The sequence below is a fragment of the Thermus aquaticus genome (assembly GCF_001280255.1).
GTDB lineage: Bacteria > Deinococcota > Deinococci > Deinococcales > Thermaceae > Thermus > Thermus aquaticus.
The window spans coordinates 1,811,228-1,911,350 of the sequence record NZ_LHCI01000106.1 but is presented as its reverse complement, the minus strand read 5'-3'; the positions used below and the strand labels follow the sequence as shown (position 1 = coordinate 1,911,350).

General features: G+C 68.6%; 97 protein-coding genes, 1 tRNA gene, 1 other RNA gene, 4 pseudogenes and 2 riboswitches. Of the genes and pseudogenes, 47 read left to right on the top strand and 56 right to left on the bottom strand.

What is annotated here, in order from left to right:
• From BVI061214_RS11090 to hisS, 4 genes are all read right to left on the bottom strand, one after another.
• A partial coding sequence (locus BVI061214_RS11090) for an HAD family hydrolase (RefSeq protein WP_428843228.1) occupies positions 1-328 on the bottom strand: 328 nt, incomplete at its 3' end.
• Positions 329-390: 62 nt separating this feature from the next.
• Entirely contained in the window at positions 391-1,284 is an 894-nt protein-coding gene (locus tag BVI061214_RS11085) for a PhzF family phenazine biosynthesis protein (RefSeq protein ID WP_003044643.1), read from the bottom strand.
• Positions 1,277-3,022 carry an aspartate--tRNA ligase gene (gene aspS, locus BVI061214_RS11080; RefSeq protein WP_053768424.1) on the bottom strand — a complete coding sequence of 582 codons (1,746 nt, stop codon included), beginning with the start codon at positions 3,020-3,022 and terminating at the stop codon, positions 1,277-1,279. The genes BVI061214_RS11085 and aspS overlap by 8 nt, the downstream gene beginning before the upstream one ends.
• Positions 3,023-3,046: 24 nt before the next feature.
• The gene (hisS, locus tag BVI061214_RS11075) at positions 3,047-4,303 is read right to left on the bottom strand and encodes a histidine--tRNA ligase (RefSeq protein WP_053768423.1); all 1,257 of its coding nucleotides are present in this window, start codon (positions 4,301-4,303) and stop codon (positions 3,047-3,049) included.
• A gap of 46 nt (positions 4,304-4,349) precedes the next feature.
• Here hisS and BVI061214_RS11070 point away from each other — a divergent pair, with 46 nt between their 5' ends.
• Complete coding sequence (locus BVI061214_RS11070) at positions 4,350-4,670, top strand: hypothetical protein (protein WP_053768422.1); 321 nt, start codon at positions 4,350-4,352, stop codon at positions 4,668-4,670.
• A gap of 467 nt (positions 4,671-5,137) precedes the next feature.
• Here the strand turns inward: BVI061214_RS11070 and BVI061214_RS11065 are convergent, their stop codons facing one another.
• From BVI061214_RS11065 to BVI061214_RS11045, 5 genes are all read right to left on the bottom strand, one after another.
• A complete protein-coding gene (locus BVI061214_RS11065) occupies positions 5,138-6,136 on the bottom strand; it encodes an ABC transporter ATP-binding protein (RefSeq protein WP_156303265.1) in 999 nt (332 codons plus the stop codon).
• On the bottom strand, positions 6,106-6,780 hold the full coding sequence (modB, locus tag BVI061214_RS11060) for a molybdate ABC transporter permease subunit (RefSeq protein ID WP_053768421.1): 675 nt from the start codon (positions 6,778-6,780) through the stop codon (positions 6,106-6,108). Before modB ends, BVI061214_RS11065 begins: the two co-directional genes overlap by 31 nt.
• 3 nt (positions 6,781-6,783) lie before the next feature.
• The gene (gene modA / locus BVI061214_RS11055; RefSeq protein WP_053768420.1) at positions 6,784-7,653 is read right to left on the bottom strand and encodes a molybdate ABC transporter substrate-binding protein; all 870 of its coding nucleotides are present in this window, start codon (positions 7,651-7,653) and stop codon (positions 6,784-6,786) included.
• Positions 7,647-7,771: riboswitch (molybdenum cofactor riboswitch) on the bottom strand. It overlaps the preceding gene by 7 nt.
• Before the next feature lie 48 nt (positions 7,772-7,819).
• Positions 7,820-8,434: a uracil-DNA glycosylase gene (locus tag BVI061214_RS11050; RefSeq protein WP_053768419.1), complete on the bottom strand. Its 615-nt coding sequence runs from the start codon at positions 8,432-8,434 to the stop codon at positions 7,820-7,822.
• Complete coding sequence (locus tag BVI061214_RS11045) at positions 8,431-8,799, bottom strand: hypothetical protein (protein ID WP_003044617.1); 369 nt, start codon at positions 8,797-8,799, stop codon at positions 8,431-8,433. Before BVI061214_RS11045 ends, BVI061214_RS11050 begins: the two co-directional genes overlap by 4 nt.
• A 78-nt stretch (positions 8,800-8,877) precedes the next feature.
• Here BVI061214_RS11045 and BVI061214_RS11040 point away from each other — a divergent pair, with 78 nt between their 5' ends.
• The 9 genes from BVI061214_RS11040 to murJ all read left to right on the top strand — a co-directional run bounded on the left by BVI061214_RS11040 (position 8,878) and on the right by murJ (position 17,819).
• Positions 8,878-9,939: a hypothetical protein gene (locus BVI061214_RS11040; protein WP_053768418.1), complete on the top strand. Its 1,062-nt coding sequence runs from the start codon at positions 8,878-8,880 to the stop codon at positions 9,937-9,939.
• Positions 9,940-9,943: 4 nt separating this feature from the next.
• Positions 9,944-10,540, top strand: coding sequence for a hypothetical protein (locus tag BVI061214_RS11035; protein ID WP_053768417.1), 597 nt, complete (start codon positions 9,944-9,946; stop codon positions 10,538-10,540).
• 7 nt (positions 10,541-10,547) lie between these two features.
• A complete protein-coding gene (gene hisD, locus BVI061214_RS11030; protein ID WP_053768416.1) occupies positions 10,548-11,786 on the top strand; it encodes a histidinol dehydrogenase in 1,239 nt (412 codons plus the stop codon).
• Entirely contained in the window at positions 11,783-12,580 is a 798-nt protein-coding gene (locus BVI061214_RS11025; protein WP_053768415.1) for a helical backbone metal receptor, read from the top strand. The genes hisD and BVI061214_RS11025 overlap by 4 nt, the downstream gene beginning before the upstream one ends.
• Before the next feature lie 34 nt (positions 12,581-12,614).
• Positions 12,615-13,934: a S8 family serine peptidase gene (locus BVI061214_RS11020; RefSeq protein ID WP_053768414.1), complete on the top strand. Its 1,320-nt coding sequence runs from the start codon at positions 12,615-12,617 to the stop codon at positions 13,932-13,934.
• A 35-nt stretch (positions 13,935-13,969) separates the two neighbouring features.
• Positions 13,970-15,121 (top strand): LCP family protein, encoded by a 1,152-nt coding sequence (locus BVI061214_RS11015; protein ID WP_053768413.1) that lies wholly within the window; start codon positions 13,970-13,972, stop codon positions 15,119-15,121.
• Between the two features lie 17 nt (positions 15,122-15,138).
• Positions 15,139-15,227, top strand: a tRNA-Leu gene (locus BVI061214_RS11010).
• Between the two features lie 41 nt (positions 15,228-15,268).
• Positions 15,269-16,345, top strand: a complete 1,077-nt coding sequence (locus BVI061214_RS11005) for a hypothetical protein (protein ID WP_053768412.1) — start codon at positions 15,269-15,271, stop codon at positions 16,343-16,345.
• On the top strand, positions 16,335-17,819 hold the full coding sequence (murJ, locus tag BVI061214_RS11000; RefSeq protein ID WP_053768411.1) for a murein biosynthesis integral membrane protein MurJ: 1,485 nt from the start codon (positions 16,335-16,337) through the stop codon (positions 17,817-17,819). The genes BVI061214_RS11005 and murJ overlap by 11 nt, the downstream gene beginning before the upstream one ends.
• On the opposite strand, the gene BVI061214_RS10995 is transcribed toward murJ, so the two are convergent.
• The 6 genes from BVI061214_RS10995 to BVI061214_RS10970 are packed head-to-tail and all read right to left on the bottom strand — an operon-like array spanning position 17,773 to position 24,111.
• Positions 17,773-20,136 (bottom strand): tetratricopeptide repeat protein, encoded by a 2,364-nt coding sequence (locus BVI061214_RS10995; RefSeq protein WP_053768410.1) that lies wholly within the window; start codon positions 20,134-20,136, stop codon positions 17,773-17,775. The genes murJ and BVI061214_RS10995 overlap by 47 nt on opposite strands.
• A complete protein-coding gene (locus BVI061214_RS10990) occupies positions 20,133-22,025 on the bottom strand; it encodes an AMP-binding protein (protein WP_053768409.1) in 1,893 nt (630 codons plus the stop codon). Before BVI061214_RS10990 ends, BVI061214_RS10995 begins: the two co-directional genes overlap by 4 nt.
• A gap of 2 nt (positions 22,026-22,027) precedes the next feature.
• The gene (locus tag BVI061214_RS10985) at positions 22,028-22,825 is read right to left on the bottom strand and encodes a serine/threonine-protein kinase (protein ID WP_053768663.1); all 798 of its coding nucleotides are present in this window, start codon (positions 22,823-22,825) and stop codon (positions 22,028-22,030) included.
• A gap of 19 nt (positions 22,826-22,844) precedes the next feature.
• Complete coding sequence (locus BVI061214_RS10980) at positions 22,845-23,519, bottom strand: metal-dependent hydrolase (protein WP_003044573.1); 675 nt, start codon at positions 23,517-23,519, stop codon at positions 22,845-22,847.
• Between the two features lie 20 nt (positions 23,520-23,539).
• A complete protein-coding gene (locus tag BVI061214_RS10975; protein WP_053768408.1) occupies positions 23,540-23,905 on the bottom strand; it encodes a DUF3809 family protein in 366 nt (121 codons plus the stop codon).
• Positions 23,902-24,111 carry a DUF3248 domain-containing protein gene (locus tag BVI061214_RS10970; RefSeq protein WP_003044566.1) on the bottom strand — a complete coding sequence of 70 codons (210 nt, stop codon included), beginning with the start codon at positions 24,109-24,111 and terminating at the stop codon, positions 23,902-23,904. Before BVI061214_RS10970 ends, BVI061214_RS10975 begins: the two co-directional genes overlap by 4 nt.
• A 28-nt stretch (positions 24,112-24,139) precedes the next feature.
• Between BVI061214_RS10970 and BVI061214_RS10965 the strand changes: the two genes are divergently transcribed.
• Complete coding sequence (locus tag BVI061214_RS10965; RefSeq protein WP_053768407.1) at positions 24,140-24,547, top strand: hypothetical protein; 408 nt, start codon at positions 24,140-24,142, stop codon at positions 24,545-24,547.
• Here the strand turns inward: BVI061214_RS10965 and BVI061214_RS10960 are convergent.
• Positions 24,495-25,640 (bottom strand): 23S rRNA (cytosine(1962)-C(5))-methyltransferase, encoded by a 1,146-nt coding sequence (locus tag BVI061214_RS10960; RefSeq protein WP_053768406.1) that lies wholly within the window; start codon positions 25,638-25,640, stop codon positions 24,495-24,497. The genes BVI061214_RS10965 and BVI061214_RS10960 overlap by 53 nt on opposite strands.
• Positions 25,641-25,741: 101 nt before the next feature.
• On the opposite strand from BVI061214_RS10960, the gene BVI061214_RS10955 reads away from it, so the two are divergent.
• Genes BVI061214_RS10955 through atpD form a run of 9 tightly spaced genes read left to right on the top strand, consistent with a single transcriptional unit; the run spans position 25,742 to position 34,102 of the window.
• Positions 25,742-26,056: a V-type ATPase subunit subunit G family protein gene (locus BVI061214_RS10955; protein ID WP_053768405.1), complete on the top strand. Its 315-nt coding sequence runs from the start codon at positions 25,742-25,744 to the stop codon at positions 26,054-26,056.
• A complete protein-coding gene (locus tag BVI061214_RS10950) occupies positions 26,053-28,002 on the top strand; it encodes a V-type ATP synthase subunit I (RefSeq protein WP_053768404.1) in 1,950 nt (649 codons plus the stop codon). The genes BVI061214_RS10955 and BVI061214_RS10950 overlap by 4 nt, the downstream gene beginning before the upstream one ends.
• A gap of 12 nt (positions 28,003-28,014) precedes the next feature.
• Entirely contained in the window at positions 28,015-28,314 is a 300-nt protein-coding gene (locus BVI061214_RS10945; RefSeq protein WP_003046223.1) for a F0F1 ATP synthase subunit C, read from the top strand.
• Positions 28,315-28,370: 56 nt separating this feature from the next.
• Positions 28,371-28,937 carry an ATP synthase subunit E gene (locus BVI061214_RS10940; protein ID WP_053768403.1) on the top strand — a complete coding sequence of 189 codons (567 nt, stop codon included), beginning with the start codon at positions 28,371-28,373 and terminating at the stop codon, positions 28,935-28,937.
• A 3-nt stretch (positions 28,938-28,940) separates the two neighbouring features.
• A complete protein-coding gene (locus BVI061214_RS10935) occupies positions 28,941-29,912 on the top strand; it encodes a V-type ATPase subunit (protein WP_053768402.1) in 972 nt (323 codons plus the stop codon).
• 2 nt (positions 29,913-29,914) lie between these two features.
• Positions 29,915-30,229, top strand: a complete 315-nt coding sequence (locus BVI061214_RS10930) for a V-type ATP synthase subunit F (RefSeq protein ID WP_196793484.1) — start codon at positions 29,915-29,917, stop codon at positions 30,227-30,229.
• Positions 30,230-30,241: 12 nt separating this feature from the next.
• Positions 30,242-31,978 (top strand): V-type ATP synthase subunit A, encoded by a 1,737-nt coding sequence (locus BVI061214_RS10925; protein WP_053768401.1) that lies wholly within the window; start codon positions 30,242-30,244, stop codon positions 31,976-31,978.
• A gap of 11 nt (positions 31,979-31,989) precedes the next feature.
• Positions 31,990-33,426, top strand: a complete 1,437-nt coding sequence (locus tag BVI061214_RS10920) for a V-type ATP synthase subunit B (protein WP_053768400.1) — start codon at positions 31,990-31,992, stop codon at positions 33,424-33,426.
• A 10-nt stretch (positions 33,427-33,436) separates the two neighbouring features.
• Complete coding sequence (gene atpD / locus BVI061214_RS10915) at positions 33,437-34,102, top strand: V-type ATP synthase subunit D (RefSeq protein ID WP_053768399.1); 666 nt, start codon at positions 33,437-33,439, stop codon at positions 34,100-34,102.
• 70 nt (positions 34,103-34,172) lie between these two features.
• On the opposite strand, the gene acnA is transcribed toward atpD, so the two are convergent.
• Positions 34,173-36,878 (bottom strand): aconitate hydratase AcnA, encoded by a 2,706-nt coding sequence (acnA, locus tag BVI061214_RS10910; RefSeq protein ID WP_053768398.1) that lies wholly within the window; start codon positions 36,876-36,878, stop codon positions 34,173-34,175.
• A gap of 519 nt (positions 36,879-37,397) precedes the next feature.
• A complete protein-coding gene (locus tag BVI061214_RS10905; protein ID WP_053768397.1) occupies positions 37,398-38,243 on the bottom strand; it encodes a transposase in 846 nt (281 codons plus the stop codon).
• Positions 38,244-38,389: 146 nt separating this feature from the next.
• On the opposite strand from BVI061214_RS10905, the gene BVI061214_RS10900 reads away from it, so the two are divergent.
• Complete coding sequence (locus BVI061214_RS10900) at positions 38,390-39,124, top strand: restriction endonuclease (protein ID WP_053768396.1); 735 nt, start codon at positions 38,390-38,392, stop codon at positions 39,122-39,124.
• A 101-nt stretch (positions 39,125-39,225) separates the two neighbouring features.
• On the opposite strand, the gene BVI061214_RS10895 is transcribed toward BVI061214_RS10900, so the two are convergent.
• From BVI061214_RS10895 to BVI061214_RS10870, 6 genes are read right to left on the bottom strand one after another with little or no spacing between them, the layout of a single operon-like run.
• Positions 39,226-39,978, bottom strand: coding sequence for an alpha/beta hydrolase (locus BVI061214_RS10895; protein WP_053768395.1), 753 nt, complete (start codon positions 39,976-39,978; stop codon positions 39,226-39,228).
• 3 nt (positions 39,979-39,981) lie between these two features.
• Positions 39,982-43,287 (bottom strand): efflux RND transporter permease subunit, encoded by a 3,306-nt coding sequence (locus BVI061214_RS10890; protein WP_053768394.1) that lies wholly within the window; start codon positions 43,285-43,287, stop codon positions 39,982-39,984.
• Positions 43,284-44,462: an efflux RND transporter periplasmic adaptor subunit gene (locus tag BVI061214_RS10885; protein WP_053768393.1), complete on the bottom strand. Its 1,179-nt coding sequence runs from the start codon at positions 44,460-44,462 to the stop codon at positions 43,284-43,286. The genes BVI061214_RS10890 and BVI061214_RS10885 overlap by 4 nt, the downstream gene beginning before the upstream one ends.
• A gap of 3 nt (positions 44,463-44,465) precedes the next feature.
• Positions 44,466-45,428, bottom strand: a complete 963-nt coding sequence (locus tag BVI061214_RS10880; protein WP_053768392.1) for a TolC family protein — start codon at positions 45,426-45,428, stop codon at positions 44,466-44,468.
• Complete coding sequence (locus BVI061214_RS10875) at positions 45,425-46,690, bottom strand: TolC family protein (RefSeq protein ID WP_053768391.1); 1,266 nt, start codon at positions 46,688-46,690, stop codon at positions 45,425-45,427. The genes BVI061214_RS10880 and BVI061214_RS10875 overlap by 4 nt, the downstream gene beginning before the upstream one ends.
• Positions 46,683-47,117: a MarR family winged helix-turn-helix transcriptional regulator gene (locus tag BVI061214_RS10870; RefSeq protein WP_053768390.1), complete on the bottom strand. Its 435-nt coding sequence runs from the start codon at positions 47,115-47,117 to the stop codon at positions 46,683-46,685. The genes BVI061214_RS10875 and BVI061214_RS10870 overlap by 8 nt, the downstream gene beginning before the upstream one ends.
• Before the next feature lie 89 nt (positions 47,118-47,206).
• Between BVI061214_RS10870 and BVI061214_RS10865 the strand changes: the two genes are divergently transcribed.
• Together BVI061214_RS10865 and cdd are read left to right on the top strand one after the other, a co-directional pair.
• The gene (locus BVI061214_RS10865) at positions 47,207-48,532 is read left to right on the top strand and encodes a hemolysin family protein (RefSeq protein ID WP_003048140.1); all 1,326 of its coding nucleotides are present in this window, start codon (positions 47,207-47,209) and stop codon (positions 48,530-48,532) included.
• Entirely contained in the window at positions 48,519-48,887 is a 369-nt protein-coding gene (cdd, locus tag BVI061214_RS10860; protein WP_053768389.1) for a cytidine deaminase, read from the top strand. Before BVI061214_RS10865 ends, cdd begins: the two co-directional genes overlap by 14 nt.
• Here the strand turns inward: cdd and BVI061214_RS10855 are convergent.
• The 3 genes from BVI061214_RS10855 to BVI061214_RS10845 are packed head-to-tail and all read right to left on the bottom strand — an operon-like array spanning position 48,884 to position 52,301.
• The gene (locus BVI061214_RS10855) at positions 48,884-49,546 is read right to left on the bottom strand and encodes a hypothetical protein (protein WP_053768388.1); all 663 of its coding nucleotides are present in this window, start codon (positions 49,544-49,546) and stop codon (positions 48,884-48,886) included. The genes cdd and BVI061214_RS10855 overlap by 4 nt on opposite strands.
• Positions 49,543-50,394, bottom strand: coding sequence for a dihydrodipicolinate synthase family protein (locus tag BVI061214_RS10850; RefSeq protein WP_053768387.1), 852 nt, complete (start codon positions 50,392-50,394; stop codon positions 49,543-49,545). The genes BVI061214_RS10855 and BVI061214_RS10850 overlap by 4 nt, the downstream gene beginning before the upstream one ends.
• The gene (locus BVI061214_RS10845) at positions 50,391-52,301 is read right to left on the bottom strand and encodes a hypothetical protein (protein WP_053768386.1); all 1,911 of its coding nucleotides are present in this window, start codon (positions 52,299-52,301) and stop codon (positions 50,391-50,393) included. Before BVI061214_RS10845 ends, BVI061214_RS10850 begins: the two co-directional genes overlap by 4 nt.
• 17 nt (positions 52,302-52,318) lie before the next feature.
• Here BVI061214_RS10845 and sdaAB point away from each other — a divergent pair, with 17 nt between their 5' ends.
• Complete coding sequence (sdaAB, locus tag BVI061214_RS10840) at positions 52,319-52,981, top strand: L-serine ammonia-lyase, iron-sulfur-dependent subunit beta (RefSeq protein ID WP_053768385.1); 663 nt, start codon at positions 52,319-52,321, stop codon at positions 52,979-52,981.
• A 2-nt stretch (positions 52,982-52,983) separates the two neighbouring features.
• Here the strand turns inward: sdaAB and BVI061214_RS10835 are convergent, their stop codons facing one another.
• The 8 genes from BVI061214_RS10835 to rimP form a co-directional block, all read right to left on the bottom strand.
• Complete coding sequence (locus tag BVI061214_RS10835; protein WP_053768384.1) at positions 52,984-53,958, bottom strand: sensor histidine kinase; 975 nt, start codon at positions 53,956-53,958, stop codon at positions 52,984-52,986.
• On the bottom strand, positions 53,942-55,774 hold the full coding sequence (gene lepA / locus BVI061214_RS10830) for a translation elongation factor 4 (protein ID WP_156303263.1): 1,833 nt from the start codon (positions 55,772-55,774) through the stop codon (positions 53,942-53,944). Before lepA ends, BVI061214_RS10835 begins: the two co-directional genes overlap by 17 nt.
• Before the next feature lie 138 nt (positions 55,775-55,912).
• Positions 55,913-58,123, bottom strand: coding sequence for a protein translocase subunit SecD (gene secD, locus BVI061214_RS10825; protein ID WP_053768382.1), 2,211 nt, complete (start codon positions 58,121-58,123; stop codon positions 55,913-55,915).
• A gap of 77 nt (positions 58,124-58,200) precedes the next feature.
• Entirely contained in the window at positions 58,201-58,491 is a 291-nt protein-coding gene (locus BVI061214_RS10820; protein ID WP_003048158.1) for a hypothetical protein, read from the bottom strand.
• A gap of 8 nt (positions 58,492-58,499) precedes the next feature.
• On the bottom strand, positions 58,500-60,215 hold the full coding sequence (gene infB / locus BVI061214_RS10815; RefSeq protein WP_053768381.1) for a translation initiation factor IF-2: 1,716 nt from the start codon (positions 60,213-60,215) through the stop codon (positions 58,500-58,502).
• Positions 60,184-60,459: a YlxR family protein gene (locus tag BVI061214_RS10810; protein WP_053768380.1), complete on the bottom strand. Its 276-nt coding sequence runs from the start codon at positions 60,457-60,459 to the stop codon at positions 60,184-60,186. Before BVI061214_RS10810 ends, infB begins: the two co-directional genes overlap by 32 nt.
• Before the next feature lie 2 nt (positions 60,460-60,461).
• Complete coding sequence (gene nusA, locus BVI061214_RS10805) at positions 60,462-61,619, bottom strand: transcription termination factor NusA (protein WP_053768379.1); 1,158 nt, start codon at positions 61,617-61,619, stop codon at positions 60,462-60,464.
• 8 nt (positions 61,620-61,627) lie between these two features.
• A complete protein-coding gene (rimP, locus tag BVI061214_RS10800; protein WP_053768662.1) occupies positions 61,628-62,053 on the bottom strand; it encodes a ribosome maturation factor RimP in 426 nt (141 codons plus the stop codon).
• 162 nt (positions 62,054-62,215) lie between these two features.
• Between rimP and ssrA the strand changes: the two genes are divergently transcribed.
• The 9 genes from ssrA (at position 62,216) to BVI061214_RS10760 (ending at position 69,862) form a co-directional block, all read left to right on the top strand.
• Positions 62,216-62,588: a transfer-messenger RNA gene (gene ssrA / locus BVI061214_RS12670) on the top strand.
• A 56-nt stretch (positions 62,589-62,644) separates the two neighbouring features.
• Positions 62,645-62,875 carry a ribbon-helix-helix domain-containing protein gene (locus BVI061214_RS10795; RefSeq protein WP_053768378.1) on the top strand — a complete coding sequence of 77 codons (231 nt, stop codon included), beginning with the start codon at positions 62,645-62,647 and terminating at the stop codon, positions 62,873-62,875.
• Positions 62,862-63,302, top strand: coding sequence for a type II toxin-antitoxin system VapC family toxin (locus BVI061214_RS10790; RefSeq protein WP_248841763.1), 441 nt, complete (start codon positions 62,862-62,864; stop codon positions 63,300-63,302). Before BVI061214_RS10795 ends, BVI061214_RS10790 begins: the two co-directional genes overlap by 14 nt.
• A gap of 29 nt (positions 63,303-63,331) precedes the next feature.
• Positions 63,332-63,452, top strand: a riboswitch (FMN riboswitch).
• A gap of 2 nt (positions 63,453-63,454) precedes the next feature.
• Positions 63,455-64,588, top strand: a complete 1,134-nt coding sequence (gene ribD, locus BVI061214_RS10785) for a bifunctional diaminohydroxyphosphoribosylaminopyrimidine deaminase/5-amino-6-(5-phosphoribosylamino)uracil reductase RibD (RefSeq protein WP_082333151.1) — start codon at positions 63,455-63,457, stop codon at positions 64,586-64,588.
• On the top strand, positions 64,588-65,172 hold the full coding sequence (locus BVI061214_RS10780) for a riboflavin synthase (RefSeq protein ID WP_053768376.1): 585 nt from the start codon (positions 64,588-64,590) through the stop codon (positions 65,170-65,172). Before ribD ends, BVI061214_RS10780 begins: the two co-directional genes overlap by 1 nt.
• A complete protein-coding gene (locus BVI061214_RS10775) occupies positions 65,172-66,371 on the top strand; it encodes a bifunctional 3,4-dihydroxy-2-butanone-4-phosphate synthase/GTP cyclohydrolase II (RefSeq protein WP_053768375.1) in 1,200 nt (399 codons plus the stop codon). The genes BVI061214_RS10780 and BVI061214_RS10775 overlap by 1 nt, the downstream gene beginning before the upstream one ends.
• A gap of 4 nt (positions 66,372-66,375) precedes the next feature.
• On the top strand, positions 66,376-68,511 hold the full coding sequence (locus tag BVI061214_RS10770) for a vWA domain-containing protein (protein ID WP_053768374.1): 2,136 nt from the start codon (positions 66,376-66,378) through the stop codon (positions 68,509-68,511).
• A 22-nt stretch (positions 68,512-68,533) separates the two neighbouring features.
• Positions 68,534-69,451: an MBL fold metallo-hydrolase gene (locus tag BVI061214_RS10765; protein WP_082333150.1), complete on the top strand. Its 918-nt coding sequence runs from the start codon at positions 68,534-68,536 to the stop codon at positions 69,449-69,451.
• A gap of 57 nt (positions 69,452-69,508) precedes the next feature.
• Entirely contained in the window at positions 69,509-69,862 is a 354-nt protein-coding gene (locus tag BVI061214_RS10760; protein ID WP_053768373.1) for a hypothetical protein, read from the top strand.
• Here the strand turns inward: BVI061214_RS10760 and BVI061214_RS10755 are convergent.
• From BVI061214_RS10755 to BVI061214_RS10695, 15 genes and pseudogenes are all read right to left on the bottom strand, one after another.
• A complete protein-coding gene (locus tag BVI061214_RS10755; protein ID WP_053768372.1) occupies positions 69,837-70,304 on the bottom strand; it encodes a PaaI family thioesterase in 468 nt (155 codons plus the stop codon). The two genes, BVI061214_RS10760 and BVI061214_RS10755, sit on opposite strands and share 26 nt — an antisense overlap.
• Positions 70,301-70,729, bottom strand: a complete 429-nt coding sequence (locus BVI061214_RS10750) for a cobalamin B12-binding domain-containing protein (protein WP_156303262.1) — start codon at positions 70,727-70,729, stop codon at positions 70,301-70,303. The genes BVI061214_RS10755 and BVI061214_RS10750 overlap by 4 nt, the downstream gene beginning before the upstream one ends.
• A 10-nt stretch (positions 70,730-70,739) precedes the next feature.
• Entirely contained in the window at positions 70,740-72,395 is a 1,656-nt protein-coding gene (locus tag BVI061214_RS10745) for an acyl-CoA mutase large subunit family protein (RefSeq protein ID WP_053768371.1), read from the bottom strand.
• A gap of 114 nt (positions 72,396-72,509) precedes the next feature.
• On the bottom strand, positions 72,510-73,376 hold the full coding sequence (locus BVI061214_RS10740; RefSeq protein WP_053768370.1) for a cation diffusion facilitator family transporter: 867 nt from the start codon (positions 73,374-73,376) through the stop codon (positions 72,510-72,512).
• Positions 73,376-74,854, bottom strand: coding sequence for a lysine--tRNA ligase (gene lysS / locus BVI061214_RS10735; RefSeq protein ID WP_053768369.1), 1,479 nt, complete (start codon positions 74,852-74,854; stop codon positions 73,376-73,378). Before lysS ends, BVI061214_RS10740 begins: the two co-directional genes overlap by 1 nt.
• Positions 74,851-75,321: a GreA/GreB family elongation factor gene (locus tag BVI061214_RS10730; RefSeq protein WP_053768368.1), complete on the bottom strand. Its 471-nt coding sequence runs from the start codon at positions 75,319-75,321 to the stop codon at positions 74,851-74,853. The genes lysS and BVI061214_RS10730 overlap by 4 nt, the downstream gene beginning before the upstream one ends.
• A 63-nt stretch (positions 75,322-75,384) precedes the next feature.
• The gene (locus BVI061214_RS10725) at positions 75,385-75,747 is read right to left on the bottom strand and encodes a hypothetical protein (RefSeq protein WP_003048199.1); all 363 of its coding nucleotides are present in this window, start codon (positions 75,745-75,747) and stop codon (positions 75,385-75,387) included.
• Positions 75,748-75,751: 4 nt separating this feature from the next.
• A complete protein-coding gene (locus BVI061214_RS10720) occupies positions 75,752-76,150 on the bottom strand; it encodes a diacylglycerol kinase (protein WP_155982911.1) in 399 nt (132 codons plus the stop codon).
• Entirely contained in the window at positions 76,105-76,524 is a 420-nt protein-coding gene (ybeY, locus tag BVI061214_RS10715; RefSeq protein ID WP_003048201.1) for an rRNA maturation RNase YbeY, read from the bottom strand. The genes BVI061214_RS10720 and ybeY overlap by 46 nt, the downstream gene beginning before the upstream one ends.
• Positions 76,502-76,801, bottom strand: a pseudogene (locus BVI061214_RS13905) (PhoH family protein); the annotation flags it as partial. The gene ybeY and the pseudogene BVI061214_RS13905, both read right to left, overlap by 23 nt.
• Before the next feature lie 279 nt (positions 76,802-77,080).
• A pseudogene (locus tag BVI061214_RS14115) lies at positions 77,081-77,608 on the bottom strand (LAGLIDADG family homing endonuclease); the annotation flags it as partial.
• A 261-nt stretch (positions 77,609-77,869) separates the two neighbouring features.
• Positions 77,870-78,568: pseudogene (locus tag BVI061214_RS14110) on the bottom strand (PhoH family protein); the annotation flags it as partial.
• Positions 78,529-78,924, bottom strand: a complete 396-nt coding sequence (locus BVI061214_RS10705) for a hypothetical protein (RefSeq protein ID WP_053768367.1) — start codon at positions 78,922-78,924, stop codon at positions 78,529-78,531. The pseudogene BVI061214_RS14110 and the gene BVI061214_RS10705, both read right to left, overlap by 40 nt.
• Positions 78,921-79,898, bottom strand: coding sequence for a flotillin-like protein FloA (gene floA, locus BVI061214_RS10700; RefSeq protein WP_053768366.1), 978 nt, complete (start codon positions 79,896-79,898; stop codon positions 78,921-78,923). The genes BVI061214_RS10705 and floA overlap by 4 nt, the downstream gene beginning before the upstream one ends.
• A 2-nt stretch (positions 79,899-79,900) precedes the next feature.
• Positions 79,901-81,169 (bottom strand): NfeD family protein, encoded by a 1,269-nt coding sequence (locus BVI061214_RS10695; protein ID WP_156303261.1) that lies wholly within the window; start codon positions 81,167-81,169, stop codon positions 79,901-79,903.
• 53 nt (positions 81,170-81,222) lie between these two features.
• On the opposite strand from BVI061214_RS10695, the gene aroE reads away from it, so the two are divergent.
• From aroE to polA, 3 genes are read left to right on the top strand one after another with little or no spacing between them, the layout of a single operon-like run.
• A complete protein-coding gene (gene aroE, locus BVI061214_RS10690) occupies positions 81,223-82,014 on the top strand; it encodes a shikimate dehydrogenase (protein WP_053768365.1) in 792 nt (263 codons plus the stop codon).
• A gap of 31 nt (positions 82,015-82,045) precedes the next feature.
• A complete protein-coding gene (locus tag BVI061214_RS10685) occupies positions 82,046-82,603 on the top strand; it encodes an IMPACT family protein (protein WP_053768364.1) in 558 nt (185 codons plus the stop codon).
• Between the two features lies 1 nt (position 82,604).
• A complete protein-coding gene (gene polA, locus BVI061214_RS10680) occupies positions 82,605-85,103 on the top strand; it encodes a DNA polymerase I (RefSeq protein WP_156303260.1) in 2,499 nt (832 codons plus the stop codon).
• 116 nt (positions 85,104-85,219) lie between these two features.
• Here the strand turns inward: polA and BVI061214_RS10675 are convergent, their stop codons facing one another.
• The gene (locus tag BVI061214_RS10675; protein WP_053768362.1) at positions 85,220-86,407 is read right to left on the bottom strand and encodes an ATP-binding protein; all 1,188 of its coding nucleotides are present in this window, start codon (positions 86,405-86,407) and stop codon (positions 85,220-85,222) included.
• A gap of 87 nt (positions 86,408-86,494) precedes the next feature.
• Between BVI061214_RS10675 and glmM the strand changes: the two genes are divergently transcribed.
• From glmM to rnr, 5 genes are read left to right on the top strand one after another with little or no spacing between them, the layout of a single operon-like run.
• Positions 86,495-87,796, top strand: a complete 1,302-nt coding sequence (gene glmM, locus BVI061214_RS10670; RefSeq protein WP_053768657.1) for a phosphoglucosamine mutase — start codon at positions 86,495-86,497, stop codon at positions 87,794-87,796.
• Positions 87,797-87,805: 9 nt separating this feature from the next.
• Positions 87,806-88,090, top strand: coding sequence for a ribosome-binding factor A (locus tag BVI061214_RS10665; RefSeq protein WP_053768361.1), 285 nt, complete (start codon positions 87,806-87,808; stop codon positions 88,088-88,090).
• Positions 88,072-88,470, top strand: coding sequence for an acyl-CoA thioesterase (locus BVI061214_RS10660; protein WP_053768360.1), 399 nt, complete (start codon positions 88,072-88,074; stop codon positions 88,468-88,470). Before BVI061214_RS10665 ends, BVI061214_RS10660 begins: the two co-directional genes overlap by 19 nt.
• A gap of 9 nt (positions 88,471-88,479) precedes the next feature.
• Positions 88,480-89,724 (top strand): aspartate aminotransferase family protein, encoded by a 1,245-nt coding sequence (locus tag BVI061214_RS10655; RefSeq protein ID WP_053768359.1) that lies wholly within the window; start codon positions 88,480-88,482, stop codon positions 89,722-89,724.
• 1 nt (position 89,725) lies between these two features.
• Entirely contained in the window at positions 89,726-91,933 is a 2,208-nt protein-coding gene (gene rnr / locus BVI061214_RS10650) for a ribonuclease R (RefSeq protein ID WP_053768358.1), read from the top strand.
• 6 nt (positions 91,934-91,939) lie between these two features.
• Here rnr and amrB read toward each other — a convergent pair whose 3' ends face one another.
• Together amrB and BVI061214_RS10640 are read right to left on the bottom strand one after the other, a co-directional pair.
• Positions 91,940-93,052 (bottom strand): AmmeMemoRadiSam system protein B, encoded by a 1,113-nt coding sequence (gene amrB, locus BVI061214_RS10645; RefSeq protein WP_053768357.1) that lies wholly within the window; start codon positions 93,050-93,052, stop codon positions 91,940-91,942.
• Entirely contained in the window at positions 93,006-94,322 is a 1,317-nt protein-coding gene (locus tag BVI061214_RS10640) for an HDIG domain-containing metalloprotein (RefSeq protein ID WP_053768356.1), read from the bottom strand. The genes amrB and BVI061214_RS10640 overlap by 47 nt, the downstream gene beginning before the upstream one ends.
• Here BVI061214_RS10640 and coaE point away from each other — a divergent pair.
• The 5 genes from coaE to BVI061214_RS10615 are packed head-to-tail and all read left to right on the top strand — an operon-like array spanning position 94,302 to position 97,971.
• Positions 94,302-94,904, top strand: a complete 603-nt coding sequence (gene coaE, locus BVI061214_RS10635) for a dephospho-CoA kinase (protein ID WP_053768355.1) — start codon at positions 94,302-94,304, stop codon at positions 94,902-94,904. The two genes, BVI061214_RS10640 and coaE, sit on opposite strands and share 21 nt — an antisense overlap.
• Positions 94,901-95,584, top strand: a complete 684-nt coding sequence (locus BVI061214_RS10630; RefSeq protein WP_053768354.1) for an SDR family oxidoreductase — start codon at positions 94,901-94,903, stop codon at positions 95,582-95,584. The genes coaE and BVI061214_RS10630 overlap by 4 nt, the downstream gene beginning before the upstream one ends.
• 9 nt (positions 95,585-95,593) lie before the next feature.
• Positions 95,594-96,001 (top strand): SufE family protein, encoded by a 408-nt coding sequence (locus tag BVI061214_RS10625; protein ID WP_053768353.1) that lies wholly within the window; start codon positions 95,594-95,596, stop codon positions 95,999-96,001.
• A complete protein-coding gene (locus BVI061214_RS10620) occupies positions 95,998-96,537 on the top strand; it encodes a glycerol-3-phosphate acyltransferase (protein ID WP_003048244.1) in 540 nt (179 codons plus the stop codon). The genes BVI061214_RS10625 and BVI061214_RS10620 overlap by 4 nt, the downstream gene beginning before the upstream one ends.
• A 9-nt stretch (positions 96,538-96,546) precedes the next feature.
• Positions 96,547-97,971 carry a lyase family protein gene (locus BVI061214_RS10615; RefSeq protein ID WP_053768352.1) on the top strand — a complete coding sequence of 475 codons (1,425 nt, stop codon included), beginning with the start codon at positions 96,547-96,549 and terminating at the stop codon, positions 97,969-97,971.
• A gap of 207 nt (positions 97,972-98,178) precedes the next feature.
• Here the strand turns inward: BVI061214_RS10615 and BVI061214_RS10610 are convergent, their stop codons facing one another.
• A complete protein-coding gene (locus tag BVI061214_RS10610) occupies positions 98,179-99,111 on the bottom strand; it encodes an NAD-dependent epimerase/dehydratase family protein (RefSeq protein ID WP_053768656.1) in 933 nt (310 codons plus the stop codon).
• A gap of 42 nt (positions 99,112-99,153) precedes the next feature.
• A complete protein-coding gene (locus BVI061214_RS10605) occupies positions 99,154-99,720 on the bottom strand; it encodes a thioredoxin family protein (protein ID WP_053768351.1) in 567 nt (188 codons plus the stop codon).
• A 135-nt stretch (positions 99,721-99,855) separates the two neighbouring features.
• On the opposite strand from BVI061214_RS10605, the gene BVI061214_RS14225 reads away from it, so the two are divergent.
• On the top strand, positions 99,856-99,939 hold the full coding sequence (locus tag BVI061214_RS14225; RefSeq protein ID WP_428843233.1) for a cation-transporting P-type ATPase: 84 nt from the start codon (positions 99,856-99,858) through the stop codon (positions 99,937-99,939).
• On the opposite strand, the pseudogene BVI061214_RS13900 reads toward BVI061214_RS14225, so the two are convergent.
• A pseudogene (locus tag BVI061214_RS13900) lies at positions 99,920-100,123 on the bottom strand (IS200/IS605 family accessory protein TnpB-related protein); the annotation flags it as partial. The gene BVI061214_RS14225 and the pseudogene BVI061214_RS13900 sit on opposite strands and share 20 nt — an antisense overlap.

The following is a 100,123-nucleotide window of genomic DNA, read 5'->3' as shown; positions in this document are numbered from 1 at the left end:
GCCGCCGGGCCAGGCGGATGGCCTCTTGGGCCGCCTCTTCCAGCAGGGCGGCCAGGTGGACGGGGGTGGCGGGGGGGCCGTGGGGGTCTTGGGAAAGGGCCAGGACCACGGCCCCCGACTCAAAGACGTGGAGGCCCGTGGGGTCTAGCCGCCGGGCGTAGCCCAAGGTCTCGCCCCGGCCCGGCCTCCCGGTGATGAGGCTCAGGCGAACCCCTTTGGCCCTCAGGGCCTCCACCCTGGGCCAGACGCAAGGGGGCACCCCGTCCTTCCCCACCAGGGTGCCGTCCACGTCCACCAAGACCAGCTTGACCGCTGAGTGGCCGCCCATGGTTTTCCTGGCGCCTTTTGCCTTTCGGGGCCCCCACCGTGGCTTTTGCCGCGGCGGGGTATTCAAAGCTCTCCCGAGGCCACGATGACCGCCTCCCCGCCGATTTTTACCGCGTAGGGGAGGCCTGTGGGGCTGTACTCCACCAGGACCTCCACCACCCCGGGGTTGCCCAGGCGGTGCCCCTGGTAGATGGTGAGGCGCACCTCGCCCTCCCGCCTGGGGACCACCCCGGAGCGGGCCAGGAGGGCCCCTAAGGCGGCGTTGGCCGAGCCCGTCACCGGGTCCTCGGGGATGCCCAGGAGGGGGGCAAAGTCCCGGGCGTAAAAGCTCCGGGGCCCCATGGGGGCGTAGGCGTGGACCGTGGCCACCTCCAGCTTGCGGGAGACCTCCTGCAAAGCCGGCATCTCCGGTTCCAGCGCGTCCACCACCCCGGGGGCGACGAGGGGCACGAAGAGGCTCCAGAGGCCGGTGAAGGCGATGCCGTAGGGGAGGCCCCGGTGCAGGTAGCGCTCATTGGTGCCCAGGGCCTCGAGGGCCTCCTTCAGGAGGGTGAAGGGGGGCAGGTCCCGGAAGCGGGGGGTGGGGCCCCGGACCCAGGCCTTTTTGGGCTCCCCTTCCTCATAGATCACCTCCACGGGCAGGGCCTCGGTGGGGGTGTGGAGGTAGAGGCGGGTCGTCCCCTCCGGGGCCAGGCCCAGCCGCACCAGGGTGAGGCCCAAGGCCAAAGCGGCGTGGCCGGAAAACTCCACCTCGCCGGAAGGGGTGAAGAAGCGCACCCCGAAGGCCGTCCCCTGGCGCTCGGTCAGGAAGGCCGTCTCGGGCTCCCCCAGGTGGGCCGCCACCCTGGCCATCTCCTCAGGGGCCATGCCCCGGGCGTCCAGGACGATGGCCACCCGGTTCCCCGCCCCGGGGGCGGAGGCGAAGGCGTCTACCAGCACGTAAGGAATCCTAGCCATGGCGGCTCACCATCAGCCCCAGTTCGCGAAGCTGCTCCTCTGAAACCGGGCTCGGGGCCCCGGTGAGGGGGTCCTTGCCCTCCTTGTTCTTGGGGAAGGCGATGACCTCCCGGATGGAGGGGCTACCCGTCATCATGGCCAGGAGGCGGTCCAGGCCCCAGGCGATGCCCCCGTGGGGCGGGGCCCCGTAGGCGAGGGCCTCCAGAAAGAAGCCGAACTTCTCCTTCTGCTCCTCCTCGCCGATCCCCAGAAGGGCGAAGACCTTGGCCTGGAGCAGGGGGTCGTGGATGCGGATGGACCCCCCGCCCACCTCCACCCCATTGAGCACCAGGTCGTAGGCCAGGGCCCGAACCCTGCCCGGGTCGCTTTCCAGGAGGGGCAGGTCCTCGGGGTGGGGGCTGGTGAAGGGGTGGTGCATGTAGGTCCACCCGCTCCGCTCCCCGTCCCACTCCAGGAGGGGGAAGTCCACCACCCACAGGAAGCGGAACCCCTCCCGCTTGAGCGCCAAGAGGTCGGCCAGGAGGAGGCGCACCGCCCCCATGGCCTCCGCGGCCACCTTGAAGGGCCCGGCCGCGAAGAGAAGCGTGTCCCCAGGCTGGGCTTCCGTGATCTGGAGCAGGGCCCCCCGCACGGGCTCCAGGTATTTGGCCACCCCGCCGGAGAACCCCTCCGCCTCCACCCGGGCCCAGGCCAGGCCCCCCGCCCCCCGGCGCTTGGCCTCCTCCTCCAAGAAGGCGATCTCCTTGCGGGAGAGGGCCTTGGGCACCCTCAGGGCCTTGACCCTTTCCGCCTGGCGGAAGAGGTCAAAGGGGCTTTCCCGGAAGAGGGGGCCCACCTCCTTGAGCTCTAGGCCAAAGCGGAGGTCGGGCTTGTCGGAGCCAAAGCGCTCCATGGCCTCCTCGTAGGAGAGGCGGGGGAAGGGGAGGGGAAGCTCCACGCCCAGGGCCTCGCGGAAGACGTGGGCCATGAGGCCTTCGTTGAGGGTGAGGATGTCCTCCACCTCCACGAAGCTCATCTCCAGGTCCATCTGGGTGAAGTCGGGCTGGCGGTCCGCTCTCAGGTCCTCGTCCCGGAAGCAGCGGGCGATCTGGAAATAGCGGTCAAAGCCCGCCACCATCAGCATCTGCTTGAAAAGCTGGGGGGACTGGGGCAGGGCGTAGAAGAGGCCGGGCTCCTGGCGGTAGGGGACCAGGAAGTCCCGGGCCCCTTCCGGGGTGCTTTTGGTGAGAAAGGGGGTCTCCACCTGGATGAAGCCCTCCCGGTCCAGGTAGTCCCAGATGGCCTTGATGACCCGGTGCCGGAGGCGGAGGTTTTCCTGCATCCTCCTCCGGCGCAGGTCCAGGTAGCGGTACTTGAGGCGGAGCTCCTCCCCCGCCTCCTTCTCCTCCTCCCCCCGCCAGCCGGCGTCCACGGGGAAGGGCGGGGTTTTGGCCTCGGCCAGGACCTCCAAGGAGGTGAGCTCCACCTCCACGGCCCCCGTGGCCAGGCGGGGGTTGGGCTCGGGGCGGAGGCGCACCAGGCCCTTGGCCCGCACCACCCACTCCGAGCGCACCCTTTCCGCCACGGCGTAGGCGGGGCTTTGGGGGTGGGCCACGAGCTGGACCACGCCCTCCCGGTCCCGCAGGTCTATGAAGATCAGCCCGCCTAGGTCCCGGCGGCGGTTGACCCAGCCCTCGAGGACCACCTCCTGCCCCGCGTGTTCTTCCCTGAGGCTCCCGGCGTAGTGGGTGCGGCGCATAATCCTCTAAAGCTTACCGGATTCTCATCCTGGGGTGGAAAGGAGGAAGCCCGCCACCTCCCGGTAGGGTAGGCGCACCTGCTCCCCGGTGGCCAGGCGCTTTAAGGTGAGCTCCCCCGCCTTAAGCTCCTCCTCCCCCAAAAACCCGGCGAAGGCGGCCCCCCGCTTCAGGGCCTCCTCCAGTCCCTTGCCGGGCTTTTTGGGGCCGAGGGCGTACTCCACCCTGAGCCTTGGCCTCAGGGTCTCGGCCACGTAAAAGGCCTCGTCCACGGCCTCCTCCAGGAGGGGGATCAGGTAGAGGTCGGGGCCCTTCTCCTCGGGGAGGGCGAAACCCTCGGCCTCGAGGGCCAAGGCCACCCGCTCCACGCCAAAGGCGAAGCCCACCCCCGGCACCCGGGGGCCGCCTAGAAGCTCGGAGAGGCCGTCGTACCGCCCCCCGCCCCCCAGGGCCGACTGGGCCCCGATCTCCTGGTGGTGGACCTCAAAGGCGGTGCGCACGTAGTAGTCCAGCCCCCGCACCAGGGTGGGCTCCAGCTCGTAGGGCACCCCAAGGCGGGAGAGGTGGCGCTCCACCGCCTTCAGGTGGGCCCGGGCCGCCTCCCCCAGGAAGTCCAGCAGGGGCTTGACGCCAAGCTCCCGGAGGAGGGCCTGGTCCTTCTCGCTTTTAGAGTCCAGGATGCGCATGGGGTTGAGGACAAGCCGCTCTTGGGAGTCCTCGGAGAGGGCCTCCTTGTAGGGCGTGAGGACCTCCCGCAGATAGGCGTTGTAGCGGGCCCGGTCCTCGGGGTCCCCCACGGAGGAGAGCTTGACGGAAAGCCGCCTCAGGCCCAGCTCCCTCAGGGAGTCGTAGAGGAGGACGATGGCCTCGGCGTCCAGGATGGGGCTTTCCGAGCCTAAGGCCTCGTAGTTCACCTGGTGGAACTGGCGGTAGCGCCCCTTCTGGGGCCTTTCCGCCCGGAACATGGGCCCGGCCATCCAGAGCCTAACGGGCTGGGGCCAGACCTTCATGCCGTGCTCCAGGTAGGCCCGCACCATACTGGCGGTGCCCTCGGGGCGTAGGGTAAGGGAGCGCCCGCCCCGGTCCTGGAAGGTGAACATCTCCTTGCGCACGATGTCGGTGGCCGCTCCCACGCCCTTTTCAAAGACCTGGGTCTCCTCAAAGATGGGGGTGATGAGCTCTAGGGCCCCCGCCGCCTCCAAAACCCTCCTGGCGGTTTCCACGATGCGCTGGTGAAGCCTGAGCTCCCTGCCGAAAAGGTCCTTGGTGCCCCGGACGGCCATACCCTTCCACTTTACAGGGGAAAAGGGGACCTGCTAGCCTGGGGCTATGCGCCTAAGGGGGGCGCTTTTGGCCCTGTACGTGGCCCTCACCCTGGTGGCCTCCACCGGGGTGGCCCTGCAGATGTACCTCATGCGGGTGCAGAACCCCACCCTGGGGGCCGACATGTGCCGGGCCCCGGGGGAGGAGAAGGGCCTGGACCACTCCCTCTTCTGCGGGCTGCAGATGGCCCCGGGCCTGCCGCCCGTGGCCGAGCCCGCCCCCCCAAGGCCCCTGAGGGCGGCCTGGGATAGCCCCAAGGAGCGGCCGGGCCACCCCGGGGCCTTCCTGGCCCCCGCCCCCCGGGCCCCTCCTTTCGCCTTGGCCTAGCGGCGTTTGGCCCATGGCCTTCTGGCGAGAGGAGGTGGTCCTTGCAGGTGGTTTTGCACACGGAAGACATCGCCCTTTACGGGCTGGTCTATAGGGCGTTAAAGGAAGCGGGGTTTGGCGTTTCCTGGAAGGAGGGCCAGGGGGTTTCCCTGGCGGGGCTGGACCGGATGGAGAGGGGGGAGGTGGTCCTCTGGGCCACCCGACGGGGGGTGCGGGCCTACGACCTTAGGGCCTTCGCCTTCCTCACCAAAAAAGACGAGCCCAGGACGCTTCCCGAAGGGCTTCTTGGCCGCTTTGGCCTGCGGCTTCTCCCGGGGGAAGCGGGGCTCCTTTTGGCCCTGGGGCGGGGCGTGGACCCCGAGCCCCGGGCCCTGGCGGAGGCCCTGGGGCTGGATCGGGCCCAGGCCCGCTTCTTCCTCAAGGGGCTTTGGAACAAGTTCGGCCTGCCCTGGGGGACCCTTTTGCGCCTAGCCCGGCATCAGGTGCAGGTAGCGGGGCTTAAGGACCACGCGGACCGTCCGGCCCGCCTCGAGGCCCAGCCTTTCCTGCACGTGCCGGGGCAGGAGGACCTCCAGGGTGAGGGCGCCCCGGAACACCCCCCGAAAGGCCAGTCCCTCGGGGTAAAAGCGCTCCAGAAGGCCCTCTAGCACGTTTTCCTCCGGCGGGGGGCGGTCTTCGCGCACCACGATGACCTCCGCCGCCCGCACCCCAAGCCAGGCCCCTTGCCCTTCCCTGGCCCAGGGGGGAAGGGGAAGCTTAAGGAACACCCCGCCCGCCTCCACCCCGCCCGGGGCCACCCGCACGGGGAAGAGGTTCTCGTAGCCCAAGAGCCTCGCCACCTCCACCGAGGCGGGGGCGGAGAGGACCTCCTCCGGCGGGCCTTCCTGGAGGACCCGTCCCCGGCCCAGGACCACCAGCCAGTCCGCCATCCCCGCCAGCAGGGGGTCGTGGCTCACCGCCAGGGCCGGGAGGCCCTCCCGCCGCAAGAGGTCCACCAGCTCCCCCAGGACCCGGCCCTTGGTGACCGGGTCCAGGGCGCTGGTGGGCTCGTCCAGGAGGAGGAGCTCGGGCTTCCTGGCCAGGGCCCGGGCCAGGGCCACCCTTTGCTTTTGCCCGCCGGAGAGGGCCTGGGGACGCTTGTGGGCGTGCTCCAGGAGGCCCACCCGCTCTAGAAGGGCCAGGGCCTCACCCTTTCCCCTGCCCGAAAGGGGAAAGGCCACGTTCTCCAGGGCGGTCATGTGGGGGAAGAGGGCCAGGTCCTGGGGCAGGTAGCCTACGGGGCGCTTCTCCGGCGGGAGGCCGGAGTAGGGCGTTCCCTCGGCCGGGATGAGGCCACAGAGGGCCTTGAGGAGCGTGGTCTTGCCCACGCCGCTTTCCCCCAGGAGGGCGGTGAAGCCCCGGATCTGGAAGCGGGCCTCGAGGGCTATGGGCCACCTCAGCCGGTAGTGGACCTCCAGGTCCGCCACCTCCTTTCCAAAAGCCGCACGCCCGAGATGAGGAGGAAGCTCAAGGCCAGGAGGACCAGGCTGGCCCTCATGGCCTCGGCGAAGCGGAGGGCCTGGACCAGGTCGTAGAGGTAGACGCTCACCACCTGGGTCTTTCCGGGGATGGACCCGCCCACCATGAGGAGCACCCCGAACTCCCCCAGGATCTTGGCGAAGGCCAGAAGGGTCCCCGAGAGGAGGCCGGGCCAGACCAGGGGGAGGACCACCCGGGCCAGGATCCGGGCCCTGGGCGCCCCCAGGGTGCGGGCCACCTCCAGGAGGTTGGGGTCCAGGGCCAAGAAGGCCTCCCGGTAGGCGGAGAGGGCGAAGGGCAGGCTGAAAACCAGGCTCGCCAGGACCAGACCCTCAAAGCGGAAGGCCAGGGAGACCCCGAGGAGGCGGAAGAGGGGCCCGTCGGACCCCAGGAAGAGGAGGAGGTAGAAGCCCAGGACCGTGGGGGGAAGGACCAGGGGGAGGAGGAAGAGGGACTCCACCAGGACCTTGCCCGGGAAAGCGCGGAAGGCCAGGACCCAGGCCAGGGGAACCCCCAGGAGGAGGAGGAGGAGGGAGGCCAGGAGGGCCACCTGGAAGGAGAGGAGGAGGGCGGTCCAGAAGGCCGGGTCCATGGGCTACTCCCCGGGGACGAGGAAGCCGGAGCGCTTGAGGATGGCCCGCCCTTCGGGGCTTCCCACAAAGCGGTGGAAGGCCACGACCTCCGGACGGCCCCGCCCCTTCAGGATCACGTAGTGCTGCTCCAGGCGCAGGTGGCTCTCCAGGGGGGCCACCCAGTAGACCCCGGGCCCGGACAGGCTCTCGTTGACCGCCAGGGGCAGGGCCAGGATGCCCGCCCGCGTGGAGGCCAGGGCCAGCTGGGCGGTCTGGCCGATGTTCTCCCCGTAGACGAAGGTGAAGCCGGGCTTGCCCTGGCGCAGGGGGGTGGCGTCCCAGTAGGCCTCCACGCCTCCGGTGAGGCGCTCCCAGGGGATGGCCTCCCAGGGGAGGCGGGCGAAGTCGGGGATGGGGGTGTCCCTCCGCCTCTTGAGGAGGCCGTAACGCTCCAAAAGGGTAACGGCGGCGCGGCCGTAAGGGGCGTGAAGGGGGTTGGCGATGGCCAGCTGGGTGATCTGGGGGTTCTTGAGGGCATCGGGTTCTGGACGGAGGCCCAGCCTCCGGTCCAGCCAGATGACCACCTGGCCCAGGGCGTAGGGCTTGCGGGTGCCGGGCTCGGCCAGGCCCCTTTCCTCTAGGAGCTTGGGGTAAATGGCCTCGGCGGAGAAGTAGATGTCGGCTTCCAGGCCCTGGGTCAGCTGGGTGAAGAGCTTTCCCGAGGAACCGAAGGTGAGCTGGACCTTGGTCCCGGGGTTTTTGGACGCAAAAGCCCGGGCCAGGTCGGGGAGGGCGTACTGCAGGTCGGCCGCGGCCACGACCCGGACCGTTTGGGCCCAGGCGGAGCCCAGCAGGGCCACAACCCACACCGCCAAGGGGAACCAACGCTTCACGGCACCCACCTCCTTTGCGAAAGCGGCAGGCGAAAGGGTTGCCCCCTTCACCCCGGGGCGCGTGCGCCCGGCCAGGGAGGCCTCGAGGGCCCCGCAAGGCTCGGAGGCGCCGGAAGCTTATCACGGGGCGCCCATCTCCCTCAAGGAGCCGGCCCCGCCGGGGCCCTTAAAAAAGGGGCTCCTGGCTCACCGGCCTGACCCTTCCCGCCTTGGGAGGCAGGGCCTGGAGGGCCCTTTTCACCTCCTGGATGTCCAGCCAGGTGAGGTGCTTGGGGCTTCCCGGGGCGCGGCTTGGATTCCTGAGAAGGTAGGCGGGGTGGAACATGGGGAAGACCTTGATGCCGTGCCACTCGTACCACTGGCCCCGCACCTTGGTGATGGAGACCTTCTCCCCCAGGAAGAACTCGGCGGCCACCGCCCCCAGGGGGACGATGATCTGGGGGGCGATGAGCTCAATCTGCTTCAGGAGCCAGCGGTCGGTGCAGATCTTGGCCTCGTCGGGGAGGGGGGCCCGGTTTCCGGGGGGGCGGCACTTGACGATGTTGGTGATGTAGATCTCCTCCCGGCGGATCCCCGCCGCCTCCAGGATGCGGTTTAGAAGCTGGCCCGCCTTGCCCACGAAGGGGTGGCCGGTCTTGTCTTCCTCCTCCCCCGGGCCTTCCCCCACGATCATGAGGTTGGCGTCGGGGTTGCCCTCGCCGAAGACCACCTGGGTGCGGCCCTCCGCCAGACGGCAGGCGGTGCAGGCCTTGGCCTGGGCCTCGAGGACTTCCAGGGTCATTGCAGGGGCTTCCTGGCCTTCCTGGCCTCCCGCCTGGTCTTGGGGTCCAGGCCGATCATGAGGAAGAAGTTCTCCAGGGCGTTCTCCTGACCCTTGATCTCGGGGTACTGGTCCTCCGGCGTCCCGGTCACGAAGGGCAGGGACTTGTAGAGTTCCAGGGCGTACTGGACCACAGCCTCGGGGCCCTCGGCTTCCGCCACCTCCGCCAGCTTGGCGTAGACCTCCCGCCTGGCCTCGGCGTGGCGGCGGAAGACCTCGGGGTTGGGCGTCTCCGGGGCCCGGAGGACGTCCTGCTTGGCGATGCGGCGGTAGTGCTTGAGCCCCCTAACGATCTCCTCCGTGGTCAGCGTGATCTTGAACTCCATCCCCGCTCCTTTCCGGCCAACGGCCCTTCCTTTGGCAGATTATAAGCCCCGGGGCCGGGGGTGCGTATACTTGGGGGGATGGAGGTTCTGGGCAAGTATTGGTTGAGGCGTATTCTCGCCCGCATTTCCGGCATCACCGTGTACGAGGGCCAGGAAGCCCACACGGGCATGCCGGTCATGATCCTGAAAGGCGCCCAGGGAGAGCCCGTGAAAGGGGAAGGAGTCCTGGCCCTTCTGGAAACCTTGCCGGAAGCCTGGGTCCTGGAGTGGCCCCTGGGGGCCGTGCCCCTGAGCCAGTACCTGGGGGTGGCTGAGGAAAGCCGCCTCAGGGGCTGGCTGGAGGCGCTCACCAGGACCCTCCTTGCCCTGAAGGCCCGGGGGGTGGCCTTCGCCCCGGTGCCCGAGCTCTGCCTGGTGAAGGGGAAGCGCCTCTGGCTTGGGGGCGTGGGGGCGAAGGGCCTGGAGGGGGACCCGGAAAAGGCCCTGGTGGCCCTGGCCCGGGCCCTGGCCGCCGACTGGGAGGCCTTTCCTTTGCGGGGGCGCCTCGAGGCCCTGGAACGGGGGGAGGCCCGGCTGGAGGACCTCCTAGCCCCGGAGGCCAGGGGCGAGGCCCCCAAGGAAGCCCCCGAGCCCGTGAAGCCCGAGGAGCCCCCCAAGCCCCCTCCTAAGCGCCTGGTGGTGGAGCCCGTGGAGGAGGTGGTTCCAGCGCCCTCTTCCCCTCCTGAGGAGGCGGAGAAGACCCCAAGCCGCCCCCGGGTGATCCGCATTGAGGAGCGCGACGAGCCTCCCTTTCCCCTGGTGGAGCCCTCGAGGCCCCAAAACCGCCGGGCCCTCCTGGCCCTTTTGCTCCTCTTCGCCCTCCTGGGGCTTCTCGGCCTCTTCCTCCGGCCGAGGCCCACCCCGGCCCAGGGCTACGCCATGGAGTTCCGCACCGACCCCCCCACGGCGCGGGCGGAGGTGATCCTCCTGGAGGTGCCCGAGGGCTCCAGGATGGCCCCCGGCCAAAGCTTCACCGTCCCGGGCCGGGTGGAGTTTGACCAGAAGGGGGTCTACCGCCTGAGGATCCGGGTGCCGGGCCGGGACCCCGTGGACTACCTCCTGGAGGTCCCGGGCCCGCCCCTCACCATCAAGGTACGCTAGGAGCATGACCGAGCGGCCCGCCACCTACCTCTACCGCTACTTCTTTGCCGGGGAGCCCGCCGGGGAGGGGAGGCTGGAGGTGCGCCCCCAGGAGGAGGGGGTCAAGGCCACGCTGACGGCGGAGGTCAGCCTGCCCCTTCCCAAAACCCGCCAGCGCTGGCAGACGGAGACCGACCGGGAGGGGTTTTCCCGCTACTTCGCCGAGCGGGTGGAGGCCCGGGAGGCCCGGGTCTTCACCGTGGAAAGGCTGGAGGAGGAGGGGGTCATCCTGGTGAGCCAGGGCAAGGAGAGCCTGGCCCTGCCCTACCTCGCCCCCTACCACGACCCCCTTTCCCTCCTCCTGGCCCTCTCTAGGCTGGAGCTTATCCCGGGCGACGTGGCCCGCTTCCCCATGCCCGGGGGTAGGGCCTACGTGGAGAGGCTTCCCAACCTGGAGGTGGAGGGCAGGGTGCGCCAGCACTTCCGCCTCCGGCCCGGCCTCAGCCTGGTGCAGCTAGAGGAGGGGATTCCCGTGCGCATCGCCCAGCAGGTGGGGGACCACGTCTTTGAGGCGGTCTTGGAGGGCGTGGAGGAGGTGAGAAGGCGCCGCCGCTGGGTATAGTGAAGGCATGATCTATCAGGCGGACGAGGTGCGGGCCCGCTTTGCCAGAAGGGGGCTTTCCTTTGACCCCACGGTGGAGGAGATCGTCCGGGGCATCCTCACCGCTGTGCGGGAGGAGGGGGACGCCGCTTTGGACCGCTTCAGCCTGGACCTGGACGGCCACCCCGTGGAGGAGGTTCCCAAAAGGCTCTGGCGGGAGGCCTACGAGGACCTGGACGAGGAGCTAAGGGACGCCCTGGAGACGGCCAAAGAGCGGATAGAGGCCTTCTACCGGGAGGAGGCCAAGGGGGGCTTCCTCAAGGCCGAGGCGGGAGGGGTTTTGGGCCAGCTGGTCAGGCCCCTTTCCCGGGTGGGGGTCTACGTGCCCGGGGGGAGCGCCCCCCTCCTCTCCAGCCTCCTCATGAGCGTGGTGCCCGCCAAGGTGGCCGGGGTGGGGGAGGTGATCGTGGCCAGCCCCCCCAGGGTCCACCCCGGGGTGCTGGCCGCCGCCTGGGTGGCCGGGGTGGACCGCCTCTACGCCATGGGGGGCGCCCAGGCCATCGCCGCCCTGGCCTTTGGCACCGAGCGGGTGCCCCGGGTGGACAAGATCGTGGGCCCGGGGAACGCCTACGTGGTGGCGGCCAAGCGGCAGGTCTACGGCGTGGTGGGCCTGGACGGCCTGGCGGGGCCCACGGAAACCCTGATCGTGGCCGACGGCTCCGCCTCGCCCAGGCTTCTCGCCGCCGACCTCCTGGCCCAGGCCGAGCACGGGCCCGACTCCGAGCCCTGGCTCCTCTCCCCGGACCGGGCGCTTCTTGAGCGGGTGGAGGCGGAGCTCTTCCGCCAGCTGGAGGGGCTTCCCCGGGCAGAGGTGGCCAAAAGGGCCCTGGAGAAGGGGGGCCTGGTCCTGACCCGGGACCTCGAGGAGGCCCTGGACCTGGCCAACCTCTACGCCCCCGAGCACCTCTGCCTGGCCCTGGCCGACCCCTTGCCTTGGCTCGGCCGGGTGCAGAACGCCGGCGGGGTCTTCCTGGGGGAGGGGAGCGCCGAGGCCCTGGGGGACTACATCGCCGGGCCCAGCCACGTGATGCCCACCTCGGGCACGGCCCGGTTCCAGGGAGGCCTGGCTCTGCGGGACTTCCTCAAGGTGATCCCGGTGGTGGGGCTTTCCGAGGAGGCGGTCAGGGAGCTTTCCGCCAAGGGGGCCCTTCTGGCGAGGGCGGAGGGCCTCGAGGGCCACGCCCGCGCCCTGGACCTGAGGCGATGAGGGTCTTCCACGAGCTCTTGGGCCCCCTGGAGCTTCCCGACCGCTTCGGGCGCATCGTGAGCCTGGCGCCCAACCTGACCGACGCCCTCTATGCCCTGGGGCTTGGGGACCGCCTGGTGGGCCGGAGCGCCTTCTGCCACCGCCCGGCCCAGGTCCTCTCCCTGCCCGTGGTGGCCTCCTACACCAAGACCCGCCTGGACCTCCTGAGAAGCTTAAAGCCCGACCTGGTCCTCCTCTCCACGGGGGTCCAGCGGGAGCAGGCCCTGAGGCTCAAGGAGGAGGGTTTTCCCGTCTACGCCGTTCCCCTCCCCACGAGCCCCTACGGGATTCTGGAAAACCTCTCCACCCTGGGCCACCTCCTGGACGTGGAGGAGAAGGCCCTGGAGCTTGCCCACCAACTCGCCCTCCGCTACGCCCGCCTCAAGGGGCGGCTTTCCGCCACCGTCTACTTTGAGATGGACCTGGGGGGGCCCATCACCGTGGGCCGGGGAAGCTACATCGCCCAGGCCCTCCTCCACCTGGGCCTGAGGCCCATCTTTCTGGACGTGCCCCAGGCCTACTTCGCCCCGGACCTCGAGGAGGTGAAGCGGAGGAGGCCCGACCTCTTCCTCTACGAGCCCAAACCCTGGGGCAAAAACCCCCTGGAGAAGGCCCGGGCCCTGGCCCAGGAGAGGGGCTGGGACTTCCCCGTGGCGGCCACCGACGGCGACGAGCTGGCCCATTACGGCCCCATGTTCTTCGCCTTTTTGGAAAAGGCCGCCCAACGGGCGGAAGAAGCCTTAGCGAAAGCTTAAGGAACCCCCCGCCGGGGGCGGTATAGTGGAAGCCATGAAGCGCCTGGCCCTTCTGGCCCTCCTTCTGGGGACTGCCTTCCTCCTCACGGCCTGCCCTCTGAACCCGCCACCACCGCCTCCACCACCTGCCTCTACCTGTTCCCCCACCCCCACGGGAAGCCTCTCTACCCTGGCCCTGAGGGAACCCCAGGGCCTGGGGGACTTCTCGGCTCCCCACGTGCCCGGGGAGCTTCTGCTCCTTCCCGGGGGGCTTGCGCCCCAGAGCCTGGCCGCCCGGGTGCAGGGGGTGGAGGTGCGGAGGGCCCTTGACGGGGGCTTCCTCCAGGTAAAGGTGCCTCCGGGCCAGGAGAGGGCCAAGGCCGAGGCCCTCCTCCAGGCCGGGGCCCGGTGGGTGCAGCCCAACTACCTCTACCAACCCCTGGCCTCCCCCAACGACCCCTCATATTTTCCCCGACAGAGGTCTCAGCTGAACGGTCTGTTGGGCCTGGAGTCTGCCTGGAATTCCGAAAAGGGAGACCCAAACCTCATCGTTGCGGTGGTGGACACGGGCTATCTGACGCACATTGATGCGTCCAGCAGGTGGTACTTGCCCCCTGGAGAAACCCTGGACCTAGCTGACAACGACAGCGATCCCGTAGATGATACGCCCGCCGCTAGGGGCAGTTCCCCTTTTAGCCATGGGTTAGCCGTTGCCTCTGTTATAGGAGCTGATACCAATAATGGCCAAGGCATGGCGGGAGTAACTTGGTTCGGGCGGTTACTCCCCTTGAAGGTAGCTCGTTCCTTTGATGGTGAGATCTCAACAAATGTGGTAGCGTCGGCGGTCAGAAAAGCCGCTGATCTGGGAGCCAAAGTCATCAACCTCTCTTTGGGAGGGGGAGGGTTTGATGCGGTTTTGGAAAACGCTCTTGCCTACGCCCGCGGGAAGGGTGCTACTTTGGTGGCCGCCGTTGGGAATAATGGCGTGGACGGAGTCCTCTACCCTGCTTCCTCCCCCCGGGTTATCGCCGTAGGGGCTGTAGACAACGACCGACGCAAGGCTTCCTTTTCCAACTGCGGCCCGGAAGTGGACCTGGTGGCTCCCGGGGTTGGGGTGGTTGTCCTAGCACCGAACAATGCCCTGGCTCAGGCTGATGGTACCTCCTTCGCTACCCCGATGGTTTCCGGAGTGGTTGCTCTTTACATGAGCCGCTATCAACGCCTTTATGGCACCTACCCGACACCGGATCAGGTTTACCAGTGCCTTGTCCAGACCGCAGAGGACTTAGGGCCTAGTGGAAGGGATACGGGCTACGGCTTCGGTCTCGTCCGGGCCGACCGGGTGATGACGGACCCCACCTACTGCTTCCCCTAATCCGCCTCACCCGCCGGGCGTTAGACTGAGCCTTCGTGCGGCGGCTTTTCCTGGCCCTCCTTTTGCTCTTCCTGGTGGCCTTGGCCTTCTGGGCCTACCCCCTTCTGGGCCCCGCGGTGCGCCATGGGGCCCTGCCCGCCCCTGAGGGGCTGAAGGAGCCCCTCACCATCCTGGTCTACGGCTCCAGCCCCGAGTACGTGGGCTACCACAAAAGGGCGGAGGAGCGCTTCCGGGGTCTTGCGGACACCATACTCCTGGTGCGCCTGGACCCAAAGGCCAACCGGGTGGTGGTCCTCTCCATCCCCCGGGACGTCTGGGTGAACCTTCCCGGGTATGGCTGGCGCAAGGTGAACGCCGCAAGCCCCCTGGGGGGCCCCGCGCTCATGAAGGAGGCCGTGGCGCGGGTGGTGGGGGTTCGGCCCGAGCGGTACGTGGTGGTGAGCCTCGAGGCCCTGAGGGCCCTGGTGGACGCCATCGGGGGGGTCAGGGTCTGCGTGGAGCGGCCCATGCGCTACCGGGACACCGCCGCCGGGCTGGTCATAGACCTAAAGCCCGGGTGCCGGGTCCTCTCCGGCGAGGAGGCCGAGGGCTATGTGCGCTTCCGCAAGGACGCCCTGGGGGACATCGGCCGCATCCAGCGCCAGCAGGCCTTCTTCCACGCCCTCAAAGAGAAGCTGCTTTCGCCGGCGGGCCTCCTCCGCCTGCCCCGGGCGGTGGCGGCGGTGGAGCCTTACGTGGAGACCGACCTCACCCGCGAGGAGAAGGGGGCCCTTCTGGGCTTGGCCATGAAGCGCCTGGAGCTCGTGAGCCTCCTCCTTCCCGGGCGGTTTGGGGGCGGGGGCTGGGAGGTGGACCAAAAGGCCTTGAAGGCCCTGGTGGAGCGCTACTTCCTGGGAGAGGGCACCGGGGAGGAGGTGAGCCTGAAGGGGCTTAGGGTGGCCCTGGTCTACGGCCCCGGGCAGGAGGCCCTGGCCCGGAGGGCGGAGGAGCGGCTTGCCGCCCTGGGCCTAAAGGTGCTCCCCCACCCCAAAGACCTTCCCCCGGGGCGCACCGAGGTCCTGGAAAACGGCCCGGGCTTCGCGGCGGAGGCCCTGGGGAAGGCCCTGGGGGTGCCCTACCGCGTCTCCGGGGAGGCGGTCTTGGGGGCGGACCTCACCTTAAGGCTTGGCGGGGACTTCCCCCTTTAGTAGCATGGTAAAGGCCCGCCGGGGTGGCGGAATGGTAGACGCTGCGGACTTAAAATCCGCTGGGGGGTAATCCCCCGTACGGGTTCGAGTCCCGTCCCCGGCACCACCAGGGCCCCGGTTCTCCGGGGCCTTTCGCCTTTCCTTGCTATGCTTGAGGGCGTGGGCGTGATCACCCGCTATCTGGAAAAGGCCATGGCCCAGGCCCGCTACGACCTTCTGGGGCCGGGGCGCTTCGTGGCCGAGCTCCCCGAGGTGGGGCTTAAGGTGGAGGCCTCCCACCTGGAGGCCGCCCGGGAGGCGCTTAGGGAGGCCCTCGAGGCCTGGCTCCTGAGCGCTTTGCGCTCCGGGGCCCTTCCCCCCGGGCTGGAGGTGGAGGAGGACCCCCGCCGGGCCCGCTTCTTCGCCCTGGCGGCGGAGATGTGGCGGGTGCTCTCGGAAGCGCCCCCCGCCACGCCGCTTAAGGAGGCCAAGGAGGAGCCCCGCGAGGCCCCCCGCCCCAAGCGCCCCCCCACCCTCGAGGCCTGGCTGCAGAGCCTGGGCATCCAGGTGGTGAAGAAGCGGGAAGAGGACGAGGAGAAGGAGAAGGTCCTCACCCGCCTGGCCCTCTTCTTGGGGGACCGCTACCCGAGCCTGGAGAAGCTCTACGAGCGCCTGAAGCAAAGCCTTTCCACCAAGCGCCAGTTTGAGCTTTCCCTGGCCGAGGCGGGCCAGGAGGAGATCGCCAACTCCACCCAGTTCTGCACCCTCCTCAAGCAGTACGCCCTCCTCACCAGCTACCACTACAAGAGCGAGGAGCGGCGCATCCGGGCCAAGGCCAGCACCGAGGGCTGGGTGCAGAACTTCTTCACCGGGGCGTGGCTGGAGCGCTACGTGGCCGAGCGCTTGAGGAAGCACCTCCGCTCCAAGAATCTGCCCCACGAGCTGGCCATGGGCTACCAGGTGACCCTGCCGAGTGGGGAGGCCATGGAGCTGGACATCCTGGTGCGGGTGGGGGAGAGGGTCTTCTGGTTTGAGGCCAAGACCGGCGAGTTCCAGGCCCACATCGGCAAGTACGCCGGGCTCAAGAAGGTCTTAGGCCTTTCCCAGAAGGAGAGCTTCCTGGTCCTCCTGGGCATGGACAAGGCCAGGGCCAAAGAGCTTTCCGCTTTGCACGGCCTCACCGTGGTGAACCAGGCCAACTTCCTGGACGTATTCCAGGAGGCCTTGGAGGGGAATGCTCCGTAAGGTCCTTCTGGTCATGGGGGGGACCCTGGCCTCGAGGGTCCTGGGCCTCCTGCGCCAGGCTGTCTTCAACGCCCTTTACCCGGATGCACTAAAAGACGCCTTCAACGTGGCTTACCGGGTGCCGAACCTCCTCCGGGAACTCCTCGCCGAGGGGGCGGTGCAGAACGCCCTGATCCCCCTCTTAAAGAGCCTCCCCCCCGAGGAGGCCCAGGCCTTCGCCCGCCGCTTCGCCGCCTTTCTCCTGGGCGTCAACCTCCTGGTCCTGGGCCTGGGCTACCTCCTGGCCCCGTGGGTGGCGGGGCTTCTGGTGGCCCCGGGAAGCCACCTAAGGGAAGGGGAGAGCTTTCAGCAGGTGGTCTACCTGACTCGGCTTCTCCTGCCCTTTCTCCTGGGCATCTCCATGGCAGCCCTCTTCTCCGCCTTCCTCCAGGCCGAGGAGCGCTTTCTGCCCTATGCCCTGGGCCCCGTGGCCTTCAACCTGGTGGCCATCGGCCTCATGGCCCTCTTCCCCGGGGACCCCACGGCCTTGGGCCTCTCCGTGGCCCTGGGGGGGCTGGTGCAGGCCCTGGTCCAGCTCCCCTTCCTCCGGGGCTTCCGCCTGGAGTGGGGCTGGCACCGGGCCTTCGCCCCGGCCCTCCTCCGCATGGGGCCCTTCGCCTTCACCACCTCCTTGCGGCAGTTTTTGAACCTGGTCCTCACCAACATCCTCACCCGCTACCCTCAGGCGGCGGTCACGGGCTTTTACAACGCCGAGGTGGTCTTCCAGATGGTCCTGGGCCTCTTCGCCACTAGCCCCGCCATCGCCCTCTTCCCCCGGATGAGCACGCTGAAGGGGGAGGAGCTTGCCAGCTTCCTCCGAGGCCCCTTTGAGCGCCTGAGCCTGGTTTTGGCCCTTTTAGGCGGGCTTCTCACGGGCCTCGCCCCCTACGTGGTGGTCCTCCTCTTTGGCCTCTTCGGCCCCCTCACCCCGGAGAACCGGACCTACAGCGCCCTGGTGCTTGCCGCCCTGGGCCTGGCCCTTCTGCCCTGGGGGGTGAACACCCTCTTCCTAAGGGGCCTCTACGCCCTGGGCAAGGTGCGGGAGGCGGTCATGGCCAGCGCCCTGGTCTTCCTCGCCAACACCCTGGGCTACTGGCTCCTAAGGGATGCGGGCCTCTTCCTCCTCAACCTGGCCACGGCCCTGGCGGGGTATCTGGGCCTCGGCCTCTACCTGCTCCTCTTGCGCCGGGAGGGGGTGGCGGTGGGCTACGCCCCGCTCTATGTCCTCAAGGCCTTTCTGGCGGGGCTCCTCGCAGCGGTTCCCGGGCTCTTTCTCGGGGTCTACTTTCCCGCCGCCACGCCCAAAGGCGCCCTCCTTCCCCTGGTCCTTGGGGGCCTGGGGGGGCTTTTCCTCTTTTTGCTGGCGGCCCTTCTTCTGGGCCTGCCCCTCAAGGCCCTCGCCAGAGGGCTTTTAGGCGGAAGTAGAGGGGCTTGAGCCGCAAGGCGAAGGCGGGGGTCTCCCAGGGGGTCCAGGCGAAGCGGAGGGGCTTTCCCCCTTCCAGGAGGAGGTTTACGCCCTCTATGGGGATGGGTTCGGGAGCGTACCAGGCGGTGGGGCGGCTCGGGTCGGTGATGAGGAGCATGCCCCAGGGAAGCCGGAGTTCCAAGAGGCCGCCCTCCCCCAGGGCGTAGTCCGCCATGGGGTCCCGGGCCCCTTCCGGGTCCTGGCCCCGCTTTAGGGCCCCCAGCTCGTAGGTGATCCGGGGGTAGTCGGTGCCGTCCCGGCCCGTGCGGCGGCGGTTGGGCTCCAGGACGAAGGGGACGAAGGGGCCCCCGCCGGGTTTGGTGAACCCCCGGAAGTGGAGGAACTCGGTCCCGGGAAGGCCGTGGTCCAGTTCCTGGTAGGGGTAGTAGGCCTTTTCTATGAGGAGCCTCCCTCCTTCTGGGCCTATCTCCAGGTCAAACTCCGCCCCAAACCCCTCGGCCACCTTCACCCCGCCCGGCACCGTGTCCAGGTAGAGCCTTAAGGGCAAGGGGCCCCGGTAGAGGAGCCAGAGGTACTCGGGGTCGGCGTGGGCCTTGAGAAAGCGGCCCTCTTCCCGGAGGAGGAAGGGCACCTTCTCCCACTCCTCGGGGTTGCCGTCCAGGCGGAAGGCGCCCCTCGCGGTGGCCGCCAGGAGGCCGTAGTTCTCCTCGGGGTCCAAGACGTTGTGCCAGAGGGGGTCCCGCTCGGAGGGGTATTCCAGGTCCATGAAGAGCCAGTTCTTCTTGAACCACTCGTCCAGAAGGGCGAAGACGAGCCCTCCCGCCAGGTCTAAGGCGGCGATGTCCTGCCAGAGAGCGGCCACCCCTTCCGCCTGGGCCTCCTCCGAGAGCCCCCCATGATGGAACCCCTCGGGGTGGAAGTGGGCGAGGCCGCGGCTTGCGGGCAGGCCGAACTCGGCGATGAGGAGGGGCATCTCCCCGTGGTGGGCCTTGAGGCGCTCCAGGTACTTGCGGTAGCGCCCCCCCTCCAGGCTGGGCTCGTTGACCAAGAAGTCGGGGTAGTAGGGGTACACGTGGTAGGCGGCGAAGAGGCTCGTGGGGCTATGGGGGGCGGGGCGTAGGTGGGTGGGGTCCAGGACCACGGTGTCCTCTTCATGGAGGGGGCCTGCCCGAGGGGGCTCCACCCTTTCCCCGCGGGCCTTCCTCAGGCGGTACTCCTCCTGGAAGCTGGCCTCGCTTTCCCAGGTGAGGGGGTCCAGGGTGGGCCAGTTGACGAAGCCCAGAGGCCTTGCGGTGCCGTAGGCCTCCCACTCGTACCGGGCCAGGCGGTCCAGGACCTCGGCGAGATAGGCGGCGAAGGGGCTCGCCCCGGGGAGGGCCTCTACGAAGCGGCCCCGGTAGGCCCGCCCCGGGTGGCGCTCGTTGTAGGCGGCCACGGAGTAGGGCTCAAACTCCCGCCCCACCAAAAGGCCCAGGGTCCAAGGGGAGACGTCGGCGGTGTAGTCCCCGTGGGCGTGGCCGGGCTTGGGCGGGCGGCGGAGGTTGCCGTGGAGGGCGTCCAGGACCTCCCGCCCCTCCAGGAGGAACTTTTCCAGGAAGGGGCCCTCCCAGTCCCCGTAGCCCTCCTCCTCGGGGAGTTCCGTCCAGACGCCCTGGAAGAGGTAGAGGGGCCTCTTGGGGTGGGTCAGGTTGTGGCCCAGGAGGGCCCGGTAGAAGGCGGGAGGCAGGAGGGTGTAGACCCGGACGGTGTTGGCCCCCATGGCGGAGAGGAGCTCCAGCCAGGCCCGGTAGAGCCAGACCTCCTCCGGGAACTCCGCCGGGAAGCGGCCTGGCAGGGCCACGCCCAGGTTCACCCCCCGGACTTGGAAGGGCTTGCCCTCTACCCAGAACCGGCCCTTCTCGGCCCGGAAGGAGGGCGGGGCCTTGCGGGCCTTGGGGGCGGGTGGGGAAGGGGGAGGGAGGGCACGGAGGACGGGCTCGGCGTCGCCGTAGCCCTGCCGGAGCGCCTCCTCCAGGGCGCTTCTTGCCCCCTCGAGGTCCCCCAGGGCCCTTAAGGCTAGGCCAAAGCCAAAGAGGGCCTCCGGCCCCCCTTTCAGGGTCCCCACCAGGCGGGAGAAGGCGTAGAGGGCCTCCTCCGCCCTTCCCAGGCGGTAGTGGGCGAAGCCCGCAAGGAGGAGGGCCTCCTCCGGGGGGTCGTAGCCCGAAAGGAGGGGCTTTAGGCGGGCCAGGGTCCCTTCCATCTCCCCCCGGGCGTAGAGGGCGCGGGCCTCGTCCAGGGAGGCGGCCAGGGCGAGGCCTCCCAAGAGGAGGAGAGCGAGGACCCTCATCCTTGGGCGGCCTCCTGGATGGCCCGGACGGCCTCGGGGTTCTCCAGGGCGGAGAGGTCCCCGGGGTCCTGGCCCAGGAAGGCGGCCCGGATCACCCGGCGCATCACCTTGGCGTTCCGGGTCTTGGGCAGGTCGGGGACGAAGAGGACCCGCTCGGGGCGGAGGGGTTTGCCTAGGGCCTCGGCCACCTTTTCCGCCACCTCCTCGGCGAGGGCCGGGGAAGGGGTGTGGCCCGGCTTCAGCACGGCGAAGAGGACGATGGCCTCCCCCTTCACCGGGTGGGGCACCCCGATGGCCGCCGCCTCCCTTAAGGCGGGGTGGCGGGTGGCGGCGGTCTCCACCTCGGCGGGGCCCACCCGCTTGCCCGCCACCTTCAGGGTGTCGTCGGAGCGCCCCAGGATGAAGAAGTGCCCCTCCTCGTCCAAAAGGGCCAGGTCCCCGTGAACCCAGACCCCGGGGACCTTTTGGAAGTAGGTCTCCAGGTAGCGGGCCTCGTCCCGCCAGAAGCCCCGGGTCATCCCGGGCCAGGGGGCAAGGACGGCGAGCTCCCCCACCTTCCCCACCGCCGGCCTCCCCTCCTCGTCCAAGACGGCGGCCTTCATGCCGGGCACGGTGGTGTTGAAGCCCATGGGCTTGATGGGCCGAAGGAGGACGTTGCCCAAAATGCCTCCCGCCACCTCGGTGCCGCCGGAGTAGTTGACGATGGGGAGGCGCTCCTGCCCCACGGCGCGGAAGAACCAGAGGTAGGCCTCCAGGTTCCAGGGCTCCCCGGTGGAGCCCAGGACCCTCAAAGAAGAGAGGTCATGCCCCTCCAGGGGGGCCTCCCCGAAGGGGATCAGGGCCCGCACCAGGGTGGGGGAGAGGCCCAGGTGGGTGATGCGGTGGGCGGCCACCATGCGCCAGAGGCGGTCGGGGCCCGGGTAGTCCGGCGCCCCGTCGTAGAGGAAGACGGTGCCGCCCAGGAGGAGCCCCCCCAGGATGGCCCAGGGGCCCATCATCCAGCCCAGGTCGGTGAACCAGAAGAGGCGGTCCTCCTCCTTCAGGTCAAAGAGGAGGGCCAGGTCCAAGGCGGCCTTCAAGGGGAAGCCGGCGTGGTAGTGGACCGTGCCCTTGGGGCGGCCGGTGGTGCCGGAGGTGTAGATGAGCATGAAGGGGTCCATGCTCTCCATCTCCTCCGGAGGGGAGGCCTCGCCCGAGAGGTCCTGATAGTCCACCTCGCCCGCCGCCAGGGGAAGGCCCAGGCGGCGCACCACCAGGAGCCCTTCCGTTCCGGCAAGCTCCCGGGCCCTGCGGGCCTCGAGGAGGAGCTCCACCCGCCTTCCCCTTCTAAAGAAGCCGTCCTGGACGGCGAGGAGCTTGGCCTCGGCGTCCTTTAGGCGGACGCTGGCCGCCTCGGCGGCGTAACCGGAGAAGATGGGGATGGCGATGGCCCCCACCCAGGCGGTGGCCAGGAGGAGGGTGGCGGCCTCGAGGCCCATGGGAAGCCAGAGCCCCACCCGATCCCCCCGCCCTACCCCCAGGGCCTTTAGCCCGGCGGCCACCCGGGCCACCTCGGTCTTGAGCTCCCCGTAGGTGAGGCTTCGCACCCGGCCGTCCTCGCCCTCGTGGACCAGGGCGGGGCGCTCAGGGTCGTGGCGCAGGACGGCCTCCACCAGGTTCAGCCTCCCCCCTACGAAAAAGCGGGGGAAAGGAAACCCGCCCTCCATGACCTGGGTGTAGGGGGTGCGCCAGGGGATGGCCAGGTGGGTGAAGAAGGCGTGGTAGAAGGCCTCGGCCTCCTCCACGCTGTAGTGGTAGAAGGCCTCGTAGTCCTCAAAGCCCAGGGTCTCCATGAAGTGGAAAAGCCGGGTGCTTTTGGCCGACTCCGGTGGGTACCAGACGGGTTCCATGGCTAGCTCCTAAAAAAGGGAAAGCGCCGCTTGGGCTTGGCCGCCTTGGGCGCTTCGCCCCCGGGCGCTTGCCAGGTGCGGAGGGCCTCTAAAAACTCCCCGATCCCCAGGCGCTCCTTGGGGTCCTTGACAAGAAGCCGCCTCAGGGCCTTGTCCAGGCGGGGGGGAAGGCTGGTGGGGGGCGGGGGGAGGAAGAGGTGGGCGTCCCGTAGCTCCTCCACGGTTTCCCCTTTGAAGGGTCTCTTCCCCGTGAGGAGCTCATAGGCCATGACGCCGTAGGCGTAGGCCTCGCTCTTCTCGCTGGGGAGGTTTCCTAAGAAGAGCTCCGGGGCCAGATAGTGGGGGCTTCCGGCGAACTCCTGGGTCCTATCGCCGATGGGGCGCAGGGTGCCCAGGTCCCCCAGCTTATAAATCCCTTCTCCCACGAAGACGTTGGCGGGCTTCACGTCCTGGTGGAGGAGGCCCTTCCCGTGGAGGTAGAGGAGGGCTTCCCCTACCTGGGTGAGCGCCTTCACCGCCTCCTCCAGGGGCAGGCGGCCCTCCAGGAGCCTGGCCTCGAGGGTCCCCTGGGGAAAGCACTCCAGGGCCAAAAAGGCCTCCTCGCCGAGCGGCACGCCGGCCAGGCCCCGGACCAGGTAGGGGTGCTTCAGGGAGAGGCTGAAGGAGACCTCCCGGGCGAAGCGCTCGGCCAGCCTGGGGTCTTCTCGCACCTCCTTCTTGGGGAGCTTCAGGGCCACCCGCCCCAGGCCCGGGGCCTCGGCCAGATAGACCTGGGCCGTCTGCCCCAGGCCCAGGAGCATGAGGAGGCGGAAGTCCTTCCTAGTCAAGGACCAGCACCCCTCCCGGCTTCAGGGCGTGCCCTTCCACGCCCTTCTCCTGGGCCCTCCTGGCGAAGGCCTCCCCGTCCTGCTTGATGGGGGGGAAGGTGTTGTAGTGGATGGGGACCACCCTTTTGGGCTTGAGGAGGTCCAAGGCCCTCAGGGCGTCCTCGGGTCCCATGGTGAAGTGGTCGCCGATGGGGAGGAGGGCGAGGTCCAGGTTAAGCTCGCCGATGAGGGCCATGTCCGAGAAGAGGGCGGTGTCGCCGGCGTGGTAGATGCGCTTGCCCGCAAGCTCCACCACCACCCCCATGGGCATGCCCCCGTAGGTGCCGTCGGGGAAGCTGGAGGAGTGCCAGGCGGGGAACCACTTGACGAAGCCCCCCGCGAAGCGGTAGGTGCCCCCGATGTTCATGGGCACGCTCTTGGCCCCGTGCTTTTCGGCGTAGGTGGCGATCTCAAAGGTGGAGACCACCACCCCGCCCTTCTTGGAGAGGGCCACGCTGTCGCCGAAGTGGTCCCCGTGGGCGTGGGTCACCAGGATGAGGTCCGCCTGGACCTCGGCCAGGGAGGCCGCCGCCATGGGGTTGCCGGTGAGGAAGGGGTCTATGATGATCCGGGTTTGGCCGTCGGATAGCCAGACCGCCGAGTGGCCCAGATACCGCACCTCCACCATACGCACCTCCTTCACCGCCACTATAGTCCCAGAGGGGTCTTCTGGGAAAGGGCCCTTTCCAGGGTGTGCAGGAAGATGGCCTTGAGGAGGCGGAAAAAGGCCCGCTCCCCCCAGGTCCTGGCCTCGGGGAGGAGGAGGTCCACCTCAAGCCTCAGGAGGAGGCCCTCCCCCCTAGGCAGGACCTCGCCGCCCACGGCCAAAGCGGGGGGCGGCAGGGGGATGGGGGTGAGGCGGGAGCCCTCTAGGCGGCTCTGGAAGGGAAGGGCCACCTCGCCCAAAACCGGGTTGGCCTGGCGGAGGATGCCCTTCAGCAGGGGGCCCTCCCAGGAAAGCTCCAGGGGAAGCCCCTCGAGGCCTTTCCCCAGGTCCAGCTCCAGGGCCTTCATCCCTCCACCCACTCCACCCGGACCCGGCCCTCGCGGGCGAGGCGCTCTATCTCCGCGTCCGGGATGTTGACCAGGCGGGGAAGCTCCTTGAAGCGGGGCGTGGCCGAGGCCAGTCCCACCCGCACCACCAGGACCTCTTCCTCTTCAGCCCGGCCGATGCGCCAGACCAGGTGCTGGCCCAAAGCCTCCAGAAGGTCCTTCTCCACCCCTCCAGTCTACCGCCATAATGGGGCCATGCTTCTGGAGGTGGCCTACGCCCGCCTCTCTCCTCTGGCCTTCGCCCTGGGGGTGGGGGGCCTCCTCCTTTTGGTGCTCCTCGAGGGGGCGCCCCTTTGGGCGCTCCTTTTCCTCTACCCCTGGTGGCGGCTTCGGCGGGGGTGGCGCCTCCTCCTCTTCCCCGACCACCTGCGCCTCCTTCCCCCCTTGGGCCTGGGGCGGCGGATTGCCTTGGAGGAGATCGGGGGGCTGGAAAGGGCGTACTGGCCCGCGGGGCCCCTCTCCCGGGGCAGGGAGGCCTTGGTCCTGGTCCTGAAAAGCGGGGAGCGCCTGCCCCTGGCCCTCGAGGCGGTGGAGCCGGTAGCGGCCCGCCTTAAAGAACTTCTAGAAGGGCGAACTTCAGGTAGTGGGTCTCCGGGTGGTTGAGGAGGACGGGGTGGTCAAAGGGCTGGCCCCGCTTCTCCACCACCTTGAGCACCCGGTGGGCGTCCTGGGCGGCCTCGGTGAGCATCTGGTAGAAGAGGGGCTCGGTGAGGTGGTGGCTGCAGCTGGCCGTGGCCAGAATCCCCCCCTCCTTGAGGAGCTTGATGGCCCTCAGGTTCACCTCCTTGTAGGCCCTGTAGGCCCTCTCCAGGTCCTTTTTCCCCTTGGCGAAGGCGGGAGGGTCCAGGACGACGAGGTCAAACCGCTCCCCGGCCCTTTCCAGGGCCCGGAGGTAGTCAAAGGCGTTGGCCTCCACCGTCTTCAAGGCGAGGCCGTTCAGCCTGGCGTTCTCCTCCGCCCGGGCCAGGGCCTCCTTGGAGGAGTCCACGGCCACCACCTCTTTAAAGCCCAAGGCCAGGTGCAGGGCGAAGCCCCCGGCGTAGGAGAAGACGTCCAAGGCCCTTTCTCCGCGGAAGCCTTCCATGAGGGTGCGGTTTTCCCGCTGGTCCAGGAAGGCCCCGGTCTTCTGGCCCGCCACCAGGTCCACCAGGTAGCGCACCCGCCCCTCCTTGACCACCACCCGCTCGGGCACCTGGCCCAGGAGGGGGCGCACGTAGAGGGGGAGGCCTTCCAACTCCCGGGCCCGGGCGTTGTTCTTGGCCAGGGCGCTTTTCACCAGGGGCCTCAGGACCTCGGCCACCTGGGGCAGAAGCGCCTCCCAGGCGTAGGCCGTGGCCTGGACCACGGCGTGGCCGGCGTAGTAGTCCACCACGAGCCCGGGGAGGAAGTCCCCCTCGGCGTGGGCCAGGCGGAAGCCCCCTTCGGGCTCGGCCTCGAGGGCCCTAAGCCGGCGGGCGATGGCCCGCTCCAGGTTTTCCAAGAGGGCCTTTTCCGGGTCCTCCGCCGGGCGGAAGCGATAGGCCCGGACCCGGAGGTCGCTTTGGGGGTTGTAGAGGGCCAGGGCCAGGAAGCGCTTGCCCCAGTAGACGGGGTAGAGCCCGGGGGCTTCGGGGCCCGAGACCACGTCCCGGGCGAAGACCCAAAGATGGCGGGAAAGAAGCCTTTCCGCTCCGCGTTCGTTGACGAAAATCCGCACCGCCTAAGTATACTTAGGCGGGGTCGGTTGACGCTTGCCCCGGAAGCCGGTATCATGGCCGGCGAGTGCGGTTTGCGCATCTTTTCACATAGGGAGGGGCGATGGGAGGCCTGGGACTTATAAAGAGCCTAGCGGAGAAGGAGAAGGAGCTCCTGGCCCGCCTCGAGGCCGCCAAGAAGGAGGCGGAGGAGCTCCTCAAGCGGGCGGAGGCCGAGGCTAGGGCCCTTCTGGAGGAGGCCGAGGCCAAGGCCAAGGCCCTGGAGGCCCAGTACCGCGAGAAGGAGGCCCAGGGGACCGAGGCCATCCTGGCCCGCTACCGGGCTCAGGCGGAGGCCGAGGCCAAGGCGGTCAGGGAGAAGGCCGGGCCCCGCCTGGAGGAGGCCCTGGCCCTGGTGCTGAAGGAGGTCCTGCCGTGATCGCCCCCATGGAGAAGCTGGTCCTGGCCGGGCCCAAGGGCCGGGCCAAGGAGCTTCTCCAGAGCCTGCAGCAGGCGGGGGTGGTCCACCTGGAGACCCTCAGGGTGGAGGCCCTTTCCGAGTACCGGCTTTCCCCCGAGGAGCGGGAGGAGCTGAGGCGCTGGGAAGGGGTGGCCGCCGGGGCCGAGCACACCCTGGCCCTCCTGGGCCAGGAGCCCGAGCCGGCAAGGCCTTTCCCCGAGGGCCTCGAGGCGGCCGAGAGGGCCCTCGCCCCCATCCAGGGCCACGCCGAGGGCCTCACCCGCCAGCGCCAGGAGCTGGAAGAGGAGCTTTCCCTGGCCCAGGCCTACCTGGAGCCCCTGGAGAAGCTTTCCGGGATGGCCCACGGCCTGGACGAAAGCCCCTTCTTCCGGGTCATGCCCTTCCTCCTCACGGAGAAGGAGCTCCCCCTGGTGGAGGAGTCCCTGAAAAAGGCCCTGGAGGACCGCTTCCTCCTGGCCACGGAGCCCTACAGCAAGGGGCTCGCCGCCCTCCTCGTGGTCCACCGCCGGGACCAGGAGGCGGCCAAGGCGGCCCTTTCCCGGGCGGGGATGGCCGAACTCCGGCTTCCTTGGGACCTTCCCCTTTCCCAGGCGGCCAAGAAGCTCAAGGAGCGGGCCGAGGCCGCCCCTAGGGAGCTATCCGAGGTGCGGCAGGCCCTCTTCAAGCTGGCCCAGGAGGCCGCCTCCACCCTGCGGAGCCTCTGGACCCGGGCCAAGGACGAGGTGGCCCGGCTCAAGGCCCTGGAGGAGCTGGCCTCGGGCCGCTTCGGCTTCGGCCTTCTGGGCTACGTCCCGGTGAAGGCCAAGCCCAAGGTGGAGGAGGCCCTGGCCCGCCACCAGGGCCAGGTGGTCTACGCCTTTGAGCCCGTGGACGAGCACCACGAGGCCGACCGCATCCCCGTGACCCTGGACAACCCCCCCTGGGTCAGGCCCTTTGAGCTTCTGGTGAGCTTCCTCAACACCCCCAGGTACGGCAGCATTGACCCCACCCCGGTGGTCCCCATCTTCTTCCCCTTCTGGTTCGGGATGATCGTGGGGGACATCGGCTACGCCCTCCTCTTCTACCTGGTGGGGCGGTGGCTTTCCGGCTACGTGAAGCGGAACGAGCCCCTGGTCATCGGCCTCTTCGCTCTCAAGCTGAAGCCCCCGGTTCTTTCCAAGCTGGTCTACATCCTGAACTGGATGGTCTTCTGGACCGTGGTCTGGGGCCTCATCTACGGGGAGTTCTTCGGCACCTTCCTGGAGCACCTAGGGGTCTTCGCCACCCCCGAGCACCCGGGCCTCATCCCCATCCTCATCCACCGCATTGACACCGCCAAGACGGCCAACCTCCTCATCCTCCTCTCCGTGGCCTTCGGCGTGGTCCTGGTCTTCGCCGGCTTCGTCCTTCGGGCTTACCTGGGCCTCAAGCACCGGCATATGGGCCACTTCTGGGAGGGCGTGGGCTACCTGGGAGGCCTCTTGGGCATCCTGGCCCTGGCCGCCTCCTACCTGGGGAACCTGCAGGCGGGGTGGCTTTCCGCCCTCATGTACCTGGGCTTTGCGGTCTTCTTGCTGGCCGTGGTCACGAGCCGCAACTGGCTCATGGTTCCGGAGATCTTCACCCAGGCGGGGCACATCCTCTCCCACATCCGTATCTACGCCGTGGGGGCCGCCGGAGGGATTCTGGCGGGGCTTCTCACCGACGTGGGCTTCGCCATAGCGGATAAACTCGGGCTTGTGGGCGTGCTCCTGGGCATCGTGGTGGCGGGGCTTTTGCACCTCCTCATCCTCCTCCTCACCACCTTAGGGCACATGCTCCAGCCCATCCGTCTCATCTGGGTGGAGTTCTTCACCAAGTTCGGCTTCTACGAGGAGAACGGCAGGCCTTACCGGCCGTTCAAAAGCGTCCGCGAGACGCACTAGGGAGGGAAAGAGATGAAGAAGCTTCTGGTTTTGGTTCTGGTGGCGGTTTTCGGCGCTCTGGCGTTGGCGGCGGAGGAGGCGGCGGCCTCCGGGGGCCTTGACCGGGGCCTCATCGCCGTGGGCATGGGCCTGGCCGTGGGCCTAGCCGCTTTGGGCACGGGCGTGGCCCAGGCCCGCATCGGTGCGGCGGGCGTGGGGGCCATCGCCGAGGACCGGGGCAACTTCGGTACGGCCCTGATCTTCCTCCTCCTGCCCGAGACCCTGGTGATCTTCGGCCTGCTCATCGCCTTCATCCTGAACGGCAAGCTCTAAGGGGCTTCTGGGGCCAGGCCCTTCCCAGGGCTTGGCCCTTTCCCAAAGGGGGGATCATGTCCAAACTGGAAGCCATTCTGAGCCAGGAGGTGGAGGCGGAGATCCAGGCCATCCTCTCCGAGGCCAGGGCCAAGGCGGAGGGCCTGAAGGCCGAGGCCGAGGCCAGGGCCAAGGCCCTGCTGGAAGGGAAAAGGCGGGCTCTGGAGGCCGCTTTCCAGGCCGCCCTACGCCGGTCGGAGAGCGCCGGGGAGCTCCTCCTCTCCACCGCCCGGGCCCAGGCCAAGGGGGAGGTGCTCTCCGAGCTCAAGGCCAAGGCCCTCGAGGCCCTGAAGGCCCTTCCCCATAAGCCCGAGTGGCCCGAGGTGGTGCGGAAGCTGGCCTTGGAGGCCCTCTCCGCCCTGGCGGAGCCCGAGGCCCTGGCCACGCACCCGGAGAACCTGCCCCACCTCGAGGCCCTGGCCCAGGAGCGGGGGCTCAAGCTCTTGCCCGATCCCGCCCTGCGCCTGGGGGTGCGGGCCGTGGGCCAGGGGGGCAAGACCCAGGTGGAAAACGCCCTGGAAAGCCGCCTGGAAAGGGCCTGGGACGCCCTCTCCTCCAAGGTGGCCCAGGCGCTTTGGGGCTAGGCCATGGCGGACGACTTCGGCTACCTGAACGCCCGGGTGCGGGCCAGGCGGGGCACCCTCCTCAAGGAGAGCTTCTTCCAGGAGGCCCTGGACCTCTCTTTCCCCGACTTCCTCCGCCTCCTCTCGGAGAGCGCCTACGGCCAGGACCTGGCCGGGCAGGGGCTTTCCGAGGTGGACCGGGCCATCGCCCAGGCCCAGGCCAGGCTGGTGGGGGACCTTCCCCGCTTGGTGACCGGGGAGGCCAGGGAGGCGGTGCGTTTTCTCCTCCTGCGCCAGGACCTCGCCAACCTTCAGGCCCTCCTAAGGGCCAAGGCCACGGGCCGCCCCTTTGAGGAGGTTCCCCTCCTTCCCGGCACCATCAAGGAGGAGCTCTGGCGGCAGGCCTACGAGGCCCAGGACCTGGCGGGGATGGCCCAGGTCCTCTCCGTGCCCGGCCACCCCCTGGCCAGGGCCCTGAGGGCCGTTTTGCGGGAGACCCAGGACCCGGCCCGGGTGGAGGCCCTTCTCGCCAAGCGCTTCTTTGAGGACGTGGCCAAGGGGGCCAAGGTCCTTGAGGAGCCCGCCCTTCGGGACTACCTCTCCCTGGAGGTGGACGCCGAGAACCTAAGGACCGCCTTCAAGCTCATGGGGCAGGAGGCGAACCCCGAGGCCCTCTTCATCCGCGGGGGGCGTTTCGTGGACCGCCTCCGCTTCGCCCGCCTCCTGGAGGGGGACTACGCCGCCTTGGACGAGCTTTCCGGCACCCCCTTGGCGGGGCTTTCCGGGGTGCGGGAGCTGAAGGAGCTGGAAAGGAGGCTCCGCTGCCTTCTCCTTAAGGAAGCCAGGAAGGGGACCGCCGATCCCCTGGGGGCGGGGCTGGTGCTGGCCTACGTGAAGGAGCGGGAGTGGGAGGCCATGCGCCTTAGGCTTCTCGCCCGGCGGGCCTACTTTGGCCTGCCCAAGGAGCTGGTGGAGGAGGAGGTGACCTGCGCATGAGGATCGCCGTGATCGCCGATCCCGAGTCCGCCCAGGGGTTCAGGCTTTCGGGCCTCGAGGCCCACGCCGCCCGCACCGCTGAGGAGGCCAGGGCCAAGCTGGAGGAGCTTGTGCAAAAGGGCGGGTACGCCCTGGTGGCCGTGGACGGAGGCCTCCTCCCCGAGCCCGAGAAGGCGGTGGAGCGGCTTATGCGGGGGAAGGACCTCCCCGTCCTGCTCCCCATAGCGGGCCTAAAGGAGGCCTTCCAGAACCCCGACGTGGAAGGGTACATGCGGGAACTGGTGCGCAGGACCATCGGCTTTGACATCAAGCTGTAGAATGGAGGGAAGATGATCCAAGGGGTGATCCAGAAGATCGCGGGCCCGGCGGTGATCGCCAAGGGAATGCTGGGGGCCCGCATGTACGACATCTGCAAGGTGGGCCACGAGGGCCTGGTGGGGGAGATCATCCGCCTGGACGGGGACACGGCCTTCGTCCAGGTCTACGAGGACACCTCGGGCCTCAAGGTGGGGGAGCCCGTGGTCTCCACCGGGCTTCCCTTAGCGGTGGAGCTGGGCCCCGGGATGCTCAACGGCATCTACGACGGCATCCAGCGTCCCCTGGAGCGCATCCGGGAGAAGACCGGCATCTACATCACCCGGGGCGTGGTGGTCCACGCCCTGGACCGGGAGCGGAAGTGGGCCTGGACCCCTGTGGTGAAACCCGGGGATGAGGTCAAGGGGGGCATGGTCCTGGGCACCGTCCCCGAGTTCAACTTCACCCACAAGATCCTGGTGCCCCCGGACGTGAAGGGCCGGGTCAAGGAGGTGAAGCCCGCCGGGGAGTACACGGTGGAGGAGCCGGTGGTGGTCCTGGAGGACGGCACCGAGCTCAAGATGTACCACACCTGGCCCGTGCGCCGGGCCAGGCCCATCCAGCGGAAGCTGGACCCCAACACCCCCTTCCTGACGGGGATGCGGATCCTGGACGTCCTCTTCCCCGTGGCCATGGGGGGGACGGCGGCCATCCCGGGGCCCTTTGGCAGCGGTAAGACCGTGACCCAGCAGTCTTTGGCCAAGTGGTCCAACGCCGATGTGGTGGTCTACGTGGGGTGCGGGGAGCGGGGCAACGAGATGACGGACGTTTTGGTGGAGTTCCCCGAGCTCACCGACCCCAAGACCGGGGGGCCCCTCATGCACCGCACGGTGCTCATCGCCAACACCTCCAACATGCCCGTGGCCGCCCGCGAGGCCAGCATCTACGTGGGGGTGACCATCGCCGAGTACTTCCGCGACCAGGGCTTCGCCGTGGCCCTCATGGCCGACTCCACCAGCCGCTGGGCCGAGGCCCTGCGCGAGATCTCTAGCCGCCTCGAGGAGATGCCCGCCGAAGAGGGCTACCCCCCCTACCTGGCGGCCCGCCTCGCCGCCTTCTACGAGCGCTCCGGCAAGGTCATCACCCTGGGGGGCGAGGAGGGGGCGGTGACCATCGTGGGGGCGGTCTCCCCTCCGGGCGGCGACATGTCCGAGCCCGTGACCCAGTCCACCCTGCGCATCGTGGGGGCCTTCTGGCGGCTGGACGCCTCCTTGGCCTTCCGCCGCCACTTCCCGGCCATTAACTGGAACGGCTCCTATAGCCTCTTCACCGGGGCCCTGGACCCCTGGTACCGCCAGAACGTGGCCCCCGACTACCCCGAGCTCCGGGACGCCATCTCCGAGCTCCTCCAGAGGGAAGCGGGCCTCCAGGAGATCGTCCAGCTGGTGGGGCCCGACGCCCTGCAGGACGCCGAGCGCCTGGTCATTGAGGTGGGCCGCATCATCCGGGAGGACTTCCTCCAGCAAAACGCCTACCACGAGATTGACGCCTACTGCTCCATGAGGAAGGCCTACGGCATCATGAAGATGATCCTCACCCTCTACAAGGAGGCGGAGGCGGCCATCCGCCGCGGGGTCTCCATAGACGAGATCCTGGCCCTCCCGGTCATTGAGCGCATTGGCCGGGCCCGCTACGTGAGCGAGGAGGAGTTCCCCCGCTACTTTGAGGAGGCCATGAGGGAGATTGAGGGGGCCTTCAGGGCCCTGGCCTGAGGAGGTGAAGCATGGACCTCTTGAAGAAGGAGTACACCGGCGTCACCTACATCTCGGGGCCCCTGCTCTTCGTGGAGAACGCCAAGGACCTGGCCTACGGGGCCATCGTGGACATCAAGGACGGCACCGGGCGCGTCCGCGGCGGGCAGGTCATTGAGGTCTCCGAGGAGTACGCCGTCATCCAGGTGTTTGAGGAGACCACGGGCCTGGACCTGGCCACCACCAGCGTCAGCCTGGTGGAGGACGTGGCCCGGCTTGGGGTTTCCAAGGAGATGCTGGGGCGGCGCTTCAACGGCATCGGTAAGCCCATTGACGGCCTTCCCCCCATCACCCCGGAGAAGCGCCTGCCCATCGTGGGCCTGCCCCTGAACCCCGTGGCCCGCAGGAAGCCGGAGGAGTTCATCCAGACGGGCATCTCCACCATTGACGTCATGAACACCCTGGTGCGGGGGCAGAAGCTCCCCATCTTCTCCGGCTCGGGCCTCCCCGCCAACGAGATCGCCGCCCAGATCGCCCGCCAGGCCACGGTGCGCCCCGACCTCTCCGGGGAGGGAGAGAAGGAGGAGCCCTTCGCCGTGGTCTTCGCCGCCATGGGCATCACCCAGCGGGAGCTCTCCTACTTCATCCAGGAGTTTGAGCGCACGGGGGCCCTTAGCCGCTCGGTCCTCTTCCTCAACAAGGCCGACGACCCCACCATTGAAAGGATCCTCACCCCCCGCATGGCCCTCACCGTGGCCGAGTACCTGGCCTTTGAGCATGACTACCACGTCCTGGTCATCCTCACCGACATGACCAACTACTGCGAGGCCCTGCGGGAGATCGGGGCCAGCCGCGAGGAGATCCCCGGCCGCCGCGGCTACCCCGGCTACATGTACACCGACCTGGCCACCATCTACGAGCGGGCCGGGGTGGTGCAGGGCAAGAAGGGCTCGGTGACCCAGATCCCCATCCTCTCCATGCCCGACGACGACCGCACCCACCCCATCCCCGACCTCACGGGCTACATCACCGAGGGGCAGATCCAGCTCTCCCGGGAGCTGCACCGCAAGGGCATCTACCCGCCCATTGACCCCCTGCCCTCCCTCTCCCGGCTCATGAACAACGGCGTGGGCAAGGGCAAGACCCGGGAGGACCACAAGCAGGTCTCCGACCAGCTCTACTCCGCCTACGCCAACGGCGTGGACATCCGCAAGCTGGTGGCCATCATCGGCGAGGATGCCCTCACGGAGAACGACCGCCGCTACCTGCAGTTCGCCGATGCCTTTGAGAAGCACTTCATCAACCAGGGCCAGCAGAACCGCTCCATTGAGGAGAGCTTGCAGATCGCCTGGGCCCTCCTCTCCATGCTTCCCCAGGGCGAGCTCAAGCGGATCTCTAGGGACCACATCGGCAAGTACTACGGGCAGAAGCTGGAGGAGATCTGGGGCGCGCCCCAGGCCCTGGACTAAAGGGGGGTAGATGAGCCAGGTCAGTCCCACCCGGATGAACCTTCTGCAAAGGCGGGGGCAGCTCCGCCTGGCGCAGAAGGGGGTGGACCTCTTAAAGAAGAAGCGGGACGCCCTGGTGGCCGAGTTCTTCGGCCTGGTGCGGGAGGCCTTGGAGGCCAGGAAGGCCCTGAACCAGGCCGCCAAGGAGGCCTACGCCGCCCTGCTTCTGGCCCAGGCCTTTGACGGCCCCGAGGCGGTGGCCGGGGCCAGCCTGGGCGTCCCCCCGGTGGAGGGGGTGGAGGCGGAGGTGGAAAACGTCTGGGGAAGCAAGGTGCCTAGGCTCAAGGCCACCTTCCCCGAGGTCCTTCTTTCCCCCGTGGGCACCCCCGCCTACACCCTCGAGGCCCAGAAGGCCTTCCGCCGCTACGCCGAGGCTTTGGTCCAGGTGGCCAACACCGAGACCCGCCTCAAGAAGATCGGCGAGGAGATCAAGAAGACCACCCGGCGGGTGAACGCCCTGGAGCAGGTGGTGATTCCGGGGATTAGGGGGCAGATCCGCTTCATCCAGCAGGTCCTGGAGCAGAGGGAAAGGGAGGACACCTTCCGCCTCAAGCGCATCAAGGGCAAGATTGAGGCCCGGGAGGCGGAGGAAGGAGGCCGCCCGAACCCCCACCTGGAGATCGGGGCCGGGCTTTAAAATACCCCGCCGTGGCCTTCGCCACAGCGGGGACCCCAAAGGCCCCGGGAAGCCCCCGGGGCCTCGGCCTTTACTGGGCCCGGGCCTCCTTCAGCATGTTGAGGAGGACGGTCTGGAGGATGCCCCCGTTCTTGTAGTAGTCCACCTCCACCGGGGTGTCCAGGCGGGCGATGGCCTGGAAGCGGACCTCGGAGCCGTCTTCCCGCCTGGCCACCACGTCCACCCGCTTCCTGGGGTAGAGGTCGGTGAGGCCCAGGATGTCATAGACCTCGTAGCCGGTGAGGCCCAGGGTCTCCCGGTTCTCCCCGGGCAGGAACTCCAGGGGCAGGACCCCCATGCCCACCAGGTTGGAGCGGTGGATGCGCTCGTAGCTCTCCGCCAGGACCGCCTTGATGCCCAGGAGGTAGGTGCCCTTGGCGGCCCAGTCCCGGCTGGAGCCCGTGCCGTACTCCTTGCCGGCGATGACGATGAGGGGCGTCCCCTCCGCCTTGTAGCGCATGGCCACGTTGTAGACGAAGTCCACGTCCCCCTCGGGGAGCTTCTTGGCATAGCCCCCTTCAATACCGTCCAGCATGAGGTTCTTGATGCGGATGTTGGCGAAGGTGCCCCGCACCATCACCTCGTGGTTGCCGCGTCGGGAGCCGTAGGAGTTGAACTCCTCGGGCTTCACGCCCTTGCTGAGAAGGTACTGGCCGGCAGGGCTCTTGACCGGGATGGCCCCGGCGGGGGAGATGTGGTCCGTGGTCACGGAGTCTCCCAGCACCAGGAGGACCCGCGCTCCCTTGATGTCCTCCACCTTCCTCTGGCCCAGGTCCTCAAAGAAGGGCGGGTTCTGGATGTAGGTGCTCTCCGGGTCCCAGGCGTAGAGGGTGCCGGTGGGGGCGGGGAGGGCCTGCCAGCGCTCGTCCCCCTCAAAGACCCGGCTGTACTCCTTCTTGAAGAGCTCCGGGTCCAGGGTCTTGCGGATGGCCTCCTGGATCTCCTCCATGGAGGGCCAGATGTCCTTCAGGTAGACGGGCTTGCCGTTGGGGTCAAAGCCCAGGGGTTCGGTGGCCAGGTCAATGTCCATGCGGCCGGCCAGGGCGTAGGCCACCACCAGCATGGGGCTCGCCAGGTAGTTGGCCCGGACGTGGGGGTTGATGCGCCCCTCAAAGTTGCGGTTCCCCGAGAGGACGGCGGCCACCACCAGGTCCCCTTCCTCCACCGCCTTGGCGATGTCCTCGGGCAGGGGGCCGGAGTTGCCGATGCAGGTGGTGCACCCGTAGCCCACCACGTGGAAGCGCAGGGCCTCGAGGAAGGGCAGAAGCCCGGAGGCCTCCAGGTAGTCGGTCACCACCTTGGAGCCCGGGGCCAGGGAGGTCTTGACCCAGGGCTTGGTGTCCAGGCCCGCCTCCACCGCCTTCTTGGCCAGTAGCCCCGCCCCCAGCATCACCGAGGGGTTGGAGGTGTTGGTGCAGGAGGTGATGGCGGCGATGACCACGGAGCCGTGGGCCAGCTCAAACTCCTCGTCCTGCCTTTTGACCAGCACCTTTTTTCCCAGCTGGTCCTCCGAGAGGCCAAAGCCCCGCTCCTTCACCGGCTTGGTGAGGTGGAGGAGGAAGCTCTTCTTGGCCTCCTTGAGGGGAACGCGGTCCTGGGGGCGCTTGGGGCCGGCCAGGGAGGGCTCCACCGTGGAAAGGTCCAGCTCCAGGTGCTCGGAGTAGCGGATCTTCGCCTCGGCCTCGGGGGTGCGGAAGAGGCTCACGGCCTTGGTGTAGGCCTCCACCAGGGCCACCAGCTCTTCTGGCCGCCCGGTGAGGCGGAGGTAGTTCAGGGTCTCCTCGTCCACGGGGAAGAAGCCCATGGTGGCCCCGTACTCGGGGGCCATGTTGGCGATGGTGGCCCGGTCCGCCAGGGGGAGCTTGGCCACCCCGGGGCCGTAGAACTCCACGAACTTGCCCACCACCCCGTGCTTGCGCAGGATCTCGGTCACCGTGAGGACCAGGTCGGTGGCCGTGGCCCCCTCGGGAAGCTCCCCGTAGAGCTTGAAGCCCACCACCTTGGGGGCCAGCATGTAGTAGGGCTGGCCCAGCATCACCGCCTCCGCCTCAATGCCGCCCACGCCCCAGCCCAAGACCCCCAGGCCGTTCACCATGGTGGTGTGGCTGTCGGTGCCCACCAGGCTGTCGGGGAAGGCTAAGGTGAGGCCGTCCCGCTTCTCGGTCATGACCACCTGGGCCAGGTACTCCAGGTTCACCTGGTGGACGATGCCCGTGCCCGGGGGGACCACCCGGAAGTTCTTGAGGGCCTGCTGCCCCCACTTGAGGAGGAGGTAGCGCTCCCGGTTCCTTTCGTACTCCTTCTCCACGTTGTAGAAGAAGGCGTAGGCGGTGCCGAAGGCGTCCACCTGCACGGAGTGGTCAATGACCAAGTCAGCGGGGACCACGGGGTTGATGCGCTCCGGGTCGCCGCCCCGCCGGGCCACGGCGTCCCGCATGGCGGCCAGGTCCACCACCGCCGGCACCCCGGTGAAGTCCTGGAGGATGACCCGGGCCAGCTTCAGGGGCACGTTGATCTCCCCGGGCTCCGGTTGCCACTTTGCCAGGGCCAGGATGTCCTCCTGGGTCACCTGGTAGCCGTCCTCGTTTCTCAGGAGGCTTTCCAGCATGACCCGGATGGAGAAGGGGAGGCGGCTCACCTCCGCCAGGCCCTTCCGCTCCAGCTCCGTGAGGTCGTGGTAGCCGTAGGTCTTGCCGGCCGCGCTCAGGGTCTTCAGGGTCTGAAAGCTGTCCTTCATGCCCGCTCCTTTCCCTTCCCCCATGGGGAAAAGGGACGCTTACTTTTAGGGGGAAGTCTGGCTCCGAGGGGGGGCGCCCGCCCCGGCGCTTCCCACTATAGCACCTTAGAGGGTTGGGTAGAGTGAGGGAGGTGGCCACCCGACCCCGTGGGCCGTCCATGCGGATGCGGTCTTTGGCGACCGGGATGCCGTGCGGCGGGGAGGCCGGGGCGGCATCAATCCCGCGGGCGTGGGAGCCCGGCAACCGGGGCGGTAGGGCCTCCCCTAGGGGGCAAGATGCAAGCAACATGACGGCCCTTACCTTGGCCCGGGAAAGGCGTTAGGGGAGAAAGGGTTTAGGGAAAAGGGACGGAGAGAGGTGGGCGAGAATGGAAGGCAGGAACGTTTTTATTCTGCGGCTGGCCCCCCTGGAACAGGACTTGACCCAGGAGGCCCTGGAGAAGGACGAGATCTTCGTGGGGTGGAAAAAGGTTAAGGGCCTATTGGCAGAGGGCCTGAGCTATTCCTTCGTGTGCTACCTCATAGCTCCACCCCGGCCATCCTGAGCAAGACCCGGCTCCGAATGAGGTTGTGGACCAAGAGGATCAGGTTTACCCGGGCCGCCAGGCCCCAAAAGGACCGAGCTTCTATACGGTGAAGGCCCAAGGACCGCACCATCACGCTGAACCGCGTCTCTATCCAGTTGCGCACCTTCCCCATCCACCTTCTCCACCCTGTTTCCACCAACCTTCCTCCCCTGACCCGATAGGGTGGGGTCTTGACCCCCTGGACCCAGCGAAAACCCCGGTCTCCCAAGACCGCGGGGAGGTCCGCCACCAAGTCCCTCCCCCAGGTCTCCCGGGCATTTCCGGGGAGAAGGGCCCAGCGAAAAAAGAGGCCCCGCTCGTTCATCACCGGCATCAGCACGTAACCGCCGAACGCGCCCAGGGGCCCCACGCCCACAGCGGCTTCAGGGAGGGAGAGACCGTGGACCCGGTGGCCGTGGGCCAGGGGGATGGGTTTGAGGTCCACCACCTGGAGGAGACCCATCCCCCCGGCGAGGCGGATGGCCAGGTGAGCCAACAACCCCTGGGCCTTTTGCAGGACCCGATAAAAGCGGGAGAGGTGGGGCAGGGAGGGGAAGTAGGCCCTCAGGGTGGTCTTGGCGGCCAGGTAGCCTTTGGCCAGGTCCTGGCCCTGCAGCAGGAGAAAAATGGCCAGGGTCAGGAGTTCAGCCAGGGTGGCTTTCTGGTGCCTTTGCTTCGGGGGGAGCTTGAACCCTTGGGTCTGAAGGGCCTTGAGCTCGTCATCTACCCAGACGTAGATGGCCACGAGGAGGGTTTCTGCGTCAAGATAGTAGAGGGGGTGCTCCCGGTCTGGAAGCATAGCACCCCCCTTTTTTCACACCCCAGGGGTTGGGGTCAAGTAGCACACGAAGGTATTACTATTTCCGCGAGCGGGTGAAAGCCGCCTATAAAATTGAGAACAACCGTTTGGCGCGCAACTTCGCGATGTCCCTCTGGTGGTAAGAGATGAAGCCAGGAGATTACGTGGTGGTTCCCTCGGGGGGCCAGTTCTACGTGGCCGAGGTGGTGGGGGACCCCTACTACGACGAGAGCCACCCCGTCGCTGCCCACCGCAGGCTCGTCCGCTGGCTCAACGACAAGAAGCCCATCCCCCGCGAGCTGGCCTCGGCCGCCCTGCAGAGCCGGATGAAGGCCCGCGGGACTCTCTTGGACACCAGCGACCTGGTGAAACACATTGAAAAGGTCCTGGAGGACGCCAAGCGGGGCGAAACGCCCAACCTGGCCCAGGAACTTCGCGCCCGCATGGTGGAGGCCGTGCGCCAGGAGCTCACCCAAGGCCGCATGAACCCCGACCGCTTTGAAACCCTCGTGGAGAGGATGGCTCAGGCCGTGGGAGCTGTGGAGGCGAAGTGGGTCCCCCGAAGGAGCGACCAGGGGGCGGACGTGATAGCCCGTTTCCAACTCATGGGCGGGTTGCTGGTCACCGTCGGCATCCAGGCCAAGTTCTATCAGCCCGGAAAACCCATGGGAAAGGACGCGGTGGACCAGCTGGCCCAGGCCCTGCGGGCGGGGGTGGCCGATATGGGCCTGGTGATCACCACGGGGGACGTGAGCGAGGAGGCCTACCGCGCAGCCGAGGAGTACCTGAACCGGGAAAACCTGCGGATCGGCATCCTGGGCGGGAGGGAACTGGCGGAGCTCATCGTGGACAAGGGCCTCTGGTCCGCCTTTGACTTTTGAGCGGATGGGGAAAGGGAGGGGGGATAGGCTCCCCCCTCTTCCCTTAGGAGGGGCCTCGAGGCCCGGACTTTTGCACCCCTATCCAACTTTGCCCCTGGCCCTCAGCGTAGCGCCTGGGGAGGGGGAGGCGTGTCCAGACCCAGGCTTTCCAAAAAGAGGAGGACCTCCTGGCGGATCTCCGCCCAGAGCTCCTCCCGGGGCCTTTTGGCCGGCCTGTCTCCCCTTTGCGCCCCGTAGGCGCCAAAGCCGGCGTGGTTCAGGCCCTCTATGAAGACCACCCGGGCTCCTTGGGGAAGCCTTTTGGCCTTTTCCCGGGCCTCCTTTGGGGGCAGGAGGCCGTCTTCGGTTCCGTAAAGGGCCAGGGTGGGAAGGCGCACCCCAGAGAGGTCCCCTTCGGGGTAGGCGGCGAAGAGCAGGAGGGGAAGCCCTTCCCGGGCCGCCACCTCCGCCGCCGCCACCCCGCCCAGGCTGTGCCCCCCCACCACCAGGGGGAGGCCGGGGTGGGCCCTTTTCGCTTCCAGAGCCCGCTCCTTGCCTAAAAGGGCGATCCCCGAGGGCACCTTGAGGAGGACCACCAAATACCCCGCCTGGGCCACCGGGGCCAGGACCGGGGCGTAGGCCAGGGGGTCCACCCGGGCCCCGGGGTAGAAGGCCAGGAGGGCCCTGGGGCTTTGGGGAAAGAGTTCAACGCCGTATGGGGCTTCCTTCAGGCTTAGCCCGGGGGCCTTCAGGTAGTCCTGGACGATGGCCTCCGCCTTCAGGGGCCTGAAGAGGTAGAAGGCCACCCCAAGGAGGACCCCCCCTAAGGCCAGGGCAGAGAGCACGAGGAAGAAGATGAGGCGTTTGGCGTTCACGGCTCACCTCAGCGCGGGTTCCTCTTTCCTGGCCCGCCGCCCCTCAAAGGCGAAGAAGGCGGCGGGCACCACGAAGAGGGTGAGGAGGGTGGAGGAGAGGAGGCCCCCCAGGATGATGACCCCCAGGGGCCGGCGGTACTCGGCCCCCTCGCCGGTGCCCAGCAGGAGGGGGAGGCTGATGATGAGGACGGTGAGGGTGGTCATGAGGATGGGCCTAAGCCGGAGCCTGGCCGCCTCCACCAGGGCCTCTTTGAGGGGCATCTCCCGCATGCGCTTCACGGCGAAGTCCAGGAGGAGGATGGCGTTTTTGGTGACCAGGCCGATCAGCATCACCACCCCCAGGACGCTGATCACGTCCAGGCCGGTGCCCAGGAGGTAGGTGAGCCAGAAGGCCCCCACCAGGGCCAAGGGCACCGGGAGGAGGAGGTAGAGGGGGTAGCGCCAGGCGTTGAACTGGCTGGCGATGACCAGGTAGTTGAGGACCAGGGCCAGCAAGAAGGCCAGGGGGGCCAGGCGGGCCAGCTCCCCGGTGAAGCTCCCGAGGCCGGTGGCCAGGATCTCCACCCCGTTCCCCAGAAGGCCCTGGGCTTTGAGCTCCGTTTCCAGCTCCCGCTGGATCTGGAAGCTCCCCGGGGCCTCGGGCTTCAGATTGATGTTGATGCCGGCGGTGTAAGCCTGGTTGCGGCGGGAGATGAGGGTGGGCCCCGGGCGCTCCTCAAACCGCCCCAGGCTCCCGAGGGGCAGGAAAGCCTGGAGGGCGGGGGCGTAGACAGGGAGGGAGAGGAGGTCGGCCTCGCCCCCCAGGCTGAAGGGGTCGGCCTGGACCACGATGGGGAACTCCTCCCCGCTCCTGCGGGCGGTGGCCGCCTGGGTCCCGGAGAGGTAAAGCCTGAGGGCCTGGGCCAGGTCCCCGGGGGTGAGGCCGGTGCCGGCGAGCCGGGAGGGGTCCGGCACGAAGACCCTCTCCCGCTGGGTGGCCTCGAGGGTGCTCTTCACGCTCAGGACGTAGGGCTTCTCGGCGATGTAGGCGACGATCTCGGCGGCGCGCTTTTCCAGAAGGGCCCGGTCGGGGCTGGTGACGAAGAACTGGAGGTCGGCGTCCCCGGCCTCGGGGCCGGTCTGGGCCAGGACCCGGAGGTCGGCCCCGGGGAAGCCCTTTAGGGCCTCCCTGCCCTCCCGGTTCAGGACCTTGGTCAGGGTGAAGATGTCCTCCCGCTCCCCCTTGGGCTTGAGGACGATCTGGAGCTGGACCCGGGAGGGGTCCCCCACCTGGGCCCCGCCGGTGGCGCTGGCCCCCACCGTGGTCACCACCCGGGCCACGGCGGGGTGGGCCAGAAAGCGGGCCTCGAGGGCCCTCGCCGCCCGGTCGGAGACGGCGAGGGGCGTGTCCTTGGGCAGGAGCAGGGTGGCGGTCAGGACCCCGGTGTCCGAGCGGGGGACGAAGTTGAAGGGGATCCTGGGCAGGATGGGGAAGATGGAGAGAAAGGCCAAGGCCGCCACCCCCAGGACCAGGTAGGGCCGGGCCAGGACCCTCCTAAGCCCCCGGGCGTAGGCCTCGGTGAGGCGGAAAAGGCTCCCTTCCGCCCCCTGGTGGAGGAACCGGGTGAGGGCGCCCATGAAGTCTAAGAAGGCCCGCCCCAGATAGCGGAGGAGGCCTAGGAGGGCGGGGTAGAGGGGGAGAAGGAGGAGGAATAGGGGCCCCCTTTGCAGGAGGAGGTAGGCCAGAAGAAGCCCCAGAAGGAGGCCCAAAGGGGTGCGGAAGCCCCGGCGGTAGGCCCAGGCCAGGTCCTGGGGGAGGAGGGTGAGGGCCCTTAAGGCCTCCCGGAAGGTGGGGGGCTCGGGGTCCGGGAAGTAGGCCAGGCGCACGGTGAGGAAGAGGAGGGCCTCCAGCCAGCTCACGGCGATGGCCGCCGCCATGCCCAGGCCGAACTGCTGGAAGATCTGGCCGATGATGCCGGGGAGGAAGCTGATGGGCAGGAAGACGGCGAGGAGGCTTAAGGTGGCCGCCGCCACCGCCACGCTCACCTCGCTGGCCCCCTTGAGGACCGCCTCCTTGGGGCCGAAGCCCATCCTGCGGTAGCGGTCAATGTTCTCCGCCACCACGATGGAGTCGTCCACCACGATGCCCACCGCCACGGTGAGGGCCAGGAGGCTGATCAGGTTGTAGGTGAAGCCGAGAACGCCGAAGAGGAGGATGGCCCCGGAGAGGGTGATGGGGATGGCCAGGATCACGGAGAAGACGGAGTTGAGCTTCCCCAGGAAGATGAGGACCACCAAAGAGACGGCCAGGGCCGCTAGGAAGGCCTCCCGCACGGTGTCGTTCACCGCCGCCCGGATGAAGCGGGTGGTGTCCAGGGCCACCTCCGCCCGGTAGCCTGGGGGCAGCTTGGTCCCCTCTAGGGCCTTCTTCACCCCGTCGGCCACGGCCACGGCGTTGGCGCTAGGGGTCTTGACCACGGCGAGAAGCACGGCGGGGCGGCCGTTCAGGCGGTTTAGGGTGCTGGGGGCCTCGGGGCGCTCCTCCACCCGGGCCACGTCCCGCACCCTTACCCCTCGGGAGGGGTCCAGGAGGAGGCCCGCCACTTCCTCGGCGGTGGCCGGGGTGGAGCGCAGGGTGTAGACCAGGCGCCTCTCCTCCTGGGTGAGGCTTCCCAGGGGGAGGTTGAGGGCGGAGGCGGAGATGGCCTGGACCACCTGCCCCGGGGCCACGCCCAGGGCCTGGAGGCGGCTTGGGTCCAGGTAGACCCGGATGGCCCGCTTGGGGGCCCCGGTGAGGCGGATGTCGGCCACGCCGGGGACCAGCTGAAGCCTGGGCTTCAGGGAGCGCTCGGCGTAGCGGAGGACCTCCGAGAGGTCCTCCCCCGGGGCCTCGAGGGCGATGTAGAGGATGGGGCTGGCCGAGGGGTCAAACTTCTGCACCACGGGAGCGGAAGCGTCCTTGGGCAGGCTCCCCCGGGCGGCGGCCACCTTCTGGCTGACCTCCACCGCGGCCTGGTCCACGTTCACCCCCTGCTGGAACTGGACGAAGACCAGGCTGAACCCCTCGGTGGAGGAGCTGCCGATGGTGTCCACCCCGCTTAGGGTGGAGAGGGCGTCCTCCAGGGGCTTGGAGACCTGCTCCGCCACCTCCTCGGGGCCGGCGCCCGGGTAGGCCGTGGAGACCGCCACCACGGGCACGCTGAAGCGGGGTAGGAGCTCCACCCCCAGGCCCAGGCCCAGGAGGAGCCCCACCAGGACCAGGCCCACGAAGATGGCGGTGGCGAAGACGAAGCGCTCCACGAAGAAGGCCACCAGGGGGTTTTCCCTCACCGCACCACCTCCAGGAGGTCCCCCTCCCTAAGCCCCTCGGGGACGGGGTAGACCACGAGGGTCCCCTCCGTAAGCCCTTCCACCGCCGCCTTGTCCCCTTCCTGGGCCAGAAGGCGCACCGGGAGGCGGCGGGCCCTGTCCCCTTCCACGGCGTAGACCACCGCCTGGCCCTCCTCCGCCCGCACCGCCAGGGCGGGGAGGAGGATCCCCTCCGCCACCTTCTCCTGGTACCGGGCCTCGGCCGGGCCGGGGGTGAGGGGGGCTTCCGGCTTCAGGACCACCTCCACCAGCCGGTTCTGCCCGGGAAGGTCCGTCTTGCGCAGGAGGCGGGCGGGCACCTCCTGGCCGCTTTGCCTGAGGAGGAAGCGGGTCTCGGGGGTGAGGCGGGCCGCCTCCTCGGGGGGAAGGTAGGCCTTGGCCAGGAGGCGGTCGGTGGTGGCCAGGCGGAAGGCCCGGTTCCCCACGCCCACGAATTCGCCCTCCTTGACGTAGACCTCCACCACCTCCCCGGCGAAGGGGGCGCGGATGGTGGCCTCCTTGAGGTTGCGCTCCGCCTGGCGCACCTGGAGCCTGGCCGCCTCCACCTGAAGCTCCAAAAGCCTCAGGTCCTCCGCCCTATCCAGGCGGTCTAGGGCCTCCTTGGCGCTCTCATAGGCGCTTTGGGCCTGCTGGTACTGGGCTTCCAGGGTCTTGAGGTCCAGGGGGGCCAGGGCCCCCACCGCCAGGAGGGCCTTTCCCTCCTCGTAGCGCCTTCTGGCAGCGTCCAGCTGGGCCTTGGCCGCCTCCAGCTGGGCCAGGAGGGCGGGGCGGTTTCCGGAGATCTGGTTTTTTGTCCGCTCCAGGTTGGCCTCGGCCTGGGCCAGGGCCAGCCGGGCCTGGGCCAGGGCCTCCTGGAAGGGGGCGGGGTCCAGGAAGACCACGCCCTCCCCCTGGGCCACCCGGCTTCCCGCAGGAAGGGTCCTTTGCACCCGGCCCGAGGCCCCGGCGGCCACCAGGCTGTCCCGCTCGGCCTGCAGGGTCACGGCCACCTGGGCGGCGCGCTCCAGAACCCCCCGCCTGGCCTCCACCACCCGCACCTGGACCCTCGAGGGCTCGGCCTCTGCCTGAGGGGCCTCGGCCTTTTTGGGGGCGCAGGCCACAAGGAGAAGGGGAAGGAGTAGGAGAGCCTTTCTCATCCCTCACCTCGAGGCCAGAAGGCCGTAGTAGGCCTTCAGGTAGGCGTGGCGGGCCTGGGCCAAAGTCAGCTCCGCTTGGAATAGGGCGAGCTCCTGTTGCCTGAGCCCAAGCTGGCTCACGAGCCCGGCCTTGAAGCGCCGCTCCTCGGCGGCGTAGCGTTCCTTGGCGGCCCGGTAGGCCTCCTCCGCCGCTTTGGCCCCCTCTAGCAGGGGGGCAAGCTGGTCGTAGCGGGCCTTGAGCCCCACCCGGAGGGAGCGCTCCAGGTTGCCCAGGCTCACCTCCAGGGTCTTGATCTGGTCCTCCAGGGCCTCTATGTCCTTCCTGGCGGCGAAGCTCTCGTCCAGGAGGCCCCGCTGGAAGCGGAGGAGCTCCAGGCTTTGCCTGAGTTGCAAAAGGTCGGCGTGCTCCTCAAGAAGCTGCTCCACCAGGCCCTCTTCCGGCAGGGGGGGAAGCGCCACGGGCTCGGGCTTCCAGGGGCCCACCAGGTTCTCCAAAGAGGCCCTGGCGGCGTTTTCGCCCCGCTTGGCGGCCTCCAGGTTTTTCCTGGCCTCCAGGACCCGGTTCTGGGCCTCCAGGAGGTCCAAGGAGGTGGCCCCACCCCCCTTGACCCGGACCTCGGCGGCCTTGAGGGCCAGCTCCGCCACCGCCAGGGCCTTTTCCGCCAGCCTGACCTGGAGGCCGGCCTCGAGGGCCTGGGCGTAGGCGGCGGCGATGTCGCTTTCCGCTTGGGCCAGGGCCCGCTTGAGCCTGGCCTCGGCCAGGGCCAGGGCTTGCCTGGCCTGAAGCTCGCCTAAGGGCGTGCGCAGGGGGTCTTCCAGGGTGCGGGCCAGGTCCTTGGCCTTGGCCTCCGCCTCCAGCCTGGCGTTGAGGACGGCGGGGACTTCCTGGGCCTTCTTCAGCGCCTCGGGCAGGGGCTGGGCCAGGGCCGGGAGCCAGAAAAGGATCAGGATCCAAAGGGTTCTCACGGGTTCACCTCCAGGATTTGACCGTAAAGCTGGTAAAGCTCCATCAGGCGGTTTTTCAGGTTGTTCTCGGCCTGCAGGCGGGCAAGCTCCGCCTGCAAAAGGGAAAGCTCGGCCCGCTTGAGGGCGAGGCCGCTTTCCAGGCCCAACGCCAGGCGCCGTTTCACCTCTTCCAGGGCCTTTCGCTCGCCCTCCAGGCGGAGCTGGGCCAGGGCTAAGGCGGCCTCGGCGCTTTGGAGGGCGCCCTTTAGGGTCTCTTCCTGAAGCCTGGCCTGGGCCTCCGCCGCCTTTAGGGCCTCGAGGGCCCCCCGTAGCTGGGCCTCGGCCGCCGCCAATCCCTGGAAGAGGCCTGGGGAGAGGGTGAGGGAGAGGGAAAGCCTGAGCTCCTCCACGCTCCGGTAGCTCCCCGCCCCGGGCACCTGGGTGGCGGGGCGGGCGGGGTCCTGGCGGGTGTAGCTCAGGGTGGGCTGCAGGGTGCGGCTACTCAGGCTGAGGGCCAGGGTGTCGTTGCCCGAGGGGTAGCGGAGGTAGCTCACGTCCAGCTTGGGCAGGAGGTTGCGGAAGGCGCCGTCATAGGCGATCTGGGCCTCTTGGACCGAAAGCCTCGCCTCCTCCACCTGCAGGTAGGCCCCGCCCTGGGGGAGGGGAATCTGGGGCAGGGGGGCCTCGAGGTCCACCAGGCCCAGGGCCGCCTGCTCCGCCAGGGCCACCCCCCGCCTCGCCTCCTCCAGGCGGTTTTCCGCCTCCTTGAGGGCGAGCTCCGCCTCCCTCAGCTCCTTGGGGTTGGCCTGGCGCTTCCTGGCGGCCTCCAGGGCCATCTGGGCCAGCTCCACCCCCTTCAGGGCCAGCTTTTCCCCAAGAAGGGCCTCCTGGTAGCGGCCGTAGGCGGCCACCGCCTGGGCCTGGAGGGCGGTGAGGGTCCTGCGGTAGCCCAACTCGGCCCGCCTGAGGGCGATGCGGGCCCGCTCCTGCCCGTCGGCCACGTCCCCGAAGGGGAAGGGGGTGAGGACCAGGGCCAGGGTGAGGTTGCTTCCGCTAGAGGGCAGGCTCTGGCATAGGGCCTCGGGGGTGCAGGCGTAGCCCAGGCGGGCGTGGCCCGCTTGCAGGTTCAGGGCCACGGGGCTTTCCTGGGCCAGGAGGGCCTTGCGGGCCGCCTCCAGGTAGCTTTGGGCCTGGCGGGCCAGGGGGTGGTCCCTTAGGGGAGCCAGGGCGCTTTGGGCCAGGGCGGGGGCCAGGAGAAGGAGGAGGGCCAAGACCCTAGGCACGCTCCACCTCCGTGAGCTTCCTCAGGAGGTCCCGGAAGAGGAGGAGCTCCTCAGGGTTCAGCCTGGCCAGATGCTGGCTATAGGCCGCAAGCCAGGCCTCCTTGAGCCGCTTTTGGGCTTCTTCCCCTTTGGGGGTAAGGTGCAGGAGAACCCTTCTCCGGTCCTCGGAGTCCAGGCGCCGCTCCACCAAACCGGCCTCCTCCAACGAGGCCAGGAGGTGGGAGACCTGGGAAGGCTGGATCTCCAGGTGCTCCGCCAGCCGGGAAGGGGCGTTCACCCCCTCCCGCACCAGCCTCAGGACCTCGGCCTGAAGGAGGGAAAGCCCCTCCTTGGCGAAAACCTCCTTGGCCCGCTGGAGGAGGAGGCGCATGAGGGCGTAGCCGAGGTGGGACAGCTCTTCCACCAGGGGTGCGGGGGGACCGTTCATACTCCTCAACTATACACACCCGTCAAGCACCTGTCAAGGGAGGACTGCAGGCCGGGCCGCGCTCCTTGGTGTACAATGGCCCAAGGTATATGGACAGACCTCCCAGTCGGTGGCCCTTCCTCCTGCCCTTCAGCTCCATAGCCCTGGCCCAGTCCCAAGCCCCAACCCCCGGGGAGATTTTTCTTTTGGTCTTCTTTTTGGGGCTTTCCGCCTTCTTCTCCGCCAGCGAAACCGCCCTCACCACCCTCTACCCCTGGAAGGTGCGGGAGCTTGCGGAAAGCCAGGGAGGGCCCTTCCGCCTCCTTGCCCAGGACATCACCCGCTTCCTCACCACCATCCTGGTGGGCAACAACCTGGTGAACATCGCCGCCACCGCCTTGGTCACCGAGGTCGCCACCGAGGCCTTCGGCTCCGCCGGGGTGGGGGTGGCCACCGGGGTCATGACCTTCCTCATCCTCTTCTTCGGCGAGATCACCCCCAAGTCCCTGGCGGTGCACCACGCCGCGGCCCTGGCCAAGGTGGCTGCCTGGCCCATCTACCTCCTCTCGGTCCTCCTCTACCCCGTGGGCCGCTTCTTCAGCCTGGTCTCGGGGCTTTTCCTCAGGGCGCTGGGCCTCGAGCCCAGAAACGCCTCCCTGGTCTCCGAAGAGGAGCTCAGGCTCATCCTGGCGGGGGCGGAGGAGGCGGGCACCATTGAGGCCCAGGAGGAGGAGATGATCCACTCCATCCTGGAGCTGGAGGAGACCCCGGTGCGGGAGATCATGACCCCCCGGGTGGAGATGGTGGCCATAGAGGCCGAGGCCAGCCTCGAGGACTTCCTCCACCTCTTCCGCGAGCACCGCTATAGCCGCGTCCCCGTCTATAGGGAGAGCGTGGACCACATCGTGGGCATCGCCTACGCCCAGGACCTTCTGGACTACCACTGCCAGGAGGACCTGAAGGGGCGCACCGTGGCCTCCATCGCCCACCCGCCCTACTTCGTCCCCGAGAACATGGACGCCTGGAGCCTCCTCAAGGAGCTCCGCCGCCGGAAGGTCCACATGGCCATCGTGGTGGACGAGTTCGGGGGCACCGCCGGCCTCGTGACCTTGGAGGACGTCATTGAGGAGATCGTGGGCGAGATCTACGACGAGACCGACGAGCCCGAGGACGCCCCCATCAAGCGCTTGGCCGACGGCGCCCTTTCCATCCAGGCCCAGACCCCCATAGACGAGGTCTCCGAGGCCTTGGGGGTGGAGCTCCCCGAGGGGGAGTACGACACCCTTTCCGGCTTCCTCTACGAGCGGTTCGGCCGCATCCCCGGCGTGGGGGAGAGCGTGGAGTGGCAGGGCTTCCGCTTTGTGGTGGAAAGCGCCGACCAGCGCCGGATAGAAAGGGTGCGGGTGGAAAGGCTGGTGGAGCATGGAGAGGATTAAGGCCCTCCTCCAAGCCCACGTGGAGCGGGCCTACGCCCCCTACTCGGGCTTTCCCGTGGTGGCCCTGGTGGAGGCCGAGGGGGAGGCCTTTTTGGGGGTCAACGTGGAAAACGCCGCCTTTCCCCTCTCCCAGTGCGCCGAAAGGAACGCCGTGGCCGCCATGGTCCTGGCGGGCAAAAGGCGCATAGACCGCGTCCACGTCTATAGCCCCAAAGGCCCCATCCCCCCTTGCGGCGGGTGCCGCCAGGTCCTCATGGAGTTCGGGGGGCCTGAGGGGGAGGTGGTCCTCCACGGGCCCGAAGGGGAGGAGGTCACCACCTTAGGGGCCCTCCTCCCCATGGCCTTTAGGCTTTAGAGGGGGAGGACGACCTCCTGGGCGAAGAAGCCTGGGACCTCGAGGCGGAGCTCAAGCCGCCCGCTTCCCCGCTCCAGGCCGGGCCTGAAGCCCACCACCTGGACCCGGGCCTCCCCCCGGGCCGGCAGGTCCACCCGCACGGAGAGGCGCTGGCCTAGGAGGACCAGGCTCCCCTCGGCCCGCAAGGGGATGGGGTTGGGGTTTTCCAGGAAGAGGTTGACGCCGCTTCGGCGCACCCGCAAAGGCTCCAGGGGGAGGCTTAGGCGGGTGTGGAAGAAGGTGAGGGGCTGGCCCAGGGTCTGGCCCTCGAGGGCCACCTCGGCCCCTTCCGGGGAGAGGAGGGCTCTGGCGGTGGCCAGGGCCTCCTTGGGGGTGAGGCGGAGGAGGAGGACCTCCTCCTTCTCCCCCGGCGGGAGGGTGAGGTCCAGGGGCAGGACCACCTCCCCCACCCGAAGCCTGGCGCCGAAGGCGGAAAGGGGGATAGGGACGGGGTTGGGGTTCTGGAAGGCCACCTTTAGGCCCAGGAGAAGGGCCGGGCCTGGGCTAAGCTCCAGCCCCCGGATCTCCCCGCCCAGAAAACGGGCCTCGGGGGCCAGGGTCCTGGGGGCGCAGGCGGCAAGGAGGGCCAGGAAGGCCAGGAGAAGAGCGAACCTTTTCATAGAATCCACCCCTCTTCCTTCAGGGAGTCTAGCACCGGCAGGAGCTCGCCGAAAAGGGGGCTTTCCTGGGGGTAGGGGGGCCTGGGGTAGCCCGCCGGCAGGCCCAGGTGCCTCAGGGCCTGCTTGAGGAGGGGAACCCCGCCCCGGGAGAGGAGGTCCCCCAAGGGGTATAGCCGCCGCTGCAGGGCCTGGGCCTCGGCCAGCCGGCCCTCCTGGAAGTGGGCCAGGAGGGCCTTGTAGGCCCTGGGGGCCAGGTTGGCGGCCGCCAGGATGCCCCCTTCCGCCCCCAGGGCCAAGGCGGCCAGGAAGGTGGGGGCGTGGCCGGTGAAGACCCGGAAGTCCCTCAGGCGGGCCTGGTAGAAGGCGAGCCGGTGCATCTCCCCGCTGGAGTCCTTGATGCCCAGGATCTTTGGGTGCTGGCCCAGGGCGGCCACGGCGGAAAGAGGCAGGTCCACCCTGGTGTTCTGGGGCACGTGGTAGAGGAAAAGGGGCATCCTCTCCGCCAGGGCCTCGTAGTAGCGGAGAAGGCCCTCTCCCAGGCTTGCGTGGTAGTAGCGGGGAGGGGTGGCCAGGAGGGCGAAGGCTCCGGCCTCCCTGGCCTCTTCCAAGGCCCTCTCCGCCTGGGGCAGGGTCTCCTCCATGAGGCCCACCAGGAAGGGCTTCCTGGGCTTCAGGGCCTGAAGGCCCAGGCGGCGCTCCTCGGGGGTGAGGTGGACCCCTTCGCCGTTGGAGCCGTAAATGAGAAGCCCGTCCACCAGGGGCTCCAGGGCCAGGGCCAGCTCCTGGAAGGCCCCCGTGTCCAGGCGGCCCTTCCCGTCAAAGGGGGTGGGGATGGGGGGCAGGATCACGGCGCCCTCCGGAAGGAACCCAGAAGGGTGAGGAGGTGGAGGCCGTAGGCCAGGAGGAGGAGGCCCGGCCCCTGGCCCTCGAGGGCCCTCAAGAGGCCAAAGGCGGCCAGGAGGAGGAGCAGGAGGCCAGGCCCCGAGGAAAACCCCAGGCTCCCCGGCACGAGGAGGCGCACCGCAAGGGCCCAGCCCTCGGAAAGAGAGGCCCTTCTTCTAGGCAAGAAGAAGGCCAGGAGGTGGTAGAGGAGGACCAGGACGAAGCCCAAAGCGGCCCAGGGCCTGGCCCTCTCCGGAAGGGGCAGGGCCAGGCGGGCCGCCCCCTTCAGGGGGTCCTCCAGGAAGGCCTTAAGCTCCAGGGAGAGGAGGGTCAGGTAGAGGGTGCGGACGCTGGGGCCGGGCTCCCGCCTGCCCCAGGGGTCCTGGCCGAGGCCCAGGGCGGCCCGGATGGGGCCCTCGAGGGGGGCCTCCCGGTAGGCCTGGGCCAAAAGGGCCTCCTCGCCCAAAAGGGCCTTGGCGAAGGGGTAGCCCCCCTCGGCCAGGAGGGTCTTGGCCTCCTTGGGGGACTGGGGGAGGAGGGCGTAGCCCAGAAGGGCCTTGACCTCGGGGGTGGGGGGCTTGGCCTTCAGCCAGTCCAGGGCCGCCTGGGTCCGCAGGGTTCCCCGGTCCAAGGGCGGGGCCGTGGCTGCTTCCCTGGCCCTCTGGTCCAAGCCGTAGAGGAGGAAGCCAAGCCCCAAAAGGACCAGGAGCAGTAAGGCTAAAAGCCTCTCCCCCAGGCTGGCGTAGGCCAGGGTGAGGTGGCGGAGGCGGAGGAGGGGGTGGCGGAGGTAGCCTCCCAGGAAGCCGCCGATGGGCCTCAGGTCCCTGGCCTGGGCGGGGAGATAGAGGGCGAAGAGGTAGAGGACGAGGGCCAGGTAGGCGAGGCCCAAGGCGTAGGTGGCCTGGGGCAGGAAGGCCAGGTCCGGGGGAAGCCAGGTCTTTAGGGTCTTCTCCGCCTCCTCCAGCCTCAGGGCCTTGGCGGGCTCCCCCTGGGCCCTCAGGGCCTCGGCCCGCTCCTGGAAGAAGGCCAGGGAGCCCGGGAAGAGGGGGGTGTAGGCCAGGAGGGCTTCGGTGAGGCGCTGGGCCTGGGCGGGGTCCTCTTGGGCCAGGGCCCTCGCCCCTTGGGCCATGCGGACCACCCCTTCCTGGCCGTGGAAGAGCTCGGGGCGGTGGCCCCTTTGGAGGAGGTCCTGGCCGTAGGCCAAAAGGTCCTCCTGGCTCAGGTCCTTGGGGTCCAGGGTCCAGTAGGCGTAGTAGGGCCAGGGCTTGGGGGGCTTGAGGGCCTGGAGGAGGGGCAGGAGGGCCTTCAGGTCCTCCTCGGTGCCCTCAAAGGGGAGGGGCGGGAAGGGGATGGGGAGGACCCAGTCCCCCATGACCGCCTCGGGGCCGGGGCGGAGGGCCTCCACCCGCTTGGGGGCGAAGTGGAAGCGGGCGCCGGGCTCCTTGAGGCTCGCCTCCACCACCAGAAGCCCCTGGGCCACCAAGACCCTCTCCCCCTCCACCAGGGGGCCGAGCCAGGGGCCCTGGGGCAAGGGAAGGAGGCCCCAGGGGAGCCGGAGGCCCTCTTGGGTGAGCTCGGGGGCTTGGGCGGGGGCCACGGGAAGCCTCCCCTCCAGGGGCCCGGAAGGGAGGATGAGGCGCAGGCGGTATTCGCCCGGGGCCTCGAGGACCAGGGGAAGCCGGAAGCGCCCTCCCTGGACCTCCACCTCCAGGGTCCTGGTCCCCTGGGGGCCCGAAAGCTCCAGGGGAAAGCGGCCTTCGGGGAGGTCCTTGCCCTCCAGGGTGAGGGGGGCGCCCACCTCGGTCCGGTCGGGCAGGAGCAGGGACTGGCCCAGGGCCAGGCCCCAAAAGGCCAGGAGGGTCCACGCGCGCATGGGGTTATTCTACTGGCATGGGCCTACTGGACATGATCGGCCCCGTCATGGTGGGGCCCTCCTCCAGCCACACGGCGGGGGCCTGCCGCCTGGCCCTCATCGCCAGGTATCTCCTCGGGGAAGTCCCCAAGCGGGTGGAGTTCGGCCTTCACGGCTCCTTCGCCAAGACGGGCAAGGGGCACGGCACCCACCTGGCCCTCACGGCCGGGGTCCTGGGCCTCAAGCCCGACGACGAGCGCCTCAAGGAGAGCCTGGCCCTGGCGGAGAAGGAGGGGGTGGAGGTGGTCTTCAAGGAGGTGGAGCTGGGCGATGTCCACCCCAACACCGTCCGCATGGTCCTGGAGGGGGAGAAGGAGCGAATCGTGGTTACCGGGAGCTCCCTGGGCGGGGGGCTGGTGCGGGTTTTTGACCTGGACGGCTTTGAGGTGCGCATCACCGGCCAGGCCCCTACCCTGGTGGTGAAGAACGTGGACACCCCGGGGGTGGTGGCCCGGGTGGCCCGCATCCTGGCCGACGACGAGGTCAACATCGCCTACCTCACCGTGAGCCGCAAGAAGAAGGGGGGCGAGGCCATGATGAGCCTCGAGGTGGACCGCCCCGTCTCCGAGGTGCCGCTAAAGTACCTGGAGTACCTCTCCTACATCCTCTGGGTGCGGCAGATTCCCCCGGTCATGGAATAGGCCTAAAGCCTGGGGAGCTCCAGCCTGAGGCAGGCCCCGCCCAAGGAGGAGGCGCAGGCGGTGAGCCTCCCTCCCAGGGCCTCGGCCACCCGCTTGGCGGTGTAAAGGCCGAGGCCCGAGCTTCCCCTAAGCCCCTCCCCCTGGCGGAAGGGCTGGGCCAGGGCCGAAAGGGGAAGGGGAAGGCCGGGTCCGTCGTCCTCCACGCTGATGGCCCCCTCCTCCACCAGGAGGCGCACCCGGGTCCTGGCGTGGCGCAGGGCGTTTTCCAGGAGGTTGGCCAGGGCCCTTTCCAGTAGAAGCCTGTCCCCCCGGGCGAGCCCCGCTCCCGCCACCTCCAGGCCTAGGCCCCGCCTTCGCGCCTCCTCGCCGTGGCGGAGGAGGAGGTCCTCGGCCAGGGCCCTCAGGTTCAGGGTCTCCCGCCTGGGGGCGTGGGCCTCGAGGCGGGAAAGCGCCAGGAGGTTCTCCACTAGGAGGTGGGCCCGGGCCAGCTCCTGCCGCACCTGGTGGAGGAGGGCTACCCGCCTCTCCCGGCCCAGGTCGTCCCGGCCTTCCAGGTACTCCAGGGCCCGGATGGCGGAGAGGAGGGGGGTCTTGAGGTCGTGGGCCAAGGCGGCGTAGAAGGCCTCACGGGCCTCCATGAGCTCCCGCAGGCGCTCCAAGAGCTCTTCAAAGCGCCGCCTCAGCTTGGCGACCTCCTCCGGTGGGGGCTCCTGGGGGGAAGGGAGCCTGAGGCTTGCCACCGACCCCCCCTTCAAGGAGAGGTAGGCCAGGGCCAGGGTGAGCTCCTCCAGGGGCTTGAGGAGGCTTCGCGAGAGGAAGTAGCCCACCATGGCGGAGACCAGGGCGAGAAGGAGGAGCCAGAGGAGGAGGGGAAGCCAGGGCCCCTCCCCCATGAGGCCCAGGGTGAGGGCCAGGACCAGGTTGGGCAAAAAGGCGAGGAGAGCGATGACCAGGGCGAGCCTAGCCCTTAGACTCATCCCGCCCCGCCGAGAGCACCGCCAGGAAGGCCTCCTGGGGCACCTCCACCTTGCCGATGGCCTTGAGCCGCTTCTTGCCCTCCTTCTGCTTCTCCAGAAGCTTCTTCTTGCGGGTCACGTCCCCGCCGTAGCACTTGGCCAGCACGTCCTTCCTCAGGGCCTTCACCGTGGCGCGGGCGATGATCTTCCCCCCGATGGCCGCCTGGATGGGCACCTCAAAGAGCTGGCGGGGGATCACCTCGGCCAGCTTGTCCACGATGGCCCGGGCCATGCTGTAGGCCTTGTCCCGGTGGGCGATGAAGGTGAGGGCGTCCACCGGCTCCCCGTGCACCAGGACGTTCACCTTGACCAGGTCCCCGGGCTGGTAGCCCATCTGCTCGTAGTCCATGGAGGCGTAGCCCCGGGAGACGCTTTTGAGGCGGTCGTGGAAGTCGTAGAGGATCTCGGCGAAGGGGACCTCGTAGACGAGCTCCACCCGTTTCTGCGCCCCCGGCAGGTAGGTCATGTTGACCAGCCGGCCCCGCTTCTCCTGGACCAGTTGCATAATGGCCCCCACGTACTCCTCGGGGGTGAAGATGGTGAGCTTCACGTAGGGCTCCAGGATCTCCTCCATCTTGGTGGGGTCGGGGAGGTCGGCGGGGTTGTGGATCTCCCTTTCGGTGCCGTCCTTGAGGCGCACCTTGTAGACCACGCTGGGGGCGGTGGCGATGAGCTCCAGGCCAAACTCCCGCTCCAGCCTCTCCTGGACGATTTCGGCGTGCAGGAGGCCCAAAAAGCCACAGCGGAAGCCGAAGCCGAGGGCGGTGGAGGTCTCCGGCTCAAAGTGGAGGGCGGCGTCGTTGAGCTTGAGCTTTTCCAGGGCGTCGCGAAGCTTGCCGTAATCCTGGGACTCCACCGGGTAAAGCCCGGCGAAGACCACGGGCTTGGCGGGGCGGAAGCCGGGGTAGGGGGTGGGCGTGGGGCGGTCCGCCAGGGTGAGGGTGTCGCCCACCTGCACGTCGTGGATGTCGCGGATGGCGGCGGTGAGCCAGCCCACCTCTCCGGCGGAGAGCGCCTCCAAGGGCACGAGACCCTGGGGGGTGAAGGTGCCCACCTTGTCCACCAGGAACTCCTTGCCCGTGGAGAAGATGCGGATCCGGTCTCCGGGGCGCACCCGCCCATCAAAGACCCGGATGTAGGGGATCACCCCCTGGTAGGCGTCGTAGAGGGAGTCAAAGATGAGGGCCTTGAGGGGGGCCCCGGGGTCCCCCTGGGGGGGCGGGATGCGCTTCACGATGGCCTCCAGGATCTCCTCCACCCCCTCCCCGGTCTTCCCGGAGGCGAAGATGGCCTCGTCGGCGGGAAGGCCTAAGACCTCCTCCACCTCGAGGGCCACCTCCAGGGGCCTGGCGTTGGGCAGGTCAATCTTGTTGATGACCGGGATGATGGTGTGGTTGTGCTCCAGGGCCAGGTAGAAGTTGGCGATGGTCTGGGCCTCCACCCCCTGGGTGGCGTCCACCACCAGCAGCACCCCCTCCACCGCCGCCAAGGCCCGGGAGACCTCGTAGGTGAAGTCCACGTGGCCGGGGGTGTCAATGAGGTGAAAGGTGTAGGTCTCCCCGTCCCCCGCCCGGTAGGCCACCCGGACAGCGCTGGCCTTGATGGTGATGCCCCGCTCCCGCTCCAACTCCAGGGAGTCCAGAAACTGCTCCCGCATCTCCCGCTCGCTCACGGCGTGGGTCATCTGCAGGATGCGGTCGGCCAGGGTGGACTTCCCGTGGTCCACGTGGGCGATGATGGAAAAGTTGCGGATGCGGCGCTGGTCCATCCTTCCCATGGTCTTCCGTCCTGGGGGCAAAGTCAAGGGCGGGGTCTAAGTGCTCGCACTTTGGTTTCGCAACATGGGGTGCCAAAGTCAGGGCTGTGGAAGGGCTTTTCTGGGGCCCCCACCGCGGCTTTTGCCGCGGTGGGGTACTTAGGCCCGCTTGGGCTGTTGGCCCCGGAGGTTCCGCCAGAAGACCACCAGGGCGCTCACCACGTAGATGGAGCTATAGGTGCCCACGAAGATGCCCACGAAGATGGCCAGGGCGAAGTCCCTTAGGACGCTTCCCCCCAGGAAGAGGAGGGCGATGATGGGCAGGAGGGTGGTGAGGCTGGTCATCACCGTGCGGGAGAGGGTCTGGTTGATGGAGCGGTTGACCATCTCGGCGTAGGGGATCCCCCGCAGGAGCTTCTGGTTTTCCCGAATCCGGTCCGAGACCACGATGGAGTCGTTGATGGAGTAGCCCACGATGGTGAGCAGGGCGGCGATGGTGGAGATGGAAAACTCCAGGCCCAGGAGGCTGTAGATCCCCGCCACGATGGCCACGTCGTGGGCCACCGCCAGGACGCTGGCCACGCCGAAGGTCCAGTCAAAGCGGAAGGCCACGTAGATGAGGATGAGGCCAAGGCCCACCAGCACCGCCATGATGGCGTTCCGCCTCAGCTCCTGGCCCACGGCGGGGCCCACGGTCTCCGAGGTGAGGACCTGGGCCTTCAGCTCCTCCCTAAAGAGCCTTTCCAGCTCCAGGCGCTTGGCGTCCTCGAGGGGAGGGAGCTTCAAGGAGAACTCCTTGTAGCTGGCGCTGGCGGTAGGGGCCTGGACCTCGGTGATGACGGCCTCCTTGGCGGGGAAGCCCTTCTCCGCCAGGAAGCGCCTCAGGGTGTCCACGCCCGTCTCCGGGGAGGTCCGGATCAGGTAGGCGGTGCCTCCGGTGAAGTCAATGCTGTAGTTGAAGCCCTTGGTGAAGACCACGGCCGAGGCCAGCGCGGCCAGGAGCAGGGTGGCCGCCGTGATGTAGCGGGCCGGGCCCATGAAGTTCCACCGGGGGTCCACCAGCCACATGGGGGGCCGGATCTCCCCCCGCTCGGCCAGGCGCTCCAGGAGGTAGCGGCTGAAGACCAGGTTGGAGAAGACGCTGGCCACCACCCCGATGGCCAGGACCACGGCGAAGCCCCGCACGGGGCCGGTGGCGTACTGGTAAAGCGCCGCCGCCGCCAGGAGGTGGGCCGCGTTGACGTCCAAGATGGTGAGGGTGGAGTGCCGGAAGCCCTCGGGGATAGCCTGGCGGAAGCGCTTGCCCGCCCGGAGCTCCTCCTTGATGCGCTCAAAGGAGAGGACGTTGCCGTCCACCGCCGCGCCCAGGGTGAGGACCAGACCGGCGATGCCGGGCAGGGTGAGGGTAGCCCCGAGCCCCGAGAGAAGGCCCAGGATCAGGGCTGAGGTGTAAAGGAGGCCCAAGGAGGCCACCAGGCCCAGGCTTGGCCCGTAGTAGGCGAAGATGAGGAGGAAGATGGCCAGGGTGCCGATCAACGCCGCCCTGATGCCCGCCTGGATGGCGTCTTGGCCCAGGGTGGGGCCGATGGCCCGGATCTCCACCACCTTGAGGGGCACGGGCAGAGCCCCCGAGCGCAGGACCAGGGCGATCTCGCTGGCCTCCTCGAGGCCGGAAAGCCCCTCAATGACCGCCTGCCCGCCGGTGATGGCCTGGCGGATGACGGGGGCGGTGTAGACCTTGCCGTCCAGGACGATGGCGAGACGCTTGCCCACGTTGGCCCGGGTCACCTCCTCAAACTTCTTGGCTCCTTCGGGGGTGAAGGTGAGGGCCACCTGGGGGCGGCCGAACTGGTCAAAGACCGCCCGGGCGTCCGCCAGGTCCGCCCCCGTGAGGAGGGGCGGCCCCAGGTCCTCGGGCTTGATCAGGTCCTTTTCCAGGTCCTCCCGCTTCAGGCGGGGGTTTTCCCTCAGGGCCTGGTTGATCTGGGCCACGGTGGTGCCGGTGGCCCCTTCCTTGAGGATGCGGAACTCCAGGACCGCCCGCTGGCCGATGAGCTTCAGGGCCCGGTCCTGGTCGGCCTGGGAGAGGCCGGGGAGCTCCACCACGACGCGCCTCTGCCCCTGGATCTGGATGACGGGCTCGGCCACGCCCAGGGCGTTGACGCGGTTTTCCAGCACGGTGCGGGCCTTTTCCAGGTCGTCGGGGGTGGGGTTTTCCACGTCCGCTTCCAGCAAGATGCGAAGCCCCCCTTTGAGGTCCAGGCCCAGGCGGACCTTGGGCTCATCCGGGGCCCAGGGCTTCCACACCGCCAGGAGGGAAAGGAGGAAAAGGCCCAAAAGAAGCAGGCCGGTGGTCAGTTTGCGGTTCATATTTACCTCCAGAAGGTCTCGTCCTTGCCTTTGGTCTTAGGGCCGGATGTTGCGGAAAAGGGTGGGAAAACCCCGGCCTAGCCCCCCTCTAGCTGGAGCTTCCCGTAGAGGAGGTAAAGGAGCGGTCTCGGAAGAGGCGTATTGGGCAGGGGGGGCGGGGCCTTCCAGGGCCTGAGGCTAAGGGGGGAGGGCTTCTCCCCCTTGGGGGGGAGGAGAGGGGAGGGGAGAAGGGGCTTCCGCTCTTCCTTCAGGACCAGGGTGGGTCCCCCGGGGAAGAGGCCCGCTTCCCCTTTTCCCCTGGGTTCCGGCCAGGCCCCCCCCTGAAGGAGGAGGGCTAGAAGCGCTCCCAGAACCAAGGCCCGCCCCACGGACCCCCCTAAGCGGGCACCTCCACCAGCTGGAAGGCCTCTATGATGTCCCCTTCCTGGAACTCGTCAAAGCCCTCGAGGCCAAGCCCGCACTCGTAGCCCTGGGCCACCTCCCGCACGTCCTCCTTGAAGCGCTTGAGGCTTCCGATGCGGCCCCGCCAGATCTCCTGCCCCTTGCGCAGAACCCGCACCTCGGCGTTCCTCAGGATCTTGCCCTGGGTGACCATGCACCCGGCCACCTGCTTGCCCGTGGGCAGGCGGAAGACGGCCCGCACCTCGGCCCGGCCCAGGACCTCCTCCTTGTACTTGGGCTCCTTCTGCCCCTTGACCATGTTCCGCACTTCGTCAATGAGGTCGTAGATGATGCGGAAGGTCTTGAGGAGGACCCCCTTCTCCTCGGCCTTTTTCTTCACCGAGGCGGGCGGGTTGACCCCGAAGGCCAAAATGGCCGCTCCCGCCGTCTGGGCCAGGAGGACGTCGGATTCCGTGGGGGCCCCCACCTGGGCCAGGAGGACGTTGATCTTCACCTCGTCGGTGCTCTCCCGGGCCAGGATGTGCTGGATGGCCTCCAGGGAGCCCTGGGTGTCCGCCCGCAGGATGAGGTTGACCTCCTTCTGCCCCTCCTCCTCTAGGGCCCGCAGGAGGTCGGCCATGGTCCTGGGGCGGCGCTCCCTCTCGGCCTCCTCCTTGGCCCTCCTTTCCTCCTTGCGCTCCTCGGCGATCTCCTTGGCGGCCTCGAGGTCCGGTACCCACTCCACCACGTCGCCGGCGTGGGGGAGCTCCTGGAAGCCCAGGACCTGGACGGCGCTTCCCGGCCCCGCCTCCTTGCGCTGGTTGCCCTCGGAGTCCATCATGGCCCGGATGCGTCCATAGACCTCCCCGGCCACCACGTAGTCCCCCACGCGGAAGGTGCCTTCCTGGACCAGCATGTTGGCGATGATGCCCGCCTGCTTGTCCAGCTTGGACTCCAGGATCACCCCTTTAGGCTCGGCGTTCGGGTCGGCCCGGTAGTCCTCCAGCTCGGCGATGAGGAGGATCATCTCCAGGAGGTCCTGTACCCCTTGCCCCGTCTTGGCGCTAATGGGCACGATGATGGCGTCGCCCCCGTACTCCTCGGGCACGAAGCCCCGCTCCATCAGCTGGCGCTTCACCTTCTCGGGGTCGGCCTGGGGCAGGTCCATCTTGTTGAGGGCGAAGATGATCTTGGCCCCGGCGGCCTTGGCGTGGGCGATGGCCTCTTCGGTCTGGGGCATGACCCCGTCGTCGGCGGCGATGACGATCACGGCGATGTCCGCCACCTTGGCCCCCCGCTGGCGGATGGTGGTGAAGGCCTCGTGCCCCGGGGTGTCAATGAAGACCACGGTCCCCTGGGGGGTTTTCACCTCAAAGGCCCCCACGTGCTGGGTGATCCCCCCGGCCTCCTTCTCGGCGATGCGGCTTTTCCTGAGGTAGTCCAGGAGGGTGGTCTTCCCGTGGTCCACGTGGCCCATGATGACCACCACGGGGGGGCGCCTGGGGAGGCTTTTCCGCCTCTCCTCCTCGGCCTGTTTTTCCTGTAGGCCCCTTTGCTCCTTGACCAGCTCCCGCACCGCCTCGGCGTCCTCCTCGCTCAGGGTGGAAGCGTGGGACTTGTAGGGCACCCCCATCTGGTCCAGGAGCTCTAAAAGCTCCTCGCTCTTCATGCCCAGCTCTTTAGCCAGCTGGTAGATGCGTATTTTGGCCATCCTTACCTCCTAGGTGGGCCATAAGCGCTTCGGACAAGGCCTTGGCCCGGCCTCCGGCGAAGCGCCGGAGCTTCTTTTCCGTCCAGCAGTCCGGGTTGTCGGGGCAGACGTAGGCCCCCCTGCCGGGGAGCTTCCCCGTGGGGTCCAGGAGGAAGCCCCCCTCGGTCAGGACCACCCGGAGTAGCTCCCCCTTGGGCCGCCTTTTGCGGCAGGCCACGCACATGCGCAGGGGGACGTGCTTCATGGCTAGAGGTCCCGGAAGAGCTTCTCAAACTCCTCCTTGGCCCGGGTCTTCTCCTCGGCCTCCTCCTGGGCCGCCCGGCGGATGGCCTCGTCCAGGTCGGAGATCTCCGCCTCCTCAAAGTGGATGTCGTAGCCGGTGAGCTTGGAGGCCAGGCGCACGTTCTGCCCGCCGGTGCCGATGGCCAGGGAGTGCTGGTCCTTGGTCACCTTGACCCGGGCCTTCTTGGCCTCGGGGTCCAGCTCAATGGAGCCCACCTGGGCGGGGGAGAGGGCGTTTCTGATGAACTCCTTGGGGTCTTTGGACCACAGGATGATGTCCACCTTTTCCCGGCCCAGCTCCGCCGAGACCGCCTGGATCCGCTGGCCCTTGTGGCCGATGCAGGCCCCGATGGGATCCACGTTGGGGTTGTGGCTCGTCACCGCCACCTTGCTCCTGCGGCCGGGCTCCCGGGCGATGGCCTTGATCTCCACGATGCCCTCGGCGATCTCGGGGACCTCCTGCTTGAGGAGGTGTTCCAGAAGCTTCTCGTGGGCCCGGCTCACGATCAGGGAGGGGCCCTTGGCCGAGCGGTCCACCTTCTTCAGGTAGACCTTGAGGCGCTGGCCGGGGTAGTAGCGCTCGGTGGGGATCTGCTCGCTCTTGGGCAGGTAGGCCTCCCCCCGGCCCAGGTCCACGAAGACGTTGCCCCGGTTGTCCACCCGGGTCACCACGCCGGTCAGGACCTGCCCTTCCTTGTCCTTGTACTCGTTGTAGATGCGGTTCCGCTCGGACTCCTTGAGGCGCTGGGTGAGGAGCTGGCGCAGGTCCTGGATGGCCACCCGGGAGAGCCCCTCGGGATCAATGGGGAACTCCATCTCGTCCCCTAGCTGGACCTCGGGGTCGTACTGGAGGGCCTCGGCCAGGGAGATCTCCTTATCGGGGTCCTCCACCTTCTCCACCACCCGGCGGACCTCCACCATCTCTATCCGCCCGGTCTGGGGGTCAATGTAGACGTCCACCTCGGGGCCCTTGCCCTCCTCCACCTCCTCTTTTTTGTATCCTTTTTGTCTTTTGATGTAGGCCTTGCGCAGGGCCTCCTTGAAGGCCTCGAGGACCTCCTCCGTGCTGACCCCGCGCTCCAGGGCGAGGTGCTGCAGGGCTTCTATGAACTCCCGGTTCATCCTTCCTCCTATCTGGGCTCCTCAGGCCATTCGGCCAGGGTGGCGCGGAAGGTGCCCAGGGTGAGGCGCTTCTCCAGGGAGCCCACCTGGAAGACCACCTCGTCCCCTTCCACCCGGAGGATCCTCCCCACGAAGCCCTCCGGGCCCGGGACCTTGGCCTTTAGCCCCTGGAAGCGCTCAAAGTGGCGGCGGGTGAAAAGGGGCCTTTTGGGACCTGGGGACTCCACCAGAAGGCGGTAGCTCCCGGGGATGGGGTCCTCCCGGTCCAAGACCGCCTCAATGTGGCGGCTGGCCCGCTCCAGATCGGCCACGGTGATGGGCTTCTCGTCCTTGCGCTCAAGCCGCACCAGGACCTCTCCCGGGGCCTCCTTGACCTCTAGGACCTCGAGGTCCAAAGGTTCCACCGCTTCTTCCACCAACCGCCAAAGGTCCACCCGGCACCTCCTGCTGGCCCCCTTCACAAAGGAAGGGTGGGCTTACACCCACCCCCCTCCCTTGGGAGCACTGGCCCCAGTGTACACCCAAGGGGGCCTTGACCACAAGGCCTTTAGCCTGATACACTCAAGGTTGCCGGTCCGAGTCCGGCCAAGGCACATGGGGGTGAACGGTCTCGACGGGGGTCGTCGAAGGCAGGGTTGCGCGCCGAGGTGCGGGTGGCCTCGTAGGTACGCCCAAAAGGGCGTGACCGTAAAAACCCGCGAAACCACAAAGGCCAACAAGCCTGCTGCTCTCGCGGCTTAATGACCGCGACCTCGCCCGGTGGCCCTGCCGGGGGCTCACCGGATGCGGGGACACAAACCCGGCTAGCCTGGGGCCACGCCCCCTAACCCCAGGCGAAGCGCAAGGGGGCTCGCCCCTGGCCGCCCGTCCGCGGGCTAAGCCAGGGGGACACCTAAAACGCGGACTACGCGCGTAGAGGCCCGCCGTAGAGACCTTCGGACGGGGGTTCAACTCCCCCCACCTCCACCAAAAGGGTGCCGAAAGGCACCTTTTTCTTTTGGCCCCTTGTATGGTAGTATGGCGGTATGGAAAAGACCACGCTGTACCTTCCCCAGAGGTTAAAGCGCCTCTTGGAGATGCGGGCCAGGCAGGAGGGGCGCTCCCAGGCTGAGCTTGTCCGGGAGGCCCTTGAGCGCTACCTCTCCCGGCCCGCATCCAGGTCCTTGGGGGCCGGGGAGGACCCTGAGCTGACGGGGCGTGGCGCCGAGGCCTGGCTGGAGGCGGCCTGGGGCAAGGAGGGGCGTGAACCTTCCTGAAAAGGGCCTCTGGGCCTTGGTTTTGGATACCTCGGCGGTTTTCGCCTGGGTGAACCGCCTGGACCCCGATCACGGCTGGGTGAAGGGGCAGGTGGCCAGATTCCCTGGGCCCCTTGTCCTTCCCGCGGCGATTTTGGCCGAGGTGGGTTATCTTTTGGAAAAGCGCCTGGGGTTGAAGCCTCTGCTGCGCTTTTTGGAGGACCTGGAGGCGGGGTTTTTCCTGGCCCATTGGGATGCGGAGGCTCTGTCCCACGCTCACCGCATGCTTTTGCGTTACCGGGACCTTCCCCTGGGCCTCACCGATGCCCTGGTGGCGGCCACCGGACTCCTGTGGCAGGCCCCGGTGCTGACCCTGGACGCCCACTTTCTGGTCCTGGCCCAGGGGGAGGGGCTGGAAGTGGTCCACCCCCACACTTCCCCCCTTTAGGCCCGGTAGACTGGGTTTGGTGCCTGTGGCACCTCCTTCGGGGCGGGGTGGAAGTCCCCACCGGCGGTGAAAGCCCGCGAAGCCCCTCTGGGGCCCGACCCGGTGGAACTCCGGGGCCGACGGTGAAAGTCCGGATGGGAGAAGGAGGGCGTTTGCGCGACCTGGACGAGCGTTTTTTGCGAAGAGCCCTGCAGATCGCCGAAAGGGCCCGGGGCCACACCCACCCCAACCCTCTGGTGGGGGCGGTGGTGGTGCGGGACGGGGAGATCGTGGGGGAGGGGTACCACCCCAGGGCGGGGGCCCCCCACGCCGAGGCGCTGGCCCTCGAGGCCGCCGGGGAGCGGGCCCGCGGGGCCACGGTGTATGTGAGCCTGGAGCCCTGCGACCACCACGGCCGCACCCCCCCCTGCTCCCTGGCCCTGATCCGGGCGGGGGTGGCCCGGGTGGTCCTGGCGGCCCGGGACCCCAACCCCCTGGCCCAGGGGGGCATGGCCAGGCTCCTTGCGGCCGGGGTGGCGGTGGAGGCGGGGCTATTGGAGCAGGAGGCCCAGGATCAGAACGAGGCCTTCTTCACCGCCCTAAGGAGGGGCCGCCCCTTCGTCCTCCTAAAGGCGGCCCTCACCCTGGACGGGCGGGTGGCCACGCGCCTGGGGGATGCCCGCTACGTCTCCTCCGAGGCGAGCCGCCGGGTGGCCCACGCCTACCGGCAGTGGCTCCCCGCCGTCATGGTGGGGGTGGGGACCGTCCTTCAGGACGACCCCGCCCTCACCGTGCGGGAGCCGGACTTCCGCCCCTTCCCCCTCATGCTGGAGCCCCCGCCCCTCCGGGACCCCCTGAAGGTGGTCCTGGACACCGAGGCCCGCACGCCGCCCACGGCCCGCCTCTTCCGCCCTGGCCCCCGGGGGGAGCGGGCCAGGGTCCTCATCCTGGCGGGGGAGGGGGCCCCCAAGGAGCGGCTTAAGGCCCTAGAGGCCGCCGGGGCCCGGGTGGAGGAGCTTCCCCGGGAGGGGGGGCGGGTGAGCCCGGAAAGGGCCTTGGCCCTTTTGCGGGCGGAGGGGATAGACGGGGTGCTTCTGGAGGGCGGCCCAGGGCTTGCCGGGGCCTTTTTGGCCAGGGGGCTGGTGGACAAGCTGGCCCTCTTCCTGGCCCCCAAGCTTCTGGGGGAGGGGCGGGGCCTTCTTGAGGGCTTTGGCGTGCAGCGGATGGCGGAGGCCCTTAGGCTTCGCCTTCACCGCCGGGAGTGGCTGGGCGATGACCTTTGGCTGGAGGCGTACCTGGAGGGGTGATGTTCACCGGACTGGTAGAGGAAACGGGCGTGGTTCTGGAGGTGCAGGAAGGCCCCTTCCTGAGGGTGCGGATAGGGGCAAAGAAGGTCCTCGAGGACCTGAAGGTGGGGGACTCCATCGCCGTGGACGGGGCCTGCCTCACCGCCGTCGCCGTGGACGGGGAGGGGTTTTGGGTGGAGCTGGCCCAGGAGACCCTGAGGCGCACCGCCCCCACCTGGCGGGTGGGCCACCGCCCCAACCTGGAACGGGCCCTCAAGGTGGGGGACCGCCTGGGCGGCCACTTCGTCACCGGGCACGTGGACGGGGTGGCGGAGCTGGTGGAGGTGCGGGAGGCCCCGGGGGCCAAGGACTACTTCTTTAGGCCCCCTGCGGAGTACGCCCGCTACATCGCCGAGAAGGGGAGCGTGGCCCTGAACGGGGTCTCCCTCACGGTGGCGGGCCTTGCGGGCGAGGCCTTCTTCGTGACCCTCATCCCCCACACCCTGGCCGTGACCAACCTGGGGGGCCTGAGGGTGGGGGATGGGGTGAACCTGGAGGTGGACCTCATCGCCCGGTATCTGGAAAGGCTTGTGGGGAGGGCGTGATGGAGGGACTTGCGGGCGTCAAGGAACTCTTAGAGGAACTCCGCCAGGGCCGCCCGGTGATCCTGGTGGACGACGAGGACCGGGAGAACGAGGGCGACCTCATCATGGCGGCGGAGCACGTGACCCCGGAGTGGGTGAACTTCATGCTCCGGGAGTGCCGGGGCCTCCTCTGCGTGGCCATGCCGGAGGAGCGGGCCAAGGCCCTGGACCTTCCCCTCATGGTGGAAAGGAACCAGGACCCTCAGGGGACCCGCTTCACGGTGAGCGTGGACGCCCGGGGCACCACCACCGGCATCTCCGCCTTTGAGCGGGCGGCCACCATCCGGCTTCTGGCCGATCCCGAGGCCAGGCCCCAGGACTTCCGCCGCCCGGGGCACGTCTTCCCCTTGGTGGCCAGGCCCGGGGGAGTCCTGCGCCGGGCCGGGCACACCGAGGCCACGGTGGACCTCCTGCGCCTGGCGGGCTTAACCCCGGTGGGAAGCCTCATTGAGATCCTCAAGGAGGACGGCACCATGGCCCGCCTGCCCGACCTCTTGGAGTTCGCCAGGAGGCACGGCCTCAAGGTGGGGACCATCGCCGACCTCATCCGCTACCGGCTTCTGAAGGGCGACCTCTACGTGCGCCGGGAGGCCGAGGCCACGCTTCCCACCCGATTCGGGGAGTTTCGCATCCTGGGCTACCGGGACACCCTCACGGGGGAGGAGCACGCCGCCTTGGTCATGGGGAGCTGGGACCCCGAGGAGCCCGTCTTGGTGCGCATGCACTCGGAGTGCCTCACCGGGGACGCCCTCCACTCCCTGAGGTGCGACTGCGGCTTCCAAAGGGACCTGGCCATGGAGCGGATCGCCCAGGAGGGCAAGGGGGTCCTGGTCTACCTGAGGCAGGAGGGGCGGGGGATTGGCCTCGTCAACAAGATCCGGGCCTACCACCTCCAGGACCAGGGCCTGGACACGGTGGAGGCCAACCTGGCCCTGGGCTTTCCCCCGGACCTAAGGGACTACGGGGTGGGGGCCCAGATCCTCTACGACCTGGGGGTACGGAAGATGCGCCTTCTCACCAACAACCCGAGAAAGGTGAAGGCCCTTTCCGGCTTCGGCATAGAGATCGTGGAGCGCGTCCCCTTAAGGGCCGGGGACAACCCCCACAACGAGCGCTACCTCCAGGCCAAGAAGGAGAAGCTGGGCCACTGGATGGACTGAGGCCGTGGGCAGGGTCCCGGTTTTGCGGGGGCTTGTTCTTCTCCTCCTTCTCCTTGCGGCCTTGGACCCGAGGCTTCCCCTGCCGGGCCGGGTGGTCTACCTCCTGGACTTCTCCCCCTCGGCGAGGGAGGGCGTCTTCGCCCTGGCCGGGCGCCTTCCCCGGGAGGCCACCTACGTGGCCTTCGCCGAGCGGGCGGTCCTTTTGCCCTCTCCCACGGCCAGGCGGCTGGACCTGGGGGAGAGGACGGACCTGAGGGCGGCCTTCCAGGAGGCCCTGAGGCTCCGGCCAAGCCGGGTGGTCCTGGTCTCCGACGGCCTTTTTTCCCCTGTCCCCCCGCCCTTTCCTTTGGACGCCCTCTACGTCCCCCCCAAGGCCCACGTGGACCTGCGCCTGGTCCCGCCCCCTTACCCCTTTTTGGGGGAGACCGTGGGGGTGGGGGTGGTCCTCGAGGCCCCCCGCCCCGCCGAGGCCCGCCTCCGGGTGGAGGGCCCGGCGGGCCCTTGGGAGCGGCGGCTTCGGGTGGAGGGGCGGCGGGTCCTCACCTACGCCTTTCCCCTGACGGGGGAGGCGGAGGTGCGGGCCGTGGCGGAAGGTCCTTGGGGAAGGAGCGAGGCCAAAGCCCGCCTGGCCCCCGCCGACCGCGCCAGGGCCCTGGTCCTGGGGGACCCCGCCCTCGCCCGGTACCTGGAGGCCCAGGGCTTTTTGGTGGAGGAGGCCTTCCGGCTTCCCCTGGAGGCGGACCTGGTGGCCGTGGGCCTGGGGGTCCTGGACCTGCCCCCGGGGGCCCCAGAAGCCCTCAGGGACTACCTGCGCCGGGGGGGCGGCCTCCTCTTCACCGCCACCCCCAAGGGCCTCTTCTTTGGCGGCTGGGACCGGGCCCTGCCGGAGGACCTTCCCCTGAAGCCCCTGGGGCGGAAGGGGGCGGCTTTGGTCCTGGTGCTGGACGTCTCGGGGAGCATGGAGGGGGAGAAGCTGGCCATGGCGGTGGCGGGGGCTTTGGAGCTCGTCAGAAGCGCCGCCCCTGAGGACTACCTGGGGGTGGTCCTCTTTAGCTCCAGTCCCAGGGTCCTCTTTCCCCCCAGGCCCATGACCGCCCAGGGCAAGAAGGAGGCGGAAAGCCTCCTCCTCTCCCTGCGGGCGGGTGGGGGGACGGTCCTGGGCGGGGCCTTCCGCGAGGCCCTCCGCCTCCTTGAGGATGTGCCCGTGGAGCGGAAGGCGGTCTTGGTACTCACGGACGGCCTCATCGCCGACCCCAAGGAGCCCATCCTGGCCCTGGCCGCCACCGCCGGGGTTGAGGTGAGCGCCCTGGCCCTGGGCCCGGACGCCGACGCCGCCTTCCTCGAGGCCCTGGCCCAAAGGGGCGGGGGGCGGTTCTACCGGGCGGCCACGCCCCAGGAGCTTCCCCGCCTCTTCCTCAAGGAGGGGCAGGAGGTCTTCCAAGGGGAAAGTCTGGAAGGGCGCTTTCCCGTGGAGGCCCTCTCCCACCCCCTCACCGAGGGCTTCGCCTTCCCGCCCCTCTCCGTGCTTCTCCCTGCCCGGGCCGAGCCCTGGGCCCAGGTGGTCCTAAAGAGCGGGGACCGGGCCCTCCTGGCCCTGGGGGAGCGGGGGGAGGGGAGGGTGGCCGCCCTGGCCACCGACCTCTCCCGCTCCTGGAAGGGCTGGGAGGGGGCCGCCCCCTTCCTGGGGGGCCTGGCCCGCTACCTGGCCGGGGGGCAGAGGGCCCTGGCCCTTTACGCCTACCCCGAGGGGGAGGGGGTGCGGGCGGTGGTCCTGGGCCGCCTCGAGGCTCCCCAGGTTCTGGTGGGCGGGAAGGAGGTTCCCTTGGTGCCCACGGGGCCCCTCAGGTACGAGGCCGTCCTCCGGGAGGAAGGCGTTTTGCTTTCGGGAAAGCTCCGCCTCCCCCTGGCCCTTCCCCTCCCCGGGGAGTGGACCCCAAGGGACGGGGAGGGGAACCTAAAGGCCCTGGCCGAGGGGAGCGGGGGGCGGCTCCTCACCCTGGAAGAGCTTCCCAGAAGGGCCACCGCTTCCCTTCCCCTTAGGCCCTACCTGCTGGCCCTGGCCCTGGTCCTCTTCTTGCTGGAGAGGGTTTGGGAGGGGCGGGTGGGCCGGGTCACATTCTGGGAGGCCTCCCAGGCGTAGCCTCTTGCTCAAGGGGGCAAGCATGAAGCGCAGAACCTTTATCCAGGCCACGGGAGGCCTTTTGTTTTCGGGGCTGTTCCTCGGGGGGCAAGCCCAAGGGCGGTCTCCTAAGGGGGTGAATGGGGGTGGGTTTTACCGGTTTTCCCTAGGTGGCGTGGCCGCCATCGTCCTTTCCGACGGGCAGTCGCCTCCTGGGCCTCTACTGCCCAACTGGGGGGCTAACCCGGAGCTCCAGGAGGCCTTCCGCCGCACCTTGGAGGAAAACTTCCTGAACCCCGAGGCCACCCGCAACAACTTTAACCCCGTGCTTTTGGACCTGGGGGAGGCCCGGCTTTTGGTGGACACGGGGCGGGGCGTGGCCGCCGGCGGGCGGCTCCTCGCCCATTTGGAGCTGGCGGGCTACGCTCCCGAGGACATCACCCACGTCTTCCTCACACACGGCCACCCCGACCACATCGGGGGTTTGGTGGACGGGGAGGGTCGCCCCGCCTTCCCCCGGGCCGCCTACCTTATGGGGGAGGTGGACCTAGACTACTGGCTTAAGAACCCTTCTCCAGCGGTGAACCGTACCCTGGTGCCCCTAAAGGAGCGCATTCGGGCCGTGAAAGAGGGGGAGGAGATCCTCCCCGGCGTGCGCGCGGTGGCCTCCTACGGCCACACCCCGGGGCACATGAGCCTCGAGGTGGCCTCCCAAGGCCAGAAGCTTTTCGTCTTCGGGGACGCCGCTGGGCATTACCTTCTCTCTTTACGCTTTTCTCAGGCTTACCTGGGCTTTGACATGGACAAGGCCGAGGCGGTGCGCACCCGGGCCCGGCTTTTCCAAAGGGTGGCCGAGGAGCGGAGCCTGGTCACCGCCTACCACTTTCCCTGGCCAGCCCTGGGGCGCATCCGACGCCAGGGGGAGGGGTATGAGTTCGTACCCGCCTTTTTTGAGTTCTAAGGGTTCTCATGTGCGCACGTCACACCTTCTTCCCAGGGGCGAACCTAAAATAGACCCATGCTCCACTGGGACGACGAGCTGGAGCGCCGCATGGCCCCCCTTCGGGCCAAGGTAGAGGCGGAGAACCGCAAGATCGCCGAGCTCCAGAGCAAGCTCGTCCACGCCGAGATGGAGGCCCTCCGCCTGGGGTGGTACCTAAGGCGGATGGAGGAGGAGAACCGCCGCCTCCAGGAGATGCTCCAGGCGGCGGCCCTGGGCCAGGCCTGGGGCGGGGAGGGCCTGGACGAGGTCAAGGAGATTCTGGAGCAGGCCTGGCTGGAGCTGGTCCTCATCGCCTCCCCCAAGGCCGAGCCCCTGGGGGCCCTGATCCGCTCCCTGGAGGCGCTTAAGGCCTGGCAAAGCCCTCGGTGATCTGGACAAAAACCGCCTCTCCCCGCACCGTGAGGGTGCCCTCGGCGTAAAGCTCGGTCTCCACCACCACCTTTTTGCCCTTGACCTCCTTGGTCCGCCCCACCAGGAGAAGTTCCGGTCCCAAGGGGGTAGGCTTCAGGTAGTCCACCTTGAGGCTGGCGGTGACGAAGCGCAAGGGGTTTTCCTCCAGGGAAACCCCCTCGGCTTGGGCCTTGGCGGCGGCGGCGGTGGCGGTGGAGTGGCAGTCCACCAAGGAGGCCAAAAGCCCTCCGTAGACGAAGCCGGGGATGGCCGTGTGGTGGGGGCTTGGGGTGAAGCGGGTCTCGCTCTCCCCCTTCTCCTTGTTCCAGTAGGTCTTGATGTGGAGGCCCATGGGGTTGAGGTACCCGCACCCGTAGCAGTGGGCCCACTCCGGTGGGTAGTGGAGCTGGATGGCCTTCATGCCAGTCCCTGGGCCTTCCAGCGCTCGGGCACCGCCCGCTTCAGGAAGTCCACGATCTCCTGGGTGCTGGTGCCGGGGCCGAAGACGGCGGCTACCCCCAGCTCCTTCAGCTTGGGCACGTCCTCATCGGGGATGATGCCTCCGCCGAAAAGGAGGATATCGGAAGCCCCCTGCTCGTCCAGGAGGCGCTTGACCTCGCGGAAGTAGTGCATGTGGGCTCCGGAGAGGATGGAAAGCCCTACGGCGTCCACGTCCTCCTGGATGGCGGCGGAGACGATCATCTCCGGGGTCTGCCGGAGGCCGGTGTAGATGACCTCCATGCCGGCGTCCCGCAGGGCCCGGGCCACCACCTTGGCCCCACGGTCGTGGCCGTCCAGCCCCGGCTTGGCGATAAGCACCCGTATGCGCCTGTTCAGGTCCGCCATGCCAACCCTCCTACACGTAGGCGGGCTCCTGGTAGGTGCCGTAGACCTCCCGCAGGACGTCCATCATCTCCCCCAGGGTGCAGTAAGCTAGGGCGCATTCCACGAAGTGGGGCATGGTGTTCTGGCCCTCCTTGGCCGCCCGGCGGAGGCCTTCCAAGGCCTCGGCCACCCGCCTGGCGTCCCTTTCGCGGCGCACCCGGGCCAGGCGCTCCGCCTGGACCCTTTCCACCTCGGGGTCCACCAGCTGGATGGGGACCTTGAGGGGAATCTCGTCGGTGAAGGCGTTCACCCCCACGATGATGCGCTCCTTGCGCTCCACTTCCTGCTGGTAGCGGTAGCTGGCCTCGGCCAGCTCCCGGAGGAAGTAGCCCTCCTCAATGGCCCGCACCACGCCCCCCATGCGGCGGATCTCCTCAATGATGGCCATGGCCTGGCGCTCCATCTCGTCGGTGAGCCACTCCAGGTAGTAGCTCCCCGCCAGGGGGTCTATAGTGTGGGTGACGCCGGTCTCGTAGGCGATGATCTGCTGGGTGCGGAGGGCGATGGTGGCGCTCTCCTCCGTGGGCAGGGCCAGGGCCTCGTCGTAGGCGTCGGTGTGGAGGCTGTTGGTGCCCCCAAGGACGGCGGCCAAGGCCTGGATGGCTACCCGGGCGATGTTGTTGAGGGGCTGCTGGGCGGTGAGGGAGACCCCGGCGGTCTGGGCGTGGGTGCGGAGGGCCCAGCTCTGGGGGTTCTTGGCCCCATAGCGGTGGCGCATCTCCTTGGCCCAGATGCGCCGGGCAGCGCGGAACTTGGCGATTTCCTCAAAGAAGTCGTTGTGGACGTCAAAGAAGAAGCTGATCCGGGGGGCGAACTCGTCCACGTCCAGGCCCCGCTTGAGGGCGGCCTCCACGTACTCAAAGCCGTCCGCCAGGGTCCAGGCCAGCTCCTGCACCGCCGTGGAGCCCGCCTCGCGGATGTGGTAGCCGGAGACGGAGATGAAGTTCCACTTGGGGACGTTCTTGGGCCCCCACTCAAAGGTGTCAATGACCAGCTTCACGCTGGGCTCGGGGGGGAAGATGAACTCCTTCTGGGCGATGAACTCCTTGAGGATGTCGTTCTGGATGGTGCCGCCCAGCTTCTTCCAGTCGTACCCCCGCTTCTTGGCCACCGCCAGGTACATGGCCCAGATGGCGTTGGCGGGGGAGTTGATGGTCATGGAGGTGGTGACCTCCTCCAGGTTGATGCCGTCAAAGAGGATCTCCATATCGGCGAGGCTGCTGACCGCCACCCCGCACTTCCCCACCTCCCCCTTGGCGAGGGGGTGGTCGGAGTCGTAGCCCATGAGGGTGGGGAGGTCAAAGGCCACGGAAAGCCCCGTCTGCCCCGCCTTCAGGAGCTTCTTGAAGCGCTCGTTGGTCTGCTCGGCGGTGCCGAACCCGGCGAACATGCGCATGGTCCAGAGCTTGGACCGGTACATGGAGCCGTAGACCCCCCGGGTGTAGGGGTACTCGCCGGGGAAGCCCCGCTTCTCCTCGTACTCTGGGTCCAGGACCCCGATGTCCTCCGGGGTGTAGAGGGGCTCGGGGGCGATATCCGAGAGGGTGCGGTGGGCCACGGGCCTCTCCGGCATCTTCTCCAGGCTCTTCCGGTAGGTCTCCCTGAGCCAGTCGTGCTTCTTCCGCATGGGCCCTCCTTGGCCCCTAGTTTACGCTTTTTCGCCCGTGGGGAAAAGAGCGTTACACCACCCCATGCTGGCCCAAGCCAGCATGGGGGCCCCGGCAAAAGGTTCTTGGGGTACTTAGGCCTGGCGCTCGCTTTCCGGCTCCACGTGGATGGTGACGCTAAGCCCGGGGATCTCGGCCTCGAGGGCCTTCTCCAGTCGGTCGCAGAGGGCGTGGGCCTCGGCCACGGTGAGGCTTCCCGGGACCACCAGGTGGAACTCCAAAAAGGCCCGGTGCCCCGCCTTGCGGGTCTTCAGGTCGTGGACCTCCAGGGCCTTGCCCGAGAGTTCCCGGGCGATCAGGGCCTGGATCCGGGCCACCTCCTCTGGGGAGAGGCCCTCGTCCAGAAGGCCCCCCAAGGACTCCCGCACCAGGCGGAAGCCCATGTAGAGGATGTTCGCCGCCACCAGAAGGGCGAGCAGAGGGTCCAGGGCCCAAAAGCCCGTGGCCCAGGCCAGGCCCACCCCCAGGAGGACCCCCAAGGAGGTGAGGACATCGCTTAGGACGTGGTAGCCGTCGGCGGCGAGGGCAGGGGAGCGGAGGGCCTTGCCCAGGGAGATGAGGCGGTAGGCGAGAAGCCCGTTTAGGGTGGAGGCGAGGAGGCTGACCACAAGCCCGGGGCCCAGGTCCTCGAGGGGCGTGGGGTGGAGGAGGCGGGGCAGGGCCTCCTTGGCGATGAAGAAGGCGGCCAGGAGGATGAAGACCCCCTCGAGGACGGCGGAGAGGTACTCGGCCTTGGTGTGGCCGAAGGGGTGGGTGGCATCCGGGGGCCTTGCGGCGAAGCGGATGGCGAAGAGGGCCAGGAGGGCCGCCACCACGTTGACCGTGGACTCCAGGGCGTCGGAGAGGAGGGCCACCGAGCCCGTGAGGCGGTAGGCCAGGGCCTTCAGCCCCAGGACTAGGAGGGCCACAAGCAGGCTGGTCCAGGCCGCCCGCTCCGCCATTAGGCCTCTTCCAGGGCCTCTTCCTCCTTCTTGGGCTTCATCAGGGGGAAGAGGAGGACGTCCCTTAAGGAGGCCTGGTCGGTGAGGAGCATGGCCAGCCGGTCAATCCCCAGGCCCAGCCCCGCCGCCGGGGGCATGCCGTACTCCAGGGCCAGGAGAAAGTCCTCGTCGGGCTCGGGGGCCTCCTCGTCCCCCTCCTTGCGGCGCCTGGCCTGCTCCAAAAAGCGCTCCCGCTGGTCCAAAGGGTCGTTGAGCTCCGAGTAGGCGGGGGCCAGCTCCATCCCCCCGGCGAAGAGGTCCCAGCGCTCCGTGAGGCCTGGCCTTTCCCGGTGCCGTTTGGCCAGGGGGCTTATGGCCAGGGGGAAGTCAAAGACGAAGGTGGGGTCCTGGAGCTCGGGCTCCACGTAGAGGCCAAAAAGTTTGTCCAAGAGCTTGTAGCTGGGTACCTGGGCCAGCTCGGGGTGGTGGGCATCGGCCCAGAGGCGGAGGCGCTCCAGGTCTAAAGGGTCAAAGGGGAGGCCCGCCTTCTCCTTCAGGGCCTCCACGAAGGAGATGCGGCGGAAGGGGGGCTTGAAGTTCAGGATGCGGCCTTGGTAGGGGACCTCGTAGGTGCCGAAGAGGTGGAGGACGAGGCCGGAAAGGAGCTCTTCCACCAAGAGGGCCATGTCCTGGTAGTCGGCGTAGGCCCAGTAGGCCTCCAGCATGGTGAACTCGGGGTTGTGGTTGTGGTCTATCCCCTCGTTGCGGAAGACCCGGCCGATCTCAAAGACCTTCTCGTAGCCGCCCACCAGGAGGCGCTTCAGGTAAAGCTCCAGGGAGATCCTGAGGAAGAACTCGTGGTCCAGGGCGTTGTGGTAGGTCTTGAAGGGCCTGGCCTCGGCCCCGCCGGTGGTGGCCTGGAGGATGGGGGTTTCCACCTCCAAGAAGCCCCGGTCCTCAAAGAAGCGGCGGATGTAGCGCACCATCTCCGAGCGCCTCCTGAAGACCTCCCGGACCTCGGGGTTCACGATCAGGTCCAGGTAGCGCTGGCGGTAGCGCACCTCCTTGTCCTTGAGGCCGTGCCACTTGTCGGGCAGGGGGTGGAGGCTTTTCACCAGGGGGGTCCAGGAGAGGACCTTGACCGTGACCTCCCCGGTCTTGGTGGTGAAGAGGGGGCCCTTGACCCCCAGGATGTCCCCCACGTCCAGCTTCTTCAGAAGCTCGTAGCGGGGGGTCAGGTCCTTTTGGAAGTAGAGCTGGATCCGGCCACTTTCGTCCAGGAGGTGGGCGAAGGTGACCTTGCCCATGCGCCGAATGGCCACCACCCGCCCCGCCAGGGCCACCTCCTCCGGCCACTCGGTCTCCGGAGGGGCCCCGGCCTTGGCCTCGAGGATGGCCCTGGCGCTATGGGTCTTGGGGAAGCGGTAGGGGTAGGGCTCAAACCCCGCCTCTACCAGGGCTTCCAGGTTCAGAAGGCGCTGGCGCGTTTGCTCGTTCATCCGTGGACCGCCACCACCCGGAACTCCTTCTTGCCCTTGGGGGTATCCAGGGAGAGGACATCCCCCACCCGGTGGCCCAGGAGGGCCTTGCCCATGGGCGAGGCGTCGGAGATCTTCATGGGGTTTTCCAGGACGCTGGCCTCGGCGGGGGAGACCACCTGGACCGAAAGGCGCTCCCCCGTGGCGGGGTCTTCCAGCTCCACCACCGAGCCCAGGCCGATGACCTCGCCGGTGCCCTCCTCCAGGATCACCGCCCGGGAGAGCACGTCCTCCAGGCTGTCAATGCGGGCCTCAATGCGGGCCTTTTCCTGCTTGGCCGCCTCCAGCCCCGAGTCGTCGTAGTCGTCGCTGGACTCCATGAGCTCCTGCAGGATCTTGGTGGCCTCCTGGAGGCGCTCCCTCTCCTGCTCCAGCTGCTTCATGAGCCGCTCGTAGCCGGCCTTGGTTAGCTTCACCTCGCGCGCCATAGCTCACCTCGTAAGTCATGGAGGCCGGCCAAAGCCGACCTCCCTGGCCCAGGGGCCTCCTTCTCAGGTGAGTATACCCCGAAGGAGGATTTCCCTCAAACGCTCGGGCTCGGCGTGGCCCGCGCAGGAGGCGGTGTCCTGGCAGAGGACCAGGTAGCGGAGGTGGGTCTCCTTGCCCCCCACGGGATGCCGGAAGAAGCCCAGGGCGCTTCCCGAGAGGTGGCGGCGGCAGGCCTCGCACACCTGGGGGCCCGCCACGTGGCCGGGGAGGGGTTCTAGGGTGAGGGAAAGCTCCGGAGGGCCCTTTTCCACGATGACCACCCGCCCCTCCTCGTCCCGGTAGTAGAGGATCTCCCCGATGGGGAGGAGGTCGGGGGAGGTGCCTGGAAAGAGCTCCAGGATCATCTCCCGCTCTTCGTGGTCCATGCCCCTAGATTAGCCCAAGCTTGCGGAGAAGGGGAGGGAGGAAGAGGTGGAGGCCGATGGAGAGGGCCAGGAGGCTCGCCAGGAAGACAGCGGCGGCGGCGGTGTCCTTGGCCCGCTTGGCCAGGGGGTGGTAGACGGGGCTCGCCAGGTCGGTGAGGGCCTCGAGGGCGGTGTTCAAAAGCTCCAGGGAGAGGACCAAGGCGATGAGGAGAAGGACGGGCACCGGGTCCACCCCAAGCCAGAGGGCGAGGAGGAGGGCTAAAAGGCCCAAATAGGCCTCGAGGCGGAAGTTCCTCTGCACCCGCCAGGCGTAGACGAGGCCCTCCCAGGCGTAGAGGAAGGAGCGGGCCACCCCCTTTACAGGGTGAGGATCCTCTCTTGGACGCGGTGGAACCCTTCCCAATCCTCCTCCTTCTGGTGGTCGTGGCCCAGGAGGTGCCAAAGCCCGTGGGCCGCCAGGACCAGGACCTCCTCCTCCAAAGGGGCTCCCCGGGCCTCCGCCTGCCTCCTCGCCGTGTCCAGGCTGATCCAGATGTCCCCCAGGTGGGGGGGGACGAAGGGGTCCCCGGGCTCGTAGTGGGGGAAGGAGAGGACGTCGGTGGCCTCGTCCTCCCCCCACCACGCCCGCTTGAGGGCCCTTATGCGCCGGTCCCCGGTGAGGATCACCGTGACCGCCTTGTCTCCCACGCCCAGCTCCTCCATGAGGGCGGAAAGGGCCCGGCGGAGCCTGGGCACAAGGCCCCTTGGGGGGCGCTTATTGGCCAGAACCGCCACCACGCTCGGCCTCCTCGTAGGCCTTGATGATGCGGGCCACCAGGGGGTGGCGGACCACGTCGGATTCCTTGAAGTAGATGAAGGCGATGCCCTCAATCCCCTTCAGGATGCGGGTGGCCTCAATGAGGCCCGACTTCTGGTGCTTGGGCAGGTCAATCTGGGTTACGTCCCCGGTGATGACCATCTTGGAGCTGAAGCCCATGCGGGTCAGGAACATCTTCATCTGCTCCGGGGTGGTGTTCTGGGCTTCGTCCAGGATGATGAAGGCGTCGTTCAGGGTGTTGTGGGTGAGGATGAAGTCCTCGGTCACGTAAAGGCCGTCGGGACTGGCCACCGTGATGCACACCGCCTCCGCCTCCCCGGCGGGTTCAATGGCTTCCACGAATCGCATGGGACGAATCCCTCCGGTTTGGGCATAGACCTTTGCCTTTCGCGCCAGGCGGAAGGGCGGAAGCCCCGGGGGCAGGCGGATATCCAGCACGTGGCTTTCGGCCCGGTGGTAGACGGGCCGGCCCCGGGCCAGGCCCGGGCGCAGGCGGTCTTGGGGCCGCACCCGATGGTAGACCACGCCGCCCAGGGAGCGGACCAGGAAGGCCACGTCCCGGGCCAGGCGGAAAGAGGAGGTGGAGAACTGAACCCGCGCCCTTCGTCCCTCCTGCGCGTGCACGCTGCCGTCGCTGTCCAGCAGGCCTTGGAGAACGCCCAAACGAACCTCCGAGGTGTTCCACAGATAGTCTTCGGGCACAAAGCGCTCGTTGGAGCGGGTTCCCCAGAGGCCTAGGGCCCGGAGGGCCTCGCTGACCGGGTTGCGGTTTTTCCCCCCCTTGAAGCCCAGGGTCAGGGCGTGGTCCACGCCGCCTTTCGGGATTACCTGCACCCCTTGAAGCCTTTCGGCAAGGGCCTCTTTAAGCTCGGGGTCGCCGGTGGAGAAGCTAGGCGTGGTGCTGCCCGTGAGGCATCCATCTCCCAGGAGGAGGCCCAGAGCGTAGGGGTCCAAGGGGACGGGGCGCTTGGGAAACTCTACGGGCGCTTGGAGGAGGGGAACTTCGTAGCGGTGCTGGTGGTGCAGGCGGAGGTTCCCCCGCATCTCTTCGGTGGTGACCAGGCGAGGGGGGCGCCCTCGCCTCCGGTCCCAGGGCGTGAGGACGGCCCAGAGGTGGTCTCCCGTGGCCCGGGTTTCCACGCCGTCGCTGAAGCGGACCCGGTAGATGGGCTGCTTCCCCTGAGGATAGACGGCCACCACCATCACCGGCACGCCGTAGGCCCCCACCACCCAGTCCCCTGGCTTCAGGTTGCCGATGGGACGGAAGCCCTCGGGGGTCAGCACCGGCGTGTCCACGGGCTGGGCCCTGCCCCTCATAAAGGCCAGGGGCGCCACCTCAATGATCCCTGACTGCAGATACTGCTCAAAGCGCTCAGCGTCAATCATGTCAAAGAGGGCGTCGTAGAGGGGCCTCAGGTAGGGGTCCACCTTGGCCTGGATGTCCCCGGGCAGAAAGCCCAGCTTCTCCCCCGCCTCCACCGCCGGCCGCGTCAGGACGATGCGTTTGACCTTGCGGGCCCGAAGGTGGCTCACGGCCATGGCCACCGCCAGGTAGGTCTTGCCGGTTCCGGCGGGGCCCACGCCGAAGGTGATGTCGTTTTTGGCGATGGCCTCCACGTACCGCCTCTGCCCCGGGGTCTTGGGCCGGAGGCGGCCGGGAAGGCTCAGCTCGGACTCCAGGCTCGTGGCCTCGTAGAGGCCCTGCCCCTCCTGGGCCAGGGCCACGGCCTGCTCCAGGGTGGGCTCGTCCAGCTCCGCCCCCTGGCGGAGGAGGGCCAAGAGGTCCCGCACCACCCGCTCCGCCACCGCCACCTTCTCCGGCTCTCCCAATAGCTCCACCTGGTCCCCGCGGACCACCAGCTTCAGCCCCTCGCCCAAGGCCTCCTTGAAGAGGGCGCGGAGCTTCTTCAGGTGGCGGTCGGCCTGGCCCAGGAAGGCTAGGGTCTCCTCGGGCTTAAGGGGGATCACCACCCTCTGGGCTTCTTCTTCAGGATTTCGTGCCATATCACCCCTTTCAGCAGGCTCTCGGGGTCGGTGGACACAAGGCGCTTGGCGCGCCTCTTGGGCGTGGGCGTTTCCTCAACTTCCTCGCGGAAGCGCACTTCCAGCGGGGTCCTTTCCGGAGCGGGGAGGCGTTCTAAGCTTTCCCCTTCCGGCCGCCTGGGCTCAAGGGCCGGGGCAGGGGGGGGTTTGGGCCTGGGCTTGGCCTTGGGCTTGGGTTTGGGGGCGGGCCGGGGCTCGGGAAAGGGCTCCTCGGGAAAGACCGGGGGCGTGGGGGGCGCACGGCGCAGGCCCTGAAGGGCGGGGAGGATCACGAAGAAGAGGAGGAAAAGGAGGCCTAAAAGGTCGCCCAGGCTCATTCCTCACCCTCGGGCTTGGCCGCCCGGCTGATGGACTCCCGCATGTCGGTGTCGGCCTCTATGTTCTTGAGGCGGTAGTAGTCCATGACCCCCAGGTTTCCCTTCCTCAGGGCCTCGGCCAGGGCCAGGGGGACCTGGGCCTGGGCCTCCACCAGCTTGGCCCGCATGGCCTCCACTAGGGCCCGGTTCTCCTGCTCCGCCGCCACGGCCATGGCCCGGCGCTCCTCCGCCTTGGCCTGGGCGATCTTCTTGTCGGCCTCGGCCTGGTCAATCTGGAGCTGGGCCCCGATGTTCTTGCCCACGTCCACGTCGGCGATATCCACCGAGAGGATCTCAAAGGCGGTGCCGGCATCCAGGCCCTTCTCCAAAACGGTCTTGGAGATGCGGTCGGGGTTCTCCAAGACCTCCTTGTGGGAGTTGGCGGAGCCGATGGTGGTCACGATGCCTTCCCCCACGCGGGCGATGATGGTCTCCTCCCCGGCCCCGCCCACCAGGCGGTCAATGTTGGCCCGCACCGTGACCCGGGCGGTGGCCAGAAGCTGGATGCCGTCCTTGGCCACGGCCGCCACCATGGGGGTCTGGATGACCTTGGGGTTCACGGAGACCCGCACCGCCTCCAGCACGTCCCGGCCCGCCAGGTCAATGGCCGCCGCCCGGTCAAAGGTGAGCTTGATGCCGGCCTTGTCGGCGGCGATGAGGGCGTCCACCACCCGGTCCACGTTGCCCCCCGCCAGGTAGTGGGCCTCGAGGCGGTCCAGCCGCACGTCCAGCCCCGCCTTGGTGGCCTTGATGAGGGGGTAGATGATCTTGGCCGGGGGCACGCGCCTGAGGCGCATGGCCACCAGGGTCAGCAGGGGGACCCGCACCCCGGCCGCCCAGGCGGAGATCCAGAGGCCCACCGGGATGAGGCTGAAGAAGAGAAAGACCAGAACGAGGACAACAAAGGCCAAAAAGAGCACGCCGATTCCTTCCATAGCTATTCCTCCAAAGCCTCCACCACCACCGTGGGCCCCCGCACCTCCACCACCCTGATAGGGGTGCCCTTGGGGATGAACCCACGGTTGGCTACCACGTCCATGCGCTTGGCCCCAAACCGGGCCACGCCCCCCGGCCTGAGGTCCGTGAGGGCCGTACCCACCATGCCTACCTCCACCTCCTCCCCCGTGGCGTGGGCCTCAATGGCGCTCTCCAGGACCAGGGCCCTGGCGGGGCGGGTCCTGGGCAGGTAGCGGAACACCAGGAGAAGCCCAAGCCCCAGGGCGATCACGGCGATGGCCATCACCAGGAGGGCGTTTTCCCCGAAGGTGAAGTAGACGGAGGCCAGAATGGCCCCCACGCCCAAGGCCCCGGCGATGCCGAACCCCGGGAACAAGAAGGCTTCCACCAGGAGGAGGCCCACGCCCAGGAAGAAGAGGAGGAGCTCAAAGGCCCCGGAAAGCCCCGCCAACCACCCCCCGGCGAAGTAGAGGCCCAAGAAGGCCAGGCCCAGAGCCCCCATCACGCCGAAGCCCGGGGTGAAGAGCTCCAGGAGGAGGAGGAGAAGGCCCAGGGCCAGGAGGATCCCCGCCACGGCGGAGCTGGTCAGGAAGCGGGCCACCTGGACCCGGGGGCCTGGGGTGAGCCGTTCCGTCTCCGGGCTGAAGCCCGCCTGCCTCAGGGCCTCGGGCAGGCTTCCCGCCTTGAAGTCGGCCACCTTGAGCTCCACCGCCTTGTCGGCGGAGAGGGTGAGGGGCTCTCCCTTGGCGGTGAGGCCGGGGATCTCTATGGCCGGGTCCACCATGGCCTCCGCCAGCTGGACGGGCCTCCCCCTGGCCTCGGCCACGGCGCGGAACTTCCCTTTTAGGGCCGAGATTACCTTCTGGTCGGCCGCCTGGGGCTGGCCTAGGGGCGGGGCCACGATGGGCAGGGCGGCCCCGATCTCCGAGCCGGGGAGCATGGCGATCTGGCGGCAGGAGAGGGCGATGAGGGCCCCGGCGGAGAAGGCGTTCTGCACCACGGCCAGGGTGGGGAGGGGGGTTTGCAGGAGGCGGTCGGAGATCCGGATGGCGGCGTCCACCCTTCCCCCGGGGGTGTCAATGAGGAGGGCCACCCCGCTCGCCCCCTCCCGCTCGGCCCGGGAGAGGGCCTGGTCCACGAAGACGGCCAAAGCGGGGTCAATCTCCCCCTGGATGGGGATGAGGTAGGTCTTTCCCAGGGCCAGGGAGAGGAGAAGGGCAAGGGCCAAGAGCCTTTTCACCGCCTCCATTCTATACGCTTTGCCCGGGAAGATGGGGCCTGGGCCACGCTATCCTTTAGGGGATGCTGCGCCTGGCCGTCTTGGGCCATCCCGTGGCCCACTCCCTGTCCCCCGCCATGCACGCCCACGCCCTCAGGAGCCTGGGCCTTCCCGGCACCTACGAGGCCCTGGAGACCCCTCTTGTGCACCTGGCCGACCGCCTTGAGGAGGTGCGCCGGGAGTACCGGGGGGTGAACCTCACCATTCCCCTCAAGGAAAAGGCCCTGGAGTTCGTGGACTGGGCGGCTCCCGAGGCCAAGGCCATCGGGGCGGTCAACACCGTGCTTTCCCTGAAGGGGCACCTCTTCGGCTTCAACACCGACGCTTTGGGCTTTCTGGAGGCCCTGAAGGCGGGGGGGATTCCCCTTCAGGGCCCGGCTTTGGTCCTGGGGGCCGGGGGGGCGGGGCGGGCGGTGGCCTACGCCCTGAAGGGGGCGGGCCTCGAGGTCTGGGTCTGGAACCGCACCGAGGAGCGGGCCCTGGCCCTGGCGGAGGCCTTTGGCCTCAGGGCGGTGCCCCTGGAGCGGGCCAGGGAGGCGCGGCTTCTCGTCAACGCCACCAGCGTGGGCCTGAACGCCCCCGAGGAGACCCCTCTCCCCGCCGAGCTCTTCCCCGAGGCGGGGGCGGCGGTGGACCTGGTCTACCGCCCCCTCTGGACCCGCTTCCTGAAGGAGGCCCGGGCCCGGGGGCTTCTGGTGCAGACGGGGCTTCCCATGCTGGCCTGGCAGGGGGCCTTGGCCTTCCAAATCTGGACGGGGCTTCTTCCGGACCCCAAGGGGATGGAGGAGGCGGCCTTGAGGGCCCTGGGCGGGTAGGCTGGAGGGGGCGGTCTTGCCCGGAGGTCTTGTGCGCCTGACCCTGGCTGAACCCGTGGTCCACGAGGAGGTCATCCAGAAAAGCCGCTTCATCGCCAAGGCGGTCCCCGTGGCCTCGGAGGAGGAGGCCTTGGCCTTTTTGGAGGCCCACCGGGAGCCCGAGGCCACCCACAACTGTTACGCCTACAAGGTGGGCCCCCTCTACCGCTTCTTTGATGACGGCGAGCCCGCGGGAACGGCCGGGAAGCCCATCCTCCACGCCATAGAGGCCCAGGGCCTGGACCGGGTGGCGGTGCTGGTGGTCCGCTACTTCGGCGGGGTCAAGCTGGGGGCGGGGGGGCTGGTGCGGGCCTACGGGGGCGTGGCGGCGGAGGCGTTGCGCCGGGGGCGGAAGGTGCCCCTGGCCTTCGTGGTGCCCTTCGCTGAAGTGGGCCGGGTGCACGCCCTCTTGCAGAAGTGGGGGCATGGGGCGGAGGAGATCTACCTGCCTGAGGGCGTCCGGTTCCAGCTGGCCCTTCCCGAGGGGGAGAGGGAGGCGTTTCTAAAAGCCCTTCAGGACGCTACCCGGGGGCGGGTGGTGGAAGGGTAACATGAGGGGGATGCTGCCCCTCTTTGAGCCCAAGGGCCGGGTCCTCCTGGTGGACGGCCACCACCTGGCCTACCGCACCTTCCACGCCCTGAAGGGCCTCACCACCAGCCGGGGGGAGCCGGTGCAGGCGGTCTACGGCTTCGCCAAGAGCCTCCTCAAGGCCCTCAAGGAGGACGGGGACGCGGTGATCGTGGTCTTTGACGCCAAGGCCCCCTCCTTCCGCCACGAGGCCTACGGGGGGTACAAGGCGGGCCGGGCCCCCACGCCGGAGGACTTTCCCCGGCAACTCGCCCTCATCAAGGAGCTGGTGGACCTCCTGGGGCTGGCGCGCCTCGAGGTCCCGGGCTACGAGGCGGACGACGTCCTGGCCAGCCTGGCCAAGAAGGCGGAAAAGGAGGGCTACGAGGTCCGCATCCTCACCGCCGACAAAGACCTTTACCAGCTCCTTTCCGACCGCATCCACGTCCTCCACCCCGAGGGGTACCTCATCACCCCGGCCTGGCTTTGGGAAAAGTACGGCCTGAGGCCCGACCAGTGGGCCGACTACCGGGCCCTGACCGGGGACGAGTCCGACAACCTTCCCGGGGTCAAGGGCATCGGGGAGAAGACGGCGAGGAAGCTTCTGGAGGAGTGGGGGAGCCTGGAAGCCCTCCTCAAGAACCTGGACCGGCTGAAGCCCGCCATCCGGGAGAAGATCCTGGCCCACATGGACGATCTGAAGCTCTCCTGGGACCTGGCCAAGGTGCGCACCGACCTGCCCCTGGAGGTGGACTTCGCCAAAAGGCGGGAGCCCGACCGGGAGAGGCTTAGGGCCTTTCTGGAGAGGCTTGAGTTTGGCAGCCTCCTCCACGAGTTCGGCCTTCTGGAAAGCCCCAAGGCCCTGGAGGAGGCCCCCTGGCCCCCGCCGGAAGGGGCCTTCGTGGGCTTTGTGCTTTCCCGCAAGGAGCCCATGTGGGCCGATCTTCTGGCCCTGGCCGCCGCCAGGGGGGGCCGGGTCCACCGGGCCCCCGAGCCTTATAAAGCCCTCAGGGACCTGAAGGAGGCGCGGGGGCTTCTCGCCAAAGACCTGAGCGTTCTGGCCCTGAGGGAAGGCCTTGGCCTCCCGCCCGGCGACGACCCCATGCTCCTCGCCTACCTCCTGGACCCTTCCAACACCCCCCCCGAGGGGGTGGCCCGGCGCTACGGCGGGGAGTGGACGGAGGAGGCGGGGGAGCGGGCCGCCCTTTCCGAGAGGCTCTTCGCCAACCTGTGGGGGAGGCTTGAGGGGGAGGAGAGGCTCCTTTGGCTTTACCGGGAGGTGGAGAGGCCCCTTTCCGCTGTCCTGGCCCACATGGAGGCCACGGGGGTGCGCCTGGACGTGGCCTATCTCAGGGCCTTGTCCCTGGAGGTGGCCGAGGAGATCGCCCGCCTCGAGGCCGAGGTCTTCCGCCTGGCCGGCCACCCCTTCAACCTCAACTCCCGGGACCAGCTGGAAAGGGTCCTCTTTGACGAGCTAGGGCTTCCCGCCATCGGCAAGACGGAGAAGACCGGCAAGCGCTCCACCAGCGCCGCCGTCCTGGAGGCCCTCCGCGAGGCCCACCCCATCGTGGAGAAGATCCTGCAGTACCGGGAGCTCACCAAGCTGAAGAGCACCTACATTGACCCCTTGCCGGACCTCATCCACCCCAGGACGGGCCGCCTCCACACCCGCTTCAACCAGACGGCCACGGCCACGGGCAGGCTAAGTAGCTCCGATCCCAACCTCCAGAACATCCCCGTCCGCACCCCGCTTGGGCAGAGGATCCGCCGGGCCTTCATCGCCGAGGAGGGGTGGCTATTGGTGGCCCTGGACTATAGCCAGATAGAGCTCAGGGTGCTGGCCCACCTCTCCGGCGACGAGAACCTGATCCGGGTCTTCCAGGAGGGGCGGGACATCCACACGGAGACCGCCAGCTGGATGTTCGGCGTCCCCCGGGAGGCCGTGGACCCCCTGATGCGCCGGGCGGCCAAGACCATCAACTTCGGGGTCCTCTACGGCATGTCGGCCCACCGCCTCTCCCAGGAGCTAGCCATCCCTTACGAGGAGGCCCAGGCCTTCATTGAGCGCTACTTTCAGAGCTTCCCCAAGGTGCGGGCCTGGATTGAGAAGACCCTGGAGGAGGGCAGGAGGCGGGGGTACGTGGAGACCCTCTTCGGCCGCCGCCGCTACGTGCCAGACCTAGAGGCCCGGGTGAAGAGCGTGCGGGAGGCGGCCGAGCGCATGGCCTTCAACATGCCCGTCCAGGGCACCGCCGCCGACCTCATGAAGCTGGCTATGGTGAAGCTCTTCCCCAGGCTGGAGGAAATGGGGGCCAGGATGCTCCTTCAGGTCCACGACGAGCTGGTCCTCGAGGCCCCAAAAGAGAGGGCGGAGGCCGTGGCCCGGCTGGCCAAGGAGGTCATGGAGGGGGTGTATCCCCTGGCCGTGCCCCTGGAGGTGGAGGTGGGGATAGGGGAGGACTGGCTCTCCGCCAAGGAGTGATACCACCCCATGCTGGCCCAAGCCAGCATGGGGGCCCCGGCAAAAGGTTTCTGGGGAAGTTACCAGGCATGGTGGGCCGAAGGAAACAGGAAACAAGGGTATGAGGGTTTTTTGCCCTAAAGAAAGGCCAGGGGGTCCTCCCGAAGGAAGGCTTCCAGGGGGATACCCCCTGGGCCCAGGAGTAGCCCCTTTCCTCCAAAGGCCTGGGTGAAGGCTTTTAGCCCTTTGGTCCTTTGGGAAGGGGCGCTTTTGACCTCCAAAGCCAGAAGGCGCCTTCCCTTCTTCAAGACGAAGTCAACCTCCTGGTCCCTTTCCCGCCAGTAGTACACCTCAAAGCCCCCGTGGGGGGCGTGGGCCAGAAGGTGGGCGCCCACGGCGGTTTCCACGAGCCGCCCCATGAGGGCGGCGTCCGCCCACACCTCCTTTGGGGAAAGCCCCAAGACCGCCGTGATGAGCCCCGTATTAAGGGCCAGGAGCTTGGGGCTCGAGGCGCGGCGCCGGAAGGGCTCGGCGGCGTACTTCTGCAGGGCGGCTAGGAGGCCCGCCCCTCCTAGGAGCTCCAAGTAATGGGCCAGGGTCACCGTGTTCCCGGCATCCTGGAGTTGCCCCAGCATCTTTGTGTAGGAGAGCACCTGGCCGCTGTAGAGGAGGCCGAGCTCCAAAACCCGTCTTAGGAGGGCGGGTTTCTCCACCCGAGCGTGGAGCAGGATATCGCGTCCCAGGGTGGTCTCCAGAAGGGCGTCTTTGATGTAGCGGGCGAACCTCTCCGGTTCCCCCCGCAAGGGGGCCGTGCCCGGGTACCCCCCGAAGTAAAGGTACTCGGGGAGGGCGTACCCGAAGGCCCGCTCCATCTCGTAAAAGGTCCAGTGGGGGAGGCGAAGGACCTCAAAGCGGCCAGCAAGGCTTTCCGAAAGGCCCTTCTGCAGGAGTAGGGGAGAGGAACCTAAGAGGACCACCTTGAGGGGGAGGCCCTGGAGGGTGTCCTCGTCCCAGAGGCGCTTTAGGGTCTCCGACCAGCCCAACGCCTTCTGGACTTCGTCCAAGACCAGGAGGGCTTCCCCCGTCTGGGCCAGGCGGCGGGCCAGGGTCCACTGGGTTTCCAGCCAGGGGGCTTCCTTGAGGGTGGGTTCATCGGCGGAGGCGTAGTGGTAGGGAAGGCCGGAGGTCTGGGCCACCTGTAGGGCCAGGGTGGTCTTGCCCACCTGCCTGGGGCCTAGGACCACCTGCAGCAGGTGGCGGGGCGCCTTGAGCCGCCTTAGCAGTTCCTGGGCTTGGGGACGGGTAAAGGTGTTTTTGCTCAGCACAGTAAGTATTTTTACTCAGTGTGCTTAGTAAATCAAGCCGCGAAAAACCTCGCCACCTGTCCCCCGGGCCCTGGTATAGTGGCCGCCGTGAGGCGCTACTTCGGCACCGACGGGGTGCGGGGGGAGGCGGGCAAGCCCCCCCTGACCCCGGAGTTCGTCCTGAGGTTAGGCCAGGCGGCGGGGGCCTACTTCCGCCAGGAAAGCCCTAGGCCCGTGGTCCTCCTGGCCAAGGACACCCGGGAGTCCTCGGACCTCTTGGAGGCCGCGTTGGCGGCGGGCCTCATGAGCCAGGGGGTACGGGTGGAGCACCTGGGGGTCCTGCCCACCCCGGGGGTGGCCCACCTCACCCGCCGCCTGGGGGCCACCGCCGGGGCCATGATCTCCGCCAGCCACAACCCCTACCAGGACAACGGCATCAAGTTCTTCGGCCCCTCGGGGGAGAAGCTCCCCGACGAGGCCGAGGAGGCCATAGAGGCGCTTCTGGACGAGGCTCACCCTACCCGGGGCATCGGCACCGTGGGGGACTTCCGCGAGGCCGAGCGCATGTACATGGACTTCCTCCTGGAACACGCCCCGGACCTCACGGGCCTGAAGATGGGCCTGGACCTGGCCCACGGAGCCACCTACCGGGTGGGCCCCAAGGTCTTCCAGAGGGCGGGGGCCGAGGTCATGGCCTTCTTCAACACGCCCGACGGCAGGAACATCAACAAGGGGTGCGGCTCCACCCACCCCGAGGCCCTTTCCCGCTTCGTGGTGGAGCTAGGGCTGGACCTGGGCATCGCCTTTGACGGCGACGGGGACCGGGTCCAGTTCATTGACCGCAAGGGGCGGCTTTTCCACGGGGACCACATCCTCTACCTCACCGCTTTGGCCTTCGGCGAGCCCGGGGTGGTGGGCACGGTCATGAGCAACATGGGCCTCGAGGTGGCCCTCCGGGAGCGGGGCCTCGCCTTCCACCGGGCCCAGGTGGGGGACCGCTACGTTCTGGAAATGCTGAAGGAGAAGGGCCTTCACCTCGGGGGGGAGCCCTCGGGCCACGTCATCTTCCGCCGCCACCACACCACGGGGGACGGGCTCCTTTCCGCCCTCCTCACCCTGGAGGCCCTGAAGCGCCTAGGGGGCGACCTCTCCGAATGGTACGAGCGGCTTCCCATGTACCCCCAGGTCCTCCTTAACGTGCGGGTGGAGGACAAGGCGCGGGTCATGGAGGACCCCAGGCTCAAGGCGGCCATAGAGGAGGCAACGAGGCGGCTTGCGGGCCGGGGCCGGGTGAGCGTGCGCCCCTCGGGCACCGAGCCCCTGATCCGGGTCATGGTGGAGGCCGAGGAGGGCGCGGAGGCGGTGGCCCAGGAGCTGGCCCGGGTGGTGGAGGCCCTGGCCCGGGGGTAAGCTGGGGGCGTGAGCTACGGGAAGGCCCACCTGGAGGAGCGGCTTAGGCGGATTTTGGCGGAGGAGATCCAGGCCCTGGAGGACCCTAGGCTCTTCCTCCTCACCGTGGAGGCCGCCCGCCTCTCCCCGGACGGCGGCCTGCTTTCGGTCTACGTGGAGGCCTTCCGGGACCAGGAGGGGGCCCTCGAGGCCCTGGCCCACGCCGAGAGGCGGCTTGCCAGCGCTTTGGGGCGGCGGGTGCGCTTGAGGCGCCTGCCCCGTCTGGCGTTTCTGCCGTGGAATCCCGAACCCTGATCAAGGTGCGCTACGCGGAGACGGACCAGATGGGGGTGGTCCACCACTCGGTCTACGCCGTTTACCTGGAGGTCGCCCGGGTGGAGTTTCTGGAGGAGGCGGGGCTTCCCTACCACCTGGTGGAGGCCAGGGGGGTGTACTTCCCTGTGGTGGAGCTGGGCCTCACCTTCCGGAGCCCCGCCCGCTTCGGCGAGGTGGTGGAGGTCCGGACCCGCCTGGCGGAGGTTTCCTCCCGGGCCCTCCTCTTCCGCTACCGGGTTTTGCGGGGGGAGGCCCTCCTCGCCGAGGGGTTCACCCGCCACCTCTGCCAGGTGGGCGGGCGGGCCGCCCGCATCCCCGAGGACATCCTGAAGGCCTTGCGTGTGCTACACTTAGGGTAGCGTAGCGGCATGGACCTTTCCCCCTTCTCCCTCTTTGAGCGCCACATCAACCCAGGGCTCGCCGGCCTCCTCCGCTTCACCGGTCTGGACCGGGTGGAATCCCACGCCGAGGGGCCCTACGTCTGGGACACCACCGGCAAGCGCTACCTGGACTTTCTTGGCCTTTACGGCGCCCTGAACCTGGGCCACCGCCACCCCAAGGTGGTGGAGGCGGTGATGGCCCAGCTGGCCCGCATGCCCATGTCGGTGCGGGTCCTGGTCTCCGAGCCCACGGCCAGGCTGGCGGCCAAGCTGGCCGAGATCACCCCCGAGGGCCTGGAGATGGTCTTCTTCGGCAACTCCGGGGCCGAGGCGGTGGAGGCCGCCATCAAGCTGGCCCGGGCCTACACCGGCAAGCCGGGGATCATCACCACCGAGGGGGGCTTCCACGGCAAGACCATGGGGGCCCTCTCCCTCACCCCCAGGCCCCAGTACCAGGACCCGGCCAGGCCCCTCCTCCCCGGCGTCAAGGTGGTCCCCTATGGGGACCTCGAGGCCCTCGAGGCCGCCATAGACGGGGATACGGCCGCCGTCATCGTGGAGCCCATCCAGGGGGAAGGGGGGATCCGGGTGCCTCCCGAGGGCTACCTCCGGGGGGTGCGGGAGATCACCCGCAAGCGGGGGGTCCTCATGATCGCCGACGAGGTCCAGACCGGCCTGGGCCGCACCGGCAGGCTCTTTGGGGTGGACTGGGAGGGCGTGGCCCCCGACCTCATGACCCTGGCCAAGGCCCTGGGGGGCGGGGTCATGCCCATCGGGGCCTGCGTGGGGCGGCGGGAGGTCTTTGAGATCTTCAGGCAGAACCCCCTCTTCCACTCCTCCACCTTCGGCGGCAACCCCCTGGCGGCGGCGGCGGCCTTGGCGGCCATAGAGGTCACCCTGGAGGAGGACCTGCCCAGGAGGGCCCTGGAGATGGGGGGCCTCCTCATGGAGGGGCTTAAGGCCCTAAAGGCCCGGTACCCCCACCTCATAGAGGACGTGCGGGGCCGGGGGCTGATGCTTGGGGTGGAGTTCACCGACGCCGACATCGGGGCCCTGGTGGTGGCCGAGCTGGCCGAGCGGGGGGTCATCACCGCCTTCGGCCTCAACAACCCCAAGGTGGTGCGCCTGGAGCCCCCCCTGATCATCGGCCGGGAGCACGTGGACGAGGCCCTTTCGGCCTTTTCCGAAAGCCTTGAGGCCACGGAGAAGGCCCTCGAGGGCCTCTTAGGATAAAATGCGGGAAACCTTACTGGAGTTTTTCAAGAAAACCGGCAAGCCCCACCGGCTGGAGGAGATCCTCCACCGCTTTGGGCTTTCCAAAAGGGAGGCCAAGGCCTACCTGAAGGCCCTGGTTCGGGAAGGGCTTTTGGAGAAGAAGGGGAGCCAGTACTTTCTCCCAAGCCGGGTCCAGGGCCCCATCAGCCTGCACCGGGACGGGTACGGCTTCGTGCGCCTGCCCGAGAAGGACCTCTTCATCCCCCCGGGGTACACGGGGGACGCCTGGCCCGACGACCTGGTGGAGGCCCGGGTCATGCCCCCGGGCCGGGACGGAAGGCCCTTTGGGGTGGTGGAGCGGGTCTTAAAGCGGGCCAGGGAGCGGGTGGTGGGCACCTTGGACTATAGGCGGGGGTACGCCGTCCTCATCCCCGACGAGCCGGGCCTCCCCGAGCTAAGGCTTCTCCCCGAAGGCCTGGAGGGCCTCAAGCGGGGAAGCCGCATCGTGGTCCAGGTCCATTACGAGAAGCGCCCCTACGGGGTCTTCCTGGAGTATCTGGGCGAAGGGGACGCCCCGGAGACGGAGACCGAGGCCGTCATCGCCAAGTACGGCCTCCGGGCCGAGTTCCCAGAGGAGGTCTTAAAGGAGGCCGAGGCCATCCCCCTGGCCATCCCCGAGGAGGAGCTAAGGAGGCGGCAGGACTTCCGCGCCCTTCGGGTCTTCACCATTGACGGGGTGGACGCCAAGGACTTTGACGACGCCATCCACATAGAGCGCCTCCCCAAGGGCTACCGGGTGGGCGTCCACATCGCCGACGTCTCCTTCTACGTGAAGGAGGGAAGCCCCCTGGACCAGGAGGCCTTCTTGCGGGGCACCAGCGTCTACCTGCCGGGCCGGGTCCTCCCCATGCTCCCCGAGAGGCTTTCCAACGGGGTCTGCTCCCTGAAGCCCCACGAGGACCGCCTCGTCCTCTCGGTCCTGGTGGACCTCGGCGAGGACCTGGAGGTCAAGAGGGTCCGCTTCGCCGAGGGGGTCATCAGGAGCGTGGCCCGCCTTACCTACACCGAGGTGGAGGCCTTCGCCGAGGGGTTTGGCCTCCCCGAGGCCCACGCCTTCTTAGCCGAGGACCTGAGCCTTCTTCTGGACCTCACCCAGAGGATGCGGGAAAAGCGCCTGAAGGAGGGCTCTTTGGACTTCAGCTTCCCCGAGGTGAAGGTGGAGGTGGAGGGGGGCACCCTGCGCCTCATCCCCCAGGAGGAGCCCCGGGCCCGGAGCCTCATTGAGGAGCTCATGCTCCTCGCCAACCGGCTGGTGGCCGAGCACCTGGTCAAGCGGGGGCTTCCCGGGCTTTTCCGGGTCCACGAGGAGCCCCTGGAGGAGGCCTACGGCAAGCTTCGCCAGGCCCTACAGCGCCTCGGCTACACCCTGCCGGAGAAGGTCTCGGCCAAGGCCCTGCAGAAGGTTCTCCTCGAGGCCAAGGGCCGCCCCGAGGAGCCCGTGGTGGCTAACCTGGTTCTCCGTTCCCTCAGGCTTGCCCGCTACGCCCCGGAGAACCTGGGCCACTTCGGCCTGGCCATGGAGCACTACCTGCACTTCACGAGCCCCATCCGCCGCTACCCGGACCTGGTGGTCCACCGGGTCTTAAGGGCCTCCATGCGGCGCACCCTGACGGAGAAGCGGAAGGCCACGTGGTTTTCCCAGTTCCCCGCCATCGCTGAGCACGCCTCGGAGATGGAGCGCAAGGCCGAGGCCGCCGAGAGGGAGCTCACCAAGTACTACATGGCCAAGTGGGCCGAGCTCCACCTGGGGGAGCGCTTCAAGGGGAAGGTGACCGGGGTGGCGGGCTTCGGGGCCTTCGTCATGCTAAGAAACGGGGTGGAGGGGCTTGTGCGCCTCGAGGCCCTGGGGCCCTACACCTACAGCGAGGAGGCCATGGCCCTCCTGGGCCCCAAAGGGAAGAGGATCCGCTTGGGGGACGAGATGGAGGTGGTCATCGCCGCCGCCAACCCCAGGCTCAGGCAGATTGACCTGGTGCCCTACGTGGAGGCATCCACGAAGAGGAAAGAAGAGGAGGTGGACATGAGGAAAGTGGTCGGACCCCCCAAGGACCGGGCCCGGGACACCCGTCCCGAGCGGGCCACGGTCAACACCATCTACTTCGGCGAGTGGCAGCCTAAGGAGAACCGCCCGGAAAAGACCCGCCCCCGCCGCAAAAGGCGGCGCTAGGGGTACTTAAAAGGCCAAGGTTCCGGCCCCCACCGCGCTTAAGGTGGGGGCCTCGAGGTCCAGGCGGTGGGCCAGGACCTCCCCGCGCCTGCCCCGGAGAAGGGGGGCGAGGCTTCCCACCACCTCGGTGGCGTCTATGCGGGTGGGGTTTTCCCCTAGGAAGGCCAAGGCGGCCTCGGGCTCCCCCTGGGCGAGCCGCTCCAGAAAGCCCAGGTCCCGCCGCCTGGCCTCCTCCGCCAGGGGGCGGCTCAGGGGCTCGTCCCCGAACCTGGGGCCCACGTGGGAGAGGTCCACGGCCAGGACCACCAGGCCGGGGTGGTCCTTGAGGACCACCCTGAGGGCCTCCCCCAGCTCCGGGCCCCGTCTTCCCACCAGCAGGGGGACGAGGCGGGCCTTTGGGTATCGCCCCTTCAGGAAGAAGAGGGGAAGCTCTAGGCTATGCTCCTCCCGGAAGGCCAGGGGGGTGTTGAAGAGCTCGTAGGGGAGGAGGGCGTCCAGGGCCTGGAGGGCGGGGAGGTCGGGCTCCATGGGGCCAAAGGGGGTGTGGAAGGGGACGGGGAGGGCGGCCGCCTTCGCCTCCAGGGGCCTGTGGGCCACCCCCACCAGGTAGATGCGCTCGGGCTCCCGGGTCCTCTCCAAAACGGCCAAAGCCGCCCCGTAGGCCTCGGGGATGCGGGCGGGCTCCAGGTGGGGGAGGAGGAGGACCTCCGCTTCCTTCCCCTCGCCGGGGTAGGCGGCCCGGAAGGCCTCCAGGAAGGCCCGGGCTTCCTTCTCCCCTTGGGGGTAGGAGAGGCCCGCCAGGCGCATGGGCCTTTCCCTTTTGAGCTTGGCCTCTTCTTCCCTGAGCCTTTCCTGCACTTTCTCGGTGAGGAGGAGGCCCGCTTCCTCCAGGGCTTTCACGAGCTCTTCCAGCTCCTTCCTGGGCACCAAGACCCCGTGGGCCTTGAAGACCTCCTCCTGGACCTCCTCCAGGGTCCTCCCCTCCATTAGGGGGAGGAGGAAGAGGCCCCCTTCGGTGAGGGCTAAGGGCTTCTCGTAAACCCCGTAGGGGTCGGTGAGGAGAAACCCGCCCTCAACCGGGGTGATCTGGGGCTGGCGTAGCCTGAGCCGTCCTTCCATCCCTCCAATATAGGAGAAAGCGCCTGGCCTCTTCCCGGCTCGCTACACTCCCCTCCGCCTGGGCCTCCAGGAGCGCCTTGAGGGCCTCCCCCACCAGGGGGCCGGGCCTCAGGCCCAGAAGGGCCATGACCTCCTCCCCGGAGAGGAGGGGCTCCTGGGGGAGGGGCGTCTTCAGGGCTTCCCGAAAGGCCTCGAGGAGGGGCCAGGCCTCGGCCTCCACCCCCTTGGCCGCGAGGCGGTCCGCCGCCATCAGGTAGGGGAGGGCGGGGAGGAGGTCCCTTCGCTTGAAGTAGAAGCGGCGGAGGGCCTTGGTCCCCTCGGGGGGGCGGTCCATGTGGCGGCGCACCAGGTGGGCCGCCTTCTCCACCACCTCCTTGGGGAAGCAGAGCCAAAAGAGGGCCGCTTTGGCCATTTCCGCCCCCACCTCGGCGTGGCCGAAGAAGCGGTAGAGGCCCACCTCGGGGTCATAGCGGCGGGTCAAGGGCTTGCCGGCATCGTGGTAGAGGGCGGCCAGGCGGGCCTCGAGGGGAGCCTCAGGAAAGAGCCAGAGGAGGTGGAAGAGGACGGAAAGGGTGTGCTCCCAGGCCGGGAGGTGGTGGACCCCGCCCTGGTGGAGGCCCACCAGGTGGGTGAGCTCCGGGAGGTAGACCCCTAGAAGCCCCGTCCGCTCCAGGAGGCGAAGGCCAAAAGGAGCCCTTTTGCTGAGGAGGAGCTTGGCCAGTTCCTCCCGCACCCGCTCCCGGGCGGGGAGGGCGGAGGGGTTTTCCTGGAGGAAGCGGGCGTGGCGGGCGAGGGCCCTCCTGGTTTCCGGAGGGAGGCCCAGGCCCAGAGTGGTGCTCAAGCGCACCCCCCTTAGGCTTCTTAGGTGGTCGGCGTACAGGTTTTCCTCCCGCACGGGGACGAGAAGGCGCTTCCCGAGGTCCTCCTCCGCCCCCGGCAGGCCGAAGACCCTGCCCTTGAGCCAGAGGAGGGCGTTTACCCGGTAGTCCCGCCGCAGGAGGTCCTCTTCGGGGCTCCCCTCGAGGGGGGTGAAGTCCAGGGTGAGGGCCCCTGCGACCAGGCGGTAGTGGCCCCTCTCCGGGTCCAGGGGAAAGAGGGTGCCCCCGTAGCGCCCTTTGGCCTCCTCCGCCGCTTTTTGCGGGTCCAGTGCGGCGAAGTCCAGGTCCAGGGGCCTTCGGCCCAGGAGGAGGTCCCTTAGCGCCCCCCCCACGGGGATGACCCCCTTGGGGGTATAAAAGGGGAAGTCCCTATGGGCGATCAGGCGAAGCACCCCATCATTATCGGCCTAACCGGCAACATCGGAAGCGGCAAGAGCACGGTGGCGGCCTTCCTCCGGGAGATGGGCTACCCCGTCCTGGACGCTGACCTGCTGGCCGAAAGGGCCCGTGAGCTCAAAAAGGCCGAGCTCAAGGCCCTCTTCCCCGAGGCCTTCTTGGGCGAGGAGCTGGACCGGAGGCGGCTCGCCCAACTGGTTTTCTCGGACCCGCAGAGGCTAAGGGCCCTGGAAGAACTGATTCACCCCGAGGTGCGCAGGCTTCTTGAGGAAGAACTTTCCCGCCTCGAGGCCCCCCTGGTCTTCGTGGAGATCCCCCTCCTCTTTGAGAAGGGCTGGGAGGGAAGGCTTCAGGGCACCATCCTGGTGGCGGCCCCCCTGGAGGAGCGCCTGAAGCGGGCCATGGTGCGCTCGGGGCTTTCCCGGGAGGAGGTTCTGGCCCGGGAGAGGGCCCAGATGCCCGAGGAGGAGAAGCGCAAGCGGGCGACCTGGGTCCTGGAGAACCGGGGGAGCCTGGAGGACCTGAGGGCCCGGGTCCAGGCCCTTCTTGGGGAGATCCGGGCTATCCTGGGGGTATGAAGGCGGCGCTCATCAGCGGGGCCAGCCGGGGCATCGGCGAGGCCACGGCCCGGCTCCTCCACGCCAGGGGCTATGGGGTGGGGCTTCTCGCCCGGAACGGGGCCAGGCTGGAGGCCCTGGCCCGGGAACTCCCCGGGGCCTTGCCCATCGTCGGCGACGTGCGGCGGCGGGAGGACTGGGAAAGGGCCGTAGGAAGGATGGAGGAGGCCTTCGGCGGGCTTTTCGCCCTCATCAACAACGCCGGCATCGGCATCATGAAGCCGGTGGTGGAGCTTTCCGAGGAGGAGGTGCGGGAGGTCTTGGAGGTGAACCTCATGGGCCCCTTCCTGGGCCTCAAGGCCGCCCTTCCCCTCCTCCTGCGCTCCCGGGGCGTGGTGGTCAACGTGGGGAGCCTGGCGGGCAAGAACGCCTTCAAGGGCGGGGCCGCCTACAACGCCAGCAAGTTCGGCCTCTTGGGCCTCATGGGGGCCGCCATGCTGGAGCTACGGGAGATGGGGGTGCGGGTGGTGAACGTCCTGCCCGGCTCCGTGGACACCGGCTTCGCCGGGAGCCCGGTGGGGGAGGGCTGGAAGCTCGCCCCCGAGGACGTGGCCCGGGCCATCCTCTTCGCCCTGGAGATGCCGGAGAGGGCCCTTTTGAGCGAGATAGAGATCCGGCCCACCCGGCCCGGCAGGGGGTAAGCTTAGGGGATGATGCCCAAGCGCCTAGAGGAGGCCTTAGCCCTCTTCCGCTCCCTGCCCAGGGAGCTTAAGGCCCAGGTCCTCCTGGACTACGCCAAAAAGGTGCCCCCACCCCCCGAAGGCCTGGCCCTGGAGCCCGTGCCCGAGTGCCAGACCCCCTTCGCCCTAAAGGCGGAGGTGCGGGAGGGGAGGGTCCACCTCCACTTCGCCGTGCCCGACGAGGCCCCCACGGTGAAGGCCTTCGCCGGCCTCTTAAAAGAAGGCCTCGAGGGCGAATCCCCGGAAGCGGTCCTAGCCCTTCCCCCCACCTTTTACCGGGGCTCGGGGCTGGAGGAGCTCTTTACCCCCTTGCGGCTTCGGGGCCTCGAGGCCGCCCTCTTGCGGCTTCAGGACCAGGTGCGCCGCGCCCTTTCATGACCCCCTTCCTCCTGGGCTATTTTCTGGGAAGCCTGCCCGTGGCCTACTGGTTTGGGGCCTTGAGGGGAAAGGACCTCCTAAAGGAGGGCTCGGGCAACCCCGGGGCCCTGAACGCCTTTCGCCTCCTGGGGCCCGTCCCCGGGCTTCTCGTCCTCCTTCTGGACCTCTTCAAGGGGGCTCTGGCGGTGGCGGTGGGGGAAGGGGTTTCCGGAAGTCCTTTGGGGGGGCTTCTGGGGGGCGTGGGGGCGGTGTGGGGGCACGCCTTCTCCCCCTGGCTCCTCTTCCGGGGCGGCAAGGCCCTGGCCCCCGGGGCGGGGGTCCTCCTGGCCGTGGACCCCAGGCTCCTCCTATGGGCCCTCGCCCTCTTTGCCCTCCTCACCGCCCTCTTCCGGAGGCCTTACCGGGCGGTCTTCGCGGTGGCCTTGGCCATGCCCCTCCTGGCGGCCATGCTGGGGAAGACGGCGGCCCACCTCCTCTTCGGCCTGGGGGTGGGGCTTCCCGTGGCCTTCCGCCACCTGAAGGACTGGAACCGATAGCCTAGGGGCATGGGCTGGCACGGGGTCTTCCGCCGCTGGGTCCTGGCCCGGCACTACCGCCTGGCCCGGGAGGCCCTGGTCCCCCACTTCTTTGACGCCCTCACCGCCTATGCCCTGGAGCTTGCCCGCCTGGGCCTGCCCCACGCCAAGGAGGCGGTGGCCGCCCTGAGGGAGCTCCGCACCCTGCCCCTGCCCAGCTTCACCGGGGAGGTGGAGGACGTCTTCTTCTCCATCCAGGCCCAGCTCGCCGAGCACTGGGGGGAGGAGGTGGCGGGGGCGGTGCGCCGGGGGCTTTCCCGCAACGACCTGGACCTGACCGTCTTCCGGGCCTACCTCAGGGACCGGACCCTGGCCCTTCTGGGGGACCTCCTCCGCCTGCGGCGGGCCGTTTTGCGCCTGGCGGCGCGGGTGGAGGGGGTGGTTGTGGTCCTCCACACCCACCACCGCCCCGCCCAGCCCTCCACCCTGGACCACTACCTCCTGGGCGTGGAAAGCCTCCTCTCCCGGGACACCGAGCGGCTTTTCCGGGCCCTCAGCAACGTGAACCGCTCGCCCTTGGGGGCCAGCGCTCTGGCGGGGTGCCCCTACCCCGTGGACCGAAGGCGCCTGGCGGCCCTCCTGGGCTTTGAGGGCCCGGTGGAGAACACCCTGGACGCGGTGGCCTCCGGGGACTACGCCCTGGAGCTGGCCGCCGCTTTGCAGGCCCTAGGGGCGAGCCTTTCCCGCCTCCTCACCGACCTCCTCTTCTGGGCGGGCCGGGGGGCCTTCCTTGTGGGGGAAAGGCTTTCCCAGGGGTCCAGCTTCATGCCCCAGAAGCAAAACCCCGTGGTCTTGGAGCACGCCCGCATCTACGCCGGCAGGCTTATGGGGAGCCTCGAGGCCTTGGCCTTCCTCAACCACAACACCCCCTTCACCGACCTCAACGACCACTCCACCGGGGTCTTGGAGCCTCTGGCCGCCGCTTTGGAGGCGGGGGAGGCGGCCTTGGAGCTCACCCGGGCCGCTTTGGAGGAGGGGGCCTTCGTCCAGGAGGCCCTCATGGAGGAGCTCTCCCCCGAGGTCCTGGCCTCCGAGGCCGCGGACCTCCTGGTGCGGAAGGGCATTCCCCTGCCCGAGGCCCACCGCCGGGTCCGGGGGGCCCTTCCCGGCCTCAGGCCCGAGCTCCTGGGGGTGGACAGGGAGGAGCTTTTGGCCTGGATGAGCCTCCCCGCCTTCTTGGCCCGAAGGGAGGTCCTGGGCGGGGTGGGGCCTAAGGCCAGGGCCCAGGCCCTTTCCCGGGCCAAGAGGCGGCTGAAGGAGGACCAGAAGGCCCTAGCGGGCCTGAGGGCCCGGGTGCGCCTGGCCCGGCGCTGGCTGCAGCACCTCCAACCGGAGGAAGGCCAGGAGGGTGCGGAGGAGAAGGGGCAGGTAGAAGGAAAGGAGCGCCAGAAGTAGCTCCCAGGAGAGGAGGGCGAAGACCCGGTTCTCCAACCCCTCGGCTAGGGCCCGGGTGCCCAGGGTGAAGGCGGCCAGGGGGAAGACCAGCCCGAAAGGCTTGAGGGCCAGGGCCACCCCGCTTCCCCCCATGACGGTGGCGAACCAGGCTGGGTTGAAGAAGCGCACGCGCATGGGGTTCATTGTGGAATACCGGGGTGGGGTAGGTCAACGCCCCCGGAAGTGTTCCACGGTAAGGCGGATCCCCTCCCGGAAGCCCACCCGCGGCCGCCAGCCGTGGGCCATGAGCTTAAGGGGGGAGAGGACGCTCCTTTCCAGGTCCCCGGGGCGCGGTGGGGCGTGGCGCACCTCCGGGGTCCTAAGGGCGGCCTCGGCCACGGCCTTTAGGACCTCGAGGGTGGTGTGCCCCTCCCCGGTGCCCACGTTGTAGACCCCCTCGAGGCTCAAAAGGGCCAGGGTGTGGGCCTCGGCCACGTCGCCCACATAAACGTAGTCCCGCACGCACCCTTCGTCCCCCGGGGTCCTCCTGGCGTAGAGGGTCACGGGCTCCCCTTTAAGGACCCGCTCGGCGAAGATGGCCACCACCCCCGCCTCCCCGTGGGGGTCCTGCCTGGGCCCGTAGACGTTGCCGTAGCGCAAGGAGACCCACTTGAGGCCGTAGTTCTGCCCGTAGGCGGAGAGGTACCCCTCAAAGGCCGCCTTGCTGGCGGCGTAGGGGCTTTTGGGCCTGGGGGGCCAGGTCTCCTCGGCGGCCTCCCCCTCGGGCACCTCCCCGTAGATGGCCCCGCCGGTGGAGGCGAAGACCAGCTTCTCCACGCCGTGCCTCCGGCAGGCCTCCAGGAGGTTCATCCCCCCCACCAGGTTCACGGCGAAGTCCAGAAGGGGGTCCTCCACGCTCACCTTGACCGAGGCCTGGGCTGCCTGGTGGGAGACGTGGGTGGGGCGGAACTCCCGGAAGACCCGCTCCACCCCTTCCCCGTCCCTCAGGTCCACCTGGTAGAAGGGGACCCCCGGGGGGACGTTTTCCCGCTTGCCCGTGGAGAGGTTGTCCAATACCGCCACCTCGAGGCCCTCCCGCAGAAGGGCCTCGGCGATGTGGCTCCCGATGAAGCCGGCGCCGCCCGTGATCAGTACGCGCATCTTCACCTCCGGGCCCAAGCCCGGAGGGAGTCTACCACAGCCTCAGCCGATCTTGACCTCGGGCTCGTTGCCGGGCCGCCACTTGATAGTGCACCCGATGGCCGGAGCCTCCTTTAGAGGAGGCTCTTCTCCCCGGAGGAGGGCCTCTATGGCGGCCTTCAGGTCGTGGCTTTGGACCTGGTCGGGAAACTTGGGGTTGTCGTTGACCCGCCCGTGGTAGCGGAGGAGCCTCCGCTCGTCAAAGAGGAAGACCTCGGGGGTGCGGAGGGCCCGGTAGGCCTTGGCCACCTCCTGGGTCTCGTCCAGAAGGTAGGGGAAAAAGATGCCGTGCTCCCTTGCGAAGGCCACCATGCCCTCGGGGCTGTCCTCGGGGTAGCGCGCGTAGTCGTTGGGGTTGATGCCCACGAAGGCCACCTGGCCCCGGTAGGCCTCGGCCAGGTCCACCAGCTCCCGGATGGAGCCCTTGACGTAGGGGCAGTGGTTGCACATGAAGACCACGGCGAGAAGGGGCTCTTGGAACTGGGAGAGGCGGTAGCGCCCGCCCCGGGGGTCGGGAAGCTCGGCGTCTATGAGGGGGCTTTCCAGGGGAAGCTCGGGGTACTGGAGCATGGCCTTAGTATAGGTGGCCGCCCCTCGCTCCTTCCATACCAAAACCCACCAAAACCCTTCACCGAGCCTCGGCGGTTCTTTGGGGTCCTCGCAGGCGGGGTACTCGGCCCGTGGCCCATCGGGTATATTGCCTTCGTGCGCGGGCTTTCCTCCGAAGAAGCCAGGAAGAGGCTCCAGGAATACGGGCCCAACGCCCTGGTTAGCAAAAGTGCACATTAGCGCACTCCGGCCCTCCACCAGGATGAGGACCTGAGCCTATCTTCCACCCCTTCCACGATCCGTGCAGGATGGGCTTGAGGGGAGAAAGGTCCCTGGGCACCTCAAGCCCGAGAAGGGGAAGGAAAAGGCCTACCCTCAGGACCCGCCAGGGATAGGCGCCGGAGGGGTTCCTTCCCTTGGTTAC

What these genes read in the sequence shown, in the direction of transcription:
- BVI061214_RS11085 (WP_003044643.1), bottom strand. Translation starts at nt 1,284, where the DNA reads ATGGCTAGGATTCCTTACGTGCTGGTAGACGCCTTCGCCTCCGCCCCC.
- aspS (WP_053768424.1), bottom strand. Translation starts at nt 3,022, where the DNA reads ATGCGCCGCACCCACTACGCCGGGAGCCTCAGGGAAGAACACGCGGGG.
- hisS (WP_053768423.1), bottom strand. Translation starts at nt 4,303, where the DNA reads ATGGCCGTCCGGGGCACCAAGGACCTTTTCGGCAGGGAGCTCAGGCTT.
- BVI061214_RS11070 (WP_053768422.1), top strand. Translation starts at nt 4,350, where the DNA reads ATGCGCCTAAGGGGGGCGCTTTTGGCCCTGTACGTGGCCCTCACCCTG.
- modB (WP_053768421.1), bottom strand. Translation starts at nt 6,780, where the DNA reads ATGGACCCGGCCTTCTGGACCGCCCTCCTCCTCTCCTTCCAGGTGGCC.
- BVI061214_RS11050 (WP_053768419.1), bottom strand. Translation starts at nt 8,434, where the DNA reads ATGACCCTGGAAGTCCTCGAGGCCCAGGCCAAGGCCTGCACCGCCTGC.
- BVI061214_RS11045 (WP_003044617.1), bottom strand. Translation starts at nt 8,799, where the DNA reads ATGGAGTTCAAGATCACGCTGACCACGGAGGAGATCGTTAGGGGGCTC.
- BVI061214_RS11040 (WP_053768418.1), top strand. Translation starts at nt 8,878, where the DNA reads ATGGAGGTTCTGGGCAAGTATTGGTTGAGGCGTATTCTCGCCCGCATT.
- BVI061214_RS11035 (WP_053768417.1), top strand. Translation starts at nt 9,944, where the DNA reads ATGACCGAGCGGCCCGCCACCTACCTCTACCGCTACTTCTTTGCCGGG.
- hisD (WP_053768416.1), top strand. Translation starts at nt 10,548, where the DNA reads ATGATCTATCAGGCGGACGAGGTGCGGGCCCGCTTTGCCAGAAGGGGG.
- BVI061214_RS11025 (WP_053768415.1), top strand. Translation starts at nt 11,783, where the DNA reads ATGAGGGTCTTCCACGAGCTCTTGGGCCCCCTGGAGCTTCCCGACCGC.
- BVI061214_RS11020 (WP_053768414.1), top strand. Translation starts at nt 12,615, where the DNA reads ATGAAGCGCCTGGCCCTTCTGGCCCTCCTTCTGGGGACTGCCTTCCTC.
- BVI061214_RS11005 (WP_053768412.1), top strand. Translation starts at nt 15,269, where the DNA reads ATGCTTGAGGGCGTGGGCGTGATCACCCGCTATCTGGAAAAGGCCATG.
- murJ (WP_053768411.1), top strand. Translation starts at nt 16,335, where the DNA reads ATGCTCCGTAAGGTCCTTCTGGTCATGGGGGGGACCCTGGCCTCGAGG.
- BVI061214_RS10995 (WP_053768410.1), bottom strand. Translation starts at nt 20,136, where the DNA reads ATGAGGGTCCTCGCTCTCCTCCTCTTGGGAGGCCTCGCCCTGGCCGCC.
- BVI061214_RS10990 (WP_053768409.1), bottom strand. Translation starts at nt 22,025, where the DNA reads ATGGAACCCGTCTGGTACCCACCGGAGTCGGCCAAAAGCACCCGGCTT.
- BVI061214_RS10985 (WP_053768663.1), bottom strand. Translation starts at nt 22,825, where the DNA reads ATGCTCCTGGGCCTGGGGCAGACGGCCCAGGTCTATCTGGCCGAGGCC.
- BVI061214_RS10980 (WP_003044573.1), bottom strand. Translation starts at nt 23,519, where the DNA reads ATGGTGGAGGTGCGGTATCTGGGCCACTCGGCGGTCTGGCTATCCGAC.
- BVI061214_RS10975 (WP_053768408.1), bottom strand. Translation starts at nt 23,905, where the DNA reads ATGAAGGCCCTGGAGCTGGACCTGGGGAAAGGCCTCGAGGGGCTTCCC.
- BVI061214_RS10965 (WP_053768407.1), top strand. Translation starts at nt 24,140, where the DNA reads ATGCTTCTGGAGGTGGCCTACGCCCGCCTCTCTCCTCTGGCCTTCGCC.
- BVI061214_RS10955 (WP_053768405.1), top strand. Translation starts at nt 25,742, where the DNA reads ATGGGAGGCCTGGGACTTATAAAGAGCCTAGCGGAGAAGGAGAAGGAG.
- BVI061214_RS10945 (WP_003046223.1), top strand. Translation starts at nt 28,015, where the DNA reads ATGAAGAAGCTTCTGGTTTTGGTTCTGGTGGCGGTTTTCGGCGCTCTG.
- BVI061214_RS10940 (WP_053768403.1), top strand. Translation starts at nt 28,371, where the DNA reads ATGTCCAAACTGGAAGCCATTCTGAGCCAGGAGGTGGAGGCGGAGATC.
- BVI061214_RS10935 (WP_053768402.1), top strand. Translation starts at nt 28,941, where the DNA reads ATGGCGGACGACTTCGGCTACCTGAACGCCCGGGTGCGGGCCAGGCGG.
- BVI061214_RS10925 (WP_053768401.1), top strand. Translation starts at nt 30,242, where the DNA reads ATGATCCAAGGGGTGATCCAGAAGATCGCGGGCCCGGCGGTGATCGCC.
- BVI061214_RS10920 (WP_053768400.1), top strand. Translation starts at nt 31,990, where the DNA reads ATGGACCTCTTGAAGAAGGAGTACACCGGCGTCACCTACATCTCGGGG.
- atpD (WP_053768399.1), top strand. Translation starts at nt 33,437, where the DNA reads ATGAGCCAGGTCAGTCCCACCCGGATGAACCTTCTGCAAAGGCGGGGG.
- acnA (WP_053768398.1), bottom strand. Translation starts at nt 36,878, where the DNA reads ATGAAGGACAGCTTTCAGACCCTGAAGACCCTGAGCGCGGCCGGCAAG.
- BVI061214_RS10905 (WP_053768397.1), bottom strand. Translation starts at nt 38,243, where the DNA reads ATGCTTCCAGACCGGGAGCACCCCCTCTACTATCTTGACGCAGAAACC.
- BVI061214_RS10900 (WP_053768396.1), top strand. Translation starts at nt 38,390, where the DNA reads ATGAAGCCAGGAGATTACGTGGTGGTTCCCTCGGGGGGCCAGTTCTAC.
- BVI061214_RS10885 (WP_053768393.1), bottom strand. Translation starts at nt 44,462, where the DNA reads ATGAGAAAGGCTCTCCTACTCCTTCCCCTTCTCCTTGTGGCCTGCGCC.
- BVI061214_RS10870 (WP_053768390.1), bottom strand. Translation starts at nt 47,117, where the DNA reads ATGAACGGTCCCCCCGCACCCCTGGTGGAAGAGCTGTCCCACCTCGGC.
- BVI061214_RS10865 (WP_003048140.1), top strand. Translation starts at nt 47,207, where the DNA reads ATGGACAGACCTCCCAGTCGGTGGCCCTTCCTCCTGCCCTTCAGCTCC.
- cdd (WP_053768389.1), top strand. Translation starts at nt 48,519, where the DNA reads ATGGAGAGGATTAAGGCCCTCCTCCAAGCCCACGTGGAGCGGGCCTAC.
- BVI061214_RS10855 (WP_053768388.1), bottom strand. Translation starts at nt 49,546, where the DNA reads ATGAAAAGGTTCGCTCTTCTCCTGGCCTTCCTGGCCCTCCTTGCCGCC.
- BVI061214_RS10845 (WP_053768386.1), bottom strand. Translation starts at nt 52,301, where the DNA reads ATGCGCGCGTGGACCCTCCTGGCCTTTTGGGGCCTGGCCCTGGGCCAG.
- sdaAB (WP_053768385.1), top strand. Translation starts at nt 52,319, where the DNA reads ATGGGCCTACTGGACATGATCGGCCCCGTCATGGTGGGGCCCTCCTCC.
- BVI061214_RS10835 (WP_053768384.1), bottom strand. Translation starts at nt 53,958, where the DNA reads ATGAGTCTAAGGGCTAGGCTCGCCCTGGTCATCGCTCTCCTCGCCTTT.
- lepA (WP_156303263.1), bottom strand. Translation starts at nt 55,774, where the DNA reads ATGGGAAGGATGGACCAGCGCCGCATCCGCAACTTTTCCATCATCGCC.
- secD (WP_053768382.1), bottom strand. Translation starts at nt 58,123, where the DNA reads ATGAACCGCAAACTGACCACCGGCCTGCTTCTTTTGGGCCTTTTCCTC.
- infB (WP_053768381.1), bottom strand. Translation starts at nt 60,215, where the DNA reads ATGGCCAAAATACGCATCTACCAGCTGGCTAAAGAGCTGGGCATGAAG.
- BVI061214_RS10810 (WP_053768380.1), bottom strand. Translation starts at nt 60,459, where the DNA reads ATGAAGCACGTCCCCCTGCGCATGTGCGTGGCCTGCCGCAAAAGGCGG.
- nusA (WP_053768379.1), bottom strand. Translation starts at nt 61,619, where the DNA reads ATGAACCGGGAGTTCATAGAAGCCCTGCAGCACCTCGCCCTGGAGCGC.
- BVI061214_RS10795 (WP_053768378.1), top strand. Translation starts at nt 62,645, where the DNA reads ATGGAAAAGACCACGCTGTACCTTCCCCAGAGGTTAAAGCGCCTCTTG.
- BVI061214_RS10780 (WP_053768376.1), top strand. Translation starts at nt 64,588, where the DNA reads ATGTTCACCGGACTGGTAGAGGAAACGGGCGTGGTTCTGGAGGTGCAG.
- BVI061214_RS10775 (WP_053768375.1), top strand. Translation starts at nt 65,172, where the DNA reads ATGGAGGGACTTGCGGGCGTCAAGGAACTCTTAGAGGAACTCCGCCAG.
- BVI061214_RS10765 (WP_082333150.1), top strand. Translation starts at nt 68,534, where the DNA reads ATGAAGCGCAGAACCTTTATCCAGGCCACGGGAGGCCTTTTGTTTTCG.
- BVI061214_RS10760 (WP_053768373.1), top strand. Translation starts at nt 69,509, where the DNA reads ATGCTCCACTGGGACGACGAGCTGGAGCGCCGCATGGCCCCCCTTCGG.
- BVI061214_RS10755 (WP_053768372.1), bottom strand. Translation starts at nt 70,304, where the DNA reads ATGAAGGCCATCCAGCTCCACTACCCACCGGAGTGGGCCCACTGCTAC.
- BVI061214_RS10750 (WP_156303262.1), bottom strand. Translation starts at nt 70,729, where the DNA reads ATGGCGGACCTGAACAGGCGCATACGGGTGCTTATCGCCAAGCCGGGG.
- BVI061214_RS10745 (WP_053768371.1), bottom strand. Translation starts at nt 72,395, where the DNA reads ATGCGGAAGAAGCACGACTGGCTCAGGGAGACCTACCGGAAGAGCCTG.
- BVI061214_RS10740 (WP_053768370.1), bottom strand. Translation starts at nt 73,376, where the DNA reads ATGGCGGAGCGGGCGGCCTGGACCAGCCTGCTTGTGGCCCTCCTAGTC.
- lysS (WP_053768369.1), bottom strand. Translation starts at nt 74,854, where the DNA reads ATGAACGAGCAAACGCGCCAGCGCCTTCTGAACCTGGAAGCCCTGGTA.
- BVI061214_RS10730 (WP_053768368.1), bottom strand. Translation starts at nt 75,321, where the DNA reads ATGGCGCGCGAGGTGAAGCTAACCAAGGCCGGCTACGAGCGGCTCATG.
- BVI061214_RS10725 (WP_003048199.1), bottom strand. Translation starts at nt 75,747, where the DNA reads ATGGACCACGAAGAGCGGGAGATGATCCTGGAGCTCTTTCCAGGCACC.
- BVI061214_RS10705 (WP_053768367.1), bottom strand. Translation starts at nt 78,924, where the DNA reads ATGAGCCTGGGCGACCTTTTAGGCCTCCTTTTCCTCCTCTTCTTCGTG.
- floA (WP_053768366.1), bottom strand. Translation starts at nt 79,898, where the DNA reads ATGGAAGGAATCGGCGTGCTCTTTTTGGCCTTTGTTGTCCTCGTTCTG.
- BVI061214_RS10695 (WP_156303261.1), bottom strand. Translation starts at nt 81,169, where the DNA reads ATGGAGGCGGTGAAAAGGCTCTTGGCCCTTGCCCTTCTCCTCTCCCTG.
- aroE (WP_053768365.1), top strand. Translation starts at nt 81,223, where the DNA reads ATGCTGCGCCTGGCCGTCTTGGGCCATCCCGTGGCCCACTCCCTGTCC.
- polA (WP_156303260.1), top strand. Translation starts at nt 82,605, where the DNA reads ATGAGGGGGATGCTGCCCCTCTTTGAGCCCAAGGGCCGGGTCCTCCTG.
- BVI061214_RS10655 (WP_053768359.1), top strand. Translation starts at nt 88,480, where the DNA reads ATGGACCTTTCCCCCTTCTCCCTCTTTGAGCGCCACATCAACCCAGGG.
- rnr (WP_053768358.1), top strand. Translation starts at nt 89,726, where the DNA reads ATGCGGGAAACCTTACTGGAGTTTTTCAAGAAAACCGGCAAGCCCCAC.
- amrB (WP_053768357.1), bottom strand. Translation starts at nt 93,052, where the DNA reads ATGGAAGGACGGCTCAGGCTACGCCAGCCCCAGATCACCCCGGTTGAG.
- coaE (WP_053768355.1), top strand. Translation starts at nt 94,302, where the DNA reads ATGGGCGATCAGGCGAAGCACCCCATCATTATCGGCCTAACCGGCAAC.
- BVI061214_RS10630 (WP_053768354.1), top strand. Translation starts at nt 94,901, where the DNA reads ATGAAGGCGGCGCTCATCAGCGGGGCCAGCCGGGGCATCGGCGAGGCC.
- BVI061214_RS10625 (WP_053768353.1), top strand. Translation starts at nt 95,594, where the DNA reads ATGATGCCCAAGCGCCTAGAGGAGGCCTTAGCCCTCTTCCGCTCCCTG.
- BVI061214_RS10620 (WP_003048244.1), top strand. Translation starts at nt 95,998, where the DNA reads ATGACCCCCTTCCTCCTGGGCTATTTTCTGGGAAGCCTGCCCGTGGCC.
- BVI061214_RS10615 (WP_053768352.1), top strand. Translation starts at nt 96,547, where the DNA reads ATGGGCTGGCACGGGGTCTTCCGCCGCTGGGTCCTGGCCCGGCACTAC.
- BVI061214_RS10610 (WP_053768656.1), bottom strand. Translation starts at nt 99,111, where the DNA reads ATGCGCGTACTGATCACGGGCGGCGCCGGCTTCATCGGGAGCCACATC.
- BVI061214_RS10605 (WP_053768351.1), bottom strand. Translation starts at nt 99,720, where the DNA reads ATGCTCCAGTACCCCGAGCTTCCCCTGGAAAGCCCCCTCATAGACGCC.